At 70.2% G+C, this 114,630-nt stretch carries 108 protein-coding genes and 1 tRNA gene (1 of these 109 only partly in view); 34 read left to right on the plus strand and 75 right to left on the minus strand.

Annotation, left to right across the window (positions count from 1 at the left end):
* Positions 1–720: 720 nt before the first annotated feature.
* The gene (gene murA, locus HNP44_RS11300) at positions 721–1,974 is read right to left on the minus strand and encodes a UDP-N-acetylglucosamine 1-carboxyvinyltransferase (RefSeq protein ID WP_259140310.1); all 1,254 of its coding nucleotides are present in this window, start codon (positions 1,972–1,974) and stop codon (positions 721–723) included.
* Between the two features lie 48 nt (positions 1,975–2,022).
* On the opposite strand from murA, the gene HNP44_RS11305 reads away from it, so the two are divergent.
* On the plus strand, positions 2,023–2,595 hold the full coding sequence (locus HNP44_RS11305) for a cob(I)yrinic acid a,c-diamide adenosyltransferase (RefSeq protein WP_259140311.1): 573 nt from the start codon (positions 2,023–2,025) through the stop codon (positions 2,593–2,595).
* A gap of 12 nt (positions 2,596–2,607) precedes the next feature.
* Here HNP44_RS11305 and HNP44_RS11310 read toward each other — a convergent pair whose 3' ends face one another.
* The 11 genes from HNP44_RS11310 to HNP44_RS11360 all read right to left on the minus strand — a co-directional run bounded on the left by HNP44_RS11310 (position 2,608) and on the right by HNP44_RS11360 (position 12,372).
* Positions 2,608–3,033: a DUF2550 domain-containing protein gene (locus HNP44_RS11310; protein WP_259140313.1), complete on the minus strand. Its 426-nt coding sequence runs from the start codon at positions 3,031–3,033 to the stop codon at positions 2,608–2,610.
* 91 nt (positions 3,034–3,124) lie between these two features.
* Positions 3,125–3,508 carry a F0F1 ATP synthase subunit epsilon gene (locus HNP44_RS11315; protein WP_259140315.1) on the minus strand — a complete coding sequence of 128 codons (384 nt, stop codon included), beginning with the start codon at positions 3,506–3,508 and terminating at the stop codon, positions 3,125–3,127.
* 6 nt (positions 3,509–3,514) lie between these two features.
* Entirely contained in the window at positions 3,515–4,960 is a 1,446-nt protein-coding gene (atpD, locus tag HNP44_RS11320; protein ID WP_224647857.1) for a F0F1 ATP synthase subunit beta, read from the minus strand.
* An 18-nt stretch (positions 4,961–4,978) separates the two neighbouring features.
* A complete protein-coding gene (locus HNP44_RS11325; protein ID WP_259140317.1) occupies positions 4,979–5,902 on the minus strand; it encodes a F0F1 ATP synthase subunit gamma in 924 nt (307 codons plus the stop codon).
* A complete protein-coding gene (gene atpA / locus HNP44_RS11330) occupies positions 5,895–7,529 on the minus strand; it encodes a F0F1 ATP synthase subunit alpha (protein ID WP_068524658.1) in 1,635 nt (544 codons plus the stop codon). The genes HNP44_RS11325 and atpA overlap by 8 nt, the downstream gene beginning before the upstream one ends.
* A 46-nt stretch (positions 7,530–7,575) precedes the next feature.
* On the minus strand, positions 7,576–8,922 hold the full coding sequence (locus HNP44_RS11335) for a F0F1 ATP synthase subunit B/delta (RefSeq protein WP_259140319.1): 1,347 nt from the start codon (positions 8,920–8,922) through the stop codon (positions 7,576–7,578).
* Positions 8,923–9,435: a F0F1 ATP synthase subunit B gene (locus tag HNP44_RS11340; RefSeq protein ID WP_259140321.1), complete on the minus strand. Its 513-nt coding sequence runs from the start codon at positions 9,433–9,435 to the stop codon at positions 8,923–8,925.
* Between the two features lie 29 nt (positions 9,436–9,464).
* Positions 9,465–9,719, minus strand: coding sequence for a F0F1 ATP synthase subunit C (locus HNP44_RS11345; protein ID WP_040765682.1), 255 nt, complete (start codon positions 9,717–9,719; stop codon positions 9,465–9,467).
* A gap of 77 nt (positions 9,720–9,796) precedes the next feature.
* Positions 9,797–10,549 (minus strand): F0F1 ATP synthase subunit A, encoded by a 753-nt coding sequence (atpB, locus tag HNP44_RS11350; RefSeq protein WP_259140328.1) that lies wholly within the window; start codon positions 10,547–10,549, stop codon positions 9,797–9,799.
* Positions 10,546–10,959 (minus strand): ATP synthase subunit I, encoded by a 414-nt coding sequence (locus tag HNP44_RS11355; RefSeq protein WP_259140332.1) that lies wholly within the window; start codon positions 10,957–10,959, stop codon positions 10,546–10,548. The genes atpB and HNP44_RS11355 overlap by 4 nt, the downstream gene beginning before the upstream one ends.
* A gap of 210 nt (positions 10,960–11,169) precedes the next feature.
* Positions 11,170–12,372, minus strand: coding sequence for a glycosyltransferase family 4 protein (locus HNP44_RS11360; RefSeq protein WP_259141157.1), 1,203 nt, complete (start codon positions 12,370–12,372; stop codon positions 11,170–11,172).
* 280 nt (positions 12,373–12,652) lie between these two features.
* Here HNP44_RS11360 and HNP44_RS11365 point away from each other — a divergent pair, with 280 nt between their 5' ends.
* The 9 genes from HNP44_RS11365 to HNP44_RS11405 all read left to right on the plus strand — a co-directional run bounded on the left by HNP44_RS11365 (position 12,653) and on the right by HNP44_RS11405 (position 21,812).
* Complete coding sequence (locus HNP44_RS11365; protein ID WP_259140333.1) at positions 12,653–13,510, plus strand: MlaE family ABC transporter permease; 858 nt, start codon at positions 12,653–12,655, stop codon at positions 13,508–13,510.
* A gap of 174 nt (positions 13,511–13,684) precedes the next feature.
* Positions 13,685–14,548, plus strand: a complete 864-nt coding sequence (locus HNP44_RS11370; protein WP_259140334.1) for an ABC transporter permease — start codon at positions 13,685–13,687, stop codon at positions 14,546–14,548.
* Between the two features lie 27 nt (positions 14,549–14,575).
* Positions 14,576–15,715, plus strand: coding sequence for an MlaD family protein (locus HNP44_RS11375; protein WP_259140335.1), 1,140 nt, complete (start codon positions 14,576–14,578; stop codon positions 15,713–15,715).
* A gap of 16 nt (positions 15,716–15,731) precedes the next feature.
* The gene (locus HNP44_RS11380; RefSeq protein ID WP_259140337.1) at positions 15,732–16,757 is read left to right on the plus strand and encodes an MCE family protein; all 1,026 of its coding nucleotides are present in this window, start codon (positions 15,732–15,734) and stop codon (positions 16,755–16,757) included.
* Positions 16,742–17,761, plus strand: a complete 1,020-nt coding sequence (locus HNP44_RS11385) for an MlaD family protein (protein ID WP_259140339.1) — start codon at positions 16,742–16,744, stop codon at positions 17,759–17,761. Before HNP44_RS11380 ends, HNP44_RS11385 begins: the two co-directional genes overlap by 16 nt.
* Positions 17,761–18,864, plus strand: coding sequence for an MlaD family protein (locus tag HNP44_RS11390; RefSeq protein ID WP_259140340.1), 1,104 nt, complete (start codon positions 17,761–17,763; stop codon positions 18,862–18,864). Before HNP44_RS11385 ends, HNP44_RS11390 begins: the two co-directional genes overlap by 1 nt.
* On the plus strand, positions 18,864–19,913 hold the full coding sequence (locus HNP44_RS11395; protein ID WP_259140341.1) for an MlaD family protein: 1,050 nt from the start codon (positions 18,864–18,866) through the stop codon (positions 19,911–19,913). Before HNP44_RS11390 ends, HNP44_RS11395 begins: the two co-directional genes overlap by 1 nt.
* Before the next feature lie 14 nt (positions 19,914–19,927).
* The gene (locus HNP44_RS11400) at positions 19,928–20,872 is read left to right on the plus strand and encodes an MlaD family protein (protein WP_259140342.1); all 945 of its coding nucleotides are present in this window, start codon (positions 19,928–19,930) and stop codon (positions 20,870–20,872) included.
* Between the two features lie 46 nt (positions 20,873–20,918).
* Positions 20,919–21,812: a hypothetical protein gene (locus tag HNP44_RS11405; RefSeq protein ID WP_259140347.1), complete on the plus strand. Its 894-nt coding sequence runs from the start codon at positions 20,919–20,921 to the stop codon at positions 21,810–21,812.
* A gap of 261 nt (positions 21,813–22,073) precedes the next feature.
* Here HNP44_RS11405 and HNP44_RS11410 read toward each other — a convergent pair whose 3' ends face one another.
* The 4 genes from HNP44_RS11410 to rpmE all read right to left on the minus strand — a co-directional run bounded on the left by HNP44_RS11410 (position 22,074) and on the right by rpmE (position 25,005).
* Positions 22,074–22,733 (minus strand): L-threonylcarbamoyladenylate synthase, encoded by a 660-nt coding sequence (locus HNP44_RS11410; RefSeq protein ID WP_259140348.1) that lies wholly within the window; start codon positions 22,731–22,733, stop codon positions 22,074–22,076.
* A complete protein-coding gene (gene prmC, locus HNP44_RS11415; RefSeq protein ID WP_259140349.1) occupies positions 22,730–23,584 on the minus strand; it encodes a peptide chain release factor N(5)-glutamine methyltransferase in 855 nt (284 codons plus the stop codon). Before prmC ends, HNP44_RS11410 begins: the two co-directional genes overlap by 4 nt.
* The gene (gene prfA, locus HNP44_RS11420; protein ID WP_259140356.1) at positions 23,581–24,669 is read right to left on the minus strand and encodes a peptide chain release factor 1; all 1,089 of its coding nucleotides are present in this window, start codon (positions 24,667–24,669) and stop codon (positions 23,581–23,583) included. The genes prmC and prfA overlap by 4 nt, the downstream gene beginning before the upstream one ends.
* A gap of 105 nt (positions 24,670–24,774) precedes the next feature.
* Complete coding sequence (gene rpmE, locus HNP44_RS11425) at positions 24,775–25,005, minus strand: 50S ribosomal protein L31 (protein WP_259140358.1); 231 nt, start codon at positions 25,003–25,005, stop codon at positions 24,775–24,777.
* Between the two features lie 283 nt (positions 25,006–25,288).
* Here rpmE and HNP44_RS11430 point away from each other — a divergent pair, with 283 nt between their 5' ends.
* Positions 25,289–26,959 carry a serine/threonine-protein kinase gene (locus tag HNP44_RS11430; protein ID WP_259140359.1) on the plus strand — a complete coding sequence of 557 codons (1,671 nt, stop codon included), beginning with the start codon at positions 25,289–25,291 and terminating at the stop codon, positions 26,957–26,959.
* Positions 26,960–27,038: 79 nt separating this feature from the next.
* Here HNP44_RS11430 and rho read toward each other — a convergent pair whose 3' ends face one another.
* From rho to argS, 6 genes are all read right to left on the minus strand, one after another.
* On the minus strand, positions 27,039–29,021 hold the full coding sequence (gene rho, locus HNP44_RS11435; RefSeq protein WP_374758775.1) for a transcription termination factor Rho: 1,983 nt from the start codon (positions 29,019–29,021) through the stop codon (positions 27,039–27,041).
* Between the two features lie 435 nt (positions 29,022–29,456).
* Positions 29,457–30,467, minus strand: a complete 1,011-nt coding sequence (gene thrB, locus HNP44_RS11440) for a homoserine kinase (RefSeq protein WP_259140361.1) — start codon at positions 30,465–30,467, stop codon at positions 29,457–29,459.
* An 8-nt stretch (positions 30,468–30,475) separates the two neighbouring features.
* Entirely contained in the window at positions 30,476–31,573 is a 1,098-nt protein-coding gene (thrC, locus tag HNP44_RS11445) for a threonine synthase (protein WP_259140362.1), read from the minus strand.
* A complete protein-coding gene (locus HNP44_RS11450; RefSeq protein WP_259140363.1) occupies positions 31,566–32,900 on the minus strand; it encodes a homoserine dehydrogenase in 1,335 nt (444 codons plus the stop codon). The genes thrC and HNP44_RS11450 overlap by 8 nt, the downstream gene beginning before the upstream one ends.
* Complete coding sequence (lysA, locus tag HNP44_RS11455) at positions 32,900–34,312, minus strand: diaminopimelate decarboxylase (RefSeq protein WP_374758776.1); 1,413 nt, start codon at positions 34,310–34,312, stop codon at positions 32,900–32,902. Before lysA ends, HNP44_RS11450 begins: the two co-directional genes overlap by 1 nt.
* Positions 34,287–35,939, minus strand: coding sequence for an arginine--tRNA ligase (gene argS, locus HNP44_RS11460; protein WP_259140364.1), 1,653 nt, complete (start codon positions 35,937–35,939; stop codon positions 34,287–34,289). Before argS ends, lysA begins: the two co-directional genes overlap by 26 nt.
* A 76-nt stretch (positions 35,940–36,015) precedes the next feature.
* Between argS and HNP44_RS11465 the strand changes: the two genes are divergently transcribed.
* The 3 genes from HNP44_RS11465 to HNP44_RS11475 all read left to right on the plus strand — a co-directional run bounded on the left by HNP44_RS11465 (position 36,016) and on the right by HNP44_RS11475 (position 38,184).
* Positions 36,016–36,088 (plus strand) — tRNA-Arg (locus HNP44_RS11465).
* Between the two features lie 217 nt (positions 36,089–36,305).
* The gene (locus HNP44_RS11470) at positions 36,306–36,500 is read left to right on the plus strand and encodes a hypothetical protein (RefSeq protein WP_259140365.1); all 195 of its coding nucleotides are present in this window, start codon (positions 36,306–36,308) and stop codon (positions 36,498–36,500) included.
* Positions 36,501–36,546: 46 nt separating this feature from the next.
* On the plus strand, positions 36,547–38,184 hold the full coding sequence (locus HNP44_RS11475; protein ID WP_259140366.1) for an FUSC family protein: 1,638 nt from the start codon (positions 36,547–36,549) through the stop codon (positions 38,182–38,184).
* Positions 38,185–38,207: 23 nt separating this feature from the next.
* Here HNP44_RS11475 and HNP44_RS11480 read toward each other — a convergent pair whose 3' ends face one another.
* On the minus strand, positions 38,208–39,725 hold the full coding sequence (locus HNP44_RS11480) for an HNH endonuclease signature motif containing protein (protein WP_259140367.1): 1,518 nt from the start codon (positions 39,723–39,725) through the stop codon (positions 38,208–38,210).
* Between the two features lie 268 nt (positions 39,726–39,993).
* On the opposite strand from HNP44_RS11480, the gene HNP44_RS11485 reads away from it, so the two are divergent.
* Complete coding sequence (locus tag HNP44_RS11485) at positions 39,994–40,470, plus strand: hypothetical protein (protein WP_259140374.1); 477 nt, start codon at positions 39,994–39,996, stop codon at positions 40,468–40,470.
* 2 nt (positions 40,471–40,472) lie between these two features.
* On the opposite strand, the gene HNP44_RS11490 is transcribed toward HNP44_RS11485, so the two are convergent.
* On the minus strand, positions 40,473–40,892 hold the full coding sequence (locus HNP44_RS11490; protein ID WP_259140383.1) for a hypothetical protein: 420 nt from the start codon (positions 40,890–40,892) through the stop codon (positions 40,473–40,475).
* 1 nt (position 40,893) lies between these two features.
* Complete coding sequence (locus HNP44_RS11495; RefSeq protein ID WP_259140385.1) at positions 40,894–43,353, minus strand: HAD-IC family P-type ATPase; 2,460 nt, start codon at positions 43,351–43,353, stop codon at positions 40,894–40,896.
* Between the two features lie 154 nt (positions 43,354–43,507).
* Between HNP44_RS11495 and HNP44_RS11500 the strand changes: the two genes are divergently transcribed.
* Both HNP44_RS11500 and HNP44_RS11505 read left to right on the plus strand, forming a co-directional pair.
* A complete protein-coding gene (locus tag HNP44_RS11500) occupies positions 43,508–43,984 on the plus strand; it encodes an SRPBCC family protein (RefSeq protein WP_259140386.1) in 477 nt (158 codons plus the stop codon).
* 143 nt (positions 43,985–44,127) lie between these two features.
* Positions 44,128–45,651 (plus strand): acyl-CoA synthetase, encoded by a 1,524-nt coding sequence (locus tag HNP44_RS11505; protein WP_259140387.1) that lies wholly within the window; start codon positions 44,128–44,130, stop codon positions 45,649–45,651.
* A 23-nt stretch (positions 45,652–45,674) separates the two neighbouring features.
* On the opposite strand, the gene HNP44_RS11510 is transcribed toward HNP44_RS11505, so the two are convergent.
* From HNP44_RS11510 to HNP44_RS11540, 7 genes are all read right to left on the minus strand, one after another.
* Positions 45,675–45,890: a hypothetical protein gene (locus HNP44_RS11510; protein WP_259140388.1), complete on the minus strand. Its 216-nt coding sequence runs from the start codon at positions 45,888–45,890 to the stop codon at positions 45,675–45,677.
* Positions 45,891–45,972: 82 nt separating this feature from the next.
* Entirely contained in the window at positions 45,973–48,606 is a 2,634-nt protein-coding gene (locus HNP44_RS11515; RefSeq protein ID WP_259140389.1) for an AAA family ATPase, read from the minus strand.
* On the minus strand, positions 48,603–49,739 hold the full coding sequence (locus HNP44_RS11520; protein ID WP_259140391.1) for a metallophosphoesterase family protein: 1,137 nt from the start codon (positions 49,737–49,739) through the stop codon (positions 48,603–48,605). The genes HNP44_RS11515 and HNP44_RS11520 overlap by 4 nt, the downstream gene beginning before the upstream one ends.
* A 5-nt stretch (positions 49,740–49,744) precedes the next feature.
* Complete coding sequence (locus HNP44_RS11525; RefSeq protein WP_259172124.1) at positions 49,745–50,572, minus strand: hypothetical protein; 828 nt, start codon at positions 50,570–50,572, stop codon at positions 49,745–49,747.
* A gap of 42 nt (positions 50,573–50,614) precedes the next feature.
* A complete protein-coding gene (locus tag HNP44_RS11530) occupies positions 50,615–53,491 on the minus strand; it encodes a DEAD/DEAH box helicase (protein WP_259140393.1) in 2,877 nt (958 codons plus the stop codon).
* 2 nt (positions 53,492–53,493) lie between these two features.
* Complete coding sequence (locus HNP44_RS11535) at positions 53,494–54,117, minus strand: GNAT family N-acetyltransferase (RefSeq protein ID WP_259140395.1); 624 nt, start codon at positions 54,115–54,117, stop codon at positions 53,494–53,496.
* A gap of 10 nt (positions 54,118–54,127) precedes the next feature.
* Positions 54,128–54,556, minus strand: coding sequence for an acyl-CoA thioesterase (locus HNP44_RS11540; RefSeq protein ID WP_259140398.1), 429 nt, complete (start codon positions 54,554–54,556; stop codon positions 54,128–54,130).
* A gap of 118 nt (positions 54,557–54,674) precedes the next feature.
* Between HNP44_RS11540 and HNP44_RS11545 the strand changes: the two genes are divergently transcribed.
* On the plus strand, positions 54,675–55,454 hold the full coding sequence (locus HNP44_RS11545) for a hypothetical protein (RefSeq protein ID WP_259140400.1): 780 nt from the start codon (positions 54,675–54,677) through the stop codon (positions 55,452–55,454).
* A 137-nt stretch (positions 55,455–55,591) separates the two neighbouring features.
* Entirely contained in the window at positions 55,592–59,329 is a 3,738-nt protein-coding gene (locus tag HNP44_RS11550) for a multifunctional oxoglutarate decarboxylase/oxoglutarate dehydrogenase thiamine pyrophosphate-binding subunit/dihydrolipoyllysine-residue succinyltransferase subunit (protein WP_259140402.1), read from the plus strand.
* A 371-nt stretch (positions 59,330–59,700) separates the two neighbouring features.
* On the opposite strand, the gene HNP44_RS11555 is transcribed toward HNP44_RS11550, so the two are convergent.
* Complete coding sequence (locus HNP44_RS11555; protein ID WP_259140404.1) at positions 59,701–60,360, minus strand: TetR/AcrR family transcriptional regulator; 660 nt, start codon at positions 60,358–60,360, stop codon at positions 59,701–59,703.
* Between the two features lie 126 nt (positions 60,361–60,486).
* Between HNP44_RS11555 and HNP44_RS11560 the strand changes: the two genes are divergently transcribed.
* Positions 60,487–61,317, plus strand: coding sequence for an SDR family NAD(P)-dependent oxidoreductase (locus HNP44_RS11560; RefSeq protein WP_259140411.1), 831 nt, complete (start codon positions 60,487–60,489; stop codon positions 61,315–61,317).
* Positions 61,318–61,383: 66 nt separating this feature from the next.
* On the opposite strand, the gene HNP44_RS11565 is transcribed toward HNP44_RS11560, so the two are convergent.
* Complete coding sequence (locus HNP44_RS11565) at positions 61,384–62,289, minus strand: glycine betaine ABC transporter substrate-binding protein (RefSeq protein WP_259140413.1); 906 nt, start codon at positions 62,287–62,289, stop codon at positions 61,384–61,386.
* Positions 62,290–62,351: 62 nt separating this feature from the next.
* Between HNP44_RS11565 and corA the strand changes: the two genes are divergently transcribed.
* Positions 62,352–63,437 carry a magnesium/cobalt transporter CorA gene (gene corA, locus HNP44_RS11570; RefSeq protein WP_259140414.1) on the plus strand — a complete coding sequence of 362 codons (1,086 nt, stop codon included), beginning with the start codon at positions 62,352–62,354 and terminating at the stop codon, positions 63,435–63,437.
* A 77-nt stretch (positions 63,438–63,514) separates the two neighbouring features.
* Here the strand turns inward: corA and HNP44_RS11575 are convergent, their stop codons facing one another.
* The 10 genes from HNP44_RS11575 to HNP44_RS11620 form a co-directional block, all read right to left on the minus strand.
* The gene (locus tag HNP44_RS11575) at positions 63,515–64,111 is read right to left on the minus strand and encodes a suppressor of fused domain protein (protein ID WP_259140416.1); all 597 of its coding nucleotides are present in this window, start codon (positions 64,109–64,111) and stop codon (positions 63,515–63,517) included.
* Positions 64,112–64,137: 26 nt separating this feature from the next.
* Entirely contained in the window at positions 64,138–65,004 is an 867-nt protein-coding gene (locus tag HNP44_RS11580; RefSeq protein WP_259140417.1) for a chromosome partitioning protein ParB, read from the minus strand.
* Positions 64,994–65,668 (minus strand): metallophosphoesterase family protein, encoded by a 675-nt coding sequence (locus HNP44_RS11585; RefSeq protein WP_259140419.1) that lies wholly within the window; start codon positions 65,666–65,668, stop codon positions 64,994–64,996. The genes HNP44_RS11580 and HNP44_RS11585 overlap by 11 nt, the downstream gene beginning before the upstream one ends.
* Before the next feature lie 7 nt (positions 65,669–65,675).
* Positions 65,676–66,857, minus strand: a complete 1,182-nt coding sequence (locus HNP44_RS11590; protein WP_259140420.1) for an ABC transporter ATP-binding protein — start codon at positions 66,855–66,857, stop codon at positions 65,676–65,678.
* 28 nt (positions 66,858–66,885) lie between these two features.
* Positions 66,886–67,719 (minus strand): carbohydrate ABC transporter permease, encoded by an 834-nt coding sequence (locus HNP44_RS11595; RefSeq protein WP_259140421.1) that lies wholly within the window; start codon positions 67,717–67,719, stop codon positions 66,886–66,888.
* A gap of 9 nt (positions 67,720–67,728) precedes the next feature.
* On the minus strand, positions 67,729–68,667 hold the full coding sequence (locus HNP44_RS11600; RefSeq protein ID WP_259140422.1) for a carbohydrate ABC transporter permease: 939 nt from the start codon (positions 68,665–68,667) through the stop codon (positions 67,729–67,731).
* Entirely contained in the window at positions 68,664–70,115 is a 1,452-nt protein-coding gene (locus HNP44_RS11605) for an extracellular solute-binding protein (protein WP_310437679.1), read from the minus strand. Before HNP44_RS11605 ends, HNP44_RS11600 begins: the two co-directional genes overlap by 4 nt.
* 83 nt (positions 70,116–70,198) lie before the next feature.
* Entirely contained in the window at positions 70,199–70,936 is a 738-nt protein-coding gene (locus HNP44_RS11610) for a TetR/AcrR family transcriptional regulator (RefSeq protein WP_259140423.1), read from the minus strand.
* A gap of 63 nt (positions 70,937–70,999) precedes the next feature.
* Positions 71,000–72,001: an AurF N-oxygenase family protein gene (locus HNP44_RS11615; protein WP_259140424.1), complete on the minus strand. Its 1,002-nt coding sequence runs from the start codon at positions 71,999–72,001 to the stop codon at positions 71,000–71,002.
* A 241-nt stretch (positions 72,002–72,242) separates the two neighbouring features.
* A complete protein-coding gene (locus HNP44_RS11620; protein ID WP_259140426.1) occupies positions 72,243–72,764 on the minus strand; it encodes a general stress protein in 522 nt (173 codons plus the stop codon).
* Between the two features lie 51 nt (positions 72,765–72,815).
* Between HNP44_RS11620 and HNP44_RS11625 the strand changes: the two genes are divergently transcribed.
* Genes HNP44_RS11625 through HNP44_RS11635 form a run of 3 tightly spaced genes read left to right on the plus strand, consistent with a single transcriptional unit; the run spans position 72,816 to position 75,404 of the window.
* On the plus strand, positions 72,816–74,105 hold the full coding sequence (locus HNP44_RS11625) for a magnesium transporter MgtE N-terminal domain-containing protein (RefSeq protein WP_259140431.1): 1,290 nt from the start codon (positions 72,816–72,818) through the stop codon (positions 74,103–74,105).
* Positions 74,102–74,629, plus strand: a complete 528-nt coding sequence (locus HNP44_RS11630) for a DUF1003 domain-containing protein (protein ID WP_259140433.1) — start codon at positions 74,102–74,104, stop codon at positions 74,627–74,629. The genes HNP44_RS11625 and HNP44_RS11630 overlap by 4 nt, the downstream gene beginning before the upstream one ends.
* Positions 74,616–75,404, plus strand: a complete 789-nt coding sequence (locus HNP44_RS11635) for an Rv0361 family membrane protein (RefSeq protein WP_259140439.1) — start codon at positions 74,616–74,618, stop codon at positions 75,402–75,404. Before HNP44_RS11630 ends, HNP44_RS11635 begins: the two co-directional genes overlap by 14 nt.
* Before the next feature lie 3 nt (positions 75,405–75,407).
* Here HNP44_RS11635 and ahcY read toward each other — a convergent pair whose 3' ends face one another.
* The 4 genes from ahcY to HNP44_RS11655 form a co-directional block, all read right to left on the minus strand.
* Positions 75,408–76,874 carry an adenosylhomocysteinase gene (gene ahcY, locus HNP44_RS11640; RefSeq protein WP_259140441.1) on the minus strand — a complete coding sequence of 489 codons (1,467 nt, stop codon included), beginning with the start codon at positions 76,872–76,874 and terminating at the stop codon, positions 75,408–75,410.
* 214 nt (positions 76,875–77,088) lie between these two features.
* On the minus strand, positions 77,089–78,588 hold the full coding sequence (locus HNP44_RS11645; protein WP_259140442.1) for an amino acid permease: 1,500 nt from the start codon (positions 78,586–78,588) through the stop codon (positions 77,089–77,091).
* Between the two features lie 68 nt (positions 78,589–78,656).
* Positions 78,657–80,354, minus strand: a complete 1,698-nt coding sequence (locus tag HNP44_RS11650) for an ABC transporter transmembrane domain-containing protein (protein ID WP_259140443.1) — start codon at positions 80,352–80,354, stop codon at positions 78,657–78,659.
* A 13-nt stretch (positions 80,355–80,367) separates the two neighbouring features.
* A complete protein-coding gene (locus tag HNP44_RS11655) occupies positions 80,368–80,496 on the minus strand; it encodes a hypothetical protein (protein WP_255603085.1) in 129 nt (42 codons plus the stop codon).
* 190 nt (positions 80,497–80,686) lie between these two features.
* On the opposite strand from HNP44_RS11655, the gene HNP44_RS11660 reads away from it, so the two are divergent.
* Complete coding sequence (locus tag HNP44_RS11660) at positions 80,687–80,890, plus strand: hypothetical protein (RefSeq protein ID WP_259140444.1); 204 nt, start codon at positions 80,687–80,689, stop codon at positions 80,888–80,890.
* A gap of 12 nt (positions 80,891–80,902) precedes the next feature.
* Here HNP44_RS11660 and manA read toward each other — a convergent pair whose 3' ends face one another.
* From manA to HNP44_RS11680, 4 genes are all read right to left on the minus strand, one after another.
* Positions 80,903–82,144, minus strand: coding sequence for a mannose-6-phosphate isomerase, class I (manA, locus tag HNP44_RS11665; protein ID WP_259141160.1), 1,242 nt, complete (start codon positions 82,142–82,144; stop codon positions 80,903–80,905).
* Positions 82,144–83,250 (minus strand): tobH protein, encoded by a 1,107-nt coding sequence (locus tag HNP44_RS11670; RefSeq protein WP_259140448.1) that lies wholly within the window; start codon positions 83,248–83,250, stop codon positions 82,144–82,146. Before HNP44_RS11670 ends, manA begins: the two co-directional genes overlap by 1 nt.
* A gap of 68 nt (positions 83,251–83,318) precedes the next feature.
* Complete coding sequence (locus HNP44_RS11675; RefSeq protein ID WP_259140449.1) at positions 83,319–84,689, minus strand: phosphomannomutase/phosphoglucomutase; 1,371 nt, start codon at positions 84,687–84,689, stop codon at positions 83,319–83,321.
* A gap of 127 nt (positions 84,690–84,816) precedes the next feature.
* On the minus strand, positions 84,817–85,296 hold the full coding sequence (locus HNP44_RS11680; protein WP_259140450.1) for a DUF3499 domain-containing protein: 480 nt from the start codon (positions 85,294–85,296) through the stop codon (positions 84,817–84,819).
* A 101-nt stretch (positions 85,297–85,397) separates the two neighbouring features.
* Between HNP44_RS11680 and HNP44_RS11685 the strand changes: the two genes are divergently transcribed.
* Positions 85,398–85,898: a metallopeptidase family protein gene (locus HNP44_RS11685; protein ID WP_259140451.1), complete on the plus strand. Its 501-nt coding sequence runs from the start codon at positions 85,398–85,400 to the stop codon at positions 85,896–85,898.
* A 28-nt stretch (positions 85,899–85,926) separates the two neighbouring features.
* Here HNP44_RS11685 and HNP44_RS11690 read toward each other — a convergent pair whose 3' ends face one another.
* Positions 85,927–86,253, minus strand: a complete 327-nt coding sequence (locus HNP44_RS11690) for a WhiB family transcriptional regulator (protein ID WP_068524587.1) — start codon at positions 86,251–86,253, stop codon at positions 85,927–85,929.
* A gap of 349 nt (positions 86,254–86,602) precedes the next feature.
* Between HNP44_RS11690 and cofD the strand changes: the two genes are divergently transcribed.
* From cofD to HNP44_RS11710, 4 genes are all read left to right on the plus strand, one after another.
* Positions 86,603–87,628 (plus strand): 2-phospho-L-lactate transferase, encoded by a 1,026-nt coding sequence (gene cofD / locus HNP44_RS11695; RefSeq protein WP_259140452.1) that lies wholly within the window; start codon positions 86,603–86,605, stop codon positions 87,626–87,628.
* Positions 87,625–89,034 carry a coenzyme F420-0:L-glutamate ligase gene (locus HNP44_RS11700; RefSeq protein ID WP_259140453.1) on the plus strand — a complete coding sequence of 470 codons (1,410 nt, stop codon included), beginning with the start codon at positions 87,625–87,627 and terminating at the stop codon, positions 89,032–89,034. The genes cofD and HNP44_RS11700 overlap by 4 nt, the downstream gene beginning before the upstream one ends.
* A gap of 4 nt (positions 89,035–89,038) precedes the next feature.
* Complete coding sequence (locus HNP44_RS11705; RefSeq protein WP_259140455.1) at positions 89,039–89,596, plus strand: NUDIX hydrolase; 558 nt, start codon at positions 89,039–89,041, stop codon at positions 89,594–89,596.
* 181 nt (positions 89,597–89,777) lie between these two features.
* Complete coding sequence (locus HNP44_RS11710; protein ID WP_259172125.1) at positions 89,778–90,584, plus strand: alpha/beta fold hydrolase; 807 nt, start codon at positions 89,778–89,780, stop codon at positions 90,582–90,584.
* 30 nt (positions 90,585–90,614) lie between these two features.
* Here HNP44_RS11710 and HNP44_RS11715 read toward each other — a convergent pair whose 3' ends face one another.
* From HNP44_RS11715 to glgC, 3 genes are read right to left on the minus strand one after another with little or no spacing between them, the layout of a single operon-like run.
* Positions 90,615–91,091 (minus strand): MerR family transcriptional regulator, encoded by a 477-nt coding sequence (locus HNP44_RS11715; protein WP_374758777.1) that lies wholly within the window; start codon positions 91,089–91,091, stop codon positions 90,615–90,617.
* Between the two features lie 5 nt (positions 91,092–91,096).
* Entirely contained in the window at positions 91,097–91,945 is an 849-nt protein-coding gene (locus tag HNP44_RS11720; protein ID WP_259140475.1) for an SDR family NAD(P)-dependent oxidoreductase, read from the minus strand.
* 58 nt (positions 91,946–92,003) lie between these two features.
* Positions 92,004–93,221 carry a glucose-1-phosphate adenylyltransferase gene (gene glgC, locus HNP44_RS11725; protein ID WP_259140477.1) on the minus strand — a complete coding sequence of 406 codons (1,218 nt, stop codon included), beginning with the start codon at positions 93,219–93,221 and terminating at the stop codon, positions 92,004–92,006.
* Positions 93,222–93,389: 168 nt separating this feature from the next.
* Between glgC and glgA the strand changes: the two genes are divergently transcribed.
* Complete coding sequence (gene glgA, locus HNP44_RS11730) at positions 93,390–94,571, plus strand: glycogen synthase (protein ID WP_259140479.1); 1,182 nt, start codon at positions 93,390–93,392, stop codon at positions 94,569–94,571.
* Positions 94,572–94,791: 220 nt separating this feature from the next.
* On the opposite strand, the gene HNP44_RS11735 is transcribed toward glgA, so the two are convergent.
* From HNP44_RS11735 to HNP44_RS11750, 4 genes are all read right to left on the minus strand, one after another.
* On the minus strand, positions 94,792–95,655 hold the full coding sequence (locus HNP44_RS11735; RefSeq protein WP_259140481.1) for a putative RNA methyltransferase: 864 nt from the start codon (positions 95,653–95,655) through the stop codon (positions 94,792–94,794).
* A gap of 76 nt (positions 95,656–95,731) precedes the next feature.
* Positions 95,732–95,899 carry a DUF3117 domain-containing protein gene (locus tag HNP44_RS11740; protein ID WP_068532479.1) on the minus strand — a complete coding sequence of 56 codons (168 nt, stop codon included), beginning with the start codon at positions 95,897–95,899 and terminating at the stop codon, positions 95,732–95,734.
* Between the two features lie 111 nt (positions 95,900–96,010).
* Positions 96,011–96,331 (minus strand): DivIVA domain-containing protein, encoded by a 321-nt coding sequence (locus tag HNP44_RS11745; protein ID WP_259140487.1) that lies wholly within the window; start codon positions 96,329–96,331, stop codon positions 96,011–96,013.
* 7 nt (positions 96,332–96,338) lie between these two features.
* Positions 96,339–97,517: an erythromycin esterase family protein gene (locus HNP44_RS11750; RefSeq protein WP_259140488.1), complete on the minus strand. Its 1,179-nt coding sequence runs from the start codon at positions 97,515–97,517 to the stop codon at positions 96,339–96,341.
* 58 nt (positions 97,518–97,575) lie between these two features.
* Between HNP44_RS11750 and HNP44_RS11755 the strand changes: the two genes are divergently transcribed.
* Positions 97,576–98,274, plus strand: a complete 699-nt coding sequence (locus tag HNP44_RS11755) for a MerR family transcriptional regulator (protein ID WP_259140490.1) — start codon at positions 97,576–97,578, stop codon at positions 98,272–98,274.
* Between the two features lie 4 nt (positions 98,275–98,278).
* On the opposite strand, the gene HNP44_RS11760 is transcribed toward HNP44_RS11755, so the two are convergent.
* The 7 genes from HNP44_RS11760 to mgtE all read right to left on the minus strand — a co-directional run bounded on the left by HNP44_RS11760 (position 98,279) and on the right by mgtE (position 105,750).
* Positions 98,279–99,187 carry a glucosyl-3-phosphoglycerate synthase gene (locus HNP44_RS11760; RefSeq protein ID WP_259140492.1) on the minus strand — a complete coding sequence of 303 codons (909 nt, stop codon included), beginning with the start codon at positions 99,185–99,187 and terminating at the stop codon, positions 98,279–98,281.
* Complete coding sequence (folP, locus tag HNP44_RS11765; RefSeq protein ID WP_259140493.1) at positions 99,184–100,077, minus strand: dihydropteroate synthase; 894 nt, start codon at positions 100,075–100,077, stop codon at positions 99,184–99,186. Before folP ends, HNP44_RS11760 begins: the two co-directional genes overlap by 4 nt.
* Position 100,078: 1 nt before the next feature.
* The gene (locus HNP44_RS11770) at positions 100,079–101,890 is read right to left on the minus strand and encodes a long-chain-acyl-CoA synthetase (protein ID WP_259140495.1); all 1,812 of its coding nucleotides are present in this window, start codon (positions 101,888–101,890) and stop codon (positions 100,079–100,081) included.
* Positions 101,891–101,899: 9 nt separating this feature from the next.
* Entirely contained in the window at positions 101,900–102,448 is a 549-nt protein-coding gene (locus tag HNP44_RS11775; RefSeq protein WP_259140496.1) for an LOG family protein, read from the minus strand.
* Positions 102,445–103,233, minus strand: coding sequence for an LOG family protein (locus tag HNP44_RS11780; protein WP_259140497.1), 789 nt, complete (start codon positions 103,231–103,233; stop codon positions 102,445–102,447). Before HNP44_RS11780 ends, HNP44_RS11775 begins: the two co-directional genes overlap by 4 nt.
* Before the next feature lie 10 nt (positions 103,234–103,243).
* On the minus strand, positions 103,244–104,320 hold the full coding sequence (dapE, locus tag HNP44_RS11785; protein WP_259140499.1) for a succinyl-diaminopimelate desuccinylase: 1,077 nt from the start codon (positions 104,318–104,320) through the stop codon (positions 103,244–103,246).
* Positions 104,321–104,397: 77 nt separating this feature from the next.
* Complete coding sequence (gene mgtE / locus HNP44_RS11790) at positions 104,398–105,750, minus strand: magnesium transporter (RefSeq protein WP_259140501.1); 1,353 nt, start codon at positions 105,748–105,750, stop codon at positions 104,398–104,400.
* A 78-nt stretch (positions 105,751–105,828) separates the two neighbouring features.
* On the opposite strand from mgtE, the gene dapD reads away from it, so the two are divergent.
* On the plus strand, positions 105,829–106,779 hold the full coding sequence (gene dapD / locus HNP44_RS11795) for a 2,3,4,5-tetrahydropyridine-2,6-dicarboxylate N-succinyltransferase (RefSeq protein WP_259140504.1): 951 nt from the start codon (positions 105,829–105,831) through the stop codon (positions 106,777–106,779).
* A 64-nt stretch (positions 106,780–106,843) separates the two neighbouring features.
* Here dapD and HNP44_RS11800 read toward each other — a convergent pair whose 3' ends face one another.
* From HNP44_RS11800 to fdxA, 5 genes are all read right to left on the minus strand, one after another.
* A complete protein-coding gene (locus tag HNP44_RS11800; RefSeq protein ID WP_259140505.1) occupies positions 106,844–107,098 on the minus strand; it encodes a hypothetical protein in 255 nt (84 codons plus the stop codon).
* Between the two features lie 197 nt (positions 107,099–107,295).
* A complete protein-coding gene (locus HNP44_RS11805) occupies positions 107,296–107,697 on the minus strand; it encodes a hypothetical protein (protein ID WP_259140506.1) in 402 nt (133 codons plus the stop codon).
* 292 nt (positions 107,698–107,989) lie between these two features.
* Positions 107,990–108,886, minus strand: coding sequence for a multinuclear nonheme iron-dependent oxidase (locus HNP44_RS11810; protein WP_259140507.1), 897 nt, complete (start codon positions 108,884–108,886; stop codon positions 107,990–107,992).
* Positions 108,886–109,971, minus strand: a complete 1,086-nt coding sequence (gene dapC / locus HNP44_RS11815; protein ID WP_259141162.1) for a succinyldiaminopimelate transaminase — start codon at positions 109,969–109,971, stop codon at positions 108,886–108,888. Before dapC ends, HNP44_RS11810 begins: the two co-directional genes overlap by 1 nt.
* Positions 109,972–109,987: 16 nt before the next feature.
* The gene (gene fdxA, locus HNP44_RS11820) at positions 109,988–110,320 is read right to left on the minus strand and encodes a ferredoxin (protein ID WP_224646084.1); all 333 of its coding nucleotides are present in this window, start codon (positions 110,318–110,320) and stop codon (positions 109,988–109,990) included.
* A 108-nt stretch (positions 110,321–110,428) separates the two neighbouring features.
* On the opposite strand from fdxA, the gene HNP44_RS11825 reads away from it, so the two are divergent.
* On the plus strand, positions 110,429–111,652 hold the full coding sequence (locus HNP44_RS11825) for a NupC/NupG family nucleoside CNT transporter (protein ID WP_259140508.1): 1,224 nt from the start codon (positions 110,429–110,431) through the stop codon (positions 111,650–111,652).
* Between the two features lie 60 nt (positions 111,653–111,712).
* Here HNP44_RS11825 and HNP44_RS11830 read toward each other — a convergent pair whose 3' ends face one another.
* The 3 genes in view from HNP44_RS11830 to HNP44_RS11840 are tightly spaced (at most 38 nt apart) and all read right to left on the minus strand, a layout consistent with a single transcriptional unit that may run on beyond the window.
* Entirely contained in the window at positions 111,713–112,249 is a 537-nt protein-coding gene (locus HNP44_RS11830) for a Uma2 family endonuclease (protein ID WP_259140509.1), read from the minus strand.
* 38 nt (positions 112,250–112,287) lie between these two features.
* Positions 112,288–113,055, minus strand: a complete 768-nt coding sequence (locus HNP44_RS11835; RefSeq protein WP_259140510.1) for a hypothetical protein — start codon at positions 113,053–113,055, stop codon at positions 112,288–112,290.
* Positions 113,052–114,630, minus strand: the 3' portion of a protein-coding gene (locus HNP44_RS11840) for a bifunctional FO biosynthesis protein CofGH (protein WP_259140512.1). 1,013 nt of this gene lie beyond the right edge of the window; only the last 1,579 of its 2,592 coding nucleotides appear in the window; its start codon lies beyond the right edge, outside the window — the gene reads right to left on this strand; the stop codon is at positions 113,052–113,054. Before HNP44_RS11840 ends, HNP44_RS11835 begins: the two co-directional genes overlap by 4 nt.

Raw genomic sequence — 114,630 nt, forward strand, 5'->3', positions numbered from 1 at the left:
AAAATAATCTGATTGTCCATGCGTGCCAAAAAATTTTGGCACTGACAATTTCATCGACACACTGTTGAGTTCTCAAAGAACACGCCAAACGCGGCCGCTCACACCATGTATATTCTGTGCAAACCGCACCTTCGCAGGCAGTTCATGCTACTCTAGCGGAGTCAGCAGGTCAACCTGACCTGCTCATCTCGTTCGGAGCAACCGTTCTAGCTTAGCAGAGCGGATTTCCGTGTGCAACTCGCTCTCGCGGGCCGCTTCGGAAGCGCCTCGATCTGCTCAACCTCACGCCGAAACTCTCTCGATCGCGCTGGGCGCTCGAAAGTGATGTTCTTTCGTGGGGCTGGCTGCTCGGAGCAACCGTTCTAGCCTAGCAGGTCGGAGTTTCGTTCGCAACTCGCTCTCACGGGCCGCGTTTCGGGCATCCGAACCGCTCACCACATGGAGGAACCACACGATCCCGCTAGGCGCAATCGAGGAGAAGGCTTCTCTTCCGTGGCGGTCAGCGCGATGATCCTTGCGGATCTCCCCGGTTTCCGAACTTCCGGCGGCACGTCGAGATCCAGATTCATTGGACTGCTGTGGGCCTTGCCGGGCGGCGCCTGGGCGCTGCTGACTCGATATAAGTTACACACGTCGAACTCGGAACACAAATCGGCAGGTCGTCCGGGTGAAACAGCGTTCCGGCCCGCATCGACGTCGTCCGCCGGCGCGGATCCCCTCCTAGGAGACCCGCTCGATCCGGCCGCCCAGCGCCGTCACGTTCCCGACGAAGTTGGGATACCCGCGATCGATGTGGAAGACATCGTGCACCTCGGTCACCCCGTCGGCGCAGAGGCCGGCCAGCACCAGGCCCACGCCCGCACGGATGTCCGTCGACCAAACGGGGGCGCTCGACAGCTGCTCGACGCCCCGGATCACCGCGTGGTGACCGTCGGTCCGCGCGTCCGCGCCGAGCCGCACCATCTCCTCGACGAACCGGAACCGCGCCTCGAAGACGTTCTCCGTGATCATCGACGTGCCGTCCGCGACGCACGCCATCCCGATGGCCATCGGCTGGAGGTCGGTCGGGAATCCCGGAAAGGGCAGCGTCGCGACGTTCACCGCGTGCGGCCGCTCCGGCGAGGCGATGCGGAAGCCGTCCGCACGCTCGGTCACCGTCGCCCCCGCGTCCTGCAGCTTCTGCAGTACGACCCCGAGGGTCTCCGGCGCCACGCCATTCACGGTGATGTCGCCCCGCGTCATCACCGCGGCGAAGCCCCACGTCGCCGCGACGATGCGGTCCCCGATGACGCGGTGCTCCGTGGGGTGCAGCTTGTCCACCCCGCGCACCATGAGCGTGTCGGTCCCGATGCCCTCGATATCGGCGCCCATCTGCACGAGCATCGCGCACAGGTCGACGATCTCAGGCTCCCGCGCGACGTTGCTGATCACGGTCAGTCCCGTGGCCAGTACCGCCGCCATGAGGATGTTCTCCGTGGCCCCCACCGAGGGGAACTCCAGCGTGATCTCCGCCCCCCGGAGCGAGTCCGCTTGCGCCACAACACAACCGTGCTCGATCGAGCTGGTCGCTCCGAGCGCCCGCAACCCCGACTGGTGCATGTCCAGGGGCCGCGAGCCGATCGCGTCGCCACCCGGGAGCGCGACCACAGCGCGGTGCTCACGCGCCATCAACGGACCGAGCACGCACACCGACGCGCGGAACTGCTTGACCGCGTCGAAGTCGGCGCGATGATTGAGCACCGCCGGCGTCGTGATCCGTGCCGTGTCGCCCTCGAGCTCCACCTCCGCGCCGAGGCCCCGCAGCACGTCCGCCATCAGCGGCACGTCGAGGATCTCGGGGCAGTTGGTGAGCACCGACGTGCCCTCGGCCAGCAACGTGGCCGCCATCAGCTTGAGCACACTGTTCTTCGCGCCGCCCACCGTGACCTCGCCGGTCAGCCGGGCTCCGCCGTGTACCAGAAACTTCTCTCCCACACGGTTCAGCCTATGGCACGTCGCCCGAGCCTGTGACAGCCTGTGACCATGGCTGTCCACCTCACCCGCATCTACACCCGCACCGGCGACGACGGCACCACCGGCCTGGGCGACTTCTCCCGGGTCACGAAGTCGGACGCCCGGCTCCGGGCGTACGCCGATTGCGACGAGGCGAACGCGGCTCTGGGGCTCGCGGTCACCGTCGGCGATCCGGGGCCCGCGATGCGCGCCGTCCTGCTGCGGATCCAGAACGAGCTCTTCGACGTCGGCGCCGACCTGTCGAACCCGATCGTCGAGGATCCCGAGTACCCGCCGCTGCGGGTCACGTCCGACTACGTCGACCGCCTCGAGGCCTGGTGCGACGAGTACAACGCAGACCTGCCGAAGCTCGACTCCTTCGTCCTGCCGGGCGGTACTCCCCTGGCGGCCTACCTGCACCTCGCGCGGACCGTCGTCCGGCGGGCCGAGCGAGCGGCGTGGGATGCGGTGCGGGAACACGAGGAAACGGTGTCGGTCCTGCCGGCGAAGTACCTCAACCGGCTCTCGGACCTGCTCTTCATCCTGTCCCGGGTCGCGAACCCCGGGGGCGACGTGCTGTGGAAACCCGGCGGCGATCGCTGACCGAGTCAGTTCCTAGGGACGCTGGCGACGCGGGCTGGGCCGCGACTCGAGCCAGGACTGGAAGGCCGTGAGGCCGTCCCGGGCGAAGGCGAGTTCGGTCTCCCCACCCGGGGTGACGGCGTGCACGATCACCATGTCGCGATCGATGACGTCGAGCTCGGTGCCGTGCGGAGCGCGCCGGCCGACGATCTCAGTCTCACTGCGCGGCAACGTCCAGCTGGGACCGAGCCGCACGCTGGAGAGCCGGTAGTACTTGAGTTCGTGGTCGTCGTAGCGGAGCGTGCCGTGACGCCAGCCCTGCTCGCCCGGCGCCGGCAAGTACCGCAGAATGATCGGCACGCCGGCTACGCGCAGGCTGTACAGGCGCAGGACCAGCACCGCGCCGACGACGAGCAGCAGAAGGACCGCGACCACCGCGACGAAGACGACTCCGCCCATCACGCGCTCCTCACTGCTCCGTACCCGGATAGCAGGAAAGCCGGTGGCCCGTCTTCACCGGGCCACCGGCTTTCACGCTGCTTCTTCTATGCTACTTGCCCGCGAGGAACTCGATCGCGCGCAGTTGTCCCTGCGCGGTCGCCTGCTCGTCGGACCCGTCCGCCGCCGCCTCGAGGGCGCGCCGGACCTCGGCCTCCTCCAGCGTCGCGGCCCACTCGGCCCCGTCCGCCAGCACGGTGACCTTCTCGCCGGTCACCGAGAGGAAGCCGCCGCGGATCGCCGCGGCCAGTCGCTCGCCGCCCACCGTGTCGATGGCGACGGCGCCACCGGTGGTGAGCTGGCCGAACAGCGGCTCGTGATGAGCCAGGACACCCAGCTCACCCTCCGTGGTCTGAGCGATGACGAACGTCGCCTCGCCCGACCACAGCCGCTCCTCGACGGAGACGACCTCTACCTGAAACGCCGTGTCAGCCACTGGAAACTACTTCCCGGCGATCTTCTTCGCGGCGGCCTCGACGTCGTCGAGACCACCACAGCTGTTGAACGCCTGCTCGGGCAGGTGATCGAACTCGCCCTTGCACACACGGTCGAAGGCCTCGATGGTGTCCGCCAGCGGGACGACCGAGCCCTTCTCGCCCGTGAACTTCTCGGCGACGATGAAGTTCTGGCCGAGGAACTTCTGGATACGGCGAGCGCGCTGCACCGTGACCTTGTCCTCTTCCGAGAGCTCGTCCATACCGAGGATGGCGATGATGTCCTGCAGCTCCTTGTACTTCTGCAGGATGCGCTTGACCTCGTTGGCGACGCGGAAGTGGTTGTCGCCCACGATCGACGCCTCGAGGATGCGCGAGGTCGAGGTCAGCGGGTCCACGGCGGGGTAGATACCCAGCTGCGAGATCGGACGCGAGAGCTCGGTGGTCGCATCGAGGTGCGCGAAGGTGGTAGCCGGTGCCGGGTCGGTGTAGTCGTCGGCCGGCACGTAGATGGCCTGCAGCGAGGTGATCGACCGGCCCTTGGTCGAGGTGATGCGCTCCTGGAGCTCACCCATCTCGTCCGCCAGGGTGGGCTGGTACCCCACGGCCGAGGGCATACGACCCAGCAGGGTCGACACCTCGGAGCCCGCCTGGGTGAAGCGGAAGATGTTGTCGATGAACAGCAGCACGTCCTGGTGCTGGATGTCGCGGAAGTACTCGGCCATGGTCAGGGCCGAGAGGGCGACGCGCATACGCGTGCCCGGCGGCTCGTCCATCTGACCGAACACCAACGCGGTGTCCTGGAGGACGCCCATCTCCTCCATCTCGAGGTGGAGGTCGGTGCCCTCGCGGGTACGCTCACCGACACCCGCGAACACCGAGGTGCCCGAGAACTCGCGCGCGATACGGGTGATCATCTCCTGGATCAGAACGGTCTTGCCGACGCCGGCACCACCGAACAGACCGATCTTGCCGCCCTTGACGTACGGGGTGAGGAGGTCGATGACCTTGATGCCCGTCTCCAGGATCTCGGTCTTGCCCTCGAGCTGATCGAAGGCCGGGGGCTTGCGGTGGATGCCCCACTGCTCGCCGTCGCGGCCGAGGCCGGGGGTGTCCAGGCAGTCACCGAGGGCGTTGAAGACGTGGCCCTTGACGACGTCGCCGACGGGCACGCGGATCGGGAATCCCGAGTCGGTGACGTCGGTGCCGCGGACCAGGCCGTCGGTGGGCTGCATCGAGATGGCACGCACCAGGTTGTCGCCGAGATGCTGCGCGACCTCGAGAGTCAGCGTCTTGGCCACGGACGGGAGGGTGATCTCCGCGCGCAGCGCGTTGAACAGGGCGGGAACGGCGCCGCGCGGGAACTCGATGTCGACGACCGGGCCGATGACCCGCGTCACGCGACCGGTGGCCGCAGCGGTGCCCGCCGACGCGGGCTGGGTTGCTGTAGTCATGTGTCTGCTTTCCGGTTTCTAGTTCGCGAGGGCGCCGGCGCCACCGACGATTTCGCTGATTTCCTGGGTGATCTGCGCCTGGCGGAGCTGGTTGGCCTCGCGGGAGAGCGAGACGGCCAGATCGTTGGCGTTGTCGGTGGCCGCCTTCATGGCCGTACGACGCGCGGCGTTCTCCGACGCCGCTGAGTCGAGCAGGGCGGCGAAGACGCGGGTCGCGACGTACCTCGGCAGCAGCGACGACAGCAGGCTGTCCGCGCTGGGCTCGAAGGTGAAGTTGCGGGCCGGAGCCTCATCGTCGCCCGCCGCGCCGTCGCTCTCCTCGACCACGAGCGGGGCCATGCGGCGCACCTCCGGGTTCTGGGAGAGCATCGACACGAAGCGCGTGTAGACGAGATGCAGCTCGTCGACGCCGTGCGTCTCGACACCGTCGATCGTCACGTACTCCTCGGAGCCGGTCTCGAACAGCTTCACCAGCGTCTCGGTAGCCGCGGTGGCGTCCGAGTGGTGCGGCAGCTGCGAGAAGCCGGTCCATGCGCCTGCGACGTCCTGGCCGCGGAACCGGAAGTAGTCCAGTCCCTTCTGGCCCATGACGTACAGGACGGGCTCCTTGCCCTCGTCCTTGAGCAGCTGGATCAGCTCGCGCGTCTCCCGCAGCACGTTGGAGTTGTAGCCACCGCACATGCCGCGGTCGGAGGAGACCACGAGGATCGCGGCGCGCTTCGGATTCGGCCGCTCGGTGAGAAGCGGGTGATCCAACGAGCCGGACTTGCTGGCCAGCTCCGAGAGCACCGAGGTCATCTCCTCGGAATAGGGCTTGGCGGCCGCAACTCGGGCCTGCGCCTTGGTGATCCGCGAGGTCGCGATCAGTTCCTGCGCCTTGGTGATCTTCTTGGTCGAGTTGACCGAACGGATCCGCGAGCGCAGCTCTCGGATACTAGCCATTGCGCTTGACCTTGATCGTCTCGTGCTCGACGTCCTCGGCGGGCAGCGCGCCCGCCTCGGCCTCGTTGACGACGCGCGAGCCGTCGGAGGCGAGGAAGCTCTGCTTGAAGCGGTTCGTCTCAGCGACGAGGATCTCCGCCTGGTCCTTCTCGAGGACCTTGCCGCCCGCGATCGACTCGTAGACGCCGGCCGCAGCGTGGTGCAGGTGGCTCAGCAGCTCACCGTCGAAGCGGCGCACGTCCTCGACGGGGACCGAGTCGTAGTGGCCCTCGCCGCAGAGGTAGATCGAGACGATCTCGTCCTCGACCGACGACGGGCTGTACTGGTCCTGCTTGAGCAGCTCGACCCAGCGGGCGCCACGGGCCAGCTGCGCCTTCGAGGCGTCGTCGAGGTCCGAGGCGAAGGCCGAGAAGGCCTCCAGCTCGCGGAACTGGGCGAGCTCGAGACGCAGCGAGCCCGAGACCTTCTTGAGGCCCTTGGTCTGCGCGGCGCCACCGACGCGGGACACCGAGGTGCCGACGTTGATCGCGGGGCGCACGCCCTTGTTGAAGAGGTCGGACTCGAGGAAGACCTGTCCGTCGGTGATCGAGATGACGTTGGTCGGGATGAACGCCGAGACGTCGTTGGCCTTGGTCTCGATGATCGGCAGCGCGGTCATCGAACCACCACCGAGGGCGTCGGACAGCTTCGCCGAGCGCTCCAGCAGGCGGGAGTGGAGGTAGAAGACGTCGCCGGGGTACGCCTCGCGGCCCGGCGGGCGGCGCAGCAGCAGCGAGATGGCGCGGTAGGCCTCGGCCTGCTTGGACAGGTCGTCGAAAACGATGAGGACGTGCTTGCCCTGGTACATCCAGTGCTGGCCGATGGCCGAGCCGGTGTAGGGGGCGAGCCACTTGAAGCCGGCCGAGTCGGACGCGGGGGCCGCAACGATGGTGGTGTACTCCATGGCGCCGGCCTCGTCGAGCGCGGCCTTGACGCCGGCGATCGTGGAGCCCTTCTGGCCGATGGCGACGTAGATGCAGCGGACCTGCTTGGTCGGGTCGCCCGACTCCCAGTTCGCCTTCTGGTTGAGGATGGTGTCGACGCAGACCGCGGTCTTGCCGGTCTTGCGGTCGCCGATGACCAGCTGACGCTGGCCGCGGCCGATGGCGGTCATGGCGTCGATGGCCTTGATGCCGGTCGCGAGCGACTCCTCGACGGGCTGGCGCTCGAGCACCGAGGCCGCCTGCAGCTCGAGGACGCGCTGCTCCTCGGCCTCGATGTCGCCCAGGCCGTCAATCGGCTGACCGAGCGGGTTGACCACGCGGCCGAGGAACTTGTCGCCGACGGGCACGGACAGCACGTCGCCGGTGCGGCGGACCTGCTGGCCCTCCTCCAGCTCCTCGTAGTTACCGAGGATGACGGCGCCGATCTCGTCTTCGTCGAGGTTCAGGGCCACGCCGAGAACCCCACCGGGGAACTCGAGCAGCTCGTTCGCCATCGCGCCCGGGAGTCCGGTGACGTGGGCGATACCGTCGGCGGTATCGGAGACGGTGCCGATCTCCTCGCGGGAGGCGTCGGCCTCGAACGTCGAGACGTACTGCTCGATCGCGCCCTTGACGTCGTCGGTTGAGATCGTCAACTCAGCCATGAGTACTCGTTTCCCTCTTTTGTGTTTCTGGGTGGAAGTTTAGTTGTTAGCGGGGCAGCTGTTCGGCGGCCTTGTCGAGGCGCGACGCGATGTCGGCCTCGATGACCTCGTTGCCCACCGTGATACGCAGGCCGCCCAGGAGCTCGGCGACGACCTCGGTCTGCACCGCGATCTTGCGCTGGTAGATCCGGGCCAGCAGATCCGCCGTGCGGGTCCGCTGCGCATCGGTCAGGGCGACCGCCGACTCGACCACTGCGACGGACTCGCCGCGACGGGCCGCAGCCAGTTCGGCGATCGACGCGACGGCGGCGTCCACGCGGCCGACGCGCACGAGGCGCACCGTCTGGCGCAGCAGCGCCGCGGTGAAGTCGTTCACCTTGCCGCCGAAGACCTTGTCCAGCAGCGCGATGCGAGTCGCGGCCGGAGCGCGAGTGTCCGACAGCGCCGCAGTGAGCTGCGGCTCGCCCTCGAGGATGCGCCCGGCGCGGAACAGCTCGTCCTCGGTCTCGTCGAGCGCGCCGGCGCGCTCTGCGCCGAGCAGCACGGCCACGCGGGCCTGGCGCTCGACGGCGGTCACGAAGTCGGCCGGAGCCGACCACTTCGCCGCCGCGGCGTCCTGCAGGAACGCGCTGGCCTCGGCGCTGATCTTGCTGCCGAACAGGCTGTCGACGAGCGCGCGCTTGGCGGCGGGCGCCTCGGCCGACTCGGCGAGGTGCTTGCGCAGCACCGGCTGCTCGCCTAGCACGTTCACCACGTCGGCCAGGTCGTCGGCGACGCGGGCCAGGGCGGCCTGATCCAGACCGGCGGTCCGCTGGTCGAAACCGGCGGCCAGCTGGCGAAGCGCGTCACGGCTGGCGGCGCGCAGGGAGCGCGTGCCGATCCGGTCCGCCTCGGTGACGCGGACCGTGTCGGCGCCCTGCGTCATCGACTCGAGCTCATCGAGCGAGCGGTCGACGGACGCGGACTGGTTGGCGGGGACGCTGAGGTGGTCGCGGACGAGGCGCCCGGCAACGTCGACGGCTTCCGCACCGAGCTCGGAGCGGAAGCCCCGCACCAGGTTGCTGCGGTTGAGCGCGACCTGGCCCTGCCCGTGCTCGCCGATCCGGGAGACCTCGCGGTCGGTCTGGGCTCGCAGCTCGTCGCGGATCGCGTCCGCGTCGCCACGGGCCTCGTCGCGGATCTGGCTGCCCTCACGGGCGGCGTCGGAGCGCGCGCGCTCCCCCGCCTGGCCCGCCTGCTGGAGCTTCTCCTGCGCGATCCGCGCCTCCTCCAGCTGCGCCCGGACCGTGTCCTGGCGTTCCTTCATGAGCCGCTTCACCGGCGGAACGACGAACTTCCACAGGACGAAGAGGATGACCGCGAAGGCGATCAGGTTGCCGATAAAGACACCCATTTAGTTCTTCACCACCTTGTCGCTCGAGAGTGCATCCAGCTTCGCCGTGAGGGTCGGGTCCTGCGTGACGTCGAAGCCGAGCACGCGGCTCGCCAACGACGCCGAGAGCGGAGCGAGATCGGCGCGCGCCGCTGCGGCCGCGGACTCACCCGCGGTGCGCAGCTGCTCGGTCTTCTCCCGCGTGATCGCGTCCGCCTCGGCTGCAGCCCGCTGCTTCTGCTCCTCCATCGAGACGCGACCACCGGCGCGCGCCTCGTCGCGGATGCTGCCGGCCTCACCGCGGGCGGAGGCTACTCCGGCGCGGTACTCCGACTCGGCGTCCTCGAACCCCTTGGCCGCGGCGCGACCGTCGGTGGCGGTCTGGTGGATCATCTTGTCGCGATCGTCCAGGACCTTCTGGATGGATGGAGCCACGAAGAACCAGATCACCGCGAGCACGATCAGGAAGATGATCAGGCACGAGATGAAGGTTCCCGCGGTGGGAAGAAGGAAGTTTCCCTCAGCGAGCTGCATGACGACAGTCCCCGTTTCTTGCGAGTGTCTCAGCCTGCGGTGATCGGGGTCGCGAACACGAACAGGGCCATGAAGGCGAGGTTGATGAAGTACGCGGCCTCGACCAGGCCGACGGTGATGAAGAACGGGGTCATCAGGCGGCCCTGGGCCTCCGGCTGCCGCGCGATGCCAGCGACAAGCTGGGAACCGGCGAGGCCGTTACCGATACCGGCACCGATCGCGCCGCCACCCATGATCAGGCCGCCGCCGATGAGCGCACCCTGAGCGATTGTCACATCTGCCATTGTTGTTTCCCTTTCGGTTTCTGGTAGTCGGCCTACCAGGGTCTACTCGTCCGTGGCCCGTGTGGGCCGCGAACAGGTCAGTGGTCCGTCTTCTCCATGGACGTGGAGAAGTACAGGATGGTGAGGAGCGAGAAGATGAACGCCTGGATGAGGCCGACGAAGAGCTCGAAGGACTTCCACAGGGAGTTCGGGAACCAGAGGATGTACGCCGGCAGCAGCGCGATAACCGCGACCATGACCGTGCCCGCGAAGACGTTGCCGAAGAGTCGCAGTGCGAGCGACAGCGGCTTGGAGACCAGCTCCTCGATCACGTTGATCGGCGCCAGGCCGACCGCGTGGCCCTTCACGACCTTCACGGGGTAGCCGATGATGCCGTGGGTACGGAAGCCCGCGAAGTGGTAGCCCAGGTAAACGACCAGAACCAGCGCGTAGACGAAGCTCACGTCGGCCGCCGGCGGCATGAAGATCTCGGTCGGGGTGCCGCCCTCACCCGTGTACTGCTGCGGCAGGACTGCGAGCCAGTTCGCGAACAGGATCAACGAGAACAGCGCGATCGCGAGGGGCAGGAGGAACGGCGCCACCTTCATGCCGATCGCGCCCTCGATCTGGCCGCGGAGCTGGATGGTGACGGCCTCCCAGAACAGCTGGACACCGCTCGGCACACCGGTCGAGGTGACCTTCGCCTTCAGGATGAACGCCAGGATCAGGACGATCGTCGCGGCGATCGCGGTAGCCAGGATCGTGTCCCAGTGAAAGGTCATGCCCCACAACTCGAACGACTTGTAGTGGGCTACCTTGATCGCGCCTTCGGCGTACAGAGTGGTGTTCATGACTGCTGGCGAAGCCCTTTCAGAACGGGGATGACAGTGTTCAGGACGAGGACGACCTGACCGACGGCGAGGCCGAAGATCACGCCCAGGCCTGCGGGCCGGAGGAAGTAGGCGATGACGAGTGCGACGACCGTGACCACGGCGAGCCGCACCATCGAGTTGACAGCGACGGGAGCCTTACGCGGCTCGTCGTCCGCGGTGATCACCGAGACCTTGAGAACCGCGAGTTTGGCGTTGAGGAGGGCGAGGAGACCGCCCACGAAGAACCACGCACCGAACCAGATCTCGTCGTACGCGGCGGCGACGCCCGCGACGACGACCGAGATGCCCGCGAGGATCACGAAGGGGTTGGCGAACGTCACGACGCCGCGGGGCGCTGTGCGATCGACCGAGGGGGCGGGCGTCGTCATGTCCCCTCCTTCGGGGTCAGGGTCACTCACGCGAAGGTCTCGCGGCGAGCGGGGGCGGCGTCTGCCGAATCCGTAGCGTGGGTCACATCACGGATTCTTTGTGATTGGCTGAGACTCTACCAAGAAGTAGGGGCACTCCCCACATCGGGTCCGCGCCGTGATCCAACCGATCAACTACACACGATAGTACAACAGGACAGCCGTCCCGCGTTATCGGGCACCCGTCTTGGGCGATGTATCTGACCTCGCGGTTTCGGAGTAACGCTCCCGTAGGCGCGGCACGATCCGCGGCACCACGGTGACGACGAGGGCACACAGCAGGCCCGCGCCGAACAGGGGCGCGATGAGGGTCGGCGGCAGCATGGTGGATGCCGCGGCACTCAGGCCCAGCACACCCACCCACAGGTAGATGACCACCACGACACGGCGCTGACTGTGTCCGATCTGTAGCAGCCGATGATGCAGATGCATCTTGTCGGCGGTGAACGGGTGGACCCCGGCACGCGTGCGGCGCACGACGGCCAGCAGAAGGTCGAGCATCGGCACGAACATCACCGCCACCGCCAGCAGGAGCGGTAACAACAGCGCGAAGATATCGGTGGTTCCGTAGGCGTTCTGAGAGATGCGGCCCGACGCCGACGTCGACGCCGCCGCAAGGGTGAGGCCGAGGAGCATCGAGCCCGAGTCGCCCATGAAGATCCGGGCGGGCTGGAAGTTGTGCGGCAGGAAGCCCATACAGGCGCCGAAGAGCGCGGCCGTGATCAGGGCCGGGGGGTACGACGGTGCGTCGCCGCCCGAGTCGAACATCAACCCCACCGAGAAGATGAGGATCGCAAGGGCCGCCAGCGCGGCCACCCCCGCCAACAGGCCGTCGAGCCCGTCGATGAAGTTCATGGCGTTCACGGTGGCGACCGCCACCACCACGGTGAGAAGACCGGCTTGCAATTGGTCGAGCACCACAGTCGTGTTGATGCCCGGGACGTAGACCACGTTCCAGGCCACCCCCATCACCACCAGGAGGGAGGCGGCGAAGATCTGCCCGACCAGCTTCGTGAGGGCGTCCACACCCCAACGGTCGTCGATGATGCCGACGACCACGATCACCGCACCGGCGACCAGAACGGCGACGGCGTCCTTGGAGTAGGCGAAACCGCGGGTAAGCGCGGGCAACTGCGCGGCCAAGAAGATGCCCGCGACCATCCCGATGTAGATGCCCACACCGCCGAGACGCGGAGTCGGCACCACATGGACATCGCGCGCCCGCGGGACGGCGACCGCACCGAAGCGGGTCGCGACGACCCGAACCAGCGACGTGGCGAAGAATGTGACAACTGCAGCTGTCAGCCCCACTACCAGCAATTCCCGCATCGGGACCCCGGCAGCACCGGCCCCGACGACCGTCCCGCCCAGCATCTCGATGTGCACGCGTGCGAATCTACTCGCACCGCCGAGCCGGATACTTCCGGCGGGCCAAGGCTTTGCGATGACACTTCGTCGCACCCCGCCTGACCTGAGCGGATGGACAGGATCCGCCCGACTGCCCGGGGGTTACTGACGAGTCGCTCACTCAGCGTCCGCGAAGCAGGCCAATGACCCACATCACTCGGTGGACCGTTATAGTGTCCTCGGTCATACACCTGAGAACGCAGCATGTGGGTCACAGTGTGGCCACAGTCGAGAGGAGACGTTCGCGGTGACGCAATCCGTTGTGCAGGGCTCGACGCCTGCCAGGCGACCTTCCTACTGGTCGATCATCAGCAAGAACTTCTCCAGCACCGTCGTCGACTCGATCCGCACGATCGGTCGCAGCGTTCGGATGCTGATCATGTCGCTGGTAGCCCTGGTGACGGACACCGTCCGCGGCCGACTCCAGTGGAAGGAGGCGCTGAACCAGGTCTGGTACATGATCGGCGTCACCACCTTCCCGGGTGTCCTCATCGCGATCCCGTTCGGCATCGTCATCTCGATCCAGGTGGGCAACATCATCGCCCAGCTCGGCGCCGACTCGCTCCAGGGCGCCGCCGGCGGCCTCGCCGTCATCACGCAGGGCGCCCCCATTGCCACCGGCCTGCTGCTCGCCGGCGCCGGCGCCTCCGCCATCGCCGCCGACCTCGGCGCCCGCACCATCCGCGAAGAGACGGATGCGATGCGCGTCATGGGCATCAACCCGCTCAACCGCCTCGTGGTGCCCCGACTGCTCGCCGCGTGGATCGTCGCGCCGCTGCTCAACATCCTCGTGATCGCCATCGGCACACTCGCCGGGTATCTGGTGGCCGTGGGCGGCCAGGGCGTGACGCCCGGTGCCTATTGGCTGTCGTTCGGCTCCTTCGCACACCCCGTTGACGTGTGGATCTCGCTGATCAAGTCCCTGATCTTCGGCACTGTGATCGCGATCATCGGCTGCCAGCGCGGCCTCGAGGCCCGCGGCGGCTCGCGCGGCGTCGCCGACGCGGTGAACGCGACCGTCGTCCTCTCCTTCGTCGTCATCTTCGGGTTGAACCTGCTCATCACGCAGGTCACCACGATGTTCTTCCCGATGCAGGTGGGCTGACCCATGACCGACTCTCGTAGGGCACAACCCTCTTCATCCCCGACGCAGGTGGGCTGACCCATGACCGACTCTCGTAGGGCACAACCCTCTTCATCCCCGACGCAGGTGGGCTGACCCATGCGCCACCGCACCGTCGTACCGACCGCCTCCGTTCCTGAACAGGTGAGCTGATACATGGCAACCGTTTACCGCCCTCGGGGCACCCGTTGGTTCTTCAACCTGTTCGGTGCATCCGGATCGGCCTGGAGCCTCTTCGACACCATCGGCCACGTCGTCTCCTTCATCGCCGAAGTCATCCGCACCGTCCCGCACGCGATCAAGCACTACCGGTCGCAGATCATGTACATCCTCACGGACATCACGTGGGGCCGCGGCGCCCTCGTCGTCGGCGGCGGCACCGCGCCGGTGCTGGCGGTCCTCGGCATCACCGTCGGTGGCATCGTCGCCGTGCAGGGCTTCGCCATCCTCAACATGCTCGGCATGGGCCCGCTGACGGCCGTGGTCGCCTCGTTCGCGAACACCCGTGAATTCGCCCCGATGCTCGCGGGAGTCGGCTTCGCAGCGCAGGCCGGCTGTCGTATGACCGCCGAGATCGGCGCCATGCGCATCAACGAGGAGATCGACGCGCTCGAGTCCCTCGGCCTGCGCTCGGTGTCCTTCGTGGTGACCACCCGCGTGCTCGCCGGCCTGATCGCGGTGGTCCCCGTCTACCTGATCACCCTGATCCTGTCCTGGCTCTCCTGCGCCTGGGTGGTGAAATCGGTGTACGGCATGCCATCCGGCACATACGACCACTACTTCAGTCAGTTCGTGAGCGGGTCAGACATCGTCTTCTCCGTGATCAAGGTGGCCGTGTTCCTCACTGCCGTGATCGTCATCCACTGCTACCAGGGCTTCTTCGCCTCCGGTGGTCCGGAGGGCGTCGGTACGGCCTCCGGCCGGGCAATCCGCGCCAGTCTCGTGGCCGTCGTCGTCCTCAACCTCGTCATGACCGTCGCGCTGTGGGGCTTCACCTCCCCGGTCTACTTCAAGGGGTAACCAATGGGAGTCGTTTCCGTACCAGGAATGTCGATCGAGAGGTCGGTGCTGCGCCGCCGCGGGCTCATCGCGGTCGCCATCATCCTTGCGATCGTGCTCGTCGGGTGGCTGGTCAAGGCCCTGTGGCCCAAGGACGAGTTCTCGTTCACGCTCCGCTCCCCCGCTGTGGCGGCAGGCATCAAAGACGGCGCGCCCGTCCGGATCCAAGGCATCAAGGTCGGTGAGGTCACCGGCATCTCCGCCCTGGGCAACGGCCAGCAGGGCGTAAAGGTCACGATGAAGTCGGCCGACGGCAAGTCACTGACCAACAATGTCGAGGCCGCCTACTCCGCCGGCAACTTGTTCGGCGTCTCCGAGGTCATCCTCACCCCGCACGACGGTGGCGGCACGCTCCAGGAAGGCGCCCAGATCGCGCCCACGAAGCCGATCACCGACAACACCGTCTCGAACATGATCATGACGATCGGCGACGTGAACAGCGATGCCCTGCGCCCGCACATGAGCCAGATCCTGCTGAACTTCGACGCCTCGTCGAAGGCCATGCTCCCGCTCTTCAGCGCCCTCGGCAGTGTGGCGCAGGCTGTGCAGGACACGCAGCGACTGACGACCGCGCAGACCTTCCCGGTGATCACGCAGGCCATAGAGAACGCCGACGCCACGACCGCGGCGCTCATCCCCGCCGTGAAGACGCTGTTCGACTACTCGCCGGTGCACGACAAGACGTGGGTCAACCGCGGCAAGGCGACGCTGGATGCGCTCACCAACGAGAGGGACAGCCTGACCGCCGCGTTGCAGAAGATTCTCGATCCGAAGGCCCTGGCGGGACTCCAGACGGCGACGCCGATGCTGGTGGCCCTGATGCAGCCGCTGCTCAACGCCTTCCCGAACGGAAGCGCGACGGGCGTCGGCATCCAGATCGGGCAGCTGATCGACAACGTCCGCAAGGCCATGCCGAACACCCCGAACGGGCCGGTGCTGAACCTGCGGTTGTCGGTCGACTACCCTGCCATCGGCGCAATGCTGCCACCTGCACCGACGTTCACCTACATCCCGCCGAAGCCGGGCGACAAGCCCACCGAGGCGAAGCCGGGCGAGACCACCCCGTCGCAGGGCGCACCGGCACCCGCGAAGCCGAGCACCCCGACGTCCACGAAGCCTGGGAGCTGAGCCAACGATGAAGTCAATGAAGGCGACCTCGATCAAGATCGCGGTCTTCGCCGCGGTGATGATCCTGCTCCTCGTGCTTGTGATGCAGGCACTGACCCGGCCGCCCCAGGGCGACCTCGACACCTTCCACGCCGAATTCAAGGACGTGTCCGGCCTCAAGGTCGGCGACGACGTGCGCATGCTCGGCGTGCAGGTGGGCAAGGTCAAGGACATCGCGGTGAAGCAGTCCTCGGACCACCGGCTCTCCAACGCGGCCGTGACGTTCTCGGTGCAGCGCGACCGCACGTTCCGTACCGACGACACACTGGCCATCCGGTACCAGAACCTCACCGGTTCTCGGTTCCTGGAGGTGCGCCCCACGCCGAAGAGCACGGCCGCCGAGGTGAAGCCCGGCAGCACGATCGAGGAGAAGTACACGCAGTCCTCGTTCGACATCACGTCGGTCTTCGTCGGGCTCAAGCCGGTCCTGTCCACGCTGAATGCCGACGACATCAACCACCTGACGCAGTCGGTGCTCGCGGTGATCCAGGGCAACGGCGAAGGCCTCGGGCCGCTGCTCGGCTCGCTCGACAAGCTGATGGCGGTGAGCAACGACCGGCAGCGCGTCCTGACCCAGCTCATCACGAACCTCGGTTCGGTCTCGGAGTCCATCGGCGGGGCCTCCCCCGGCCTGACGAAGGTGCTCCAGCAGCTCGACGTCTTCGCCCGCACCCTGGCGAGCAACATCGACTCGATGCGCGAGTGGTCCGACAAGACCTCGGGCGTGGTGAGCCGCACGAACGCACTGCTCGCGGCGCTGGGACTCACGCCCAACGAGAACCCGCCGCTCGACGCCATCGTCAGCAACGCGATGCCCATGGCCGAGCAACTGGTCAACGCCCTCGCGACCCTCCCCGGCATCGTCCAGATCCTGAACGAGGGCACGAAGCCGCAAGCGGGCCCCGCGGTCTCGACCACCTGCAGCAAGGGCCAGGCCAAGCTCCCCGGCATGATGAATCTCTTCGTCGCAGGTCAGAAGGTGACGGTATGCAATCCAAAGTGAACCTCTTCAACCGTCCGCTGCCGACGGCCGCACAGGATCGCCGGTACCAGCTGAACTGGGGCATCGTCGGCGCGCTCATCGCCGTCATCGTCCTCGCGATCTGCAGCTACCTCTTCGTCTTCCAGCCGGGCACCAAGGAGTACTCGGCGGACTTCAAGGAGGCGCAGGCCGTGCGGACCGGCGTCGACGTCCGTGTGGCCGGCATCAGCGTCGGCTCCATCTCCGACGTCGAGCTGCTCGACGACCGGGTGCGCGTGAAGTTCCGCGTCGACAAGGACATCTTCCTCGGTGACGCGACCACCGCGTCGATGAAGATGCTCACCACTGTCGGCGGCTACTACATGGCGCTGACCCCGATGGGCACGACGAACCTCGGCGACAAGCCGATCCCGCCGGAGCGGGTGTCGATGCCGTACAGCCTCCTGGAGACCTTCCAGCAGGCGACCCCGAAGGTCGAGAAGATCAAGGCGACGCCGATCCGCGAGTCCATGTCCCAGCTGAACCAAGCGCTCGAAGACCAGCCGGAGTCGATCCGGAACACGGTCGGCACCTTCAACAAGATGTTCGAGAACATCTTGCGCCAGCAGGACCAGGCGGGCGACTTCGTCAAGGTGATGGGCGAATACTCGACGACGATCAACCAGAACGGCGACCTGCTGCTCTCGCTGATGCGGAACATGAGCACGTTCTTCTCCGCCGCCGAGGTGAACCTGGCCGGCTTCAAGAGCTACCTCACGAACACCACGCAGCTCGTGCAGCGCCTCGGTCCCCTGCTCAACGTCTACCTCAACAATGTGGATCCGCTCGCCAGTCGCTTCGACGCGCTGGTGGCCAAGGCCCGCGAGGTGGTGCAGCAGGCTGAGCCCGCGATCGCCAACGCCAAAGAGATGCTGGCCGGCCTGCAGAAGACGATCGCGCCCGACGGCACGATCCAGCTGAACCAGTCCGAGCAGACCTTCCTCGCGACCAATGTCTGCATTCCGAGCCCGGGGGTGACCTGCTGATGCGTAAGTTCCTCGCTTCCCGCGGCGCGATGTCCGCGTTCGTGGTCATCGTCGCCGCCGCACTGGTCCTCGGCGGTGTGGCCTTCAAGGGCCTCACCACCAAGACCACCTCGTACTGCGCCGATCTCGACAACTCGGTGGGCCTGTTCACCGGCAGCAAGGTGGCACAGTTCGGCTACCCGATCGGCGAGATCACCAAGATCACCCCGAACGGGGCCACGACCCGCGTCGACTTCGACCTGCCCGCCGACCGCAAGCTGCCGACCAACGTCGGCGTCGTCGCGATCGCGGACTCGCTGGTCGCCCAGCGCCGCCTGGAGCTCCTCCAGACCTACACGGGCGGCCCGACGTGGCAGCCCGGCAAGTGCATCACCAACACCAAGACGCCGCTGTCGATCACCGAGTCGCTGCAGGCTGTCTCGAAGGTCGTCGACGACCTGACGGTGGGCGGCGGTGACGAGGAGTTCCGCAAGGCAATGGCGTCCATCCCCGCGCTCAACAAGGCGACGCAGGGCACGGGCCCGGAGATCTCCGCGCTCACCAACAAGCTCGGCGAGCTGATGCGCAACCCCGGCCCCGGCATGAGCGACGTGGCGGCGATCCTCGACGCCTTCGCCCCCGCGTCCGACGGCCTGGTCCAGAACTGGGACGAGATGCGCGCCTTCCTCACGAAGTACGCGTTCCGCATCAAGAATGTCGGCGAGCCGCTGATGGATACCGGTATCGGCGCCTTCCCCCAGCTGGTCCCGCTGGTGAAGGTACTGTCCACGGTCTTCGACAAATACGGCGCCTTCATCGCCCCTCTGCTCGAGGTCACGGTTCCCACCACGACCCTGCTGGCGGCGACGACGAAGCAGTTCGGCGACCTGCTCAACATCCTGCCGCCGCTCATCCGCGCCTTCCAGGTGAGCGTCGACAAGAAGACCCTCGCCACCAAGATCACGTACCGGCCGCCGTCAGCGCTGGTGCCGTCGAAGAACCCGGCCCAGACCTGCAACAACCTGAACCGGTTCGCACCGGGCCAGTGCACGGTCGCCGATGCGGGCCACGTCAACGTGGAGCTCATCTCCACGGTCCTGCGCGCGACGGGAGCGGCGTACTGATGCGCAACCCACTGAACAGGCGTGCCCTCGCGATGGGCGTGGCCACCGTCGCCACCGGCACGGTGCTCGCCGGCTGCGGCTCGGTGCCCTTCAACCCGTCGGCGATCCCCGCCCCCGGCCAGCCGGGCGGCGGCGACGGCTACGTCGTGCACCTCGACTTCACGAACGTCCTCAACCTGCCCGACCGGGCGCGCGTCGTCTTCGACGGCGTGGTCTCCGGCCGCCTGCAGAAGGTGACGCTCGAGGAGGGCAAGGCCGTCGTCGACGTCAAGATCAACAACGGCGTGCAGGTGCCCAACACGGTCACCGCGACGCTGCAGCAGGACACGATCCTCGGCGACACCTACGTGGCTCTCAAGACCACGCCGGGCAAGCCGGGTACCCCCCTGAAGGGCGGCGACACGCTGCCGACGACGCAGACCAAGCCGCCGACTCAGATCGAGGACATCCTCGCCGACCTGGCGAACTTCCTCGGCAGCGGAAGCCTGATGCAGCTGCAGGACACCTTCAGCCGGATCAACAGCAACCTGCCGGCAGATCCCCAGAAGCTCTCGGGCCTGGTCAAGACGGTCTCGCAAACCGTGGTCGACCTCGGCGCGCAGAGCGACAACGTCAGCCAGGCGATCACCTCGGTCGGCGGCCTCGTGACCACGGTCAACGACAACGACCAGATCCTCGTCGCTCTGCTCAAGCCGACCGACGACTGGTTCGGGGACACACTCGACCTGACCACCGGCGCGATCAAGTTGCTCAGCCGGCTGTCCGACGCGCTCTCTCCGCTGATCTTCACCGCGCCGCTGCTCGACGCCTCGACGGCGACCGTCGCGGGCGTGATCAAGCCGCTGATGTTCCCGGGCTGGCCGAACATGAACGGCCGACAGGCGAACCTGGCGAACCTTGAGGACCTGTTGAAGAACAAGATCCTGCCGTTCCTCTCCAGCGGCGCCAAGGTCAACGTCAAGGAGCTGGGCACCAACGGGAACGTGCCCACTTCCGATGCCGCCCGCCAGGCGGTCAACAACCTTCGGATGGTGGGAGCAGTTCCGTGAAAAAGAGCACCTTCTTGAGCCTCCTGACCTTCGCGTTGGTGATGGTGCTGGGCACGGCGTACATCGCCTTCTCCGTGCTGCATTGGCGGCCACTGGCGGACTACCGTTCGGTCACGATGAAGCTCGACAACGCGAACCAGTTGCTTCCCGACTCCTCCGTGCTGCTGCGTGGCGTCAAGGTGGGCAACGTCGAGACCATCGACCGCAAGGACGGCAAGGTCGTCGTGAAGTTCCGCTACGACGGGAAGTACAAGATCCCGTCGGACACGGGCCTGCGCATCGAGCAGCTGTCCGCCGTCGGCGAGCCGTACATCGATTTCCGCCCGGAGAACCTCAACGGCCCGTACCTGGCCGACGGCTCGACGATCGACATCGCGAAGATCAAGGAGCCGCTGTCGCTGCCCGAGACCTTCAAGCTGATCTCCGGCCTGACGAGCAATATCAACTCGACGGACCTCGGCGGCATTACCGAGACCCTGGCGGACGCGACCAGCAACACGCAGGGCTCGCTGCCGAACATCTCGCAGGCCGGCGATCTGCTGGCCCGCACCCTGACGGCGCGGATGCCCAACATCCGCCGCATGATGGAGAACACGCAGAACTACCAGGCCAACATGGACTGGCTGCCGGGTGCGATCGCCGAGTTCGGCCCCGCGACCCGGACCTTCGTGGTGAAGGACGTCGAGGTGCTCAAGGCCTTGGACGTCCTCATGAAGGGCATCAACGGGCCCGAGATGCTGACGAAGTCGGTCAACCCGTTCCTGATGAAGATCGCACCGAACACCAGCAAGCTCCTGTCGAACCTCGGTCCGATGACCGAGCCGCTGGTGCCCGTGGTGCAGGCCCTGACAGACGTGCTGCCCCAGATCGACATGGCCGCGCTACTCTCGCAGGCGTTGAACACGGTCGGCTCCGACGGTGCCGCGAACCTCACGGTGGTCATCCCGCCGAAGAAGTAGCGCCCCACCGGACCGACGAACCCCGACACGATTGGCAACGCGACAAGTGACTGATTCCACCCCGGACGACAAGAACCTCCCTGACGAGGCCGCGGCGACCGAGGAGACCGTGCAGGACACCGTCGACGAGGCGGCCGAGGAGACCGCCGACGCGACCGAGGAGGCCGCGACGAAGGACGAGGCTCCGACCGAGAAGGTCTCGACCGCGAAGAAGGCCGCGCCCGCCGCGAAGGCGGCCAAGCGCCCCACTCCCCCGGTCGAGGACGACGACGAGGACGACGTCGAGGAGGCATCCGTGCGCCGGCCGAAGGCGTCGGCCCGGACCGCGGCGACGCGGAACCAGGCCGCGGGCCTCACCGCCGGCGCGACCGTCACCACGGTGGTCATCACCGTGGTGATCCTGGCCCTGCTCGCGGCGTCGATCACCTTCGGCGTGCTGTGGGGCCTGCAGAAGTCCGAGAACAGCGACATCAAGGCTGCCGCAGCCGAGAAGGCGCAGGCCGAGAAGGTGGCTGCTGAGTACGCCGCGGGCGCCTCGACCTTCGACTACAAGGACCTCACACCGTGGCGGAACGCCCTGACCACGCGCACGTCGGACGACCTCAAGAAGCGCTTCGAGGCAACGGTCGGTGCGATGAACCAGCTGCTGCAGCCGCTGCAGTGGGTGTCGAAGGGAACCGTCAAAGACGCCGTGGTCAACTCGCAGTCCGGCCCGATCTTCAAGGTCAGCGTCTACGTGAACATCGACACCACGACCGTCCAGAATCCCGCGGGCCGCAGTGTGCTGACGCTGTACAACGTGACCCTGGACAAGGACAAGGACTGGCAGATCAGCGACGTCGGTGGTGAGGTGGGCGCCAGCGCTGCGGCACTCGAGCAGACGCCTGCGACCCCTGCGCCGACGGAGACTGCGCCGGCCCCGCCCGCGCCCGGCAACTGACACAGTTACCGAATCCACGGAACGCCCGGAACCCGCAAGGGTCCGGGCGCTCCGTCGCTTTCGTGAACGTGCCATCCCCGGAAAAAGTGAAATTGCCGCCGCAGTTCCCGTCGCCCGACGACGTCCCGTCGGAGTAGGGTGCGCACACTCTCACCGCGCTCGAGTCGACTGCCTGCGCGATGGACCAGTTGTTGCCACCGCTACAGGGGTGGCGACGGGCACGCCGTCGACAGCGTGGTACCGCAGGGCCGACGAAGTAGCTCAGGCCAGCGATTCGACGGTGACGCCGAGGACCTCGGCGATCCGGGTGGTGCTCACGGCACCCTCGCGCAGCACGCGCGGCTGCGGCCCGGACAGGTCGACGATGCTCGACGGCGCAGCGTGCTCGGAGGGCCCACCGTCGAGGTAGACATCGACGGAATCGCCCAGCTGATCGCGGGCCTCCAGCATGGTGGCGGCGGGCGGCCGGCCGGAGACGTTCGCGCTCGAGACGGCCATCGGTCCGACCTCGCGCAGCAGCTCGATCGCGACGGGGTGCAGCGGCATCCGCAGCATCACGGTGCCGCGGGTGTCTCCGAGGTCCCACGCGAGGCTCGGTGCCTGCTCCACAACGAGGGAGACGGCGCCGGGCCAGAACGCACGGGTCAGCTCCCGGGCGGCGTCGCTGACCCGGCTGACGAGACCGTCGATGGTGTTCCACGAGCCCACCAGCACACCGACGGGCATATCGGGGCCGCGGTTCTTCGCGGCAAGCAGGGCAGCGACGGCGCGGCCGTCGAAGGCGTCGCAGCCGATGCCGTAGACGGTGTCGGTCGGCATCACCACGAGGTGGCCCCCCTTCAGCGCGGACCGGGCGGCGCTGAGGCCCGCGGCACGGGATTCCGGGTCGGTGCAGTCGAAGGCGCGGCTGGCGATGCTCACGGGTCCATCCTGCCAGTCACGTACCTGGGCCTGCCCGCGAGGTCCCGGTGCTCGGCGACGCCGCCGAATCCGGCCGCGCGGAGCTGCTCGGCGGTACCGGCGCCGTTGCTGTCGTCGTGCTCCACCGCCACCGCTCCCCCGGCGGCGAGCAGCCGCGCGGCGAGCGGCGCGAGGTCGCGGATCAGGTCCAGCCCGTCGGCGCCGGAGAACAGCGCGACGGCGGGGTCGGCCGCGGCCTCCCGGTCGAGATCCGCACCCTCGGGCACGTACGGCGGATTGGACACCACCAGGTCGACGGTGCCCAGCAACTCCGTCAACCGAGCCGGGAGCGCCGGATCGCGCACGTCGGCGTCGACCACCGTCGCCGTGCCCGCGAGCGCGGCCGCGGCGACGTTGCGGCGCAGGTAGTCCAGGGCGGCGAGGTCGCGCTCGACGAGCACGACGCGGGAGTCGGGCACCGTCGCCGCGAGGTACAGGCCCAGCGCGCCGGAACCGGCGCAGAGGTCGACGACGGCGGCGCCGCGCCCGACCTGTCGGGCCGCCCAGACAGCGAGGAGCTCGGTCTCGGGCCGCGGGACGAAGACGCCGGGCCCCACGGCCAGCGTGAGCGGCCCGAAATACGCGCGGCCCAGGATGTGCTGCAGCGGTTCCCGGGCCGCCCTCCGGGCCAGCAGCGCCTCATACGCGGCCGCCTGCTCCGGGGTGGCGTCGTCGGCGATCGGGATGCGCCCGCGGTCGATGCCGAGGGCCTCGGCGAGCAGGACCTCCGCGTCGAACCGCGCCGACGGGACGCCGGCCTCCGCCAGCCGGGCCGTGGCGGCGGCGGCGAGGTGCGTGGGCCTCGAACTCACTCGGCCTCGAGGCGCGCCTGGCGATCGGCCGCCTGGAGTGCGTCGAGCAAACCGTCGAGCTCGCCGTCGAGGACCTGGTCGAGGTTGTGCGACTTGTAGCCGATGCGGTGGTCCGCGATGCGGTTCTCGGGGAAGTTGTAGGTGCGGATCCGCTCGGAGCGGTCGACGGTGCGGATCTGCGCGGCCCGCGAGTCCGACGCGGCGGCCTCGGCCTCCTCCTCACGCAGCGCCTGCAGGCGCGCGGCCAGCACCTGCATGGCGCGGGCCTTGTTCTGCAGCTGCGAGCGCTCGTTCTGGCAGGTCACGACGATGTTCGTCGGCAGGTGCGTGATGCGGACCGCGGAGTCCGTGGTGTTGACGCCCTGCCCGCCCTTGCCGGAGGAGCGGTAGACGTCGATGCGCAGGTCGGACTCGTCGATCTGTACTTCCTCGACCTCGTCGGGCTCGGGGTAGACGAGCACGCCGGCGGCCGAGGTGTGGATGCGGCCCTGGCTCTCGGTGGCGGGGACGCGCTGCACGCGGTGCACGCCGCCCTCGAACTTCATACGGGCCCACACACCGTCGATCGAGCCGTCGGCGCCGGGGCCGCGGGACTTGATCGAGAAGGTCGCGTCCTTGTAGCCACCGAGGTCGGAGTACGTGGCGCCGAGTGTCTCGATCTTCCAGCCGCGGCGCTCGGCGTAGCGCAGGTACATGCGGGCGAGGTCACCGGCGAACAGGGCGGACTCCTCGCCGCCCTCGCCCGACTTGACCTCGAGCACCACGTCGTCCGAGTCGTGCGGGTCGCGCGGAGCCAGCAGGTCGGTGAGCTGTTGCTCGAGCGTCACGATCTGCTCGCCCAGCGCGGTCACCTCGTCGGCGAAGGAGGCGTCGTCGGCGGCCAGCTCCTGCGCGGCGGCACGGTCCTCGCGGGCCGCCTCCAGTTTGCGGTGCGTCGCCATGACGGGCGCCAGCTCGGCGAAGCGCTTGCCCACCCTGCGCGCGGCGGCCGGGTCGTTGTGCAGCGCCGGATCGGACATCTGCTGCTCGAGGCCGGCGTACTCGGCGAGGATATCGTCGATCGCGGAGGGGGACGTGGCGCTCATGGCGACGGTGCCTTTCTCGGACGGGGCGGGACGGTGCGGGAGTGGGGTGCCCGTGAAACGGGCCGACGCCCGGCCTGCGGGGCAGGACGGGCGTCGGCGGGACAGCTACTCGGAGGCCGCAGCCTTGCTCGGGCGCTTGCCGTAGCGCTTCTCGAAGCGCGCGACGCGGCCGCCCGTGTCGAGGATCTTCTGCTTGCCCGTGTAGAACGGGTGGCACTGCGAGCAGACCTCGACGTTGATGCGGCCGTCGGCCTTGGTGCTGTGCGTCTCGAACGTGTTGCCGCAACCGCATACAACGGTGGTGGCCACGTACTCGGGGTGAATACCCTGCTTCATGATTGCCGTCCTTCTCGTTCGTGGTCGCCGGGTCGCCCCTGGCGTGCGCCAGGACCGTGAACCGGAACCCATACCGACGTTCCAGTATGCCAGAACGCACTGGGCTTCGAGAAATTCCCGGCTCCCGCGGGGCGGGTGACAACGTCGCGGTCACGATGCGACGGACGTTTGGCGGTTGACTGGCGCGCCGTAAGCCCGCCGGTGTTAGCTACGAGCTGTCACCAGACCGGCGCCGGGAGCGAAGCGAGCGGGCCGAGTTCTCGAGCAATCCGGGAGTGAAGACGTGAACGAGTCAGGGAGTGGACCGGCGATCGAGCCCGCCGGGACCGTGATCGGCGGCTACGTCGTGGAGCGCCTACTGGGCGCGGGCGGCATGGGCGCGGTGTACGCGGCGCGGCACCCGCGGCTGCCGCGCGTGGACGCCCTCAAGGTGCTCCCCGCCGCGTTCTCCCACGATCCGACGTACCGGGCGCGGTTCGAGCGCGAGGCCGACATGGCGGCGCGGCTCGACCACCCGAGCATCGTCCCGGTGTACGACCGCGGCAACGACGACGGCCGGCTGTGGATGTCCATGAAGCTCGTCCCCGGCCAGGACGCCTCGGCGCTGCTCGCGCACAACCCGAGCGGGCTGGCGGTGAACCAGGTCCTGACCATCGTCGACGCCGTGGCCGCGGCGCTGGACTACGCGCACTCCCAGGGCCTGCTGCACCGCGACGTCAAGCCCGGCAACATCATGATCGACGCCACGGGCTCGACGCCACGGGTCATGCTCGGCGACTTCGGCATCGCCCGCCAGCAGCAGGAGCACAGCGACCTGACCTCGGTCGGCATGGTGGTCGGCACGCTCGACTACGCCTCGCCGGAACAGCTCAGCGGCGACCCGGTGGACGGACGCAGCGACCAGTACAGCCTGGCCGGCACGACGGTGCAGCTGCTCACAGGCGCGAAGCCCTTCGGCGCGAGCAGTGGCACCGCGGTGATCCGCGATCACCTGATGGCGCCGCCTCCGGCGCCGTCACGGCAGCGCCCCGGCCTCCCGCCCGCGATCGACGCCGTGATCGCCCGCGGGATGGCCAAGGCGCCGCAGCAGCGGTACGCGACGTGCCACGACTTCGCGCAGGCTCTGCACGCCGCCGCGGCCGGCGTCTACCCGCAGGGGCAGGCACCGTCGAACCCGACGACACGGGTGGCGACGCCTCCGCCCGGCGCCGGCTTCCGCCCCGCGACTCCTCCGCCGTTCCAGGGCGTGCCCTCGCAGCCCTTCGCCCGGCCGCCGGGTCCGGTGTCGAATCCGCAGGTTGCGGGCCCGCAGGGTACCTGGCAGGGCGCGCCGGTGGGCCTCGCCGGGCCGGCGCCGCAGCAGAGCGGCACCAGGAAGGGCGTGGTCATCGGGGCGATCGCCGCGGTCGCGGTGGTGGCCGTGGCCGCGGTCTCGATCCTCGCGCTCAGCACGGGCTCCGACGATGCCGTCGCCTCGCCGACCAGCACCTCAGTCAGCAGCGCGCCGTCCACGCCGGCGACCACGACGCCGGTGAACAACACTTCGACGGTGCGCGACGGCTTCATCGACCCGTGCCTGTTACCGACGTCCGTGATCTCGGCGCTGGGCATCAGCCCGCTCGCCGACGACCCGGGGCAACGGTCGAGCAACGCCGGCGCGAAGTACGCCTGCAAGGGTTCCGATTCGAAGGCCAGTAACGCGGACGTGAAGTTCGCGACCTTCGAGACCTCGAATTCCTGGGAGACCGGCGCGGCGGTGGCTGTGGCCGGCTCGACCAAGTGGCGATCGTTCACGGTGCCCAGCACCAACACCGCCACCCCTGACTACTGCGTGACCGCGTACAAGTCGCTGACCAACGGCGTGCTGTACATCGGACTTCAGAAGGTCGGCAGTCGGGACTGCAGTCGTGGCACTGAGATCGCCGCGGCGATCACGCCCTACCTGCCGCAGTAGGCCGGGTCGACCGTCGCGGACCGGACCGAGACGACGAAAGGCGCGCCCGAGGGCGCGCCTTTCGCGTGTTCGGAGCAGATCAGTCGTTGTCGCCGAAGCCGCTGTTCTTCTGCACCGTCATGAGGAACTCGATGTTGTTCTGCGTCTTCTTGAGCTGGCTGATCAGCAGGTCGATGGCCTGCTGACTGTCCAGCGCCGCGAGCAGCCGGCGCAGCTTGTTCACCACGGCCGCCTCGTCGGGCGCCATGATGAGCTCGTCCTTGCGGGTGTTCGACGCCGCGACGTCGACGGCCGGGAAGACCCGCCGCTCCGAGATCTTGCGGTCCAGCTTGAGCTCGGCGTTACCGGTGCCCTTGAACTCCTCGAAGATCACGGTGTCGCCGGTGGAGCCGGTCTCGACCAGCGCCGTGGCGATGATCGTCAGCGAGCCGCCGTTCTCGATGTTGCGCGCCGCGCCCAGGAACCGCTTCGGCGGGTACAGGGCCGTCGAGTCGATGCCACCCGAGAGGATGCGGCCCGACGCGGGGCTCGAGTTGTTGTAGGCGCGCCCGAGACGGGTGATCGAGTCGAGCAGCACCACCACGTCCTTGCCGCCCTCGACGAGCCGCTTGGCCCGCTCGATGGCCAGCTCGGCGACCGAGGTGTGATCGCCCGGCGGGCGGTCGAAGGTGGAGCTGATCACCTCGCCGCGCACGCTGCGCTGCATGTCGGTGACCTCTTCCGGCCGCTCGTCCACGAGCACCACCATGAGGTAGCACTCGGGGTTGTTGGTGGCGATCGCGTTGGCGATGTCCTGCAGCACCGTGGTCTTACCGGCCTTCGGCGGCGCGGAGATCAGGGCGCGCTGGCCCTTGCCGATGGGCATGATCAGGTCGATCACGCGGGTGGTGAGGATGTTCTGCGCGGTCTCGAGGCGCAGTCGCTGGTTCGGGTACAGCGGCGTGAGCTTGTTGAACTCGGGCCGGTTCTTCGCCGACTCCACGTCCTGGCCGTTGACCGAGTCCAGCCGCACCAGGGGGTTGAACTTCTGCCGATTGGCCTGGTTGCCACGGCCACCGCCGCCGCCCTGGTTGCCGCCGCCGTCGTTGTTGCTCTCGCCATCGCGGGGCATCTTCACGGCGCCCGTGATCGCGTCGCCGCGGCGCAAGCCGTTGCGGCGGATCATGTTCATCGAGACGTAAACATCGTTGGGTCCGGCGATGTAGCCCGAGGTGCGCACGAAGGCGTAGTTGTCGAGCACGTCGAGGATGCCGGCCACGGGCTGCAGGACGTCGTCCTCGCTGACCTGCGGCTCGCCGTCGTTCTGGTTGCGGTCACGGCCGCGGCGGCGCTCGCGGAAGCGGCGCCCGCGGCGGCCCGTCCCGTCGCCGTCGTCGTCCGGGCCGTTGTTCTGGTTCCGGTTGCCCTGGTTGTTGCCCTGGCCGCCCTGGTTGTTGTTCTGGTTGCGCTGGCGATCCTGGCGGTTCTCGCCCTGCTGGCGGTCGCCCTGCTGACGGTTCTCGCCGTCCTGGTTCTGGTTACGGCGCTGGTTGCGCTCGCGGCGCTGGCCCTGCTGCTGACCCTGGTCGCCCTCGTTCTTGGGCGCCTCGGTGGTGGCGGCCTCGGCCCGGGGCGCGTCGCCCTGGGCGCTCGCGTCGCCGCTGTCCGACGGTGCCTGGTCGGCCTTGGCGGCCTTCTCGCCCCGGGGTGCGCGGGCCTGACGGCCCTCGGCCTTCGGCGCCTCCGCCGCGGGCGCCTCGGTCGCCGGCGCCTCACTCTTCGGGGCGGCGGCCTTGGGGGCCTCGCTCGCGGGCGCCTCGGCCTTCGGCGCCTCGGTCTTGGGCGCGGCGGCCTTGGCGGCCTTCGGCGCGGCCTTGGCTGCGCCGCCGTGGTCGTTGATCGCGGCGATGAGATCGCCCTTGCGGAGCCCGGAGACCCCCTTGATCCCCAGCTCGCTCGCGATACCTCGCAGTTCGGCCAGCACCATGCCGTTGAGGCCCGAGCGGCGACGCTCGTCGGCCCGCGTGGTGCTGGCCGCGGCGGTGGCCGCCTCCGGGCTGGTGGTCACGTCCGTTTCGGTCACGGAGTTCCTTTCAATTCCCTGCTCGCGCACTGCGGAAGCAGGGGCCTACCGTGCTCGCCGGACTGTCCTGCGTTGGTGCACAGGTGTTTTCGCGGGCGACGCACGAATGACGAAGGTGCTTGTTGCGCTTCGGCTGCCGGGCCCCGCGTTTCCGGCGGGGGCACAGATGTCTCGGCCTGATGTGGAGACCGGCGCGCCAACACGTCCGAGGCTGGTTGCTGGGCGTGGAATGGCAATGTGCCGAAACAGCGTCCGCGCACTGGTCGGACACTTTTGCCATGATAGCGCGGGTACCGCCGCCCGGCAATCACCGCCCCTGCGTTTCCGACCCGCGCAACCATCCGCGCACGTGCCGCGTCCGTCGAAGCCGACCGCGCACACGACACCGCTGCGCGCACGCGCCGCGTCCGCACAGCCGCGCTGGATGCGCAGGACTCAGCCGCGCGCGACCCCGTCGGCGATCGGCAGCTCCCGCACGTCGAATCCGGCCTCGACGGCCGCGTCCGCGAGGCGGGTCGGCAGCGCCTGCGGGGTCAGCGCGAGCACGGTGGGCCCGGCACCGGAGATCGCGGCGGCCACGCCGGCGGCGCGCAGCCGCTCGACCAGCGCGAACGACTCCTTCATCGAGGCCGCCCGGTACCGCTGGTGGAGCCGATCCTCGGTGGCGTCCAGCAGCAGGTCCGGGTGGGCGGTGAGCGCGAGCACCATGAGCGCGGCGCGCGAGGCGTTGAACGCGGCGTCCGCGTGCGGCACGAGGCGGGGCAGCATGCCGCGAGTCACCGAGGTCGAGGACTGCACGTCGGGCACGAAGGCGTACGCCCGGATGTCGGGGTGCACGTCCACGCGACGAGCCCCGTAGTGCAGCGGCGCCGACGGTGCTGCACTCGCCGCCGCGTGATCGCGGTAGCCGGCCACGTCGGGGACGGGCACCGCGGGCACCGTCCAGGAGACGACCGCGCCGCCGAGCACGCTCGCTGAGGCGTTGTCGGGATGCCCCTCGAACTCGGAGGCCAACTGCACCATCTCGTCGGTTGTCAGCCCGCGGGGCGCGTCGGCATCGGCGGCCAATGCGGCGGCCGCCGCGATCCCAGCGACCACGGCGGCGGCCGAGGAACCGAGGCCGCGCGAGTGCGGAATGCGGTTGACGCAGGTCAGGCGCAGACCCGGCGCGACGACGCCGAGGTGCGCGAGGGTACGGCGCAACGCCACGACCACGAGGTGGCGGTCGTCGTTGGGCACCTCCCCGGCCCCCTCCCCCGTGACTACGACAGTCAAATCACCGTCGGTCTCGGGATCGACGGTCTCGGCGGTGACGTCGTCGTAGAGGCCGAGTGCGAGCCCGAGAGTGTCGAAGCCGGGGCCGAGGTTGGCACTGGAGGCCGGGACGGTCACGGTGGCCGAGAGGCCGGCAGGCAGGACGAGCGGGGCGTTCGAGGCGGGGGACACGGCCGCGGCTACTCCGACAGCCCCATGGCGGCGGCCACGGCGACGGGGTCGATTCCCACGCGCGCGATCTCCGGCAGGCTGCTCAGCGCGGTGTCGGGGTCCTTGAGGCCGTTGCCGGTCACGGTGCAGACGACGGTGGAGCCCTTCTCGATCCAGCCGTCCGCGGTGGCGGCGAGCAGGCCCGCGACGGACGCGGCCGACGCGGGCTCGACGAAGACGCCCTCGGTCTTGGCGATCAGGCGGTAGGCCTCGAGCAGCTTCTCGTCGGTGGCAGCGCGGAACTGGCCGTTCGACTCCTGCTGGGCGGCGACGGCCTGGTTCCAGGACGCCGGGCTGCCGATGCGGATGGCGGTGGCGATGGTCTCGGGATCCTTGACCGGGGCACCATTGACCAGCGGCGCGGCGCCCGCGGCCTGCACGCCGAGCATGCGCGGGCGCGCCGAGATGATGCCGTCGGCGGCGTACTCGCTGTAGCCCTTCCAGTACGCGGTGATGTTGCCGGCGTTGCCCACGGGCAGTGCGTGCACGTCGGGGGCCTTGCCGAGGGCGTCGACGATCTCGAAGGCGGCGGTCTTCTGTCCCTCGATGCGCACCGGGTTCACCGAGTTCACCAGCGCAATCGTGTCGAACGAGGCGGTGGTCTTGCGAGCCAGCTCGAGGCAGTCGTCGAAGTTGCCGTCGACCTCGATGATCCTGGCGCCGTACATCACGGCCTGGGCCAGCTTGCCCATCGCGATCTTGCCCGCCGGCACCAGTACGGCGCACTCGAGGCCGGCGATGGAGGCGTACGCCGCGGCCGAGGCGGAGGTGTTACCGGTGGACGCGCACAGCACGCCCTTCTTGCCGGTGGCCTTGGCCTCGGTGACGGCCATGGTCATGCCGCGGTCCTTGAAGGAGCCGGTGGGGTTGAGGCCCTCGACCTTGAGATGCACGTCGCAGCCGGTGAGCTCGGAGAGCGCTCGCGCGGGCAGCAGCGGGGTCGCGCCCTCACGGAGGGTGACGGGCGCCCAGCCCGGCTCCCACGTGTCGCACACGGGCAGACGGTGCCGGTAGGCCTCGATCAGGCCGGGCCACGGGGTGTGCACGGTGGCAGCGGAATTAGTCACTGGTTCCCTCCAGACGGAGCACGGAGGACACGGCGGTCACCACGTCCAGGTTCTTCAGCGCCTCGACGGTGGCCGAGAGGGCCGCGTCGGGTGCCTTGTGGGTGAGGATCACCAGGCGTGCGCCCCGCTCGGGGGTATCGGCCTGCTGGCGGACGGTGCTGATGGACACGCTGCGCGCCGAGAACTCGTTCGCGACGGCGCTGAGCACGCCGGGTCGGTCTGCGACCTCCATCGCCACGTAGTAGCGGGTGAGCACCTCGCCGATCGGCGCGATCGGCAGCTTGGCGTACGCCGAGTCGCGGGGGCCGCGGCCGGAGACGACCTTGTTGCGGGCCGCGGCCACCAGGTCTCCCATCACGGCAGAGGCCGTGGGCGCGCCTCCCGCGCCGGCGCCGTAGAACATGAGGCGGCCGGCGTTCTCGGCCTCGACGAAGACGGCGTTGTAGGCGCCGTCGACGCTGGCGAGCGGGTGCTTGAAGGGCACCAGCGCCGGGTACACACGGGCCGAAACCCGCTGCGCGCCCTCGGCATCGGTGATCTTCTCGCAGATCGCGAGCAGCTTGATGGTGCAGTCGAAGGCCTTCGCCGCCTCGATGTCCGCGGCGGTGACGCCGGTGATGCCCTCGCGGTGCACGTCGTCGGCCTTGACGCGGGTGTGGAAGGCGATCGAGGCGAGGATCGCGGCCTTGGATGCGGCGTCGTAGCCCTCCACGTCGGCAGTCGGGTCGGCCTCCGCGTAGCCCAGGCGGCCGGCCTCCTTGAGCACGACCTCATACGGGTCGCCGTGCTCCGCCATGTTGGAGAGGATGAAGTTGGTGGTGCCGTTGACGATGCCGGCGACCAGGCCCACCGAATCGCCCGCAAGGGACTGCTGCAGCGGTCGGATCACGGGGATCGCACCGGCCACGGCCGCCTCGAAGTACAGGTCGGCGCGAGCCTTGTTGGCGGCGTCGGCGAGCTGGCCGGTGTACTCGGCGAGCAGCGCCTTGTTGGCGGTGACCACCGACTTGCCGGCCTTGAACGCGCTGAGCATCAGCGAGCGGGTCGGCTCGATGCCGCCCATCACCTCGACCACGATGTCGACGTCGTCGCGACCGACCAGGGCCTCCGCGTCGTCGGTGAGCAGGCTCTTCTTCAGGCCGAGAGCCTTGAGGCCACGGTCCTTCGCGGTGTCGCGCACGGCGATCCCGCGGATGACGAGGTTCGCTCCGACGCGGGCCGCCAGGTCGTCGGCGTTCTCCACGAGAATGCGCGCCACCTCGGTACCCACGGTGCCCATGCCGAGAAGGGCGACGCCCAGTTCCCTCTGTTGTGCGGATTCGGTCATCAGAGCACCTCCAGGCTCACCAGGTCGTCCACGGTCTCCCGGCGCAGGATGAGCCGCGCCGCGCCGTCCTTGACCGCCACCACCGCGGGGCGCGGCTGCATGTTGTAGCGGCTCGACATCGAATAGCAGTACGCGCCCGTGGCGGCGACGGCCATCAGGTCGCCCTCCGCCAGGTCTGCGGGCGTCCGGGTGTCGCGGACCACGATGTCGCCGGTCTCGCAGTGCTTGCCGACGATGCGGGAGAGCACGGGCTCGCCCTGCGGGTCGCGGCTCGCGACCACGGCGGTGTACTCCGCCCCGTACAAGGCGGTGCGGATGTTGTCGCTCATGCCGCCGTCCACTGAGACGTAGCGCCGGAAGCCCTGCGCGACAGCAGCATCGTCCTCGGCCCCGGCGTCGATCACGACGTCCTTGATCGTGCCCACCTCGTACAGGGTGATCCCGGGCGGGCCCGCGATGGCGCGACCGGGCTCGACGGCGAGGTGCGGCGTCGCCAGTCCGAGTGCGGCGGACTCGCTCTCGACGATGTGCCGGAGCTTCGCTGCGAGATCCGCGACGGGCGGCGGATCGTCGTGCGAGGTGTACGAGATACCCAGGCCACCACCGAGGTCGATGGTGCTCAGCTGTGCGGTCTTCTCCGCGCCGAACCGAGCGACGACATCGCGGAGCAGCTCGAGCACGCGGCGAGCGGCGATCTCGAAGCCGTTGACGTCGAAGATCTGCGAGCCGATATGGCTGTGCAGGCCCACGAGGCGCAGGTTGTCGGCGGCGAAGACGGCGGTGACCGCCTGCATCGCAGGCGAATCGGAGCCGTTCGAAGCGAGGGAGAAGCCGAACTTCTGGTCCTCGTGCGCGGTGGAGATGAACTCGTGGGTGTGCGCCTCGACGCCGGGGGTGAGCCGGATCAGAACCTCCTGCACCACCTTCCGCTCCCCCGCGATTCGGTCCAGGCGGGCGATCTCGGAGAGCGAGTCCACCACGACGTGGCCGATGCCGAACTCGACGGCGTAGTCCAGCTCGGTCACCGACTTGTTGTTGCCGTGCAATGCGATCCGCTCCGCAGGGAAGCCGGAGCGCAGGGCGACGGCGAGCTCGCCGCCACTGCACACGTCGAGGTTCAGCCCCTCGTCACGCACCCAGCGGGCGATCTCCATGGAGAGGAACGCCTTCGAGGCGTAGTGCACCGCCGCGTCGTCGCCGAACGCCTCCCGCATGCCGCGGCAGCGGGCCCGGAAGTCGTCCTCGTCGATGATGAGCAGCGGCGTGCCGTACTCGGCCGCGAGCGCGGTGACGGGCACCCCGGCGACGGAGACGGCACCGTCGGCCTCCCGGCGCGCGTGGGCGGGCCACACATCCCGATCCAATTCACTCACGAGTGGTGGCCCCTCACATCCGGTCGGGTGCCGAAACACCCACGAGTGCCAGGCCGTTCGCGAGCACCTGGCGGGTGGCGGCGCACAGTGCCACGCGGGCGCGGTGCAGGTCGGTCGGCTCCTCGTCGCCCATCGGCAGCACGCGGCACTCGCCGTAGAAGCGGTGGTACGCGCCGGCCAGCTCCTCGAGGTACCGAGCGATGCGGTGCGGCTCACGGAGATTCGCTGCGCCCGCGGCCACGGCGGGGAACTCCCCGAGGGTGCGCACGAGATCGCCCTCGCGGGCATGGTCGAGCAGGCCGAGGTGCTCCGTCGAGGCGACAACGTCGAGCTCGGCCGCCGAGCGCGCGATGGCCGAGAGCCGGGCGTGCGCGTACTGCACGTAGTAGACGGGGTTCTCGTTGCTCGCCTGGGCGAGGAGATCCAGGTCGAGGTCGATCGAGGTGTCCACCGAGCTACGCACCAGGGAGTAGCGCGCGGCATCGACACCGACGGCGTCGACCAGGTCGTCGAGGGTGATGACCGTGCCGGCGCGCTTGCTCATGCGGACGGGCTTGCCGTCCTTGACGAGGTTCACCAGCTGGCCGATCAGCACCTGGATCTGCGCGGGGTCGTAGCCGAGGGCAGCGGCGGCGGCCTTGAGTCGGCCGATGTAGCCGTGGTGGTCGGCGCCCAGCATGTAGATCGCGAGATTGAACCCGCGGTCGAACTTGTGCTTGATGTAGGCGATGTCGCCCGCGATGTAGGCGGCGTTGCCGTCGGACTTGATGACGACGCGGTCCTTGTCGTCGCCGTAGTCCGTGGCCTTCAGCCACCAGGCGCCATCCTTCTCGTACAGGTTGCCGTTGTCCTTGAGCTGCTGGACGCTGCTCTCGACGAGGCCCGAGCTGAACATCTCGTCCTCGTGGGTGAACACGGCGAAGTCCGTGCCGAACTCGTGCAGGGTGCGCTTGATGTGCCCGAACATGAGCTCGACGCCGTCGGCGCGGAAGGCCTCGACGCGCTCGGACTCCGGCAGCTCAAGGATGCCCGGGTGGTCCTTGACGACCGTGGCCGCGATCTCGCCGATGTAGTCGCCGGCGTAGCCGTCCTCGGGGGTCGGCTGATCACGGGCGGCCGCGTCCAGCGAGCGGGCGAACCGATCGATCTGCGCGCCGTGGTCGTTGAAGTAGTACTCGCGGGTGACCTCGGCGCCCTGCGCCTCGAGCACGCGCCCCAGACTGTCACCTACGGCGGCCCAGCGGGCACCGCCGAGATGGACGGGGCCCGTCGGGTTGGCGGAGACGAACTCGAGGTTGATGAGCGCACCGTCGAGCGCCTTCCCCTGCCCGAACGCACCCGCCTGCTCGAGGATGCTCACGACGAGCTGGTTCTGCGCATCCGCGGCGAGCCGGATGTTCAGGAAGCCCGGGCCGGCGACGGTGGCCTCGTCGACGCCGTCGGCGTTGCCGAGAGCCTCGGCCAGCCACGTCGCCAGGTCGCGCGGGTTGACGCCGGCCTTCTTGGCCACCTGCATCGCGATATTGGTCGAGTAGTCGCCGTGCTCGGGGTTGCGAGGCCGCTCGACGGTGACGCGTTCGGGCAGCACGGAGGCGTCGAGGCCGCGCTGGGTGAGCACGGTGGTCGCGGTGGCGTGCAGGAGTTCCGAAAGGTCAGCGGGAGTCACCGGTCCATCCTAAGGTGCGCCTGACCGCCCGGTTTCCGCCGGGCCTGACCTATGCGCTAACCTTGCTACGCCCTGCGCCCCCGTAGCTCAGGGGATAGAGCGTTCGCCTCCGGAGCGAAAGGCCGCAGGTTCGAATCCTGCCGGGGGCACCCTCTTCTGCGCCGCTGAGGCTCCGTCTCGCGCACATCCCCAAATTTTCCGGGTGGCGCGCGCACTTCCCCCGCCCTGCGCCGTCTTCGATACGATGAAGAGCCAGTCCACGATGGACCGAGTCGCCTCGACGTCCGGAGCCGACGTGCTGAACCGACAGATCTTCGCCGACCCGCCGCGACCACTCTCCGGAGCACGAGAAATGGAACGCGCTCTATGAGGCGCGCTGCGCTCCAGTCTCGGAGCACGCTGCGCACCGCTCGCAGCCAGTACCGGCGTTACCGCCGGCGTCTCGGCGGCGGCCCCTACCTGGACTGGCCGCGGTGGAAGGCCGAGTACGACAAGACCTACCGCACCATCGGAACACGATCCCGCGGGGGTGACGACAGCCTGCCGCCGCCCGTGTCCTGAGCCCGCCGCCGATGCCGTCGAGACGGGACGGTGATCCAATGGATAGGTGAGCGAACCACTCCCTGATCCCCCGCCCCGCGTTCCGCGGGTACGCTCGCTCGTCTTCGCCGACGGTGCGCCCGTCTGGCGATGGCGGGCCGGGCTGCGGGCCGCTGCGGCGGTGGCGATACCCGGGGCGGCGCTGGTCGCCACGGGGCACACGAGCTCCGCGCTGTTCACCACGTTCGGTGCCTTCGCTGTGCTGTACGGCGAAGGCCGCGCCTACCGGGTCCGCGGGCCCGTGGTGGCGGCCGCGGGGCTTGCGCTGCTGGTCGCTGTGTCCATCGGCGCGACGATCGGGTGGGCGATGCCTGCGGGCGGCGGCGTCCTCAAGGTCTGCGCAGTGGTGATGACAGTGCTGCCTGCGGTGGCCGCCGTCTATGCGGTCGACGCGCTGCGCCTCGGCCCGCCGGGAGCCCTGTTCTTCGCGCTGGTCGGGTCAGGAGGGCTGATCGCCGTCGAATCCGGTGCCGATCCCATGATGCTGGTGACCAGTGCCACGCTGGGAGCCGTCTCGTCGGTACTCGTCTCGATGTCCGGGGTGCTGGTCGATCGGTCGGCGCCGCAGCGGGAGGCCGTGGGACGCGCGATCGGGGCGGTGAACGCCTACCTGGCGGCCGACGGCGCGCCCTCGGTCGAGCGCCGGCACGCCGCCGGTTCCGCTCTGGTCTCGGCGTGGTCGACGATGGACGACGCACGGGCGGCGAACCGCCCCGCCGATGCCGCGGCGCTGGCCGGCCTGCGGGATGCCAACCGCCGCTTCGCCGCTGCCTCGTCCGACGACGCGGACACGGAGGCCGATCCCACCCGCGTCATCGCCACGTCCCGGCTGCGCCCGACGGTGGCCTATCGGCTGCGGCGCTCCCTGAACCCGTCCTCGCACGCGACGATCACGGCCTGCCGGGTCGGCGTCGCTTGCCTCGCCGCGGGCGGAGCGAGTCTCGCGCTCGGCTTCGAGCGGCCGCACTGGGCGGCGATCAGCGCCCTCGTCGTGCTGCAGACCGGGGTCGACCGGGTCCACGGGACGGTACGTGCCCTCCACCGATTCCTGGGCACCGCGCTCGGCCTCGTGTTGTTCGCGACCATGCACGCGGCAGCACCCCAGGGCTATGCGCTGATCGCGGTGATCGCCGTGCTGCAGTTCAGCATAGAGATCCTCGTGGTCCGGAACTACGCGGCGGCGGTCGTGGCAATCACCCCCGTCGCCCTGCTGGCGAGCGGGGCGGGCGCGACGAGCGGGTCTGCGGGCCCGGTGATCCGGGACCGACTGCTGGAGACGGTGGTCGGCGTCGTGATCGCACTGCTGGCCATGTATCTGCTGGCCCCGGGCGCGCACCGTCGGACCTTCGCGTGGACTGATCGCCGGATCCGGGACACCGCCGTGGAGCTCGCCGACGTCGCGGGTGCCGCTCCGGTGGGCGCCTCGCCGGCCCGGGAGGCGGCGCGGCACCTGCACTTCGAGTTGGAGGGCGGGGTGCGCGCCGGCATCGACTCGATGCACAACGATCCCGACTGGACGGCGGAGCGCTGGCCCGCGCGGGCCGCGCTGGTGCATGACGGCTACGACCTCGCCGCCGCCTTCTGGACGGCCGCCCCGGACCGTCCCCTCCGCGACGGCGCCGCCCGGCGCCGCCGGTTCGAGTGACGCGGACGGCATGAGGGGGCGCCTCAGGCCACGCGGGCGTCGTCGTTCGACGGTGCGCACCAGTCGGTGTCGGCATCGTGCTCGGCGAGGCGTTGTTCGAGGAGCGGCGGGCCATGGGGGCCGTCCAGGATTCTCGCGACCAGCTCGTGGTCGGCGCAGGCTTCCGCGAACTGGCGACGGAGGTCCTGTTCGACCCATGCGTCCCGGAACTGCGCGCGCCGCGCCCGCCAGCGGACGAGTGCCTCGCGGTAGAGCTCCTCGGCGTGGCGCCGGTGGTTGACGCGATGCACTCCGGCGGGGTCGGCGCCGCGACGCCAGCCGGTGCGGCCGGCGTACGGCTCGTCGCGCGGGAGTGTGATGGTCTCCCAGCCACGCGGGTTCGCGGTGAGGTCGGGGACGACCTTGCTGTGGTGGGCGTCGCAGGCGAGGGTGAGCGAGGTGATGTCGGTGGGGCCGCCGTCGGCCCATTCGGTGATGTGGTGCACCTGGCAGCGGGTGGCGGGCGCATCGCATCCTGGTGCGGTGCAGCCCTTCTCGGAACCGTACAGCGCGATCCGCTGATCCGCGGACGCGAGGCGCTTCTCGCGCCCGAGGAACAACGGGCGCGCTGCCAGGTCGAGCACCAGGACGTACTTCTGGTTGGTGCCCATCATCCGCAACGCGTCCTCGACGGGGAGCCTCCCACCCGTTGCGGTGGTCGCGATGCCGGTCTCCGTCTCGAGCTGGTCGATGCCGAGCGTGATGATCGGGATGCAGGGCAGGCCGCGATGGCTGCCGAGTTCACCCGAGCCGATCGCCACACCCAACGCGTGTGCCAGCGCATCGTGGTTGCGCTGCGCGGCGGTTCGCCCGTCGCGCGCAGCGGCCTCGCGGATCGCGTCCGCGTCGGCCGGGTCGACGGGGGCCGCGGCATCGTCGGGATTGACGACGCCCGGGCGGGCGTACTTCTCGAGCACGGCGTCGAGCAGGGCGCGGCATTCGGGCGAGAGGGCGCCTCCGAAGTCGGACATGAGGTCGTCACCCTGGGCGCTCACGGTGAGTTCGCGTGAGCGCCGGATGCGGTCCTGATCGGGCTCGGCACCGTCGGGGTCGAGAAGGGCGACGGCGTGCTTGCCGATCACTGCGATGTCCTCCGGCGGTACACTCTCCGCCGCGGTCACGAGGACCTCCTCGAGGTCGTCGAGATCGCCGCCGTTGAGGCGGTAGCACGTGTCGAGGACCTTCCCCATCGCGGTGGCGTGCCGCTCGGAGATCCGGCCCTCGCGCTGCGCCTCCGCGATGAGCTCGTACTTCGGCTCCGGGGCGACGCCGCGGGTATGCCGCGATACGCGGTTGCACGCGCCGTGCATCCGATCACGCGCCTCCCCACCGGCAAGGCGCAACTGGTCGACGAGGAGTTCCTTGATCCCGGTGAAGCCGAGCTGCGCCGGTAGTCCCTGCTCGAACGCGACGCCGGTAAGCAGGTTCTGGCCGTACGGCACCTTGCGCGCCTCGGTCTCCAGTCTGCGCAGGCTCTCGAGCACCTGCTGCGAGGAGAGCATGACCGGATCGGCTGCGGCAAGGCGTTCGGCCGCCTGTTCGAACGCGCAGAGGGCATCGAGATAGCATTCCGCTGTAGTGGGATTCATCCGCGATCACCCCCGTTCGACCTACCTCGACCCTACCTTCGCGTCCGATGACACTCCACACATTCGAATGTTCATTCCTGAGTCTTCAGTAGCACCTTGCTATGCGATCATGAATTCATGAGTGCAGAGAACGTACCCCCGTCGCCCGTCCCTGCTCCCCGAACATGATGCTGGTTCAGGGATGAGCACCGGCGGCGTCCCCGCGTGGTGGCCCCACGGTCCGGTCCCAGAGGACTACTTCGACCGGACGACCGCTGCCGCGACGTACTCGCGCGAGAACCACCGCACAACACGACATCACGTGGCACTCATCGAGAGGTACCTCAGGCCGGCCACTGCGGTCGAGGCCGCGCTCCTGGGTTGCCTCACGGCACTCCGCGACGGCGAGATCACCGAGGAGTGGTGCGTCGGCGTGATCGACGCCGGCACCACCGGGGACCTGTTCCACGTCGTCTACCGCTGGCGGGACCGTCCCCTCACGCTGGGATTCGCGACGGAGGCGACGATCTCACCGCTATACGGCACGCCGGATGATCCGGAGACCGTCGGGCGGGACGCCGCCGCGTTCTGCATCGGCGAGCCGCTCGGGACCGTCGCCAATCACCTCGTCCGCGACGAGAACGGCGTCCACTGGTGGGGAACTCCGCTGCCTACGTGAGCTCAGCTCTGCGCCGGAAACCAGTCGACGGTGGCGAGCCATCGCCCATTCCAGATACTGCTCAACGCCAGGATCACCAGCGTTGCCGTCAGGAACCGCGCTTTTCCGAGTCGGCTGTATGCCCACCGCGCGAGGAAGACAGTCGCCACGGTGAGGATCACGGCCTCAGCCCAGGCGACGACCTCCACCGTGCCCGCCGTTCCGACGCGCATGAACCACAGAGCAGGTAGGAACAGGACGAACCCGACGACGAAGGCCACGATCGGGAGCGCTGCCAGAGCAGTCACGATGCTCGCCGCCCACCCTGCCACCTCGACGAGCCGATGCCGACCGCCGGCCTTCGCCGCACCGACCGCATAGACGATCCACAACACCACCGCCACCGGGATGGCGAAGACCTGGACGTCGAAGATGTCCCACATATCAACGGCCGGTGCGCTCGAAGCTCGCGAACACGGACGGTGCGACCCGCCGGATTACCTCCACCATGACGATCGCCAGCGCGCCGAAGGCGAAGCCGGTGCCGACCATCGCGGGATCGCTCACGTCGAGGAAGAACTTCTTCTGCGCCAGCGGGATCGAGAACAGCACCACGTAGAACGCAACCGACCCGCCGACCAGAAGGATCTTCCACCAGGTGTACGGCCGCGCGACGATCCCCAGGACCCACAGCGAGCCGACGAGCAGCGTGATCAGGGCCGCCGTCGAGGCCTGGATCTGCTCGACGCTCAGCGTCGCGGCCTTTCCGCCCAGCGCCGCGCCGGAGCCACCCGGATTCACCACGAGGTAGCACAGGAAGGTCGCGAGGCCGATCCCCACGCCCGACGGTGCCGCCAGCCGCAGCACCCGCCCGACGAACCCGGTCTTGGCGCGCTCGTTGTTGGGCGCCAGGGACATCACGAACGCGGGGATACCGATGGTGAACCAGGCCGCGATCGTCACGTGGATGGGCTGGAACGGGTAGGAGATCGGCGCGAAGCCGAGGATCTTGGCGCCCAGTCCTGCCAGGCCGACGAGCCACGCGAGCAGCACCGCGTAGACGGTCTTGGTGAGGAAGAGGTTCGCGACGCGCTCGATGTTGCCGATCACGCGCCGCCCCTCCCCCACGACATAGGGCAGGGTGGCGAACTTGTTGTCCAGCAGCACGATCTGCGCGACCGACCGCGCGGCGGAGCTGCCCGAGCCCATCGCCACACCGATGTCGGAGTCCTTGAGCGCGAGAACGTCGTTCACGCCGTCGCCGGTCATGGCGACGGTGTCGCCGCGCGACTGCAGGGCCTTGACCATCGCCCGCTTCTGGTCGGGGCGCACGCGGCCGAAGGTCACGTTGTCGGTGACGACATCGCCCAGGTCGTCGTTGTCCGCCGGCAGCTTCCGCGCGTCGACCGACGAATCGGGCGAGCCGAGCCCCAGCGAATGCGCGACGGCCCCGACGGAGACGGCGTTGTCGCCGGAGATCACCTTCACGGCGACGCCCTGCGAATCGAAGAAGTCGAGGGTGTCGCGGGCATCAGCGCGCACTCGCTGCTCCAGCGCGATCAGCGCCCGCGGTACCAGGTTCCCCGGCGCCTCCAGCCCGTCGACCTCGGTATCCACCGGCACGTCGGTCGACGCCACGAGCAGGACCCGCAGCCCCGTCGAGCCGAGCTCGGTGGCGCGCCGCGCACCATCGGACTCGGGGTCGAGGAGGACGTCCGCGGCGCCGAGGATCCAGTTCCCCTGCGGCGCGGATCCATCCGCGAGCGAGATCCCGGACCACTTCTTGGCGGAGCTGAAGGGCGCCACCGCGGCGGCGCGCCAGGCCGGCGCGTCGGGGTAGGCCTCGGCGATGGCCTGCACGCTGGCGTTGGGCCGCGGGTCGAGCGCAGCGACAGCGGCGAGCGCGGTCTCGACGTCTCCGCGGTCCCCGTCGAGGACATCGAGCTCGGAGAGGCGCATGCCGTTCTCGGTGAGCGTGCCGGTCTTGTCGGCGCACACCACGTTCACGCGGGCCAGGCCCTCGATCGCGGGCAGCTCCTGCACGAGGCACTTGCGCTGCCCGAGACGCACCACGCCGACCGCGAAGGCGATCGAGGTCATCAGCACGAGCCCCTCGGGGACCATCGGCACGAGCGCCGCGACCATGCCCAGGATCGCCTGGTTGAGTTCCTGCTTCGAGATCACGAGCTGGTTGAAGACGGTGAGCACGCCTGCCGGAACCAGCAGCCAGGTGATCACCTGCAGGATCTTGTCGATGCCGGAGCGCAGCTCGGAGTTGACGAGGGTGAACTTGCTGGCCTCGTCGGCGAGCTTGGCGGCGTAGGCGTCGGCGCCGACCTTCGTCGCGCGGTACGCGCCGGAGCCGGAGACCACGAAGCTGCCGGAGAAGATCTCGTCGCCCAGTTGCTTGTCGACGGGGTCGGCCTCGCCGGTGAGCAGGGATTCGTCGACCTCGAGGGCTTCGAACTCGATCGTCTCGCCGTCGACCACGATCTGGTCGCCGGGCCCGATCTCGATGATGTCGTCGAGCACGACGTCCGACTGCCCGACCTCGGTCGCGACACCGTCGCGCCGCACCACCGGATGGGCCTGCCCGACGATGGCGAGCGAGTCCAGCGTCTTCTTGGCGCGCAGCTCCTGGATGATGCCGATCCCGGAGTTGAAGACGATCAGCAGGCCGAACAACCCGTTGATGAGCGAGCCGGTGAACAGTACCAGCAGGAACAGCACCCCGAGCATCGCGTTGATGCGAGTGAAGACGTTGGCGCGGACGATGTCCCAGGCGCTCCTGCCCGACCGGTTGGGCAACGTGTTGACCCGGCCGTCGCGCACCCGCTCCGCGACCTGCGCCGCGGTGAGGCCGGACGCGGGGACGCCGGAAGTCGTGTCGGGAGCAGCTGTCATGACCGCGAGTCTAATGACGTCCCGTCTCTCACGGCCTGCGGTGCGGTCGTGTCAGCGCGGCACTGCGCGGCGCGGCGGGGCCCGGGGCGATCCCTGGCGCGAGGTGCCCGTGCTCGTCGCGCCGGATTTGCGATAGCGCCGTATTCTTCGGCGCATGACCGCCTTCACTGTTGAGCGATCCACGGACATCGCCGCGCCCGCCGACACCGTCTACGGCCTTATCGCCGATTTCCACGAGTGGCGGCTGTGGTCGCCCTGGGAGGGCCTCGACCCGCACCTGCACCGCGAGTACACCGGGCCCTCGATCGGACCGGGCGCGAGTTACGCGTGGCGGGGCAACCGCAAGGCCGGGGCCGGCCGCATGACGATCTCCGGAGCGGAGCCGGGGCGCTCCGTCGACATCGACCTCGAGTTCCTCAAGCCCATGGCGTCGCACAACCGCGTGCGCTTCGACATCGTCCCCGCGGGCGACGGGGTGCGCGTCACGTGGACAATGACCGGCGAGACGACCGGCCTGATGTCGCTGATCGGAAAAGTCCTCCCCATGGACAAGTTCGCCGGGAAGGACTTCGAGAAGGGACTCGCGGCGCTCAAGGTCCGCTCCGAGAACACCGGCGCGGACGGGTCGTAGGCGCGGGCCGTCCGACGGCCGGCCCACACCCTCCGGGGTGTGCGGCACGGCCGTACCTACGAATCCGGCGAATCGCCCCCGGGCGCAGCCCGTAGGTGGACAAGATGCACGCACACCGCTCGCATCACCCGCTAGGAGTCGCCATGCCTGCTCGTCCCGCCGTCGACCTCGGATCCTGGATCGCGCGCCGCGCCGCCGTGAGCGGGGATCGCCCCGCCGTCACCTACGGCGACGCGACGTGGAGCTACCGGGAGTTCGCCGATCGCGTCGACCGACTGGCCGCCGAACTCGTGGCAGGCGGGGTCTCGACCGGCGACCGCGTGGGCTACGTAGGCTTCAACCATCCCGACTTTCTCACCACGATGTTCGCTGCCTCCCGCGCCGGCGCCGTCTTCGTGCCGCTGAACTTCCGCCTGACCTCGGCGGAGCTGGAGTACATCCTCACCGACGCGGGCGTGCACACCCTGGTGGCCGACACCGACCGCGCCGCCGTCGTGGAGCCTGTCCGGGCCTCGTCGGGCCTGACGCGCGCGATCGCACTGGAGCCCGTCGACGGCTGGGAACAGTTCGACGCCCTCCTCGCCGCACGCGAGCCGATCGCAGAGCCGCAATCGCCCGCGGAGGACGACCTCGCGCTCATCATGTACACCTCCGGCACCACGGGCCGCCCCAAGGGGGCGATGCTCACGCACGGGAACATGTTCTGGAACAACATGAACGCGCTGCTGAGCCTCGACACCGTGTCGACCGACATCAGCCTCGTCGCCGCGCCGATGTTCCACATCGGCGGCCTCAACGTGACCACGTTGATCACCCTGCAGAAGGGCGGACAGCTGGTGATCCTGCCCGCCTTCGACCCCACGGCCGCGCTGCAACTCATCGAGAAGCACCGCGTCACCACGATGTTCGGCGTGCCGGCCATGTTCCTGTTCATGAGCCAGGTGCCGGCCTTCGAGACCGCCGATCTCTCCAGCGTCCGCCAGTTCACCTGCGGCGGCGCACCCGTCCCCGAGCCGCTCATCGCGCTCTACAACGGCCGGAGTATCCCCTTCTGCCAAGGCTACGGGCTCACCGAGACCGCGCCGCTCGCCCTGGTCATGGACGTCTACGACACCGCCCGCAAGATCGGCGCCGCCGGCCACCACATCCTGCCGCTGTCCGAGGTCGCGTTGCTCGGGCCCGACGGCGCCCCCGCCCCTGCCGGGGAGCGCGGCGAGGCCTGCGTGCGCGGCCCGCAGGTCACGCCCGGCTACTGGCGCAACCCCGACGCCACCGGCGCGGCGATCGACGCCGACGGCTGGTTCCACACCGGCGACGTGGGTCAGCAGGACGAGGACGGCTACGTCACCGTCGTCGATCGCGTGAAAGACATGGTGATCACCGGCGGCGAGAACGTCTACCCCGCCGAGGTCGAATCGGTCCTGTACCGGCACCCGTCGATCGCGGAGGTCGCGATCATCGGTACGCCGCACGAGAAGTGGGGCGAGGCCGTGACCGCGATCGTCGCACTCAAGCCGGAACAGTCCCTCACGTTGGAGGAGGTCCGCGAGTTCGCGAGGGACTCCCTCGCGCCGTACAAGCTGCCGCTGGCGCTGCACCTCGTCGACGCACTCCCCCGCAACCCCGCGGGCAAGGTCCTCAAGTTCAAGCTGCGCGAGCAGGTCTAGTCCACGGCCGCTCGGCCACGGACCTACAGTCCGTCGTGGGGCGGGCGCTGCTGGTGCAGCGCTGGACCGGGCAGCCCCGGCCCCTGCTGCCCGTACGGTCCCGGAGAGTACGGCGGCGGGGGCGGCGGCTGCTTCGACCGGGTCACCGCCCTGACGATGAGCACAACTGCGGCGATGATCGACGCCAGCACCACGGCCGCGATGAGCAGGAAGATGATCGAGGCGTGCATGATTGCCATGCCCCTCAGCCTGCCAGGATGTCCGGTCGGCACACGAGGCGTTCCGCGGACGCCGTGCTCGCTCGCGCCCGCCGGGCCGTGGTCAGCCGAGCGCGACCTCGGTGACGCCGTCGCGGCCGCGGAGGGCGTCGAACCGGCCGGGGACGCAGCTGAAGACGATCACCTGCGCGCCGCGGCCGGCCTCGACGAGGGCATCTGCCATCGCACCGAGGCGCGTCGGGTCGCTGTGGCCGAGGGCGTCGTCGAAGATGACGGGCGCGCCGTCGGCACCGTCGACCAGACGGGCGCAGGCGAGCCGGCTGAGCACGCCGAGCTGCTCCTGCGCGCCGCCGGACAGGGAGTCGAAGGGCACGGTGACCCCGTCGACGGTACGCGAGGCGATGGTCAGGTCGTCTCCGACGGTGATGGTGAGCGGATCGCCGAAGACGGTGCGGCCCAGCTCCTCCAGCGCCCGCTGATAGGGCGCCTGCACCCGCGCGCGGCGCGCGGCGCGATGCGCCGTGAGGGTCTCGTGCAGTAGCGACGCCGCACGGGCGCGCTCCTCCACCGATGTGAGACCGCGCTCGGCGTGCACGTGCTCCGCCTCGGCGGCGTCGAGCCGGTCGCGGCGACCGTCGGCCTGGAACAGGTGCAGTTGGCCGTTCAGGCCGGCGAGTTCCTCTCTCGCCGACGCCTCCGCGGCGCGGGCCCGCTCGTCCTGCGCGCGGGCGGCGGCGAACCTGGCGGCGAAACCGGCGACGTCGGCCTCCCGGGCGGCGGCCTCGTGCGCGGCCACCTCTGCCGTGGCGGCCTCGCGGGCGGCGACGGCGGCGTCCGCGGCAGTGCCCACGGCGTCGTCGGCGGCCTCCGCCCGGGCGCGCTCCAGTTCCGCGGTCAGCTCCGAGGCCTGCTGGTCGAAATGCTGCAACCGGTCCGCGGCGACCTGCGCGTCGGTGGACGCGCGGTGCAGTTCCTGCTGCTTCTGCCCCAGCTGCTCGCGGGTCTGTCGCTCCTCGCCGCGCGAGGCCACCTCGGCCTGCGTGGCGTCCATGAGGTTCGCCTTGGCCCGCTCCGGGTCGACGGCCAGGAGCTCCGGGTCGACCGCGGTCTCGAGCGCGACGATCCGCTCCGCCGACTCCTCCGCCAGCTGTCGCAGCTCGGCGAGGGTGTTGTCGCCGAGGGCGTGCGCGAGGGCGATCCGCGCCTCCTGCAGCTCGATCTCGACGGCGTCGCGCTGCTCGTGCAGCTCACGGGCCGCCGCGACGTCCTCCGCGCCGGCATCGCGGCAGGCGGCCAGCAGCGCGGTGTGCGCGGCCTTCACCTCGGCCGCGGCGTCGGCGCTCTCGCCGCGCTGCACGACCTCGATCCGGACGGCGCCGGGCACGTCGATCACGGTGCCGTTCCCCGCGACGACCTCGACCGGTTCCTCGCCGATGTGGCGCCCGTCGACGAGCACGTCGGAGAAGCCGAGCCGTTCGAGCTTGAGCGTGGCTGCGAGCGCGGAGAACCGGGCCTGCGCCTTCTCGTACCGCTGCTCGGCGACCGCGATGGTCTGCAGGGCGCGGCGATCGATGGGACTGGCGGCGAGGCGGTTCCGGGCGTCCTCCACGTCCTTGCCGAGCAGTTGTGCCTGCTCGATCCGCCTCACGATGCGCTGATACTCCATGGACTCGCGGGCGTAGTCGACGGCGTACTGCGCCTGCGACTTCCGCTCCCGCCGGTCGGCGGAGACCGCCGACAGCTCATGCACCGTGGTCTCGAGCCACGAGGCCTCCGCCGCGAGTACCTCGCGGTCGGCCAGCGCCCGATCGCGCTGCACCCGCACCTGCGCGGTCCGCTCGACGGCGAGGGCCTGCCGGTCGACGAGTCGCCGGCGACGGTTGGCGGCGTCACCCGCGTGCTGCTCGCGCAGCGCCGCCGCTTCGAGCACGGCGCGGGACTGCGCCAGCCGCGACTGCAGCGCGCCGATCCGTTCCTGGTCGGCGCTCAGGGCCTCCAGGGCGGTGGCGGCGGCGGAACGTCGGTCCACGAGCGCCGCGAGGCGCGCGGAGGCGAGGGCGTGCTGCTCGACGACCCGGTCGACCTCGCGGAGCGCCGCCTCCGCCGACTCGAGCGAGGCACGCGTGGCGGCCTCGCGGGTGCGGGCCGCGGCGAGTTCGCCGGTGGGCCGCCCCGTGGGGGTGAAGTAGCGGGCGCGCTCGGCGGCGACCGCCTCGGCGAGCCGCTCGGCGCCCGGCTCGTCCTCCCCCGCGCCGCCGGACGCCGAGTCGAGGGCCTTCGCGAAGGCGGCGCTGTCCCGCAGGGACGGCTGGCCCGGGCCGGGGCCCTGCAACACCGTGAGCGCGGCGAGCAGGTCACCGTCGACGTGCGTGGCCATCTGCTCCGCCACCCACGACTCGGCGCTGCCGCCGGTGAGTTGCAGCGGCGTCGGCTCCAGCACCGTGAGCACGGTGCCGGGCCGGCGGTGGTACTGCTTGGCGTAGACGAAGCGGTACGGGCCGACGGTCAGCTCGGCCTCGACGAACGGGCCGGCGTCGCGGTGCGCGGGACACACGGCCTCCACCCGCTGCGACTTGGACGTCGCCTTGACCTCCAGAAGCAGCTGCAGCGCCTCGACCATCGAGGACTTGCCCGCCTCATTGGGGCCGTGCAGCAGGGTGACGCCGGTGTCGGCGAAGGCGATCTCGCGCTCGGTGACGCCGCGGAAGTCCTTGACCGCCAGGCGGTGCAGTCTCACGCGCCCACCTCCTGGCGGGTCAGGCGGTAGAGCAGCGAGAGGGCGCCGGAGGCGTCCGCCGCCCGCTCCCCGCCGCTGCGCGCGACGCCGAGCAGCTCCTGCGCGGCGTCGGCGGCCGGGCCGGTGAGCTCGAGCGCGTCCAGCTCCTCCTCGCCCGGGAGCACTGCGAGGTCCGTCTTGCGCTCCCACAACTCGACGGCCGCGAATCGCGCCCGCAGGGCCTCGATCTCGGTGTCCAGCCGGGCCTTCGCCGCCAGCCCGACGGTGCCGGTGAAGCCGACCTTCACCACGGTGCGGTCCTTGTCCGGCAGCGCCGCGAGCGCGCCGACGGCCGCGTCCACGTCGCGCTCGGCCGTGAGCGGGAACTCGCGAGAGGCGAAGCGCCAGGTGCCGACCCGCGCCGGCTCGACCCGCGCCGGGCCCGACTCGGGGACGTCGACGACCAGGACGGAGCCCGAGCCCGTCTCCTTGTGATCGAAGTTGGTGACCTCGGGGGCGCCCGAGTACCAAACGCCCGAGACGACCTCGGTGACCGAATGCCGGTCCCCGAGCGCGACGTAGCGCAGCTCGCCCGTGGCGATCCGCTCCGACAGGGCAGCGACGTCGATGAGGCGCTGGTCCCGGGCTCCGACGGGAAGGGTGCCGCCGTGCCCGACGGCGACGCGGATCACGTCGGCGGCCGGCGGGGCGGCCGCGGCGACGGCCTCGGTGAGCGGATCCCCGGCGGGATGTTTGGAGAACCACGGCGCGGCCAGCAGTTCAACGCCCGGGCGCACCTCGTGAATCCCTGGAGTGTCGAGCACGACGACGTTGGCCGGCCGGTGGCGTGCGAAGACCTCCGAGGTGTAGATCGACGCCGCGTCCAGCGGGTCGTGATTGCCGGGCAGCAGGTAGACGGGGCGGCCGATCGCGGCGATCCGGTCGAGGCTGCGCGCGACGACGGCGGGGGCGAGCCGATTGTCCTCGAACACGTCACCGCAGACGACGACGAACTCCGCGTCGCGCTGCGCGGCGACCGCCCCGAGGCGGGAGATCGAATCCAACCGGGCGTCGGTGAACCGGGCCTGCGCGTCCGCGTCGAGGAAGTGCCGGGTCATCCCCAGCTGCCAGTCCGCCGTGTGCAGAAATCGCATGCCCGTCACCCCCTCATCGGTCGCCCCTCAGGGTAATGACCCCGACCGACAGGTTCCGTCACCGACGCGGCCCCGCCGCGTCGACGCGGGTCGCGGAGGCGGTCGTAGAGCTCCGCGAGCTCGTCCTGCGCCTCGGCGACGTCGGCGGGCTTCGTCCCGGTGCGACGCAGCGCCATGCGCAGCAGTGCCGGATCGAGCAGCGACATCGCGTCGATCGGGGACGGCTCGGGGAGGGCCGGAAGCTCGTAGCCCTCGCCGAAGAAGGCCGCGGCACCCGCGTCCCAGGCCTCGCTTGCCCACGGCGAGCCGGCACCGTCGGCGTCGGGGCCCGACGGTGCCGGCCCCTCCCGCTCCGCGGTACTGACGCGGGCCAGCAGGCCGGCGAGCGGGACGCCGGCGAAGTCGAGGACCAGCGACGGGTCGGCGTCGGCCGCCGCGCAGAACTCGTAGGTCACGGCGAGGGCGTGGACGCAGGCGCCGGAGTCGTCGGGGCAGGCGCAGTCGACGATCACGTCGGACGCGGTCTCGGGCAGCACCAGCTCCCCCAGCGTGCGCCCCAGCTCGCCCCGCGTCACGCCGAGCAGTTCCGCCGCTGCGCCCTGCCCCACCAGCAGCGAGACGACCGCGGCCGCGTCCCCGGGCACCCGGGCCAGCGCTACGCCGAACGGATCGAGCTGGCTGCCCTGCACCGTCGCGGTGATCGACGCGGGCACCACGGCCAGCGAGTACACCTGGTGCTCCTGGTAGAGCCGTCGCGCGTACTGGATCTTGCGTCGCTCCGTGACCTCCTCACGCTGCTGGATGAGCCGCCGGCTGAACCACGTCGCACCCATGGGCCGCGCGGTGTCGCGCGCCTTTCTCGGCGATCGCGCCATCTAGACCACCGCCTCGTCGCGCAGGGCGACCAACTCGTACAGCTCGTCGTTGTTGAGCTCGGTCAGCCAGGCCTCGCCCGTCTGAACCGTCATCGACGAGAGCTCCTTCTTGGCGGCGATCACCCCGTCGATGCGCTCCTCCAGGGTGCCTGCGCAGACGAACTTGCGGACCTGGACGGCCCGGGTCTGGCCGATGCGGAAGGCGCGATCGGTGGCCTGGTTCTCGACCGCGGGGTTCCACCAGCGGTCCACGTGGATCACATGATTCGCGGCGGTGAGGTTGAGGCCCGTGCCTCCGGACTGCACCGTCGCGACGAGGGCGGGGGCGCCGTCGCCCGACTGGAACCGGGCGACCAGCGCGTCGCGCTCGGTACGGGGCACGGCGCCGTCGAGAACGGGGACGTCCGCGCCGAGCACGCCCGTGAGCCAGGGCTGGAGCATCCGCGCGAACTCGGCGTACTGGGTGAAGACCAACGCGCGCTCGCCCTCGTCGGCGACAGTGGTGAGGATGTCGGCGAGCAGCTCGACCTTCCCCGAGCGGTGCTGCCCGCGGCGCAACAGCTGAGAGCCATCGCCGAGGTAGTGCGCCGGATGGTTGCAGATCTGCTTCAGCCTGGTCAGCGAAGCAAGCACCAGGCCGCGGCGGCCCATGCCCTGGGACTCCCGCAGCTCCTGCACCAGCCGGTTGAGCACGGCCTGGTAGAGGCCCGCCTGTTCCGGGGTGAGCGAGGCGCGCACCGTGAACTCGGCCTTCTCCGGCAGCTCCGGGGCGATGGCGGGATCGGTCTTCTCGCGGCGCAGGATGAACGGCGAGGTCAGCGTGTTCAGGCGGCGCACGGCCGCCTTGTCCTGTTCGCGCTCGATGGGCAGCGCGAAGCGGTTGCGGAAGGTGCGGGCCGAGCCCAGCAGGCCGGGGTTGACCAGGTCGATCACGGCGCGCAGATCCTCGAGCCGATTCTCCACGGGCGTGCCGGTGAGGGCCACCCGGTGCGCGGCGGGGATCGACCGCAGCGCCTTCGCGGCGGCGGTGTTGACGTTCTTGACGTGCTGCGCCTCGTCGACCACGACGCGGCCCCAGTGGTGCCCGGCGAGCAGCTCCCGATCGCGGGCGGCGAGCGCGAACGTGGTGAGCACGACGTCGGAGGCGGCCGCGACCCGCCCGAACTCCTCGCCCGTGGGCCGGTCGGTGCCGTGGTGCACGTGCACCCGCAGGCCGGGCGCGAACCGCTGCGCCTGCGCGACCCAGTTGCCGACCACGGACATCGGGGAGACGAGCAGCGTCGGCCGCACCGACTCCCCCGCCTCGCGCTCGTGGCAGAGCAGGGCGAGCACCTGGATCGTCTTGCCCAGGCCCATGTCGTCGGCGAGGACCGCGCCGATGCCGCTGTGCCACAGCGTGACCAGCCACTCGAGCCCGCGCAGCTGGTAGTCGCGCAGGATCGCCTTCAGCGTCGACGGTGCCGTCACCTGCGCCGGGGCGATGGTGCCGCCGCGGTAGACGGAGTCGAGCCACCCGAGCCCGTCGACGGCGGCGAGCGGAGCGGGCAGGGCCGCGGGGTCGGCGATCATGCCGAGCAGGTCGCTGAGGTCCGTGCCGGATTCGGCGGCGGAGCGCTGCTCGGCGACGAACCGCGCCGCCTGCGCCAGCGTGCGACGGTCGGCGCGCACCCACTTGCCGCGGACCTCGACCAGCCCGGACGCCGAGTTCGCCAGGGAGGCCAGCTCGCTCGCGGTGAGCACGGTGTCGCCGACGGCGAGCTGCCAGGCGAAGTCCTTGATCTCGGCGAGGCCGGCCTGCACGGTGAGCGCCGTGCGCCCGGGCTGCTCGCGCCCGACGAGCCGCAGCGCGGGACGCACGGTCGCGATCGAGGCGGGCAGCAGCACCTCGTACCCGGCCTTGGCCAGCCCGGGGGCGCCCTCGAGGAAGAGCGCCTCCGCCTCCTCGGTGGTGAGCAGGAAGTCCAGCGAGGAGGCGTCCTGAGCGACCCGCTTGAGCGGCGGGTACACCGCGAGGGCCCGGGCCAGCTCGCCCGCCAGGTCGTCCAGGTCGACGGGACTCATCCGTGCCGGGTCGGCCCGCACGGGCGCGGCGCCGGGGACGCGGCGACAGACCTCGAGCCGCCACGGCGTCCCGCCCGGCGTGGCACGCGGGGCCAGCAGGTTCTCGCCGGGGCTGCGGCCGTCGGGCTCGACGAGGCGCAGCACCAGGAGGGTCTCGGCGGAGCGGACGCTGCCGGCCCACTCCGTCCACGCCGCGGCGGCCCCGGCGTCGGCGACGGACCGGGGCGGGAGGGGCTCACCGTCGACCAGGGCGCGCAGGGACGGCGCCGCGACCCAGGACCACGGCCCGTCGCCGAGCCGCAGGCGGGCGTACCGGTCGGTGAGCTCCGCGCTCATGTCGAGGACGGCGGCGAGATCTCCCGTGCGGCGCAGCACCGGCGGCATCGCGGCCGCGGCGGTCTGCACCCAGGTGCGCCACTGCACGGATTCGACGGGCGCCCAGCGGGCGATCCACTCCCCGTCGTCGTTGCGCAGCGCCGGAGTCACGGCCCCGGCCGCGACGAACCGCTCGACGGACTTCGCGACCCACCGCAGGTAGCGCAGGTCGCCGGCGCCGTCGGACGGGCCGAGGGCGTCGAGCAGCGCCGCCGCGCGGGCGGGGCCGAGGGTGAGCGCGGGGGCTACGAGCCGCCCCCGCGGCCCGGTGAGGGAGACCGAGCGACGCGGTCGGCGGTCGCCGAGTACCTCGGCGATCGGCGCGGGCAGCGCCGCGACGTCGGGGTCGGCAGTGGGCTCGCCGACCTCGTCCGTGAACCACAGCGCGAGCCCGAGGCCCGGGCGCCACAGCCCGTGCGCCGCGGCCTGGGGGCGGGGCACGACTACTCCGGGACGGAGCGGTAGGCCTCGTGCCGGTGGCGCAGACGGTGCCGCAGGTGCGCGTCCACCGTGGGCCACTCGTGCCGGAGGATCGAGAAGAGCACCGCATCCTGCAGGGCCCCGTTGCGGTACCGCTTGTAGCTGCGCAGCACGCCGTCCTGCTTGGCACCGAGCCGGGCGATGGCGTCGCGCGACTGGGTGTTGACCCACTGGGTGCGCAGGCCGATGCACTCGCAGCCGAGCACGTCGAAGGCGTGCCGGAGCAGCAGCAGCTTGGACTCCGCGTTGGTGCCGGTCCCGTGCGCGGAGGCGCGGTTCCAGGTGTAGCCGATCTCCATCCGCGGGACCGTCGAATCGATGTCGTAGAAGGTGGTCATGCCGAGCACCCGGCCCGCCGCGTCGATCGCGGTGAAGGGGATCATCTCGCCCTTCGCCTGCAGCTCCAGGCGGCGGTCGATCTCTGCGCGCAGGCCCGACGGGGCGGGCACGGAGGTGTACCAGCGGTCCCACAGCTGGCCGTCCTCGAGTGCCTCGAGCAAACCGTCGTGCTGATCGTGCGCCAGCGGCGCGAGCGTGACGAGGTGACCCGTCAGGGTGACGGGCTCCAGCGGGGTGCGGAAGGCCATGGCTCGCAGGCTACTGCGGGGCACTGACGAGAAGGCGCTCCAGCGCGGCGCGGATCCCGTCGGGGACCCCGGCGGGCCGCCGGCTCTCCCGGTCGACGAAGACGTGGACGAACCAGCCCTCCGCGGCGGGGGCGCCGGCACCGTCGAACAGCGTGACGGCGTAGGTGACGCTGGACCGGCCCAGCTTCGTCACCGCGAGCCCGGCGGTGACGGGCTCGGGGAAGGCGAGCGGGGCGTCGTAGCGGCAGTGAGATTCCACACAGAGGCCGATCACGGCGCCGTCGTGGATGTCGAGGCCGCCCTCGCGGATGAGGAAGGTGTTGATCACCGTGTCGAAGAAGCTGTAGTAGACGACGTTGTTGACGTGCCCGTACACGTCGTTGTCCTTCCAGCGCGTGGGAATGACCAGGGTGTACGGCTGCTCGTCGATGCTCGGCACGATTCCCGACGGTACGCGCGGGCCGCACGGGTGCGCGCGCCGGTCGGGAACTTTCCGGGGGTTGTCGGGGGTTAGATGGAGTGCAAGGTCACCAGGATCGCTTCCCACGGAGGTCACCATGGCGAACAAGCCCGCCCGCATCCAGTCCGACGAGCCGCAGCTCCCCGTCGCCCAACGCGACGGTGGCGGCGCCCTCGGCTCGGTCATCGACCGCGCCGCGCGCCTGCAGGCGCCGGCCGTCGCCAAGTACGTCGCGAGCCTGCGCGCGGACCATCCCGACGAGTCGCCCACGCAGATCATCGAGCGGCTCGAGAAGCGCTACCTACTGACCGTGACCGGCACGGGCGGCGCGGCCGGCGCCACCGCCGCCGTCCCGGGCGTGGGCACCCTGTTGGCGATCGGCACCATCGGCGCCGAGACCGTGGTGTTCATGGAGGCCTCGGCGCTGTACGCCCTGGCCGTGGCCGAGGTGTACGGGATCTCCCCCGAGGACCGGGAGCTGCGCAAGGCACTGGTGCTCACCGCCGTGCTCGGCGAGGCCGGTCTCGGCGCCCTGCGCGCGACCGTGGGCGCCAAGAACGCCTCGCTGATGAACCTCAAGAAGAACCCGGCCCAGCTCCCCGGCCTGGGCAACCTGAACAAGCAGCTGATGAAGATGTTCAGCCGCCGGTTCCTGGCGAAGAAGTCGCCGCTGGTCCTCGGCAAGCTGCTCCCCGCCGGGATCGGCGCCGTGGTGGGCGCCGGCGGTAACCGCGTCCTGGGCAAGGGCGTGATCAAGAACTCCCGGACGGCCTTCGGTCCCGTGCCCGCCACGTGGCCCACCTCCCACCTGCGCGTCGTCGAGGGGTCCGTCTCCGACACCTCCGCACCCGGTCTGTCGGGGCCCGGCGCCGACTGATCCAGGGCCGCGTAACGGGAGTAACCGACACAGGTTTTCCGTGGTGGACTACCCTGGACCGCGCGGACCTGCGCCCTCTGCGATCCAGGGCGGCGCGCGCTTGATACGACGATGATGAATCGAGGCGAGGACCTGCCGTGAGCAGCAGTTCTGTATCGGATTTCGGCCAAAACGAATGGCTGGTCGAGGAGATGTACGAGCGGTTCAAGGCCGACCCCAATTCGGTCGACCCGAGCTGGCACGAATTCCTCTCGAAGTACACCCCGGGAGCTGCAGAGGGCAGCAGCGCGGCGAGTAACGGCGCGGCCCCTGCGGCCGCCCCCGCCGCAGCGGCCCCCGCGGCGCAGTCCGCCCCGCCCTCCGCCGCGCCGGCGGCGAAGGCCCCGAAGACGACCGACACGACGCTGACACCCGCGCCGTCCGCCCCGGTGACCCCGGCACCGTCGTCGCCCGCGAAACCGGCCCCGGCTCCCAAGGCCCCCGCCCCCGCGTCGTTCCCCTCCGAGGAGGAGCGCACCGTGCTCCGCGGCGCCGCGAACGCGGTCGTCAAGAACATGAACGCCAGCCGAGAGGTACCGACCGCGACGTCGGTGCGCTCGATGCCGGTGAAGGTCATGTTCGACAACCGCGTGGTCATCAACAACCACCTCGCGCGCACCCGCGGCGGCAAGATCAGCTTCACCCACATCCTGGGCTACGCCCTGGTGCAGGGCGTCAAGGCGTTCCCGAACATGAACCGGCACTTCGCCGAGATCGACGGCAAGCCGAACGCGGTGACCCCGCCGCACGTGAACCTCGGCATCGCCATCGACCTGGTCGGCAAGAACGGCAGCCGCAGCCTCGTGGTCGCGGGCGTCAAGGAAGCCGAGACGATGGACTTCGGCCAGTTCGTGGCCGCCTACGAGGACATCGTCCGTCGTGCCCGCACCGGCAAGCTCGGCGCCGAGGACTTCGCCGGCGTCACGATCTCGCTGACCAACCCCGGTGGCATCGGCACCGTGCACTCCGTGCCCCGCCTCATGGTGGGCCAGGGCGCCATCATCGGCGTCGGTGCGATGGAGTACCCCGCCGAGTTCCAGGGCGCGAGCGACGAGAAGATCGCCGAGCTCGCGGTCGGCAAGCTCACCACGCTGACCTCGACTTACGACCACCGCATCATCCAGGGCGCCGAGTCCGGCGACTTCCTGCGGTACGTCCACGAGCTCACACTGAGCGACGACTTCTGGGACGACATCTTCCGCACGATGCACGTGCCCTACGAGCCGATCCGCTGGCGGCAGGACATCCCGGCCCACGGCATCGACAAGGACGCACGCGTCCTCGAGCTCATCGCGGCGTACCGGGCGCGCGGCCACCTCATGGCCGACGTCGACCCGCTGCGCTACAACAACGAGAGCCTCGAGTCCCACCCCGACCTGAACGTGCTCACCTACGAGCTCACCCTGTGGGACCTGGACCGCACGTTCAACGTGGGCGGCTTCCACGGCGCTGAACGGCTCAAGCTGCGCAAGGTGCTCTCGGTCCTGCGCGACGCGTACTGCCGGCACGTCGGCATCGAGTACGCGCACATCCTCGAGCCGGAGCAGCAGAAGTGGCTGCAGGAGCGCGTGGAGACGAAGGACGTCAAGCCCACCGTCGCCGAGCAGAAGTACATCCTCAGCAAGCTCAACGCGGCCGAGGCCTTCGAGACCTTCCTGCAGACCAAGTACGTCGGCCAGAAGCGTTTCTCGCTCGAGGGCGCGGAGTCCGTCATCCCGATGATGGATGCGGTGCTGGACCAGGCCGCCGAGCACCAGCTCGACGAGGTCGTCATCGGCATGCCGCACCGCGGCCGGCTGAACGTGCTGGCGAACATCGTCGGCAAGCCCTACAGCAAGATCTTCACCGAGTTCGAGGGCAACCTGAACCCGTCGCAGGCGCACGGCTCCGGCGACGTGAAGTACCACCTCGGCGCCGAGGGCAAGTACTACCAGATGTTCGGCGAGAACGAGATCACGGTCTCGCTGGTCGCCAACCCCTCGCACCTCGAGGCGGTCGACCCGGTCCTCGAGGGCATCGTGCACGCCAAGCAGGACATGAAGAACCCGCCCGAGGGCGAGCACCCGATCATGCCGCTCATGCTGCACGGCGACGCGGCCTTCGCCGGCCAGGGCGTCGTGGCGGAGACGCTGAACATGGCGAACCTGCCCGGTTTCTCCAACGGCGGCACGATCCACATCGTGGTGAACAACCAGGTGGGCTTCACGACCTCGCCGGAGAACTCGCGCAGCTCGAAGTACTGCACCGACGTGGCGAAGATGATCGGTGCGCCGATCTTCCACGTCAACGGCGACGACCCCGAGGCCTGCGTGTGGGTGGCCAAGCTGGCCGTCGACTTCCGTGAGAAGTTCGACAAGGACGTCGTGATCGACCTCGTCTGCTACCGCCGCCGCGGCCACAACGAGGGCGACGACCCGTCGATGACCCAGCCCGGCATGTACGACGTGATCGACACCAAGCGCGGTGTCCGCAAGTCCTACACCGAGGCCCTCATCGGTCGTGGCGACATCTCGACCAAGGAGGCCGAGGACGCGCTGCGCGACTACCAGGGCCAGCTGGAGCGGGTGTTCAACGAGGTCAAGGAGCTCGAGAAGTTCCAGGCCGAGCCCGCGCCGTCGATCATCGCCGATCAGCCGCTACCCAGCTCACTGGTGACCGCGGTGCCGCTGGAGCAGATCCAGCGGGTGGGCGACGCGTACGCCAACGTCCCCGAGGGCTTCACCGTGCACCCGCGCGTGGCTCCGGTCGTCAAGCGTCGCTTCGAGATGTCGCGCGACGGCGGCATCGACTGGGCCTTCGGCGAGCTGCTCGCCTTCGGCACGCTGCTCGAGGAGGGCCGCACGGTCCGCCTCGCCGGCCAGGACAGCCGTCGTGGCACGTTCACGCAGCGCCACGCGGTCCTGATCGACCGCCAGTCGGGCGCCGAGTACACCCCGCTCGAGCACCTCGGGCCCGACGGCACCCCGTCGCCCGGCCGATTCGAGGTGCTGGACTCCGCGCTCACCGAGTTCGCGGGCCTGGGCTTCGAGTACGGCTACTCCGTCGCCGACGAGTCGGCGCTGGTGTGCTGGGAGGCGCAGTTCGGTGACTTCGTCAACGGCGCGCAGTCGATCATCGACGAGTTCATCAGTTCGGGCGAGGCCAAGTGGGGCCAGACCTCGGGCGTGACGCTGCTGCTCCCCCACGGCCACGAGGGCCAAGGCCCCGACCACACGTCGGCGCGCATCGAGCGCTTCCTGCAGCTGTGCGCCGAGGGCTCGATGACGGTGGCGATGCCGTCGACGCCGGCCTCGTACTTCCACCTCCTGCGTCGCCACGCCCTCGACGGCGTGCGCCGTCCGATGGTGGTCGCGACGCCGAAGTCCATGCTGCGCAACAAGGCCGCCGTCAGCCCCGTCGAGGACTTCACGAGCGGCAAGTTCCGCTCGGTCATCGACGACCCCGCGTTCGAGGTGGAGGGCGGCGACCGCAGCAAGGTCACCAAGCTGCTGCTCGTCTCCGGCAAGCTCTACTACGAGCTGGAGGCGCGGCGGAAGAAGGACGGCCGCAACGACGTGGCGATCGTCCGGATGGAGCAGCTCTACCCGCTGCCCTCGCGGCGCCTGCCTGCCACGCTCGACCTGTACCCCAACGCCACGGACGTGCGCTGGGTGCAGGAGGAGCCGGCCAACCAGGGCGCGTGGCCCTTCTTCGGCCTGGAGCTGCCGGAGCTCGACGAACGCCTGCGCGGCATCAAGCGCGTCTCGCGGCGTGCCATGTCGGCCCCGTGCTCGGGCTCGTCGAAGGTGCACGCCGTGGAGCAGGCCCAGATCATCGACGAGGCCTTCGTCCTCTGATCCGCTGAGCCAGTAGAAGGGCCGGTCCTCCCTGGGAGGACCGGCCCTTCTTCTCGATCCGACGGTGCGCCCGACCTCCCCGGTTCCGCACACGCGCCACGTGAGCGGGAACCATCCGCGCACCCCACGCGCCGGTGCGCACGCGCCACGTCCGCACAGCCGCGCCACATGCGCGTCCACTCTCCTGCGCACGCGGCACGTGCGCGGATGGGTACCCGAGGAGAGGGGCGGGTGGGGGCGACGCCGTCGAGCGCATCGGAGCGACCGAGCCGCTAGGCGAGAGAGCGACGTCTAAGCGAGCGGCGTCGCCCGCACCCGACCCGGCCCACGCACACTCAGCCCACGCCCAGGCCCAGCCCCGAAGCGCACCGTCAGGCCACGCCCGACGTGAGATCGAGCCCGACGGCCCCCGCCATCCCCACGAACATCGTGGCGAGGTGATCGACGACCTCGTCGCGGGTCATGGTCGCGAAGCCGGCGTTCTCGTCGAGCCACTGCACGAGGGTCTCCTCGACGACGGCGATCCAGCCGTGCACGGCGAGCACGAAGGGGGGCGAGCGATCGATGCCGATGTTCTCGGCCTGGTTCACGAACTGATCGACGATCTGCTCCCGCACGGACTTCACGGCGGTGCGGATCCGCGGCTCGGACCAGCTGACGCCCGCGAGCATCGGGAGGAGGGACTGCCGGTTCTCCATGATGTGGTCGACGTAGGTGCCCAGGGTCGACGTGAGGATCGGCATCACGTCGGTGATGTCCTCGGGATCGCGGTCCGGAGTGGCGACCTCACCGACGATCCGCGCCTGCTCCTCCACGAGCGCGACCTGGAAGTCGAGCTTGGAGTCGAAGTAGTGGAACAACAGGCCGGCGGAGACGCCCGCTTGGCTCGCGATGTCCTCGATGGACACCTGCTCGAGCGCCTGATGCTTCAGACTGAGCAGGCCGAGGTCGATGAACTGCTGGCGCCGGGCTTGGGGGCTGAGCCGGGTGCGCTTGCGCCCCACCGCTGCGGCAACGGACTTTCTGGTCACCTACTGAATCATACTCAATAGGTCGTTGACAGACCTCGCATCCCAACCCTACTGTCGAGTAAGAACGCCGAGCAGCGGTACAGCGCCGCAGCCCGGCAAGGACCAGCGTGAGGGATGAAGACAGGCATGAAGAGTTTCCGCGGCAAGGTCGCCGTCATCACCGGAGCCGCCTCCGGCATGGGCCGTGAACTGGCTCTCCAGCTCGCCGACGAGGGCGCGAAGCTCTCGCTGTGCGATTACGACCCCACCGGGCTCGAGCAGACCGCCGAGCTGGCCCGCGCCCGCGGAGCCGAGGTGCACACCAAGGTCGTCAACGTGGGCGAGCGCGAGCAGCTGCTGGCCTACGCCGACGAGGTCGTCGAGCACTACGGCACGGTCAACCTGCTGTTCAACAACGCCGGCATCGCGCACCACGAGCCCGTCGAGACCACGTCCTTCAAGGACTACGACCGGGTCATGGACATCGACTTCTGGGGCGTGGTGAACGGCACCAAGGCGTTCCTGCCCGCCCTCATCGCCTCCGGCGACGCACATATCGTCAACACCAGCTCACTGTTCGGCCTGCTGTCCGTGGGCGGCCAGAGCGCCTACAACGCCGCCAAGTTCGGCGTGCGCGGTTTCACCGAGGCGCTCCGCATCGAAATGCTCTCGAGCGACCACAACGTCGGCGTGACCTGCGTGCACCCGGGCGGCATCAAGACCGCGATCGCACGCAACGCCACCGTCGCCGAGGGCAGGGACCAGTCCGCCACGGCGGAGCTGTTCGACAAGTACCTCGCCCGCACCGAGGCCGACGACGCCGCACGCACGATCCTCAACGGCGTCAAGAAGAACCGCGGCCGCGTCCTCGTCGGTGCCGACGCGAAAATCATCGACGTGCTCGTGCGACTCGGCGGCTCCGCCTACGAGCGGGTCAACGCCCTCGTCGACCAGCAGCTCAACAAGCGGCTGAAGTAGCCGTTCCGCGTTCGCAGCCGCCCCGCCTCGCCCGTCGAGCGCGGGGCGGTCGGCGTTCTGCGGGGCTCATTTCAGCGTGTGCTCGCCGGCCCAGTCGCCGGCCGCCTGCTCGGGCGTCCGCTCCCCCGACTCGACCTGCGCAACCATCGTCGCCAGGTCGGCGGTGGTGAGCTCACCGGCGATCGCGGACAGCCGCTTCGTCTGCGCCACCGTCAGCCCGTCGCGTCGCACCAGCGGCACGACGGCGCGCGACGGCACGACACCGTCGGGATCGGCCACCTGCACGAGGTCCTTCGACGTGGGCGAGAGCGTACCGAGCTGCGCCAGCGCGGCACTGCCTTCACGGACCGCCCGCGCGGCGGCCGCCTCGTCGGCGACGGCGACGACCGGCCCCGTCGGGCAGCCGTAGCGGGCGCGGACGTCCTGCGGCGACCCGGTGGGCACGGCGACGGCGCCGGACAAGCCCTCGCACCCCCGCAGCGTCGCGGACGGGGCGTCCTTCGACGCGAACAGCATCGGCTGATCGAGCGCCAGCGTCGGGTCGCCCAGGCCGAGCCCCTCGGGAAGGACGGCGCTGAGGGCGACGAACTGCGCGTCCCATTGCGCCCGCGGGTTCTCGGACTCCTTCTCCTTCGCCTTCGTCGGCTGCGCGGTGCCCGGCCGGTACCGGTCCCACAGCGCGCCGGTCAGCGCGGGCGCGACGGTGACGTCGCCCCGCTCAACGGCGGCGACGGCGGCGTCCTCCCCCGGCCCGAGCCCCAGCCGGGTCTCGACCGGCGTTCCGGCCGTCCGCAAGGCGTTCGCGTAGATCAGGGCCTCGATCTTCGAGGCGGCGGCCCCCGACGAGCCGACGGTGACCGTGCCGGGCGCGGTGCGCGGGCCCAGGTCGGCGGCGCCGCCGGGGTCCGAGCAACCCGCCAACACCAGCGCGGCGAGGGCCGCGGCGGCGAGGCGGGGCGTGCGAGTTCTCACGCCTACTTTCTACCCGGCGCCGCCGCAGCCCGGCAGCCTGGCCCGGGTCTACTATCTCGTCCATGCCCTCCATCCCGTCCATGCCCCGGCCCGGCGCCGGGCGCCGCGAGGTCCGCGAGGCCGACGTGCCGCGCGTCCCCGTGCCCGTGGCCCGCGCCGTCGTCGACTGCGGCGTCTACGTCGACGGGGAGCGTCTCCCCGGCCGGTTCGGCTACGTCGAGGCGATCGAGGAGGTCCGGCGCCGCGGCGAGGGCTACGTGTGGGTGGGCCTACTCGACCCGGATCAGCACCAGATGGACGAGGTGGCCCGCGTCTTCGGGCTGCACCCGCTGACCGTCGAGGACACGCTGGTCACGCACACCCGGCCCAAGGTCGACCGGTTCGACGACACCCTCTTCCTCATCCTCAAGACCGTGAACTACGTCGGCCACGACCGCACGGACCCGATGGCGCGCATCGTCGAGACGGGTGAGGTGATGGTGCTCCTCGGCCCCGATCACGTGATCACCGTCCGGCACGGCGACCACGGCAGCCTGCGCCGGGTGCGCCGCAACCTCGAGGCCAACCCGGCGCTGCTGAAGCTGGGGCCGTCGGCGGTGATGCACGCCGTCGCCGACCACGTGGTGGATACCTACGTCGCCGTCTCCGACCTGCTCGAGGACGACATCGACCGGGTCGAGGAGGATGTCTTCCGCGCCGGGGCGCGCACCCAGGTCGACGAGATCTACCAGCTCAAGCGCGACATCGTGGAGCTGCGCCGCGGAATCCACCCGCTCTCCCATGCGCTGAAGAGGCTGACCTGCGACTTCAGCGACATCATCCCGCACGAGATCCAGCGCTACTTCTCCGACGTGCTCGACCATCAAGCGATGGTCGCCGACCACGTCGAGACCTACAACGACGTGCTGAGCTCGCTCATCGACGCCGCCGTGGCGAAGATCGGGATGCAGCAGAACGAGGACATGCGCAAGATGTCGGCCATCATCGGCCTGGTCGCGGTGCCGACGATGATCGCCGGTGTCTACGGCATGAACTTCGACAACATGCCCGAGCTGCACTGGCGGTACGGCTACTTCGTCGTGCTGGCGATCATGCTCGTCGCCTGTCTCGGCCTGTTCGCCGTGTTCCGCAGGATCAAGTGGCTCTAGCGGCTCACGATGTCGGGTTCGGCGGCGACGGACAAGTCCTGACGCACTCGTAGTCCCGCAGAACTCGACATCCTGCACTAGACCTGGCGGGCTGCGGGCCGCCCGGGATCCACCGGATCGATGCCCGCCTCCGCCCACGCCTCGCGCAGCGCCGCAGCGCCCTTGAGCCGCACCCACGCGGCCTCGTTCGCGGTGATGGGGTCGGCGCGCAGGAACCGCACCGGCTCTCCGTCCTCGCGATCGAGATCGCGCACCGGCGACTCCCCCAGCAGGACCGCCGTGAACGGCGCACCCGCCCACAACGGCGCGCTCAGGTCGACCAGAGCGTCGGGCGCGAGCACCAAGCCCTCGACGGCGGGCGTGGCGGCAAGGATCGCGAGGGAGCGGTGCACCCCGTCCAGAGCGGCCCCCGGCCCGTCGTCCGCAGGTCGCAGCTCCAGGATCACCTCGGCGCGCGGCCCGTCCTCGACGGTGAGCAGCGCGTTCGGGTCCGTCATCGCGTGCCGTGAGCAGCCGACGCTCGCGAAGGCGACGAGCGGATCCCCCACCCATCGCTGGATCGTCATCGGCTCGAGCCCGAGGAACGTGACCGACGCCGAGGCGGGCGGCGCGAAGCCGCGCCCGGCGTAGTGCTCGGCCAGGTGCGCACGGACGGCGTCGACGACGGAAGTCACGAGAATCGATCCTACGGACCGGGCCGTCAGAAGAACTTGCCCGGCTGCCAGGGCGGGTTCTGCGCGGACACCTCGGAGATGATCTCCGGCGTCCAGACGTGCTTGCGCACCAGGCGGTACCGCTCACAGGCGACGAACAGGTAGACCTCGGCGTCGGTGGAAGACTGCATGATCCCGGCGGCCCGCGCCATCTCGATCACCGGCGCGAACTCCTCCTCGTACCAGCGGCCCGCGACGACGGCGCGCGCGAGGTACTCTCCCGCGTCCTGGATCAGCCTGAAACCCCAGGCCTCCACCGATTCCGCGAGCACGGAGTAGTCCCAGGCGTTGGTGAATCCGATCCGCTCCCGCGCTGCACCCTCCAGCGGCACCCGCTCGAGGAACAACCGACGGTGATCCTTGAGCAGCAGGTCGGAGCGGACCGCGATACCGCCCGAGCCGATGCGCGTGACGACCTCGGTGACATCGGCGTCGATGGTGGTGAAGCCGCGCGCGAACGCGATCGATACACGGTGATGCCCGTCGACCACGAAATACATGTCGCCGACCTTCTTCAGGTCGACGGGCGGCATCGCCTCGCCGCGCCGCTGCGCCGCGGCCAGCCGTTGCCAGCGGGCACGCAGCGCGGGCGAGCGGGGACGGAAGTAGCGGTCGAAGTCGCGGGTGCGGTCGACGCTACCCACGATCTGCGCGACCGGCACCACCTGCAGCCCCAGCGACCGCTCGGTGACGTAGCCCAGGGCCGAGACGACCTCGTCGTAGGGCAGCACCTCGTTGACGTCGCCGGGCCGGCCGCGCACCCACGTCGCGAGGCGGGCGATGTTCGCGCGCCGCCGCGACCGCTCGAAGTCGGTCCGGGCGTCCTCGTCCGGGAAGCCGGTGTCACGCGCCACGTCGCCGCTCCCTCACGCGGTAGGCCCCGGGACTTCCGGGGGTGATCTCGAAGTAGGTGTACCCCACAGTGTTCAGCACCGGCACGCCGTCGATCTCGCGGTCCGGCCCGGGCCGCCCGAACGGGTGGATGTGCCCGTGCACGAAGACCTGCGGACGCAGTCTCGCGACCAACCGACCGAGGGCAGCCAGGCCGCGGTGCGGGCCGTCCTCCCCGTCCCCCACGCCCTCCGCGGGCGAGTGCGCGAGCACCACGTCGACGGTCCGCCGCCGGGCCGCGAGCCGCAGCCGCCACGCGCGCCGCGAGGCCTGCGCCTGCGTCCACTGGTTCGGGCCACCGCGGTACCGGACGGACCCACCGAGGCCCGCCACCGTCAGGCCGCCGACGGAGACGACCCGCCCGTCCGCGTTGACCCCGCCGCGCGGGCCGGGCGGCTCGCACGGCAACCCCCCGCGCAGGTATCCGCCGCGAGTGCGACGGTACCCGGAGTGATCCGGGTCATGGTTGCCGGGCACGAAGACGCAGGGCACACCGTATCGGTCGATGAGCGACTCGAGGTACGCGCCGGGCAGGTCGCCCGCCCCGAGGATCAGGTCGGGGCGCAGCGTCGACGAGGCGAGAGCCAGGCCCGGTACCTCCTCATCGCTGACGGCGAGCACCCGCACGGCGGACCTACAGCGCCAGGTTGTGCCCGGTCGCGGCGTCGAAGACGGCGATCTTGGTGGGGTCGTAGTACAGGTCCACCTCGGCGCCGCGAGCGGCGGTCGAGTCGGCGGACAGCCGCGCGACGATCTCGTCGACGCCTGCGGGCGGAGGCAGCTGCTGCCCCGCCGTGAGGTCGCCGAGAACGTCGGTGCGGGCGTCGTCGGCCGCGACGGCGAAGTGCACGAACTTGTCCGAGCCCATCGACTCCAGTACGTCGACCCGCGCGCGGAAGGTGAGGCCGCCGACGCGCTGGTTGGGGTCGAGCAGGCGGGCGTCCTCGAAGTGCTCGGGCCGGATGCCGACCACCACGTCGCCGGTCTTGTTGCCGGCGGCGGAGGCCTTCTCCGCCAGCTGCGGCGCGTCGAGCAGCAGGATCTCGCCGAGGGCCGTGTCGATACCCACGGAGGTGAGGCGGCCGGGCACGAAGTTCATGGCGGGCGAACCGATGAAGCCTGCGACGAACAGGTTGTTCGGACGGTCGTAGAGCTCCTGCGGGGCGCCGATCTGCTGCACGTCGCCGCTCTTGAGCACGACGACGCGGTCGCCGAGCGTCATGGCCTCGGTCTGGTCGTGCGTCACGTAGACCATCGTGGTGCCGAGGCGCTTCTGCAAGCGACTGACCTCGGTGCGCATCTGCACACGCAGCTTCGCGTCGAGGTTCGACAGCGGCTCGTCCATGAGGAAGGCCTTGGGGCTGCGGACGATCGCGCGGCCCATCGCTACGCGCTGCCGCTGCCCGCCCGAGAGCTGCGACGGCCGGCGGTCGAGGTGCTGCGTGAGGTCCAGCGTGCGGGCGGCGTCCTCGACGGCCGCGTTCACCTGCTCCTTCGGCAGCTTCGCCAGCTTGAGCGGGAAGGCGATGTTCTCCCGCACCGTCATGTGCGGGTACAGCGCGTAGGACTGGAAGACCATCGCGATGTCGCGGTCCTTCGGTGCCCGCTCGTTGACGCGCTCGCCGCCGATCCGCAGCTCCCCGGAGGAGATGTCCTCCAGGCCGGCGATCATGTTGAGCGTGGTGGACTTGCCGCAGCCCGACGGGCCCACCAGGATCACGAACTCGCCGTCGGCGATCTCCAGATTGATGTCGCTGACGGCGGTGGAGCCGTCGGGGTAGGTCTTCTTGACGTGGTCCAGGACGATGTCGGCCATGTGATTGCTCCTCGAGTACTTTCCGGCGTCAGCCCTTGACCGCGCCGGAGGTCAGTCCGGCGACGATCCGTCGTTGGAAGATCAGGACGAAGATGATGATGGGGATGGTCACGATCACGGCGGCCGCCGAGATGGAACCGGTGGGCGTCTCGAACTGCGAGCTGCCGGTGAAGTTGACGATCGCCACGGGCGCGGTGATGGAGGTGTCCGTAGCTGTGAGAGAGAGGGCGAACAGCAGGTCGTTCCAGCAGAAGATGAAGACGAGGATCGCGGCGGTCACGACGCCGGGCGCGGCCAGCGGGGCGATCACCCGGCGGAAGGCCTGGGCCGGGGTGGCGCCGTCCATCTTCGCGGCCTTCTCCAGCTCCCACGGGATCTCCCGGAAGAAGGCCGACAGCGTGTAGACGGTCAGCGGCAGCGCGAAGGTGATGTACGGCAGGATCAGGCCCGCCCAGGTGTCGAACAGTCCGACGCTGCGCTCGATGTTGAACAGCGGCGTGATGAGCGAGACCTGCGGGAACATCGCGATGAGCAGCGCCGCCCCGACGAACAGCTTCTTGCCCGGGAAGTCGAGCCGGGCGACCGCGTACGCGGCGAACATGCCGATCAGGACCGCGATCGCGGTCGAGATCAGCGCGATGCCGATCGAGTTCACCAGCGGTCGGATGAAGCCGCCGTCGGAGAAGATGCCCGTGTAGTTCTCGAACGTCGGGTTGCTGGGGAGGAGCTTGCCGTCGGCGATGCTGGCGGCGGGCTTGAAGGACAGCGAGACGATCCATAGCACGGGGATCAACGCGTACAGGACGACCAGTAGGTCGATCACGGTCCAGCCGATCTTTCGACCAGTGGTGTTGGCAGCCATGAGTTTCTCCTACCGCCGATCGCCGTTGTCGGAGCCCGGCACGGCGGTGCCGAAGGCCTTGATGAAGATGAAGGCGATGATCGCCACGCAGAGGAAGATCAGCACCGAGATCGCCGACCCCACGCCCAGGTTGAACGCCTTGAACAGGTTGTTGTAGCCGAGGATCGACACCGATCCCGTCCCGTTGCTGCCGTTGGTCAGGATGTAGATGTTGTCGAAGATCCGGAACGCGTCCAGGGTGCGGAAGAGCAGCGCCACCAGGATCGCCGGCTTCATCAAAGGGATCATGATCCGGGTCAGGCGCGTCCACGCGCCGGCACCGTCGAGGGCGGCGGCCTTGAGCAGGTCGTCCGGCACCAGCGCAAGGCCGGAGAGCAGCAGCAGCGCCATGAACGGCGTCGTCTTCCAAACCTCGGCCAGGATGATGATCGCGACCGACGGCCACTGCTGCGTCAGCGGCGCCGTGCCGTCGGGCAGCAGGTTCGCGAGGTAGCCGGTCTCCGGCGTCCAGGCGTAATACCAGGAGAACGCGGCCACGACGGTGACGATGCCGTACGGAATGAGCACGACGGTGCGCACGAGCCCGCGGCCGACGATGGTCCGGTGCATGACCAGGGCGATCGCCATGCCCAGCACGAACTCGATGGCCACCGAGATCACGGTGATCAGCAAGGTCATGCCCAGCGCTTCCCACCAGTACCCGTCCTGCAGCACGGTGACGTAGTTGCTGAAGCCGATGAACTCGTCCTGGCCGGGTGCCGCGAGCGAGGATTTCTGCAGGCTCAGCCAGAACGCGTACACGATCGGGTACGCGGTCACGGCGAGCATCACGATCGCCGCGGGGGCGATGAGCACCAGCCCGAGGCGGCGGTCGGCGCGCTTGCCCTCACTGGCCGGGCCCTGTTCCGCAGGGCCCGGAGTGGCGGTCGCAGTCGTGGCCGTGGTCATGGCACCAGCCCCTTTCCGTCCATGGCCTTCTGCGCGGCCTCGGTCAGCTTGTCCGCGAGCTGGTCGGGTTCCTGGCTACCGACCGGCGTCAGGGTGGCCTGTAGCAGCGTCGACATCGCGGTGTACAGCGGCGTGATCGGCCGCACCGCCGCGGTGTTCTCCTGCAGCTGGTCGCGGATCAACGAAGCCATCGGGTAGGCCTTGCGGAACTCGGGGTCGTCGTAGAGCTTCGAGAACACCGGCGGCGTGCCGCCCTTGACCGCGTAGGTCCGGCCGGCCTTTTCGTTCGTCAGGCAGTCGAGCGCGGCGAAGGCCTGCTTCTCGTAGCGGGTCGTCTTCGCGACCGCGAAGTTGATACCGCCGACGGTGGTCTTCGCCGGCTTGCCGGCGATCACCGCGGGGTACGGCGCGAAGTCGAACTTCTGCCGCGTCAGGTTGTTGATCTCGTTCAGCTGCGCCGTCGTGGGCTCCGGGGGGTCGGTCGCGTCCTTCGGCGGATTGAGCAGTTCGTTGAACTTCTCGAGCTCCGTCAGGAAGGGCACGGTGCCGGCCGCGCCGTTCTGCTTGGCGCTCGCGAAGACGTAGGGCCAGTTCACCTGGAAGATCGCCTTTCCCGTCTCCATACCGAGCCGGGCGTCGTTCTCCTTGAGCTGGGTGAAGGAGGGGTCACGCCCCGGCGCGGTGGCGAGCTGCCGCATGATCGTCAGCGCCTTGACGGTGGCGGCCCGGTGCTCCGGAGTGTCGGTGAGCGTGACGGTCCTACCGTCGTCCGCCAGCATCCGCCCACCGGCGCTCTCGAGCAGCGTGTTGAACCACACCACGACACCCTCGTACTGCGCGGCCTGGACCTCCACCTGCGTGGGCCCGCCCAGCTCACCGGAACGCGCGGCGTACTGGATGACCTGGTCCCAGGTCAGCTTCGGCGGGGTGTTGCCGATCTTGCGGCCCAGCACCTTCTCCAGCGAATCCTTGCGGTACCAGAGCAGCTGGGTGTTGGTCCAGGCCGGCGCCGCGTACTGCTTGTCCTGCCACATCGCGGTCTTCAGCGGGCCGGCCAGCATCGTCTTCTTCGCCGCGGCCGCCATCTCGTCGGGCAGCGGCAGAGCCCATCCCGCCTCGGCGAACTCGGCGGTCCAGTTCACGTCGAGGCCCATGATGTCCATGGTCCGGTCGTTGCCCGCGGCGCGGCGGGCGAGCTGCAGCCGCTGATCGTCCGCGCTCTTGGGCAGCGAATGCCCCACCACCTTGTACTCACTGGTGGAACAGGTCTCCGCGACCTCCATCACCGTGGTCGCGCCGTCGGCCGGGGCATACACGTTGAGGGTGATGCCCTCGCCCTCCGTCCCGCAGCCCGCCAACAGCGTCACCGCCATGGTGGCCGTCAGTCCCACCGCGGCGGCGCGCGACCGCCGCCGGGTGCCGAGCCGCGTTCTCCGTCGTGTCGTCACGCCGCCTCCTCTGCCGCCCTCGACCGGGTGGCGTCCGCTCGAAAGCTAGCCGACGCGGCCGGTGAGGTGAACCACATTCGGCATTATCGTGCCAGACCGGAAGCGAGGTCGTTCATGACCTGGCTGAACTCGGCGTCCGGATCCACCTGAAGCCCGAGGGTGCGGGCGGCACCGTCGAGCACGAACCACGTGATGTCCGTGAGCGACTCGACCATCTCCGCGCGCGTGCGGCCGCGGACGGAGGCCTCGCCCCGCACCCAGCTGGTGAGCGTGCCCTCGACCATCGTGAACACGACGAAGGGCACACCGGCGAACGCGGCGGGATCCAGACCGGTGAGTGCCGCGAGGCCCTCGATCGTCTGCTCGGCTCGGGCGACCACGCGGTGCCGCAGCTCGCCGATCGCGTCGGGCGCCACGGGAAGGCCATCCGGGCCGGTTGCGTCCGTGGGGCCGGCGCGCAGCAGGTCGACGAGGCGCGGATTGTCCTGCATCCAGGTGGCGGCGCTGGCGATCGAGCGGCGCAGGATCTCCCGCAGGGAGCCGGTAGAAACGTCGAGGTCGACCTCGAGCTCAGCAGCGAACTCGTCGACGACGAAACCACGGAGCCCCCGGGCCAGATCGTCCTTACTCTTGAACTGCCGGTACACCACGGACTTCACCAGGCCCGCGCGTTCGGCGATGCGCCGCACCGGGATCGGGGCGCCGGGCTCCGACTCCTCGACGAGCTCGGCGGCCGCGCGCAGGATGAGGTCGCGGCGCTGCGAATTGTGGACGCGCCAGCGCAACTCGTAGCCGCTCTCGGGCTCGTGCACGGTCGCCATACCGGGCGATATTACGCCCGCGTGTCCCTGCGCCGGACCTCCCAAGGCGGGCCCGGTGGAGCCTCAGGCGGCGAGCTGCGCGGGCCGCGTGGGCTCGCCGCGGTACCGCGCCTTGTGACCGTCGATCTTGAGCACTTTCCACATGAGCCTGCCGACGGGCGTCATGAGCCCCAAGTCGTCGGCGAGCGCGCGCATCTCGGCGAAGTAGTCGTTCAGCAGGGCGCGCGCCGTCGGACCGCGCCAGAAGGCCTCGCGCTTGACCTCGCGCGGCACATCGAACCGCTCGAAGAACTCCTTCGGCGGGGTGAAGATCTCGCCCACCAACCAGCGCATCGCGAGCGGGAAGGCAAGGGCGCAGATCCGCTTCTGCCGCGCGGTCATGTCACGCAGGTGGGCGTGCAGGAACTCGTGCGCGAAGGAGATGTGCCGGGCCTCCTCGGCGACATGGATCTCCATGGTGCGGAGCACGAGCGGCGGCACCTGGCCGCCGTGCCGCATGATCGCCTTCTGGTAGTGGTCGATCGGCTCCTCGCCGCCGAGGATGCCCATGAACAGGATCACGTGGGCGTAGCCGCCGAGCACGCCGATCATCGGCGAGGCCCGCCGGAACCACTTCCGCATGCCGGGGACGTCCACGTCGACGCGATTGACCAGTTCCTGGAACATCTGGATGTGGTTGCACTCCTCCGTCATCTCGTGGAGCGAGTACCGGAACTCCGGCGACTGGTTCGGGAGCTTCATGATGTATTGCATCATTCCGCGGATCAGGATCGACTCGAAGGCGGCGCCCACCTTGATGGTGTTGGCCATCCGCCACTTGCCGATCTCGATGCGGCGCTCGAGCGGCAGGTCGCGGTACCACTGCGTCGCGCCCAACGAATCGAGGGTCGGCGGCAGCACCCAGCGCGGGTCGTTCGGATCAAGCTGCAGCTCCGGCGCGTCCCAGTCGATGTCGAGGAACGGATCGAACCGGCGGTGCACCGAGCCCTCCGACAGGTCCTCCAGCACGTCGCGGTAGCCCTGCTCCAGCTCGCGCCGGCTCACGCGCCCCAGGATGTCCGCCATGAGAGTCCTCCTTGTGATCGCTATCACTTCGCAATTTAGCAGGACTTCGCGACCCGGTAAATGGTTCGACCGGAATCGCGCCGTCATCGCAGGTCGACGGGGTTCGACGGTGCGCCGCCGCGCGGCCTCGGCACCCGGCGAAGTCGGAATCGCCGGCCGCCACAGAAACGCCGCTCGCCCCACACAGGTGCGGGGCGAGCGGCGAGATCTGCAGCGCGCGGCGGGCTCGGCCGCGCCAGGGCTACTGGATGTTCAGCCGCGCCAGCATGTCGCGGGCGCGTTCGGCGACCTGAGGGTCGCACAGCACGTCGTACCGTCCGGCGACGAGCTGCATCGTCGACGAGAAGTCGCGGGTGCCGCGCGAGGCCCAGTACGGCACGGATGCGCTGATCAGGCCGAAGACGACGCCGCCGATGACGCCAGCGATCACCGTCGACACCAACTTGTCTCCGCCGCCCACGAACAGGCCCACAAGCATGCCGAGGAACAGGCCCAGCCACGCGCCGGAGGCGGCGCCGGCGCTGAGCACGCGACCCCAGGTCAGGCGGCCGGTGATGCGCTCGACCTGCATCAGGTCGACGCCCACGATGGTCACGTTCTGGACCGGGAACTCCTCGTCCGAGAGGTAGTCGACGGCGCGCTGCGCCTCGGCATAGGTGTTGTACGAGCCGATTGGCCAGCCCTTCGGCGGCGTCGGCAGGCCACGTCCGGCGGGCCCTCCCGGCTGGTTCGGCGACCCGGGTCCGGATAGCGGTTGCGACATTCGACGCCCTCCCTCACATGCGATGCGTAGAACGAAACTACCCTGAAGTACATGTCGGCTGTCTCCAGAGTATTCGTCGCACGACTGTCCGGCTTGCCCGTCGTCGGCCCGGACGGCGAATCCGTCGGCCGCGTCCGCGATGCGGTGATCGGCCTACGCGCCGACCGCAAGGCTCCGCGCGTCCTCGGACTCGCCGTCGAGCTCGCCAACCGCCGTCGCATCTTCGTGCCGATGCTGCGGGTGACCAGCATCGAACCCGCCGCCGTCACCCTGAACACGGGCTCGGTGAGCCTGCGCCGCCTGCACATCCGCCCCGGCGAGGCGCTGGCCCTCGGCCAGCTCCTGGGCACCAAGGTCCGCATCGAGGAGCCGGGCGAGCCGTACGACGGTGCCGACGCCACCGTCGTCGACGTCGGGATCGAGCAGACCCGCACCCGCGACTGGGTGGTGCACCGCCTGGCAGTGAAGATCCGCGCGACGGGTTGGAACCGGCGCGGCGGCGTCCAGGTGGTGGACCTCCCCCATGTCTCCGGGTTCACGACGACCGCGCTCACCGGCGCCGATCACGACATCGCCGAAGCCCTGACCGTTTTCGAGGACATGCGCGCGACCGACGTCGCGCAGGCCCTGCGGGAGCTGCCGACGCAACGCCGGCTGTCCATCGCCGCCGCCTTCGACGACGAGCGGCTCGCCGACGTGCTCCAGGAGCTCGGCGACGACGACCAGGCCGAGGTGATCGCCCACCTGTCCAAGGCGCGCGCCGCCGACGTGCTCGAGGCCATGGATCCCGACGACGCTGCCGACCTCCTCGGCGAGCTGCCCGACACGCAGCGCGAGGAACTGCTCGCGGTGATGGACCCCGAGGACTCGGGCACCGTCCGCCGCCTGCTCACGTTCTCGCCCTACACCGCGGGCGGCATGATGACGCCCGAACCGATCGTGGTCACCCCGTCGACCACGGTGGCCGAGGCCCTGGCCCGGGTCCGCAACCCCGACATCACCCCGGCGCTGGCCAGCATGGTCTTCGTGGTGCGTCCGCCCACCGCAACACCGACGGGCCGATATCTCGGCGCGGTGCACCTACAGCAGTTGCTGCGCGAGCCCCCGGCCGATCTGGTGGGTGGCATCGTCGACACCGACCTGCCGCGCCTCGGGCCCGACGATCCCCTGGGCGCGGTGACGCGGTACTTCGCGGCGTACAACCTGGTCACCGGACCCGTCGTCGACGCGGAGAACCACCTGTTGGGCGCAGTCTCGGTCGACGATCTGCTCGACCATCTGCTGCCGGAGGATTGGCGCGACGAGGATCTGGACGAGGGAACTGAGGAGGTCACCGGATGAAGGAACGCTCCCGCCTCGACACTCCGCGGCAGGGCCGCAGCTTCCACCTGAATCTCGGCGACGACATGATCGGCCAGGGCGCCGAACGCGTCGCCCGTTTCCTCGGCACCGGTCGGTACCTCGCGATCCAGACCGTGATCGTGATCATCTGGATCCTGCTCAACGTCCTGTGGTTCACGTTCCACTTCGACCCGTACCCGTTCATCCTGCTCAACCTGGCCTTCTCCACGCAGGCCGCGTACGCCGCGCCGCTCATCCTGCTCGCGCAGAACCGGCAGGAGAGCCGTGACCGCGTCTCGCTCGATGAGGACCGGACGCGCGCAGCGCAGACGAAGGCCGACACCGAGTTCCTGGCCCGGGAGCTGGCGTCGGTACGTCTGGCCGTGGGCGAGGCGGCGAGCCGCGACTACATGCGGCGCGAGCTCGACGAGGTGCACGAGAAGCTGGACGCGCTCACGGCACTCCTGCAGGCGATGGAGCACCGTCGGCACGCACCGGAGGCGCGCGCAGATGCGCCCGACTGACCCGCGCGAGCTACTGCACCCCGTCCTCCCGCCGGAGACCTACGAGCGGTTGGGGATCGCTCCGCCGCGGCCGCCGCAGCTCTACGGCACGGGTGGACCCGTCTCCTCGGCGGGCACGCCCTACCTGACGGGGCGCGCCGTGACGGGGGCGCCCGCCCCGTCGGGCCAGGGCGTACCCGGGCAGACCTCGCCGGCACAGTCGAGCCAGGGCGTGTCGGCCCCGAGCGCGGTCGCCACGGCCGGCCCCGGCTCGCCGCCGGCGTACGCGCCCGGCTCGCCCCCGTACGTCCCGGCGGCGCCCGGCGGCCCCCCGCCGGCGAAGGACCGGTCCGTAGCGATCGTGCTCGGGGCGACGGTGGCCATCATCGCGATCATCCTCGGCACCACCTGGTACATCCTGGCCAACCGCGGCGGCCCCGACGACGAACAGCAGATCCGCGACGTGATCGCCGCCGAGACCAAGACCCTCAACGACCGGGACCTCGCCGCACTGATCGGCGTCCGCTGCGCCGCGGACGTCCAGATGCTGCGGACCCAGTTCACGTCGCAGACCTTCGCGGCCGAGATCGACACCCTGCTCGGGCCGGACGGCCGCTGGCAGGTCGTCGTCGGGGAGGTCCGCCTCGCCGCCGGCGCGGGCAAGGCGGAGGCCGAGGTCACGTCGACGCCGGTGGGCTCGTCGACGGTCGTCTCGCGGTCCCTCACAGACACGACCACCCTCCGGAAGGAATCCGGAGGGTGGAAGGTGTGTATCAGTTCGTCGCGCGTGCGCTAGCGCTCAGTAGCGGTAGTGCTCGGGCTTGTACGGGCCCTCGACGTCGACGCCGATGTACTCGGCCTGCTCCTTGGTGAGCTTGGTGAGGGTGCCGCCCAGGGCCTCGACGTGGATCTTGGCGACCTTCTCGTCGAGGTGCTTCGGGAGGCGGTAGACCTCGTTGTCGTACTCGTCGGGCTTGGTCCACAGCTCGATCTGCGCGATCACCTGGTTGCTGAAGCTGTTGGACATGACGAACGACGGGTGGCCCGTCGCGTTGCCCAGGTTCAGCAGGCGGCCCTCGGAGAGCACGACGATCGACTTGCCGGTGTCGCCGAAGGTCCACTGGTCGACCTGCGGCTTGATGTTCAGGCGCACGGCGCCCGACTTCTCCAGGCCCGCCATGTCGATCTCGTTGTCGAAGTGGCCGATGTTGCCGAGGATCGCGTGATCCTTCATCGCCTTCATGTGCTCGAGCAGGATGATGTCCTTGTTGCCCGTCGAGGTGATGACGATGTCGGCGTCGCCGATGGCCTGCTCGACGGTGACCACGTCGAAGCCGTCCATCAGCGCCTGCAGCGCGTTGATCGGGTCGATCTCGGTGACCTGGACGCGCGCGCCCTGACCGGCCAGCGACTCGGCGCAGCCCTTGCCCACGTCGCCGTAACCGGTGATGAGGACCTTCTTGCCACCGATCAGCACGTCGGTGCCGCGGTTGATGCCGTCGATCAGCGAGTGGCGGGTGCCGTACTTGTTGTCGAACTTGCTCTTGGTGACCGAGTCGTTGACATTGATCGCCGGGAAGGCCAGCTCACCCGCGGCGGCGAACTGGTACAGGCGCAGCACGCCGGTGGTGGTCTCCTCGGTCACGCCCTTCACCGACTCGGCGATCTTCGACCACTTGGTCGCGTCCTTGGCCAGCGACTCGCGCAGCAGGGCCAGGAACACCTGGTACTCGGCGCTGTCGGCGTCCTCGTCGGTGGGCGGGACGACGCCCGCCGCCTCGAACTGCGCACCGCGCAGCACGAGCATGGTGGCATCGCCACCGTCGTCGAGGATCATGTTGGCGGGCTCACCCGGCCAGGTGAGCATCTGCTCGGCCGCCCACCAGTACTCCTCCAGCGTCTCGCCCTTCCAGGCGAAGACCGGCACGCCCTGCGGCGCCTCGACGGTGCCGTGCGGGCCCACGACGACCGCCGCGGCGGCCTCGTCCTGGGTGGAGAAGATGTTGCACGAGGCCCAGCGCACCTCGGCGCCGAGGTCCACGAGGGTCTCGATGAGCACCGCGGTCTGCACCGTCATGTGCAGCGAGCCCGAGATCCGCGCACCCTTGAGCGGCTGGACATCGGCGTACTCGCGACGCAGCGCCATCAGGCCCGGCATCTCGTGCTCGGCCAGGCTCAGCTGCTTGCGGCCCGCCTCCGCGAGGGAGAGGTCGGCGACCTTGAAGTCGATTCCGTTCGCCGTATCGGCGGTCAGCGTAGAAGTCACGCGCTCCAGGCTATCGCTCCTGGTGCTCGCCGGTGCCGCCGCCCAGTGCGGTTGCGTTCCGAACGTCGGGTTTTTCGACGGTCCGCGGCCTGATTCGGTTGCGAAACCCCGCAGAACCTGAATTTCGGGACGCAGTCACGAACGGGGCCCCCGAAACGCAGAACCGCGGCGGGAGCAGGTGCTCCGGCCGCGGTTCCCAGCGTGTACGGACCGATCAGTCGGCCAGCGACTCGATGACCTCGCCGCGCTCGCGCCTGCCGAGGATCGAGTGGTTCTTCGAATACAGGAAGTAGACGACCACGCCGAGCGCCATCCAGCAGACGAACCGGAACCAGGTCTCCAGCGAGAGGTTCAGCATGAGCCAACCGCACGCGATGACGGACAGGATCGGCACCAGCGGCACCAGCGGGGCGGTGAAGCCGCGCTTGAGGTCCGGACGCTGCTTGCGCAGCACGACCACTCCGACGGACACCAGGACGAAGGCGAAGAGGGTGCCGATGTTGATCAGCGACGCCAGCTCGCTCAGCGGGACGAGGCCCGCGAAGATCGCGACCACGACGCCGACGCCCACCGAGATCCGCACCGGGACGCCGCGATCGGAGGTCTTCGCGAGCTTGCGGGGCAGCAGGCCGTCTCGCGCCATGGCGAAGAGCACGCGGTTCTGGCCCATGAGCAGCACCATGACGACGGTGGTGAGGCCGGCCAGGGCGCCGATGGAGATGATCGTCGCCGCCCAGTCGACACCGTTGAGGGAGAAGGCGTACGCGAGGTTCTTCTCCTTGCCGTTGCCGGCGGACGTCGCGAGGTCCTTGTAGCTCGCCATGCCGGTGACCACGACGGTCACCGCGATGTAGAGGACGGTGACGATCGCGAGCGAGCCGAGGATGCCGCGCGGCACGTCGCGCTGGGGGTTCACGGTCTCCTCGGCGGAGGTCGCGACGATGTCGAAGCCGATGAACGCGAAGAAGACGATGCCGGCGCCGGCGAGCACGCCGTACCAGCCGTACGTCGAACCCGAGCCGCCGCTGATGGCCTGGAACAGCGTGGTCGCCCAGCTCACGTCGCTGCTCGCACCGGGCACGGAATCAGGAATGAACGGGGAGTAGTTGGAGCCCTTGATGTAGAAGGCGCCGACAACGATGACCAGCAGCACCACTGCCACCTTGATCGCGGTGATCACCGCGGACACGCGAGAGGAGACCTTCGCCCCGAACGTGAGTAGCACCGTCAGCACGGCGACGATGAGCATCGCACCCCAGTCGACGGTGAAGCCGCTGACCGTGAACGCCGCCGGCCCGGTGCCGAAGACCGTGCCGAGATAGCTCGACCAACCGCTGGCGACCGCCGCCGCGGCGATGGAGAACTCCAGCACCAGGTCCCAGCCGATGATCCACGCGGCGAACTCGCCGAAGGTCGCGTAGGAGAACGTGTACGCGGAACCGGCGACCGGCACCGTCGACGCGAACTCGGCGTAGCAGAGCGCCGCCAGACCGCACGCGATCGCGGCGATGACGAACGAGATCGACACGGCCGGGCCGGAGAAGTCACCGGCGGTCGAGGCGCCGATGGTGAAGATGCCGGCACCGACGACCACGGCGACACCGAAGATCGTGAGGTCCCATGCGGTCAGCTGCTTCTTCAGCCGGGTGCCGACCACCTCGGTGTCGGCGATCGACTGTTCCACCGATTTGGTGCGCAGCAGTGGGTTGGCCATGCGTGCTCCTGTGTCGTCTCGGGTGTGACGATTCATCAAACACCACTGCGGCGCCGCAGCGGGGCATTTCAGACGTCTGCACCGGCCTCGAGCGTCACCTGTCCGTCGAGCACTCGGTAGCAGCGGTCGGCCGCGGCGCGAAGCAGCGGATCGTGCGTGATCACGATGACGGTGCGGCGCATCGCGATCGACTGCAGCACTCCGGCCAGACGCTCGGTGTTTGCCTCGTCCAGCCCGGTGCTCGGCTCGTCGAGGATCAGCACCGGAGTGGGCCGCCCGATGCCCCGCGCGAGTGCGATCCGCTGCCGCTGACCGCCCGAGAGTTCCTCCCCGCCCAGGGAGGTCGGTGTCGCGTAGCCGGCGGGCAGTCGGCGCACGAACTCGTCGGCGCCCGCCAGGTCGCCCGCGGCGCACGGATCGGCCCCGCTGCCGTAGGCGATGTTCGACGCCAAAGTCCCCGTGCGGATCACCGCGCGCTGCGGCACGAGCGTCACCAGCTCGCGCAGGCCCGGGCCCACCGTCCCCATCCGATCCCCCAGGCCGACGGTGCCCTCCGCACTCGTCAGGCCCGCGAGGACGTGCGCGAGCGTCGACTTGCCGGAGCCGGACGGGCCCGTCACGGCGGTGAGGACGCCGGGATCGGCCGAGAACTCGGGGCAGTCGAGCAGGAAGTCTCCGCGCCGCGCCGCGAGCCCGGTCACCCGCACCGGCACGCCGGTCCGCACCAGCTGCGCCTCATCGCGCCGGGCACCGTCGAAAGCAGCCATGGACACGGCACTGTCGACCCCGGTGCTCCGCGCGGGACTGCCGAGCGGCCCCGCGAGCTCGGCGAGGCGCTCCGCGCTGATCCGTGCGCCGACGAGGGCTAGCCGGCTCTCGGCGACGTCCTGCACCCGGGGATAGAGGTAGCCGAGATAGCCTGTGAGCGCGATCAGCGCGCCGTAGGTGAGGCTCCCCGTACGCACGAGCGCGACACCCGCGACCGACACGGCGATCAGTGTGAGCGCCTGCGCCGAGCCCAGCACCCCGCCGAAGGCGGCGTGCACCCGCGCCTCGCGCATCCGCGCGCCGAAAAGCGCCGCACCCCGCCGGTGGACCTCGGCAGCCTCCGCCGTCTCCATGGCGTGCAGCCGCGCGAGCTCGACGGTGCCGGTCACCTCGGCGATCACCGTCCCGAGCGCGGAGTGGGCTTCTCGCTCGCGCGCGGTCGCCCGCTCCTGCGCGCCCCGGAACGCACGGGCGAGCCCGGTGAGCACGGGAACCGCGACCAGCGCGATCAGGGTGAGCTGCCAGCTCAGCCACCACGCGACTGCGACCAATCCACCGGTCGTGAGGACCGCAACCACGGCCTGCACGACCGAGACCGACAGCGCGGTCTCCAGCACCACGACGTCCTCGGTCAGCCGAACCACGACGTCGCCGGTGGAGAGGCGATGCACCTGGTCCATCGGCAGTCGCAGAACCCGGGCCAGGACCTCGTCGCGCAGGGCGAGAACGGTGCCCTCGGCGGCGCGGCAGGTCGCGAGGGTCCCGCCGTAGGTCAACAGCGCGCCCAGGAGAGTCGCGCCGACCCACGCGCCGACTCCGCGGGCGGTGCCGGCGAGCGAGGTGGAGCCGAGGACCGCGGTCAGCACGTCGGCCATGACGAGCACCGACGCCACCTCGACCAGGGCCGCCCCGACCAACAGCACCAGGCCACCGACGAGGGATCGTCGGTGGCCCGGCGTGTGGGCCCACAGCAGCCGCAGCATGTCCGTGGACGTCATCGGACTCCTCGGGTCACTGCCAGACCCAGTCCCAACGTCGGGCCTGCGGGTTCCAGCGACGCACCCGGCGGCGCTGGGGCTGCTGCGGCTTGGGCTGACCCGGTCGCTGTCCCTGACCGTTGCCCTGTCCCGGTGCTGCCATGAGTTCATCTCCTTGCGTCGTGGCCTTGTCGGCCGTTCTTCGTTGCAAGGACCACTCTCGCGCCGCCGCCTGGGCGCACTCTGCCGTGCGGCTGGCAGTCCCATGGGAGCGTCGAAGTTACCGACGAGTGTTACTCGTTGGTAGGTGAAAAGTGTTGGCGTACCAGCAAGTAACACTTACCGTCGGGCTTATGACCAAGACTTTCGCGCACACCACCGACCAGACGGTCGCCCAGCTCCTCAACATCGTCGAGGGTGGAGACGATGTGCTGCTCACGCGCGACGGCAAGCCGCTCGCCGTGCTCAGCAAGGCGCAGCCCGAGGCCGTCGCCGTGGCGAACATGCAGACCTTCGACATCCCCGAGACCTTCTACGAGAACCTCGGTGGCTGCTGATCCGACCGTGACCTAGTGCCCGCCCACCAGGGTGCGGAAGAACTCCGCAACGGGTGAGTGGGCCGTCACCACGACGCCCGGGTCGGTCGCGGCCATCCATAGGCCGCTGCCCGCCGGGACGTCGATCGACCGGCCCGCGCTGCGCACCGTCACCGTTCCCTCGGTGACGACGAGCAGCTGCGGGCCGCGTGCGTCCAGCTCCACCGACGCGGCACGCTTGAGTGCAGTCCCGTCGAGCCGCACCCGCGAGACCCGGAACTCCGGCGCGGGCGTCGCGAAGACGACCTCCGGGCCGACCGTCGCCGTGCGGGGCGCCAGGTCCGACGGTGCGCGGGGCGTGAAGTCCAGCACCCGCAGCAGCTCCGGCACGTCGACGTGCTTGGGCGTGAGGCCGCCGCGCAGCACGTTGTCGGAGTTCGCCATGACCTCGACGGCCGCGCCGTTCACGTAGGCGTGCAGGTTTCCCGCCGAGAGGTACAGCGCCTGCCCGGGGTCGAGCACGATCCGGTTGAGCAGCAGCGCCGCAAGCACCCCGGCGTCGTCCGGGTAGCGCTCCCCCAGCGTCAGCGCGAGCTGCGCCTCGCCCTTGAACTGCTCGGCGCCGCTCTCCAGGTAGCGCACGCAGCCCGCGAGGACCGCGGGCACCAGTACCGCGAGCGCAGGCTGCGGCAGAGTGATCCAGGTGGTGACCAGCGCGCGCAGGCCCTGCGAGTCCGGTTGCCCGGCGAGCAGGCCGAGGTAGCTGTCCAGCTCCGGCACCGCCAGCGCGCGCAGCAGTTCGACGGTGACCGCCGGGTCGCGGAATCCGGCCAACGCCTCGAACCGACTGAGGGCGATGACGACCTCCGGCTTGTGCGCGGCATCGCGGTAGTTGCGCTCCGGGGCGTCGAGAGGGATCCCCGCGGCGTTCTCGCGGGCGAAGCCCTCCTCGGCCTGCTCTCGCGAGGGGTGGGCCTGCAGCGAGAGCGGCTCGTCGGCCGCGAGCACCTTCACCAGGTAGGGCAGGCGATCGCCGAACTCGTCGCGGCAGATGCGCCCGAGCTGGCCGTCGAGATCGGCGCCGATCGCGGAGAGCAGGTCGCCGTCGGTCGCGGTGTCGGCGGCGTCGTACAGCTTGGCCGGGTCGGCGGGGTGCGCGCCGAACCACAGCTCGGCCTCGGGATGGTTGGACGGCACGTGCCGTCCCTGCATCGTCGCCAGGACCGTGCGCGAGCCCCAGGCGTACGGCCGGATGACTCCCTCGATCCGCTGCATCACGCCTCCCCCGTCAGGCGCCGGTAGACCGACGCGAGATCGAACCGTACTGCCAGCGCCAGGAGATCCAGCGCGTCGGCGCGCGGCCCCGTCGCCTCCGGCGCTCGCTCCGCACCCTCGTCGACGGGGAGCGACTCCACATCGGGCAGGGCGCGCAGCCGCGCCTCAACCAGGGGCGCGCGCTGCTCCGTGGTCAGGATCAGGACCCGCAGGGGCGTCTGCGCTGCCGGACCGTCGAGGAACGGGTCGTGGAACAGCGGATCTACTGCGGCACCCGTCTCGAGCGCGCCTCCGGGCGGCGCGGCCGCCAGTTCGGGGGTTGCGAGCTCGACGTCGGCGAGGCCGACCGCGGCGACGACCTGGCCGCCGAGCGTGAGGGCCTGCGACGCCGCGTGTTCGGCGACGGCGAGGCCGGGCGCAGTGTCGGCGGTGAGCGCCACCCGCCGGCCCGTCATCCGGGCGGCGAGGCGCTTCGCGGGATTGGACTCGACGTCGCGGTCCGGCGCGCCGCGCACGGCCTCGTCGTCGAGGGTCTCGGCGAGCGTGTGCAGGAAGCCCTCACCGGGCGCGTCGCCGCGGTCGGTGCCGGCGAGGCGGCCCAGCACGGCGAGCAGCGCGGCGGCGACGCCGACGAAGCCGAACCGCTCGGGTACGCGCAGGCGGGGTGAGAGGTCGACCGCGCGGCCCGCGGCCGCCTCGGCGACGGGGCCCTCCATCGGCACGGCGACCACGACGACGGCGCCGCGGCGCGCAGCGGTGGCGATGGCCCGGGCGAGCACGAGATCGCCCGCGTCGAAGCCGCAAACGACGACCACGTCGAGCGCTCCCACCCAGGGCGGCAGCTCGGTGGAGCGGACGAGCGGGACGTCGAACCGGCCTGCTGTGAGGGCCTCGACGAAGCCCGCGGCGGCGGCCGCGGGGCCCGCGCCGCAGACCACGACGACGGCACGCGGCGCGAGGCCGTCGAGCTGGGCGAGCGCCCCCTCATCAACGGCGGTCGCGACCGCGCGCGCCTGCGCGCCCGCGAGGGCAGCGGCACGCAGGTGGCCGCCCACGTCGGCCGCGATCAGGCCCGCCGGATCATCGAGATCGGCAATCTCGGTCACGGCTTCCTCCCGTCCCATCGGCGTCGCGTCCCGTCGGCACCGTTCCGACCGCCGGGCACATCGCGCGATCAGGCACGTACGATCGCCAGGATCCGCTCGGTCAGCGCGCGCACCTCGTCCGTGGTCGCCGCCTCGACGTTCAGTCGGAGCAGCGGCTCGGTGTTGGAAGCGCGCAGGTTGAACCAGGCGCCCGAATCCAACTGTACCGTCACGCCGTCCAGTTCATCGGTGCTCTGGATTTCGTCTGCGAAAGCATCGAGTACGGCGCGCGTGCGCTCGCCCTGGTCCGCCACCGTCGAGTTGATCTCGCCCGACGCGGCGTACCGGTCGTAGACGCCCATCAGCTCCGAGAGCGGCTTCGCCTGCTCGCCGAGCGCGGCCAGCACGTGCATCGCCGCCAGCATGCCGGAGTCGGCGCCCCAGAACTCGCGGAAGTAGTAGTGCGCGGAGTGCTCGCCGCCGAAGACGGCGCCCGTCTCCGCCATCTGCGCCTTGATGAAGGAGTGGCCGACGCGCGTGCGCACGGCGGTGCCGCCGTTCTCGACGATGATCTCGGGCACTGCCTTGGACGTGATCAGGTTGTGGATCACGGTGGCGCCCGGGTTCTTCGCGAGCTCACGCTCGGCGACGAGGGCCGTCACGGCCGACGGCGAGACCGGCTCGCCCTTCTCGTCGACGACGAAGCAGCGGTCGGCGTCGCCGTCGAACGCGAGACCGATGTCGGCGCCCTGCTCGACGACGAACTTCTGCAGGTCGACGAGGTTCTTCGGGTCGAGCGGGTTGGCCTCGTGGTTCGGGAAGGTGCCGTCCAGCTCGAAGAACAGCGGCCGCACGTCGAGCGCGTCGACGGGGCCGAGCACCGAGGGCACGGTGAAGCCGCCCATCCCGTTGCCGGCGTCGACGGCCACGCGCAGCGGGCGCGAGCCGGAGAGGTCGACAAGCGTGCGGAGGTAGTCGCCGTACTCGTCGAGCACGTCCCGCTCGGACACCCGGCCGGGGGCACCGTCGTACGACGGGGCGCCGTCGGCCACCTGCTGGGTGATCTGTCGCAGCCCCGTCTCCTGCCCCACGGGCTTGGCGCCGGCGCGGCACAGCTTGATGCCGTTGTAGGCGGCGGGGTTGTGCGAGGCGGTGAACATCGCACCCGGGCAGTCGAGCAGACCGGAGGCGAAGTACAGCTCGTCCGTGGAGGCGAGGCCGATGAGGGTGACGTTCACGCCCTGCGCGGTCACGCCCTCGGCGAAGGCCGCGGACAGCGACGGCGACGAGTCGCGCATGTCGTGGCCCACGACGGCGTCGGTCGCGCCCTCGCCGCGGATCAGCGAGCCGAAGGCGGCACCCACGTCGCGGACGAAGGCCTCGTCGATCTGCTCCCCGACAAGGCCGCGCACGTCGTACGCCTTGATGACAGCCTGCACCGACTCCAGCGCTCGAACCACGCTCGACGACCTCCTGTGAAACGGCGTGCGGAAACCCGGCGGGCTCCGTGCGGACGCCCCACCCTATCGGCAATCGGGGCGCGGGCCGGCATTCGGCGCGGAGATGCGGACGCTTCTCCGGCGACTCCTAATCGACGGGGTCGGGCAGCACCCGCAGATGGCCGCGGCGGCCCGGCCGGGCGGCGTGCTTCGGTGCCGCTCCCCCGGGCTGCGCCGAGGGCGTGACCTGGGGTCCACTTAGACCGTCAAGGACGGGGCGCATCGCACCGATCGGCGGGAGGGAGCGCAGGGGGGCGTCGGCGGGCTCGGGGGCGCGGCGTCCCTGGTCGCGGGCGGCGCGCTCGTGGACCGTGTCGGCCAGCGCGGTGAGGTCGTCGTCGAGAGCCGCGTTGCCGACTGCACTGTAGGCCGGGAGGTTACGGAGCATCTCCCAGCCGCGCGGCGCGGTCATGCGGGTGGCATGGAACTCGCAGAGGTCCCAGGAATGAGGCTCGCTCGTGGTTCCGAGCGGGCCCAGCACCGCGATCGACTGGCGGTAGTCGAACGTCAGCGTCGCCACGGCGAGGTTCCTGCAGCCGGGACGGCAGCACTGACGGACGGAGTTCACAGCAAGAAGGTTAACCCGTGGCCCGGGCGGCGCGCTCCCGACACACCGGACGACCGCGCGCGACGGACGACCGCCGCGACTCCACCTAGACTGAGAGCATCATGAGAAGCAGGAGAGGGACACCCGAGGGGGGCGCGCAGTTGCGGCGCCGGGTGGCGCGCGACCGGCGCGGCCACGGTCTTCGCGGGCCGCTGGTGCCCCGCGATCTCCCGGCGCACCGGACGCGCGCGCAGGACTTCGACGAGGTGGTGCTCGACGCCTTCGCGGAGATCGACTCACTGTGGCACGACAAGCTGACCGACCTGGACATCGCGGTCGACGACGTGCCGGGCATCCTGCCGCACGATCCGGACGCGGTGTCGTGGCCCGCTGAGGTGGAGGCGGACGGCCCGATACCGTTGGCGCGCATGGTTCCCGTGGGCATCGACCGTCGGGGCAATCGCACCCGGGCACGGCTGATCCTGTTCCGCCGGCCGCTGCAGCGTCGCACGAAGACGGAGGCAGACCTACTCGATGAAATCCTCGCGATCCTGGTACACCAGATCAGCGATTACCTCGGCGTGACCGAGGAGACACTGCTCGCCGGCCCGGACGCGCTCTGAACGCGGGCGACCACGGCCGGACGAACGGTCAGATAATGCCGCGCTTGAGCTTCCGGCGCTCACGCTCGGACAAGCCGCCCCAGATGCCGAACCGCTCATCCTTCTGGAGGGCGTACTCGAGGCATTCGTTGCGAACCTCGCAGCCCAGGCAGATGCGCTTGGCCTCGCGAGTGGAGCCGCCCTTTTCGGGGAAGAACGCCTCGGGATCCGTCTGCGAGCACAGTGCGCGGTCCTGCCACTGATCCTCGACGGCCTCGTAGAGTTCCTCGAAACCCGCGGGCACGACACTCAGGTGCGCACGGCTGGACCCACCGGAGAAGCTTCCGAACGGTTCACGATGAGCGTCGATCGTCATCGGCCCGCCTCCCTCGTTGCTTTCGTGGTGTTCGATGGATTGCTGTCTGCATGCCCCGCGCCGGCGAAGAAGTCGCCGCACTGAATGACACGGTTGTGATTACACACGTGCAAAGCCGCCACGTCAAGCTGAACCGGAAAATTAGCTAATACCACCTGGATGCCCGAATGCGAGCCCTCGACACGTGGTTGAGATGTGATCCGCGTCATATTTCACACGCGCCCGCCGACCCACCACAACAGCGCGTCGCACAACTGATCATGCCAGGAACGGGGGCGTTCGCGCGACCTCCTCGATCACCTCGACCCGTCCCGAGAGCCTCCGCCCGGCGACCACTACCCTGGGAGGAGTGAAGGTGACGGTGCTGGTGGGCGGTGTCGGCGGTGCGCGGTTCCTTGAAGGCGCACGCGAGCGCTTCGGAGTGACACCGTTCCCGGAGAAGGACGGACCGGCCCCCGACGGCGCCGCCGGAGACTCCGTGACCGCCGTGGTGAACGTGGGCGACGACGCCTGGATGCACGGCGTGCGGATCTGCCCCGACCTCGACACCTGCATGTACACCCTGGGTGGCGGCATCGATACCGAGCGCGGCTGGGGCCACCGCAACGAGACCTGGCACGCCAAGGAGGAGCTCGCGAAGTACGGCGCCGATCCGGACTGGTTCGGCCTCGGCGACCGCGACCTCGCAACGCACCTCATCCGCACCCAGATGCTCTCCTCCGGATATCCCCTCACCGACGTCACCGCGGCGCTGTGCAATCGATGGCAGCCGGGCGTACGGCTGCTCCCCGCGACCGACGGGCGGCACGAGACGCACGTCGTGGTCGCCGACCCGGAGTCCACCGACGGCGCGAAGAAGGCCATCCACTTCCAGGAGTGGTGGGTGCGGTACCGCGCCGACATCGAGACCTTCGGCTTCGCGCAGGTGGGCGGCGCGGACGGCGGCGGCTCCGGCAAGGCGCTGGCCTCGCGGGCCGCGATCGCCGCCATCGAGGAGGCGGACGTCGTCTTCCTCGCCCCGTCGAACCCGGTCGTGTCGATCGGCGCGATCCTGTCCGTCGGCGGGGTCCGCGCCGCACTGCGCTCCACGAAGGCCAGGGTCATCGGCGTCTCCCCCGTGATCGGCGGCGCGCCGCTGCGCGGCATGGCCGACCGCTGCCTGGACGTACTCGGGATCGAGACCAGCGCCCAGGCCATCGGCGAGCACTTCGGCGCCCGCAGCGGCAACGGCATCCTCGACGGCTGGCTCGTGTCGGAGGAGGACGCGGGCGTCGCGATCGACGGTCTGCCCGTCGCCGCGGTGCCCCTGCTCATGAGTTCGCCCCAGGCCACCGCAGCGATGATCGACGCCGGACTCGAACTGGTGGGCCTGTGAGCTCCCGACCCGAGCGCGACCACGGCGCCGCCTCGCTCGAGATCCTGCCCGTTCTCGGCGTGCCCGAAGTTGAGCCGGGCGACGACGTGGCGGCCCTGCTCGCCGTTGCGGCGCCGTGGCTCGCGGACGGCGACGTCGTCGTGATCACCTCGAAGGTCTTCTCCAAGGCCGAGGGCCGGGTGCTCGACGCACCGTCGGACCCCGAGGAGCGGGACGCCTTCCGGCGCCGCCTGATCGCAGAGGAGTCGGTGCGCGTTCTCGCGACCAAGGGCCGCACCTGGATCACCGAGAACAGGCTCGGCGTCGTGCAGGCCGCGTCGGGCGTGGACGCCTCGAACGTGGCCTCCGACACCGTCGCCCTGTTGCCCGAGGATCCTGACGGCAGCGCGGCCGTCGTGCGCGCCGGACTGCGCGAACGCCTCGGCATCGACGTGGCCGTACTGGTCACCGACACCATGGGGCGGGCCTGGCGCAACGGCCAGACGGACGCCGCGATCGGCGCCGCCGGCATGGAGGTGCTGCACGGCTACGCGGGCGCCGTCGACGCCTACGGTAACGACCTCGTGGTCACCGAGATCGCCGTCGCCGACGAGCTGGCCGCCGCCGCGGACCTCGTCAAGGGCAAGCTGGGCGGCGTCCCCGCCGCGGTGGTGCGCGGCTTCGCAGTCCGTGCGCCCCGGGCGGATTCGCCCCTCGCGACCGCCCGCGGCCTCGTACGCCCGGGCGAGGACGACCTGTTCCACACGGGCGTCGAGCTCGCGCGTCGGCAGGCGCTGCTCGTGCGGCGGTCCGTCCGGGCCTTCGCCGACGAGCCGGTACCGGCCGAGGACGTGCGCGACGCCGTAGCGGAGGCTCTGACGGCCCCTGCGCCCCATCACACGCATCCCGTGCGGTTCGTGTGGGTGCGGGACGCGGAGCGCCGCACGGCCCTGCTGGACGCCATGAAGGCGCAGTGGGCGACGGACCTCGACGGTGACGGGCGCACGCCCGAGTCCGTGGCGAAGCGGGTGCGGCGCGGGCAGCTGCTCTACGACGCCCCCGAGCTGATCCTGCCGTTCATGGTGCCCGACGGCGCCCACTCCTACCCTGACGGTCGGCGCACTGCCGCCGAGGAGACGATGTTCACCGTGGCCGTGGGCGCCGCCGTGCAATCGCTGCTGGTGGCGCTGGCCGTGCGGGGGATCGGTAGCTGTTGGGTCGGATCGACGATCTTCGCCGCCGACACCGTGCGCGAGGTGCTGCGACTGCCCGACGACTACCGCCCCGCGGGCGCGATCGCCGTCGGCTACCCGGCGGATCCGTCCGCGCTGTCCTCGCCCCGGCCGCCGCTCCCGCCGGGCGACATGCTCATCGAGATACCGGCTCCCGCCGGCGCCGCGGAGCCCGATTCGCCGGAAGAGCGGTAGCCGAGTGACTTTCGCCTCCCTACACGCCTCCGCGATCGACGTCCTCGCGCGGTTCGACGCCCGCTCCGACGGAGACGATGCCCTGCGCCACACGGTGCTCGCCTTCCTCGACGCTCAGCCCAATGCCTGCGCCCGCGCGAACGTGCCCGGCCACATCACGGCGTCGGTGGTGATCCTCAACGAGGCCCGCACCCACGTGGTGCTCACCCACCACCCGCGGGTGGGCGAGTGGCTGCAGTTGGGCGGGCACTGCGAGGACACCGATTCGACGGTGGCCGCCGCCGCACTGCGCGAGGGGCACGAGGAGTCCGGCCTCGCCGACCTCGTCCTCGACGCCGATCTCCTGACGCTGCACACCCACCCGATCCGCTGCTCGCTCGGCGTCCCGACGCGCCACCTGGACCTGCGCTTCCGAGCCTTCGCCGTAGGCGCCGACACCCCGGAGCTCGCGATCAGCGAGGAATCGAACGACCTGCGCTGGTGGCCCGTCGACGCCCTTCCTGAGTCCGCGGAGCACACCACCGTCGCCCATCAGGTACGCGCCGCCCTCGCCCGCGACTGAACGCAGCGCACGCCAGGAGGTGCACGCCGGAGCGTCCGTGCGCAGCCGAAACCCATCACCAGCGACTTTTCTGAGAGGTATTGCGTCCGCATCTATCAATCCGTAGGCTCCGAACAATCCGTCCGGCGCACCGTCGGACCCCGCGGGCCCCGCCCGCCCGACCACGACGAGGTGGCACGAGATGTTGGCGTACGAACGATTCGGCTCGGGTGAGCCGCTGGTCCTGGTCCACGGGATCGCGCACCGCCGGCAGGCCTGGTACCCCGTCGCCGAGCGGCTCGCGGAGCACCGCGAGGTCGTCCTGTTCGACCTCCCCGGCCACGGCGAGTCCCCCGCGCTCGACCTCGCGGGGCGCACCGTCCAGGAGGCCCTGCAGCAGCACCTTGAGGACCTGTTCGATGAGCTGGGCCTCGAGCGCCCGCACATCGCCGGCAATTCGCTGGGCGGACGCATCGCGCTCGAGGCCGCGGCCAGCGGCATCGTCAGCAGCGCGACGGGCCTGTCCCCTGCCGGCTTCTGGCGCGATGAGAAGGACTTCCAGCTGATCCGCGCGCACTTCGCCGCGCTGATCACCGCGGGCCGGCTGGCGGCGCCACTCGCTCCGCTGCTCACCCGCAGCGGCATCGGCCGCCGCCTCATGCTCGCCTCGCTGATGACGCACGGCGAGCGCCTCACCGCCGACCGCGTGCTCGGCGACCTCCGCAACATGGTCGACGCCCGGCACACGCTCCACGACATCATCGGGGGCGCCTTCCCGTTCGAGGCCGACATCGCCGCCGATATCCCCGTCACGATCGCCTGGGGCACGCAGGACCGCGTGCTCCTCCCCTATCAGGGCCGGCGGGCCCGCCGTCACCTACCCACGGCCGAACACATCTGGCTCCCCGGGAGCGGTCACGTCCCGATGTCCGACGATGCCGACGCCGTCGTCGAGATCATCCTGCGCGGCTCCTCTCACGGCCTGCTCGCCCGCGCTGACGCGGCCTGATCGGAGCGCGCCGCTTGAGCGGCCACCCCGTCAGTGCGTCCCGCCCCGGCCGTAGACTGCGATCTTGTACTCCGTGGCGGCCAGGGAAAGCGTCAGCTCGCGCATGCGGCGCCGAATGGTGTCCCGATGCTCGAGGAGCATCTCGAGTCGCTCCTCGACGGAATCGTCTCCCACATCAACCAGTTCGACGTAATGCTGAAGGTCCCGCATTGACATCCCGGACAGTCTCATACGGGTGATGAAGACCAATCGCCGCTGCGCTTCTGCGTCGTACGTCCGGTGCCCGAGAGAATCCCGATCCACTGCAATCAGCCCCGCCCGCTCGTAGTACCGGATCGAATGCGGCGAGAGTTCGAGCATGTCCGCCACCTCCGCGATCGAGCGCACAGGCGGATCGTCGCCCGCGTGGACCAGCCGATGGATCGTCTCCACCGAGACCGCCCCATCGATCTCGGCATACTCATCCACTTCGCGGAGTACCCGGGCCATCACGTCGTCGGTCGCCACCGTCGTCACGCTCCTTCACTCGGAAAGTCCGCGGATCGCGCTACGTCTGCCCACTCCCGGACATCGTCGATCGCCGCAGTGTAGGTCTGCAGCAGGCGGTCCACCGCCTCAGCGCCCAACGGGAGCCGGAGCGGAATCCGCTCCGACCGGATCAGGTCCCCGATGATTTCCGCCGCGCGCGCAGGGTCACCCTCCTGCTCGCCGTCCGCCGTCGCCAGTCCGTCCTGCACCGCTCCGACGGTTGCGGCATACACCTCCGACGGTACGGCAACCTCCAGCGAATGGGCCGTGTTGAAACCGGTGCGGAAACGCGACGGCTCGACCAGCACAACTCTGATACCGAATTCCGCCACCTCGGCCGCAAGCGCCTCGGACCAGCCCTCCAGCGCGAACTTGCTCGCCGAGTACGCGCCGACGCCCGGGAACGACAGCCTGCCGCCCTGGCTGCTCATCTGCACGATCGTCCCCGTTCGACGGTGCCGCATCCCCGGCAGGGCCGCACGGGTCAGCGCCGCCACAGCGAAGAAGTTCAGCTCCACTTGCTCCCGCAGCTGCTCTATCCCCAGGTCCTCTGCCGATCCGCTGATCGCCCGCCCTGCGTTGTTGACCAGGACGTCGATCGGCGACCGCGCGATCCGGTCGATGACCCGATCCACCGCCCGCTCGTCACGCAGGTCCGCCTCGATCACATCCAGCCGCCCCGGATAGGCGGCGACGAGATCCCGCACGGACGCCCCGGCGCGGACCACCGCCGTCACGGCGTCGCCGCGCCCCAGCGCGTCCTCTAACAGGCACCGGCCGAATCCCTGTGAAGCGCCGGTGATCAGCCAGTTCAGATCTCTGTCCGTCGTCATGCCTGCGAAGCTAGGCCTTCGAGCGCACTCAAACGCAAGCCCCGGGCAGGAACCTGGCTCAGCCGATCCGGAAACCCTTACCGACGGTGACCACACCGCCGGCGGAGACGTTGAACCGCTCGCGCTCGCGCTCCAGGTTCACGCCGAGGATCTCGCCGCGCCCGACCACGACGTTCTTGTCGAGGATCGCGCGCCGAACCACTGCGCCCGCCTCGATCTTGACGCCGGGCATGAGCACGGAGCCCTCGACGGTCGCACCGTCGCCGATGGTGACATTGGCGCCGATGACGGAGTTGCGCACCGTCGCACCCGAGATGATGCTGCCGGCGCCCACCATGGACTCCTGCGCGAGCCCGCCGCGGGCGAACTTCGCCGGGGGCAGATTGTCGTTCTCGCAACGGATGGGCCACTGCCGGTTGTAGAGGTTGAAGATCGGGTACACCGAGACGAGGTCCATGTGGGCCTCATAGAAGGCGTCGATGGTGCCGACGTCTCGCCAGTATCCGGCGTCGCGTTCGGTGGCTCCCGGCACCTGGTTGTCGCTGAAGTCGTAGACCGCCGCCTCCCCGCGGGCCACGAACGCGGGGATGATGTCGCCGCCCATGTCGTGATCGGAATCCGGGTTCTCGGCATCGGCGATGATCGCCTCGACGAGGGCCTGCCGACTGAACACGTAGTTGCCCATCGACGCGAAGGTGACCTCGGGGTCGTCGGGCGTGCCAGGCGGGTCCGCCGGCTTCTCCAGGAATTGGGTGATGCGACCGGAGTCATCGGATTCGATGCAGCCGAAGGCCTTCGCCTCCGCACGCGGCACGCGGATTCCCGCGACGGTGACGCCCGCGCCGGACTCGATGTGCGCCTGCACCATCTGCGACGGGTCCATCCGGTACACGTGGTCCGCGCCGAAGACCACGATGTAGTCGGGGTCGTCGTCGGTGATGAGATTCATCGACTGGAAGATCGCGTCGGCACTGCCCGTGAACCAGCGCTTGCCCACGCGCTGCTGCGCCGGCACCGGGGTGATGTACTCGCCGCGGAAGCCGAACATGCGCCAGGTCTGGCTGATGTGCCGGTCCAGCGAGTGCGACTTGTACTGGGTCAGCACGCACAACCTCTGGTATCCGGCGTTCACCAGATTCGACAGCACGAAGTCGATGAGGCGGTACGAACCGCCGAAGGGCACGGCGGGCTTCGCGCGGTCCGCGGTCAGCGGATACAGGCGCTTGCCCTCGCCACCGGCGAGGACGATTCCCAGGACTCGAGGCTGGTTGCTCACGGGGTCCACGCTAACCCCAATCCGGGCACCCGTGCAGCGTTCTGCGGCAGTGCATCCTGTTCCACGACGATGCACAGGCGTCCGGGCGGAGAACCACAGGTGAACCGCACCGTTCGGGCTCCGTCGAACCGCCTGCGTGCAGCCCCAGCAGGCTCTAGCGTGGTGGCCATGCGTGTAGCGATGATGACGAGGGAATACCCGCCGGAGGTCTACGGCGGCGCGGGCGTGCATGTGACCGAACTCGTCGCGCGACTGCGCAACCTCTGCGAGGTCGACGTGCATTGCATGGGCGCCCCCCGCCCGGACATGGACGGGGTCACCGTCTCCGGGCCGGACCCGGAGCTCGCGGGCGCGAACACCGCCCTCGAGATGTTCTCCACCGACCTGCGGATGGCGAACCTCGCCGCGGAGGCCGAGGTGGTACACAGCCACACCTGGTACACCGGACTCGCCGGGCACGTCGCCGCGCAGCTCTACGGCGTCCCGCACGTCCTCACCGCGCACTCACTCGAACCCCACCGCCCGTGGAAGGCCGAGCAGCTGGGCGGCGGCTACCGCCTCTCCAGCTGGGCCGAGCGCAACGCCGTCGAGTACGCGGACGCGGTGATCGCCGTGAGCCGCGGTATGGCGGACGACGTGCTCGACGCGTACCCGAACCTCGACCCCGCCCGGGTCCACGTGGTGCTCAACGGCATCGACTCGGAGATGTGGCACCCCGCCGCCACCTTCGGCGATGACTCCCCACTGGTCGAGCGCGGCGTTGACCCGGACCGCCCCATCGCCGCCTTCGTCGGCCGCATCACGCGGCAGAAGGGGGTCAAGCACCTGGTCGCCGCGGCACACCGGTTCGATCCGGACATCCAGCTCGTGCTGTGCGCCGGCGCCCCGGACACCCCCGAGATCGCCGCGGAGACCGCGGACGCAGTTGCCGCGCTGGCCGAGTCGCGGGATGGCGTGCACTGGGTGCAGGACATGTTGCCGACCCCGAAGGTGCGCGAGATCCTCAGCGCCGCGACGGTGTTCGTCTGCCCGTCGGTGTACGAGCCGCTGGGCATCGTCAACCTCGAGGCCATGGCCTGCGGCACCGCCGTGGTCGCCTCGGACGTGGGCGGCATCCCCGAGGTGGTCGTCGACGGAGAGACCGGCACGCTCGTGCACTACGACGAGGTGCACACCGACGCCTTCGAGGCCGGCCTCGCCGACGCCGTGAACGCGCTCTGCGCGGCCCCGGCGCGGGCCGCGGCGTACGGCGCCGCCGGCCGAGCGCGGGCGGTCGCTGACTTCAGCTGGGAGTCCATCGCCGCGCAGACCCTGGACGTCTACCGGCACGCCATCGCCGCCCGCGGGTAACACCCACTCGCGGCTGAACTCTCGCAGGTTCCCACGGCTCGATGTGCGCCGCTCGAGCGGGCGGCCGTTCGGCGTGCCGGATCGGGGTGGGCGATGCGCACACTCGGCGTATCCGCGCATGCGGCACGGGTATCCGCGCACCGCGCGCGACTGTGCGAACGCGGCACGTACGCACAGCGGCGTCCCGTGCGCGGCGGCCTCCCGCGCACGCGAAGCACGCCTACCGCACCTCGTAGACGCTGACGGTGCCGGACGCCGTCACGGCCGCGGTGCCGCCCGCCGTGAGGTCCGCGATCGCGGCGGCGCGCGCCTCGGCCGCACCGTGGTGCGCGCTCGGCCCCATCGCGACGAGATCGGTCGCGGCGTCAGGGGTGAGATCCATGACCCACTCGTGCTTCTCGCGGTCGACGAGCGAGAAGTCGTGCAGCGCACCGTCGAGCCGCGCCACCTTGCCCTCCTCGACCGAGATCATGCCGAGCGGCTCGACGATCTCGCGGAGGTGCCGCGGCCCCGGCGTGAGCACCACGAGCCGGCCGCCGGGGGCGAGGACGCGCGCGAACTCGGCGGCGTTGCGGGGCGCGAACACCGACAGCACCGCGGCGACGGCACCGTCGGCGACGGGCAGCCGCGCCCACCCGTTCGCGACCACCGCACCGATCGACGGCCCCCGCCGGGCGGTGCGCCGCGCCGCGGGCTTCGAGAGGTCGAGCCCGATGCCGGTGCCGCCGAGCCCGTTCGCGGCGCGCGCGGCGCAGGCTCGCGCGAGGTACTCACCCTCGCCCGCGCCGCAGTCGAGGACGGGTCCGGCCGGCGCGCCCGTGGCGGCGGTCGCGACCGCGGCGTGAAAGGTCTCGTAATGGCCGGTCGCGAAGAACCGCTCGCGGGCGGCGATCATCGCGGCGTCGTCGGCGATCAGTCCGCTCGCGTCGCCGGCGAGAAGGGAGACGTAACCCTGCCGCGCGACGTCGAAGGCGTGCCCGGCGGGGCACAGCAGAGTGCCACTGTCGACGTCGAATCCGCCGCCGCAGTGCGGGCAGGCCAGCGCGGGCAGCGCCGCGACCAGGCCGGGCGGGACTTGCACCATGGGATACCCCCCGGGGGAACGAGGAGATCCCGCACGGTGGCACCGCGCGGGATCTCAGGGAAAGCAGTTCTACCGGCTACGACGTGACGCCGCGCAGCTCCTCGCCGAGTGCGGCGGCCTCGTCCGGCGTGAGCTCGACCACGAGGCGTCCACCACCCTCCAGCGGCACGCGCATCACGATCCCGCGCCCCTCCTTGGTCGCTTCCAAGGGGCCGTCCCCCGTACGTGGCTTCATAGCCGCCATCCGTTGCTCCCTTCAAATCCTTCACCCGCCCGAGCGCAGCCCGCAGCGGGTCCGCTCCACATTCTAGCCTGTGCGCTGCATCGATCGGCGCGGACCGCTGGCAATGCGGGCCTAGTCGGCCTCGCCGGAGGCCTCGGTCGCGGCGGAGGCAGGCGCCTGTTCGGCGGCCAGCCGTGCGCGCAGGACGTCGATCTCCCGCGCCAGTCGTTCGAGCGCCCAGTCCACCTCGGCGGGCTTGTACCCGCGTACCACCTGCTGGAACCGGAGCGCGCGGACGTCCATGCCCGCGACGTCGTCCGCGGGCAGCACGGTCGGCGTGGCAGCCGTCTCCAGCGGCGGGGTGTCGTCACCTCGCCCGAAGACCAGCGCTGCCACGCCGTACAGCACGGCCGCGACGGCCAGCAGTCCCAGGGCGTACAAGACGATCACCATGAGGCCATCATGCCCGAACCTCCGACAGGAAGAGGACACCGTCGGTCTCCGCCAGCCGGTCGACGTCCAGCGGGAAGTACGCCCCCATCGCGTCCCGATCGGCCCGCACGGGCGCACCGCGGAGCCGCTCGGCGAGCTCCGGCCCCGTGTACAGGTGGGCCGGATCGGCCTGCTCCCACGACAGCTCGCCCTCGACCGTCCCCGGTGCCGGCGCCGCGAGCCCGTGCGCGGGTGCGGCGCCGATGGCCATCGCCACGTGCCGGTAGCCGTCGCCGAGGCTCGCTGCGGCCTGCGCCCCGCCGCTGAACCAGCGCACGGTGTGCGGCCCCATCTGCATCTCGCTCACCCCGCGCTGCAGGTGCAGGTTGTGCGCGAAGGCGAGGGTGCCGCCGCGCGGCGCCTCACGGTCGACGATCGCCAGCAGGTTCCGCCCCATCATCACGTCCCGCTGGGCGCTGAGCCGGCCGAGCCGATCGGGAGTGTCCGTCGCCATGATCGCGTGGTACCGCAGCAGGCCGACGGCGGTCGCCGCGTCGGCCCGCAGCCACCACCCATCGTCCCCCCGCGCGGCCAGTTCCGGCGCGTACGCGTCGAGGACCGCGCACAGGTCGTCGGCCAGCAGGCGCAGGCGATCGGCGTCGACGGTGCGCCCGACGCCCCAGTCCGCCTCATACATGGCACGTTCCTCGGTCCACCGCGACTCGTCACGGAGCAGCGCATCGAACTCCGGCTCGGCGGCGACGCTCGGGGCGATGTCGGCGAGCGCCGCGCGGAGCCGGAGGAGGTACGTGCGCGGGCTCGGGGCGGCCGCCATCTCCATCGGCCCGTCGAAGCCGTAGAACCGCACCGGCGTCTCCAGTGTCCGATTGAGCGCACGGAGGTTGCGCAGCAATTCGCCCGTCGCCTCCAGCGCGTGGACGTAAGGATGGCTGAAACCCTCGTCGAGGACCCGCTGCAGGTCGATCTCCGCGCCCGCGAGGTAGTCGTTCACCAGCGGCGCGCGGTGCAGGTCCGACTCGACGGCGATCGAGCGGTAGCCGCCGCGCACCACGAGGTCCTCGATCACTGCGTTGCGGGCTCGGAGGATCTCCTCCGATCCGTGCATGGGCTCGCCGAGGGCCAGCAGGCGGGTCGCGGTGGGCTGGGCGTCGAGGAAGGAAACGAGGTCTACCTGGTCCGGATTCATTCCTTCCACGATATCGTTGAAGCGTCCATTGAAACTTTGCCGCAGAATCGCCAGTCCCGTGCCCGATAACCTTCAAACCTCGCTTCGACCCGTCGACCTCGCACGCCCGCACGGGCTCTCCACCCAGGCGGTACGCAACTACGAGGAGCAGGGCGTCCTACCCCCGGCCGGGCGCACCCCGTCGGGCTACCGGGCCTACACCGAGCGGCACCGACTCGCGCTCGACGCCTTCCTCGCACTGATCCCCGGCTGCGGGCACGCGCGGGCGGGCTCCATCCTGCGCGCGGTGCACCGCGGCGACCTCGACGCCGCCTTCGCGCTGCTCGACCAGGCGCACGAGGAGCTGGCCGGCGATCGCGACACCTTCCGCCGGGTGCGCGCAGCACTCGCGGACCTGGGCGACCCCGGCAACGACGACGGCGCCGCACTGTTCGTCGGCGAGGTGGCCCACCTCCTGGGCGTCGTCCCCGCCACGCTGCGCTCGTGGGAGCGGGCGGGCATCGTCCGGCCGGAGCGGGACCGCGCCACCGGCTACCGCGTGTACTCCCCCGCCGACGTCCGCGACGCGCGGATGGCGGAGCAGCTGCGACGCGGCGGCTACGGCCTCGCCCGGATCGCCGAGCTCACGGAGCACGTCCGCGACGCGAGCGGCGTGGAGCCGCTGCGCGCGACGTTGGACGGCTGGCACGCGAACCTGGGCCGACGGGGCCGTGCCCTCGTCTCCGGCGCCGCGGCGCTCGACGCCCTGCTGGGCTGAGCCGCTACGACAGCGATGTGACCGGCGGCCGGTCCCGGAGGGAGACCTCCGTGGTGACCTCGGTGAACCGGTCCTCCGGCCCCGGCTCCACGAGGTACTGCGTGATCCCCGCACCCGAGTCCTCGATCCCGCAGCGCCGCAACGCCGTCCCCAGGATCTGCCGACTCATCACGCCGAGGTCGCGCAGGTCACGGTTGCGGTGCTTGCGCACGGAGAGATTGACCTGCGCGATCCCCGCCATGCCGTAGCGGGCTTCTGCATCCAGCAGCAGCCCGATCTCCACGCCGTATCCGGGCGCGAAGGGCACGGAGGCGAGAAACTCGCGCGTCCCCGCGTACTCGCCGCCCAGCGGCTGCAGGATCGCGCGCAGCTGTGGTCGCAGCGCCGCCAGCAGCGGCCGCGCGACGAGCTCCGTCACGCGGCCGCCGCCCGTCGGGTCCTCGCCCTGCTTGAAGACGCGCAGCGGGCGCCGGTAGTACGCCTTGACGAGGTGCACCTCGGGGTGGAACAGCATGGGCCCCAACAGCCGCGGCACGTACCGCGGGTCGGGCTCGATCAGGTCGGAGTCGACGAAGGCGATCAGGTCGCCCGATGCGGCCGCGACCCCGCGCCACAGGGCCTCCCCCTTGCCGGGTACCGGCGGCAGCCCGGGGATCGCCTCCTCGCGGCTGATCACCGTGGCGCCGGCGGCGCGGGCCCGCTCGGCCGTGGCGTCGGTCGAGCCCGAGTCGAGCACGATCAGCTCGTCGACGAGGGTCCCCAGGAGCGGCGTGATCGTCGCCACCACCGCGCCGACGGTGGCCTCCTCGTTCAACGCCGGGAGCACCACGGAGACGGTACGTCCGGCCTTCGCGGCGACGAGTTCGTCGACGCTCCAGCGGGGCTCCTCGAACGACCGGTGGGCGGTGCTCACGCGAGCCCCCGCACGACGCGGGCCGGCGCGCGCGTGCCGTCGATGGAGGCCACCATCTCCACCACCCGGCGGGTGTCCGCCACCTGGTGCACGCGGAACATCCGGGCCCCGGCGTGCGCGGCGAGGGCGGTCGCGGCGAGGGTCCCGGCCACTCGCTCCTCGAGTCCGGCATCCAGGGTCTCGCCGATGAAGTCCTTGTTGGACAGGGCCATCAGCACCGGCCAGCCTGTGCCGACGAGCTCATCCAGGTGCCGCAGCAGCGCGAGCCCGTGATGGGTGTTCTTGCCGAAGTCATGGGTGGGGTCGATGACGATGCCGTCCTCCCGCACCCCGGCCGCGAAGGCGGCCTCCGCGGCGGCGGCGAGCGAGTCGCGGACGTCGGCGACGACGTCGGGATAGCGCACCCGGAACGGGCGGGTACGGGGCACGGCGCCGCCGGTGTGCGAGCAGACGAGGCCCGCGCCGGTAGCCGCGGCGATCCGGGGCAGGTCGGGGTCGGCGCCGGCCCAGGTGTCGTTGATGAGATCTGCGCCGGCGTCGACGGCGGCCTCGGCGACGGAGGCCCGCCAGGTATCCACGCTGATCAGCAGGTCGGGGTGCCGGTCGCGCACCTGCGCGATGAACGGCACGGTGCGCGCGATCTCCTCGGTCGCGTCGACCTCCTGGCCGGGTCCGGCCTTGACGCCGCCCACGTCCACGACGTCCGCGCCCTCGGCCACGGCGGTGTCGACGCGCGCGAGCGCGGCGTCCACGGCGAAGTAGCTCCCCCGGTCGTAGAACGAGTCCGGCGTGCGGTTGATGATCGCCATCACCAGCGCCCGGTCCGTCGGGACCGGGCGGCCGCAGAAGGTGGGGCGCACGGGGACCGGGCCCACCGACGGTGCGGTCATCCTAGGAGCGCAGATCCGGGACCTTGGCGGCCGCGACGTCGTCCGCGTACCCGTCGTAGGCGGGGACGTAGCCGTCCGCACCGCCGACGAAGACGTACAGCGGGTCATCGCCTGTGTCGGCGAAGCCCTGCTTGCGGAGTTCGCCCTTGAGGCTCTTGAACGTGGAGGTGACCTCGAGGCTCGGCACGACGCGCGCGTACAGCGGGATCGCGTAGGCGGGCAGCTCGTTCCGCAGCTGCGTCGCGAGCGCGGCGCCGTCGAAGTCTCGGCCCTCGGCGAGCTTGACTGCGGCCATGCCGGCCTTGCCATCGGCACCGGGGATCGCGACGCCGTAGACGATCGCACCCTCCACTTGATCGGCCTCGTCGAGCGCGCCCTCGACCTCCGTGGTCGCGACGTTCTCGCCCTTCCACCGGAAGGTGTCGCCGAGGCGATCGACGAAGGCGATGTGATCGAAGCCCTGGTTGGTCACCACGTCGCCGGTGTTGAACCATACGTCGCCGCTCGTGAAGCCGTCGCGGATCAGCTTGGCGTCGTTCGCCTTCCCGTCGGTGTAGCCGTCGAAGGGCGCGGACTTGGTGATCTTGGTCAGCAGCAGGCCGTTCTGCCCGCGCTTCACGCGCTGGAGCCGGCCCTTCGCGTTGCGCAGCGGTCCGGCGGTATCGATGTCGTACTCGACCACGGCGTGCGGCAGGGGGCACAGGCCGACGGTGGCCTCGATGTTGAAGACGTTGACGAAGGCGATGTTCGTCTCGCTCGCGGCATAGAACTCCATGATCCGCTCGATCCCGAAGCGCTCCTGGAACTCCCGCCAGATCTCCGGCCGCATGCCGTTGCCGGCGGCCACCCGGATCGTGTTCGACCGGTCACTCGGCGTGGGCGGCTGGTTGAGCAGGTAGCGGCAAATCTCGCCGATGTAGATGAACATCGTCGCCGAGTTCTCGTTGGCTTCGTCCCAGAACCGCGTCGCCGAGAACTTGCGGCCGATCGCGAGGGTGGCGCCCGAGACGAGCACCGAGCCGAGCGCGACGAGGGCGGCGTTGTTGTGGTACAGCGGAAGCGGGCAGTACATGACGTCGTCGCGGCGCATGCGGACGGCCGTCGCACCGAAGCCCGCCATGCCCTTGAGCCAGCGGTAGTGCGTCATGATCGACGCCTTCGGCATGCCCGTGGTGCCCGAGGTGAAGACGTAGAACGCGCGGGTGCTCGCGGGCAGCGTCGCGGTGACGGCCGGGTTCTCCGTGGCGCGGGGATCCGCGGCGCGCGCCTGCCGGGCCTGCTCGGCCAGCTCGTCGATCGTGAGCACGACGCCATCGGCGGGCCGGTCCGCGGCATCGAGCGAATCGAATGCTTCGAGGTCCTCGGCGCCGACGATGATCGTGCCGGTTTCGAGGATGCCGAGGCTGTGCGCGAGGACGGCGCCGCGCTGGTTGTAGTTGACCAGGCCCGCGGTGGCGCCGACCTTCACGATGGCGAGCATCACCAGCACCATCTGCGGGTGGTTGTGCATGACGACGCCGACGACGTCGCCCACCTTCACGCCGCGCTGGAGCAGCACGCGCGCATAGGTGTTCACGGTGGCGTTCGCCTCGCCGTAGCTGACGCCCTCGCCCTGGAACCGCAGGAAGTCGCGCGACGGGTGCTGGGCTGCGCGCTTGGCGAACACCGTGCCGATGGTCTCCTTGCTGTTCGGCGTGCGCAGCAGGATCGACGGGCCCTCCTTGATCAGGAGGGGCAGATCGGGAATCAGCTTGCCGACGCCGCGCGCCAGATCCACGATGCCGACGGTGCTGTTCTTATGCGTAGAGCTCACGCGGCGAGCCTACCGTGGGACCGCCGTACCACGGCACGCCTCGAGAGCGGCCGTGACGTCAGTCGCGCGGAGCAGCCGGCCGAGAGCGGCGTCACCGACGAACCCCTTGGCCTTGAGACCCTCGATCCAGTCGAGCAGCGGCGCGTAGAAGCCGTCGTGGTCGAGGATCACGACCGGCTTGTCGTGCATGGAGAGATAGCCGGCGGTCCACGCCTCGAAGAACTCCTCGAGGGTGCCCACGCCGCCCGGCAGCACCAGGAAGGCGCCCGCGTTGTCGTCCATGAGCTGCTTGCGCTCGCGCATGGTGTCGACCACGAGGAGCTCGTCCGCGCCGTGGTCGGCGACCTCGCGGTCGACGAGGGCGGTCGGGATCACGCCCAGGGTGTGGGCGCCGCCGTCGCGGGCGGCCTGCGCGACCGCACCCATCATGGAGACGTGTCCGCCGCCCCAGACCAGCGAGTCCCCCCCAGCAGCGATACCCCGCCCCACCTCGGTCGCGAGGTCGATGTACTCCTGCGGCACGGGGCGCGAGGCGCAGAAGACGGCGATCGCGGTCACGAGGGATCCACCTGCGTCGCCTCGGCCTCGCGCGCGGCGTCGGCGCGCACGATGATGTCGATGGCCTCCGCGACGGAGTCCGTGACGGTGATCAGGTCGACGTCGCCGGGCGAAACCATGCCCTGCTCGGTCAGCGTGCCGCGGATCCAGTCGACGAGGCCGCCCCAGTACGCGGAGCCGAGCAGGACGATGGGGAACCGGGTCACCTTGTGCGTCTGGACCAGCGTGAGCGCCTCGAAGAGCTCATCGAGCGTGCCGAAACCGCCGGGCAGGCAGACGAAGGCCTGCGCGTACTTGACGAACATCGTCTTGCGGACGAAGAAGTAGCGGAAGTTGATGCCGAGGTCGACCCAGTCGTTGAGGCCCTGCTCGAAGGGCAGCTCGATACCCAGCCCCACGGAGAGGCCGTCGGCGTCCTTCGCGCCGCGGTTCGCGGCCTCCATGGCGCCGGGGCCGCCGCCGGTGATCACGGCGTAGCCCGCCCGTACCAGTCCGGCGCCGAGCTCGCGGCCGGTGGCGTACTCGGGCGAATCCGGCTTGATCCGAGCGGATCCGAAGACGGTGACGGCCTGCGGCAGTTCCGCGAGGGCCCCGAAGCCCTCGACGAACTCGGCCTGGATCCGCATCACCCGCCAGGGATCGCGGTGCAGCCAGTCGGCGTCGTCCGCGTTCGCGAGGAGCCGCTGGTCAGTGGTCGACGATTCCGTCGCCGCCGCGCCCTGCACGCGGACGGGGCCGCGGTAGCGCAGGTAGTGGTCGTGGGAGGGCTTCTTATCGGAGGCCATGACCCACAACCTACCCAGCGAGGAAGGCGCGCAGCACGGCGGCCACCTCGGTGATCTGCGCGATCTCGACGTGCTCGTCGCGCTTGTGAGCGTAGTTGGGGTCGCCCGGTCCGAAGTTCACCGCCGGGATACCCAGCGCGGCGAACCGCGAGACGTCGGTCCAGCCGTACTTGGCGCGGAACCTGCCGCCGGCGGCCGCGACGAGCTTCGCCGCGGCGGGGGCGCCGAGGCCGGGCAGCGCACCAGGCGCGGCGTCCGTCACCTCGAAGGCGAGGGCACCGTCGGCGAGCGGCCCCGCCAGGGCCTCGCGGACGTGCGCCACGGCCTGATCGACGGTGCGGTCCGGCGCGAAGCGGAAGTTGACGTCGACGAAGGCCTCGTCGGGCACCACGTTCCCGGCGACGCCGCCCTCGATCTTCACGGCGGAGAGTCCCTCGCGGTACTCGCAGCCGTCGATGTCGACGGTGCGCGCGGTGTACGCCTGAAGAGCGGTGAGCACGGGGCCGAGCTTGTGGATCGCGTTGTCGCCCAGCCAGGACCGGGCGCTGTGGGCGCGCACGCCGCCCGCGGTGATGCGGACGCGGATGGTGCCCTGGCAGCCGGCCTCGATGAGCCCACCCGAGGGCTCGCCGAGGATCGCGACATCGGCGGCCAACCACTCGGGGAGCTCGCGTTCGATGCGGCCGAGACCGTTGAACTGCGAGGCGATCTCCTCGCACTCGTAGAAGATCAGCGTCAGGTCGTACGCGGGGTCGGCCATCGTGGCGGCGAGGTGCAGGAAGACCGCGTCGCCGCTCTTCATGTCGACGGTGCCGCAGCCGTGCAGGATCCCGCCCTCGCGGCGGCTGGGCACGTTGTCGGCGATCGGCACGGTGTCGAGATGGCCGGCGAGCATCACCCGCTGCGGCAGACCGCGATTCGTCCGAGCGAGCACGTTGTTGCCCACGCGGAGCACCTCGAAGCCCTCCAGCGCGCGGAGCGCGGCCTCCACCTCGTTCGCGATCCGTTCCTCGTCGTGGCTGACGCTGGGAATGTCCACCAGCGCGGCGGTGAGGTCGATCGGGTCAATGGCGATGTCGAGGGGCACAGCCCCAGCGTAGTAGCGCTACGGGACGCGGCCACCACCAAGGCCGCACGGCAGAGTCACCCCTCCAGGGGTAGTGCTCAGATCGGGAGGATCGCCTTGGCGACCAGGAAGTAGAGGATGAGGCCGGTCGCGTCGACGAAGGTGCTGATGAACGGGTTGGAGAAGACGGCCGGGTCGACGCCGATGGATTTCGCGACGATCGGCATGAGCCCGCCGACGGTGGCCGACATGGTGCACACGCCGAACAACGTGGCGCCGATGACCAGGCCCACGTCGACCCCGAAGAGGACGCCGGCGATGACCGCGCCGAGGGTGCCGAGGACCAGGCCCAGCGTCGCGCCGACGCGGACCTCGCGGCCGAGCACTCGGAAGACGTCGGCGGTCGTGATGTCGCCGAGCGCGAGCGCGCGGGTCACAGTCGTCGCGGCCTGATTGCCGGTGTTGCCGCCGGTGCCGATGATCAGCGGCACGAACAGCGAGAGCACCACCATCTCCTGCAGGCTGTCCTCGAAGACCGACAGCACCTTCACGGTCAACGTCGCGCCGATCGCCAGTACCAGCAGCCACACCACCCGTGAGCGCACCAGCGTCCGCACGGGCGTCGACAGGTAGGGGCGGTTCAGGGGCTCCACGCCGCCCTGACGTGCCGCGTCCTCGCTCTCGGCCTCCTCCAGGATGCGGAGCGCATCGTCGACGGTGAGGATGCCGACGAGGCGGTGCTCGTCGTCGACGATGGGCATCACCAGCAGGCGCTGCTCGGCGCAGCGGCGGGCGGCCTCCTCCGCGGACTCCCGCGCCCGGGCGGTCCCGGCGACGTTCATGATCTCGCTCACCGGAGTCTCCGGTGCGCTACGCAGGAGGCCACGGAGCCCGACGATGCCCACGAGGACGCGCCCGGGGCCGACGACCGGGATGCCGTAGATGGTCTCGACGTCGTCGATGCGGGCCCGCACCGCGGCGAGGGCCCGGTCAGCGGTGTCGCCGGGGTGGACGGAGACGAACTCGGGGGTCATCTCGCGGCCGACGGATCCCTGGGGGTAGCCGAGCAGGGCCGCGGTGGCGGTGCGCTCGCCGTCCGGGAGGCCGTGGAGCAGGCGTCCGGCGACGGTCGCGGGCAGCTCGTCGAGCAAGGTCACGCGGTCGTCGGGATCGAGCTCGGCGAACAGGCCGGTGACCTGGTCGTCCTGGAGGTCGTGGATGAGCTCGCCCTGCAGGGGCGCGTCGAGGGATTCGAAGACCGTGAGTGCTTCGTCCTTCGCCAGCAGCCGGAAGACGACGGCACGGTCCTTGCGACTGAGTCGCTCGAGGACGTCCGCGACCTGGTGCGAGGTCAGGGGTGCGATGAGTGCCGCGACGGCGCTCAGGTCCCCGTCGTCGACCGCGTCGTCGATCCGGTTGGCGAGCTTGGCCGTGTCGAGCGTCGTAGTCACTCGCTGCACGGTATCCGACTCCGGCAGCTCCGCAGCGCGAGCGACCGCGGCCCCAGTGGCGCCCGGTACCCTGATCGCGTGACGAATCGTGGAGCGAAGGCGTACGGACTGGCCACCCTTACCGACGACGGGACGGTGCTCGACACCTGGTTCCCTGCGCCGGAGCTGACCGACGGTGGCGGCACCACCGGCACAGTGCAGGATCCCGACGGCGCGCCGGAGGTCCTGACCGCCTCGGCCGGGGCCGACGCGGCGCGCAAGGTACGGGTGGTGGTCGTGCAGACCACGATCGCAGACCTCGACGCGGCACCCGTCGACGCACACGACGTCTACCTGCGCCTGCACCTGCTGAGTCATCGCCTGGTGCAGCCGCACGGCCTCAGCCTCGATGGCCAGTTCGGCCTGCTCGCGAACGTCGTGTGGACCAATTTCGGCCCTTGCTCCCCGGTGGACTTCGAGTCGGTCCGCGCGGCGCTCCTCCCCCGCGGCCGTGTCACCGTCTACTCGGTGGACAAGTTCCCGCGCATGGTCGATTACGTGCTGCCGAGCGGCGTGCGCATCGGCGACGCCGACCGCGTCCGCCTCGGCGCGCACCTGGCCGACGGCACGACCGTCATGCACGAGGGCTTCGTGAACTTCAACGCCGGCACGCTCGGCACCGCGATGGTCGAGGGCCGGATCTCGGCGGGCGTCGTCATCGGCGATCACTCCGACGTGGGTGGCGGCGCCTCGACGATGGGCACCCTCTCGGGCGGCGGCAAGGAGATCATCAAGCTCGGCGAGCGGTGCCTGCTGGGCGCCAACTCCGGCCTGGGCATCCCGCTCGGCGACGACTGCGTGCTCGAGGCCGGCCTCTACCTCACCGCCGGCACCAAGGTGACCGGCCCGGACGGGACGCAGGTCAAGGCTCGCGAGTTGTCCGGGCAGAGCAACCTCCTGTTCCGCCGCAACTCGGTGACCGGCGCGGTTGAGGTCGTGCCGTGGAAGAGCGAGGGCGTCGAGCTCAACGCCGCGCTGCACAAGAACTGAGGTCGCACGCGAACGGCGGCCGGTGCACGCACCGGCCGCCGTTTTCGTACATCAATAGTGAATTCTATTTCGTGACGACACCCATCGGAGCCCCGCCACCGGAGCAGCGCACCCCGTCGAGCATGCGGTCGAGAGCGCTGCTTAGCGCGGGCCGCTCGCCGACGAGCTCCGCGGCCGCCACCCGCGGCGATCCTGTGCCGACACACTCCGGGTGAGCGCTGACCAGGCGCGACTCGATGATCCACAGCGCCACGCCGCTCAGCACCACGACAGTGCAGAGCATCGCCACCAGACCGAATCTGATCTTCGTGAATATCACCTTCACCACCCTCGTTCAACGAAACCTCGCTACCCTTTGCTATAGCGTATCAGATTGAGGGTTGATGGTTCGCAGACGAAACCACTGGCGACTGTGGGTACGACCACCAGCGTTCGCCGGCATCTCAGCCCGCCAAAGGAGCGCCCGAGTTCGTCGACCCGCTGCACCGGGACTTCCTCCGGCCGCTCGGTAGCGCGTCAGGCCCCGTAGACCCGGGCCCCGACGCGGACGACGGGGCGGCCGCGCGCCACCGCCCAGCGCCGCGCGCCGCTGCGCACCGACTCGACGGCCACCCACGCGCGCTCGGCCTCCGTGCCGTGGGCACGCAGCCAGCCGACGTACGCGCGGGCGTCGTGGGCGGAGCAGTCCACCTTCGGGTGCGCCGCCGCGTAGCCGACGAAGCCGCCCGGCCAGCCAGGCAGGCTCGTCAACGCCGGGAGGGCCCTGGCCGCGGAGCCCGCGCGCTTCACCGCGAGGACCCGGGCGGTCAGGGCCGCGCCGCCGACGTCGAACCCGGCCGGCACCCGTCCGGCGAGGAGATCGGTGAGCACCACCGCCTGGCGGTGCCGCAGCCGGTCCCGCACCTCAGGAGGAACCACAGCTGCTCGAACTGCTCGACGAGCTGGAGCCGCAGCTACTGGCCCCGCAGCTGCTCGCGCTGCAGTTGGAGCCCGAGTCATGGCCCGAGTGGTGCGAGCCGCCGCCGGAGTCGCCGAAGAACCAGGCCGATCCGGCGCCGGAGTCGCCCGACGACCCACTGCGCCCGCGGGACCGCCCGCGGCGCCGCCCACCGCTCTGGCCGCCCGAAGCGGCGGAGACGCACACCGCGATCACCGCGAAGATCACGAACAGAACCACCACAGCTTCCATCTCGCACCTCCCGATCGTCGTTCAGTCGATCCCGAGAACCTCTCGTAGGCACAGCATCTCGTGCCGGACGGCGGATTCGATCACGGACTCGTCACGTTCCAGCAACACTCCGGGCAACGTGCTCCCACCTGCAGAAACACCCCCAAGAGAACGCTGTGAATCCCGCCAGACCGCGAGGAGATCCAGAACTTCCGGGCATATCGGGTCGGCGTGGGTGTCGAGGTAGAGGCCCTTGTCGAAGCGGCCGCCCGCGATGTGGACGTACGCGACCGCCTCCAGCGGATACCGCCGCAGCTCGCCGGCGGCATCCGCTCCGCGGGCCGTGCACGAGGCGTAGACATTGGCCAGGTCGAGGACTAGGCGTACCCCCGTCCGGTCGACCAGCTCCCGCAGGTAAGCCGGCTCGTCGTAGCGGTCCTCGGGCCACGCGAACAGGGCGGCGATGTTCTCCAGCGCGAGCGGCACGGGCAGCGCGGCCTGCGCGGCGCGCACGTTCTCCACCAGCACGTCGAGCGCCTCGGCCGTGCGCGGGGCAGGCATCAGGTGGCCGGCCTCGAGGACGTCCTCGTGAGGGCCGGACGCCGTGTCGGCGGGATCGTCGTCCAGCCCGACGGTGCCCGCCCGCACGAAGGCGATGTGCTCGCTCACCAGCGGCGCGTCCAGCGCCACCGCGAGGTCGGCGAGCCGCCGCAACCGGTCGGGATCGGGGAGGTCCGCACCCGCGATGCCGAGCGTGACCCCGTGCGGCACCACCGTGACGCCCAAGCCCACCAGTTCCGCCAGCTCGGCGGGCAGCGCGGCCGGATCGGCGTTCTCCGCCACGATCTCGGTGAACGCGACAGAACCCGCGCGCGCACCGTCGAGCAGCATCCCGGCGAGTTCGGGCCGCCACGCGGCCGAGACGCCGGAGATCCCCATCAGGCCAAGCGCTCGGCGGCGGCGGCGATCCGCTCGTCCGTCGCGGTCATCGCGATCCGCACGTGCTGCGCGCCCTGCGGGCCGTAGAACTCACCCGGCGCGGCGAGGATGCCGCGCTCGGCCAGCCAGTCGACGGTCTCGCGGCAGGGCTCGCCGCGCGTCGACCACAGGTACAGCCCGGCCTCGGAGTGGTCGACGGTGAAGCCCGCTCCCTGGACGGCCCGCAGCAGCACCGCACGGCGGGCGGCGTAGCGGGCGCGCTGTTCCGCCTCGTGCTCGTCCACTGAGAGGGCGTAGGTCATCGCGGCCTGCACCGGGAAGGGCACGATAGCGCCGGCGTGCTTGCGCACCGCGGCGAGTTCGGCGATGAGCGCGGGATCGCCCGCGAGGAAGCCGGCGCGGTAGGACGCCAGGTTCGAGGTCTTCGACAGCGAGTGGATCGCGATCAGCCCGGCGGTGTCGCCGTCACAGACGCGCGGGTCGAGGACCGAGACGGGCTCGGCCTCCCAGGCCAGGCCGAGGTAGCACTCGTCGGACGCCACGATCGCACCGCGCTCGCGCGCCCACTGCACCACCTTGCGCAGGTGGTCCACGCCGAGCACCTTGCCCGTCGGGTTCGACGGCGAGTTCACGAAGACCAGCGCCGGCCGTTCCGGGCCGAGCTGGGCGGTACCGTCGGCCCGCACCGGCCGGGCCCCGGCCAGCAGCGCGCCCACCTCGTAGGTGGGGTACGCGACCTCGGGGATGACGACGACGTCACCGCTTCCGAGCCCGAGTTGCGACGGCAGCTGCGCGATCGCCTCCTTGGTCCCGATCACGGGCAGGATCGCGTTCTCCGGCAGCGCGACGGTGCCGTACCGGCGGCTCAGCGCGGCCGCGGCGGCCTCACGCACGGCGACGGTGCCGATCGTGGCCGGGTAGCCGGGGAACGCGGAGCCCTCGAAGAGGGCGCGGCGGATCGGCTCGGCGACCGGGTCCACGGGTGTGCCGACGGAGAGGTCGACGATGCCGCCGACGTGCGCCGCGGCCTTCTCCTTCGCGCCCGCGAGGGTGTCCCACGGGAAGTCCGGCAGTCCGGACGCCACGGGCACGCGCGACACGTCAGTGCTCGGTGTCGGTGTTCATGGGCGGGAGCGCCTTGATGAAGGGGTGGTCGTAGTCGATCTTCCCCTGCTTCGCGGCACCACCGGGCGAACCGATCTCGTCGAAGAAATCGATGTTCGCGCTCACGTATTCGGCCCACTCGTCCGGCACGTCGTCCTCATAGAAGATGGCCTCGACGGGGCACACGGGCTCGCAGGCGCCGCAGTCCACGCACTCATCCGGCTGGATGTACAGCATCCGGTTGCCCTCGTAGATACAGTCGACCGGGCACTCCTCAATACATGCCTTGTCGAGCACATCCACACAGGGCTCTGCGATGGTGTACGTCACCTGTCATCTCCTTCGCACCGACTGCTTCCACCCGACAGTATTCCGCGCCGTTGGAAGGTGTCACAAAGAAGTGTCGCCTAACCTGCCGGTGTGTGCTTTCATTCACCAGTGCACGTAATCGTCGGTGTGTTCGGACTCGTCGTCTTCCTCCTCCTCGCGTACCTGCCCACGCGGAACGTCGCCCTGCTCAAGAAGAAGGCGCCGTACATCCTGGGCATGCTCGCGATCCAGTTCGTGCTGGGCCTGATCATGCTCAAGACCCCGGTGGGGCAGAACGTCATCGACTGGCTGTCGCGGGGTTTCAAGAACCTGCTCCAGTTCGCCCACGAGGGCACGGCGTTCGTGTTCGGCGGCCTCGTCGACTACAACAAGGCCCCGGACGGCCCGGGCCCGTTCTTCATGAACGTGCTGCTGCCGATCATCGTGATCTCGTCCCTGATCGGCATCCTGCAGTTCCTCAAGCTGCTGCCCCTGATCATCAAGTACCTCGGCCTGGCGCTGTCCACGGTGACCGGCATGCCGAAGCTGGAGTCGTTCAATGCGGTCAGTTCGGCGATCATCGGCCAGTCCGAGAACTTCATCGCGATCAAGAAGATCCTGCCGACGCTGCCGCCGAACCGCCTCTACACGCTCTCGGCGTCCGCGATGTCGACCGTGTCGATGTCGATCGTCGGCTCGTACATGACGATGATCGAGCCCCGGTACGTGGTCGCGGCCATCGTGCTCAACCTGTTCGGCGCGTTCATCGTGGTCTCGCTGATCAACCCGTACGAGGTCGCTCCCGAGGACGACGTCTTCGCCGCGCCCGAGCAGAAGAAGCAGTCCTTCTTCGAGATGCTCGGCGAATACATCATGGACGGCGCGAAGGTGGCGCTCACCGTGGCCGCGATGCTGATCGGCTTCGTCGCACTGCTCGCGCTCGTCAACGGGCTCTTCGCCTGGATCTTCGGTGGCACCACGTTCCAGGACGTCCTCGGGTACGTGTTCGCGCCGCTGGCGTGGCTCACCGGCGTGCCGTGGTCCGAGAGCGTGCAGGCGGGCGAGATCATGGCGACCAAACTGGTGAGCAACGAGTTCGTCGCCATGATGTCGTTCACCGAGATGAACCCGTCCGGCAACGGCCCCGTCGTGATGAGCGAGCGCGCCACCGCGATCGTCCAGACCTTCCTGGTCTCCTTCGCGAACTTCAGCTCCATCGGCATCATCGCCGGTGCCGCGAAATCTCTCGCCCCCGACCAGGGCGACCAGATCGCCAAGTTCGGCCTCAAGCTGCTCTACGGCGCCACGCTGGTCTCGTTCATCTCCGCGACGGTCGTGGGGCTCATCTCGTAGTTTCCCGACGGTGCTCTCGGGTCGCGACAGGGTGGGGGTGGATGTCCGCCCCACCCCTTGTCAGGTCAGTGCGGTCAGGTCCACGCGGAGGTCGAAGGGCACCGTCGTCGTGAATTCGCCTGTGGAGGTTGCGCCTTCGTATTGGCCGTCGCGGAGTGCGAGGGCCTCGATGCTCGGTCCGCCGGCGAGGTCGACGATCCAGTAGTGCGGGATACCCGCGTCGGCGTACTCGCTGCGCTTGGTCACCAGATCCTGGCGACGGGTGCCGGGCGAGAGGATCTCGACGATCAGGAGAACACGATCAGCCGTCACCTCGTCCGGAGCGGTGACGGGAACAACGATGAGATCGGGACGACGCACCGTCGGCGGAAAGCCGGCTTCGACGATGACGTCGAAGTCCGGCACGAGCTCGAGGCCATCGGGCAGGTATGTGGCCAGCCGCATCGCCAATTTCAAACCGGCGGTCTGGTGCAGCTTGCGCGGACTCGGAGACACGATCAGGACCCCCTCCTGAAGCTCCGACCGCCCCGACGTGTCCTCCCCCAAGGCACGCCAGTCGTCCAGCGACATCAAGTCGACTCTCCGAGCTGCGGTCATGCGCCGAGTCTAACGCCGCGGACCGACAGGAATCGGGGCTACGCCTCGGGTTCGGGGTCCGCCTCGACGCCCGACGGAGCCGCGCTTCCGGCGAAGGCTGCTTCCAGGCCGAGGATCTTGGCGCCGTCGGACGCGCGGGCCTCGACGATGCGGAGCGTGGCGAACTCACCGACGTAGCCGGCGGCCGCACCCACGACCGGGAGCCTCCCCACCGTGTCGAAGACACCGCCCGGACGCGGGCGCGATTCGAGCGCCGCGCGCGCCGACTTCACGGTGTGAAGCACGTCGCGGACCGCGCCGAACGCCGAGAAGACGCCGCCCCGCAGCTTCTCGCTCGTCTCGCGCACGGGCACGAGGTCCTGGAAGCCCGGCTGGTCCCCGAGGAGCGCGCGGGCGTCGATCTGGCGGCGCGCGAGGACCCGCGCGACGAGATCGATCTGCTCCGGCACCTGGTCCACGCCGTGCTCCCCCGCGACGCCCACGACGACAAGGGTCTGGTTCGCGAAGCCCAGGTAGGTCTGCAGCGGCAGCAGACGGGCGACGAAGCCGAGGGCCCCGGGCCAGGCCACCGCGACCGTCGAGACCGCGCCGACGGGGATGACCCACCAGCGGGAACGGCCGTCGGCATCGCGCTTGAGGTAGCCGTTGACCAGCGGGATCGGGGTGAGTCCGGCCAGTGTGGAGACGACCCGCACGCCGGCCACCGCGGGACGGGCGACCGTCACGAAGACGCCGACGGTGCGCGCCAGCTCCAGGTCGGTCACCGTGCCCGTGACCGCGCCGCCGCGCGGCTCCAGCGCGTTCACGCGGCACCCCGCTGGGCGTGCGTCGTGGTGCGCTCGCGCGCCGGGCGCCCGATGCCGTTCGCGATCGCGTGCAGTTCCGCCACCGTCTTCTCCGATCCGTGCGCCGATCCCGCCATCCGCGAGATCGTCTCCTCCATCAGGGTGCCACCCAGGTCGTTCGCGCCGCCCTGCAACATGGCCTGCGTGCCCGCCGTACCCAGCTTCACCCAGGACGTCTGGACGTGATCGATGCGGCCGTGCAGCATGACCCGCGCCAGCGCGTGCACCGCGCGGTTGTCCCGCTTGGTCGGCCCCGGGCGAGCAGCGCCCGCGAGGTACAGCGGCGCGCTCTGGTGCACGAAGGGCAGCGGCACGAACTCGGTGAAGCCGCCCGTGCGGTCCTGGATGTCGCGCAGCACGTTCAGGTGCGTCACCCAATGCGACGGGTTGTCGACGTGGCCGTACATCATCGTCGAGCTCGACCGGATACCCACCTCATGGGCCGTGGTGACCACGTCGACCCACGCCGACGTGGGCAGCTTGCCCTTGGTGAGCACCCAGCGGACCTCGTCGTCGAGGATCTCGGCAGCGGTGCCGGGAATCGTGTCGAGACCGGCCTCGCGCAGCCCGATCAGCCAATCCCGCACCGACTCCCCCGAGTGGGCCGCGCCGTTGACGATCTCCATCGGGCTGAAGGCGTGCACGTGCATGCCCGGGACGCGCTGCTTGACAGCGCGCACCAGGTCGGCGTAGCCGGTGGCGGGCAGGTCGGGGTCGATGCCGCCCTGCATGCACACCTCGGTGGCGCCCACCTGCCACGCCTCCTCGGCGCGGTCGGCGACCTCCTTCATGGAGAGCGTGAAGGCGTCGGCGTCACCCTTGCGCTGCGCGAAGGCGCAGAACCGGCAGCCGGTGTAGCAGATGTTGGTGAAGTTGATGTTCCGGTTGACCACGTAGGTCACCACGTCGCCCACGACGTCCTTGCGCAGCTGATCCGCCAGGGCCACCAGGGCTTCGAGCCCGGCGTCGTCGGCGTACGCGAGCGCCCGGTACTGGTCGTCGGACAGCCCGCCGGGGTTGCGCTCCGCGGCCCGTAGCGCCGAGAGCACGTCGGACTCCACCTTCTCCGGCGCCGACAGCGAGAGCACCTGCTCGCGCACGGACTCCCAGTCTCCGAAAGCGGAGCCGAGATCCGACCGGGTGTCGGTGTTGCGGCCGTCGACGTCGATGGCGGTGTTCAGGTCCGTGCGCCCCGACGACGCCCACTCCTCGTCGGGTTCCTGCCAGGGCACGCCGACGGGCATCGCGTCCGGGTCCGCGAGCCCCGTCTCCGGGTCGGCGAGGGCCGCGACGTGCGGCGCGACCCGCGGATCGATCCACGGGCTGCCGGCGCGCACGTACTTGGGTTGCGCCGTGAGTCGCTGCCGCAGCTCGAATCCCGCGTCGGCAGTGATCTGCGCCAGCGCATCGAGGTCCGGCCAGGGGCGCTCGGGGTTGACGTGGTCCGGAGTCACGGGCGAGACGCCACCCCAGTCGTCGACGCCGGCCTCCAGCAGCAGCCGGCACTCGTCGGCGGAGACCAGGTTCGGCGGCGCC

Source organism: Tsukamurella ocularis, from assembly GCF_024807615.1.
GTDB classification, from domain to species: Bacteria; Actinomycetota; Actinomycetes; order Mycobacteriales; family Mycobacteriaceae; genus Tsukamurella; species Tsukamurella ocularis.

What these genes read in the sequence shown, in the direction of transcription:
- HNP44_RS11610 (WP_259140423.1), bottom strand. Translation starts at nt 70,936, where the DNA reads ATGGCGACCGTGCACGAGCCCGAGAGCGGCTACGAGTTGCGCTGGCGC.
- HNP44_RS11470 (WP_259140365.1), top strand. Translation starts at nt 36,306, where the DNA reads ATGAGGCGCGCTGCGCTCCAGTCTCGGAGCACGCTGCGCACCGCTCGC.
- HNP44_RS11345 (WP_040765682.1), bottom strand. Translation starts at nt 9,719, where the DNA reads ATGGCAGATGTGACAATCGCTCAGGGTGCGCTCATCGGCGGCGGCCTG.
- HNP44_RS11335 (WP_259140319.1), bottom strand. Translation starts at nt 8,922, where the DNA reads ATGGGTGTCTTTATCGGCAACCTGATCGCCTTCGCGGTCATCCTCTTC.
- HNP44_RS11370 (WP_259140334.1), top strand. Translation starts at nt 13,685, where the DNA reads ATGGCAACCGTTTACCGCCCTCGGGGCACCCGTTGGTTCTTCAACCTG.
- HNP44_RS11830 (WP_259140509.1), bottom strand. Translation starts at nt 112,249, where the DNA reads ATGACCGCAGCTCGGAGAGTCGACTTGATGTCGCTGGACGACTGGCGT.
- HNP44_RS11395 (WP_259140341.1), top strand. Translation starts at nt 18,864, where the DNA reads ATGCGCAACCCACTGAACAGGCGTGCCCTCGCGATGGGCGTGGCCACC.
- HNP44_RS11495 (WP_259140385.1), bottom strand. Translation starts at nt 43,353, where the DNA reads ATGACAGCTGCTCCCGACACGACTTCCGGCGTCCCCGCGTCCGGCCTC.
- HNP44_RS11615 (WP_259140424.1), bottom strand. Translation starts at nt 72,001, where the DNA reads ATGGCGGACATCCTGGGGCGCGTGAGCCGGCGCGAGCTGGAGCAGGGC.
- HNP44_RS11590 (WP_259140420.1), bottom strand. Translation starts at nt 66,857, where the DNA reads ATGGCCGACATCGTCCTGGACCACGTCAAGAAGACCTACCCCGACGGC.
- HNP44_RS11740 (WP_068532479.1), bottom strand. Translation starts at nt 95,899, where the DNA reads ATGGCGGCTATGAAGCCACGTACGGGGGACGGCCCCTTGGAAGCGACC.
- HNP44_RS11645 (WP_259140442.1), bottom strand. Translation starts at nt 78,588, where the DNA reads ATGGCCAACCCACTGCTGCGCACCAAATCGGTGGAACAGTCGATCGCC.
- HNP44_RS11380 (WP_259140337.1), top strand. Translation starts at nt 15,732, where the DNA reads ATGAAGGCGACCTCGATCAAGATCGCGGTCTTCGCCGCGGTGATGATC.
- atpA (WP_068524658.1), bottom strand. Translation starts at nt 7,529, where the DNA reads ATGGCTGAGTTGACGATCTCAACCGACGACGTCAAGGGCGCGATCGAG.
- HNP44_RS11625 (WP_259140431.1), top strand. Translation starts at nt 72,816, where the DNA reads ATGTCGGCTGTCTCCAGAGTATTCGTCGCACGACTGTCCGGCTTGCCC.
- HNP44_RS11510 (WP_259140388.1), bottom strand. Translation starts at nt 45,890, where the DNA reads ATGGCAATCATGCACGCCTCGATCATCTTCCTGCTCATCGCGGCCGTG.
- HNP44_RS11545 (WP_259140400.1), top strand. Translation starts at nt 54,675, where the DNA reads ATGGCGAACAAGCCCGCCCGCATCCAGTCCGACGAGCCGCAGCTCCCC.
- HNP44_RS11500 (WP_259140386.1), top strand. Translation starts at nt 43,508, where the DNA reads ATGACCGCCTTCACTGTTGAGCGATCCACGGACATCGCCGCGCCCGCC.
- HNP44_RS11735 (WP_259140481.1), bottom strand. Translation starts at nt 95,655, where the DNA reads ATGGTGCAAGTCCCGCCCGGCCTGGTCGCGGCGCTGCCCGCGCTGGCC.
- HNP44_RS11535 (WP_259140395.1), bottom strand. Translation starts at nt 54,117, where the DNA reads ATGGCCTTCCGCACCCCGCTGGAGCCCGTCACCCTGACGGGTCACCTC.
- HNP44_RS11620 (WP_259140426.1), bottom strand. Translation starts at nt 72,764, where the DNA reads ATGTCGCAACCGCTATCCGGACCCGGGTCGCCGAACCAGCCGGGAGGG.
- atpD (WP_224647857.1), bottom strand. Translation starts at nt 4,960, where the DNA reads ATGACTACAGCAACCCAGCCCGCGTCGGCGGGCACCGCTGCGGCCACC.
- HNP44_RS11505 (WP_259140387.1), top strand. Translation starts at nt 44,128, where the DNA reads ATGCCTGCTCGTCCCGCCGTCGACCTCGGATCCTGGATCGCGCGCCGC.
- HNP44_RS11450 (WP_259140363.1), bottom strand. Translation starts at nt 32,900, where the DNA reads ATGACCGAATCCGCACAACAGAGGGAACTGGGCGTCGCCCTTCTCGGC.
- HNP44_RS11635 (WP_259140439.1), top strand. Translation starts at nt 74,616, where the DNA reads ATGCGCCCGACTGACCCGCGCGAGCTACTGCACCCCGTCCTCCCGCCG.
- HNP44_RS11390 (WP_259140340.1), top strand. Translation starts at nt 17,761, where the DNA reads ATGCGTAAGTTCCTCGCTTCCCGCGGCGCGATGTCCGCGTTCGTGGTC.
- HNP44_RS11305 (WP_259140311.1), top strand. Translation starts at nt 2,023, where the DNA reads ATGGCTGTCCACCTCACCCGCATCTACACCCGCACCGGCGACGACGGC.
- HNP44_RS11480 (WP_259140367.1), bottom strand. Translation starts at nt 39,725, where the DNA reads ATGCTCTCCTCGCAGCAGGTGCTCGAGAGCCTGCGCAGACTGGAGACC.
- HNP44_RS11355 (WP_259140332.1), bottom strand. Translation starts at nt 10,959, where the DNA reads ATGACGACGCCCGCCCCCTCGGTCGATCGCACAGCGCCCCGCGGCGTC.
- HNP44_RS11655 (WP_255603085.1), bottom strand. Translation starts at nt 80,496, where the DNA reads ATGGCAGCACCGGGACAGGGCAACGGTCAGGGACAGCGACCGGGTCAG.
- HNP44_RS11630 (WP_259140433.1), top strand. Translation starts at nt 74,102, where the DNA reads ATGAAGGAACGCTCCCGCCTCGACACTCCGCGGCAGGGCCGCAGCTTC.
- HNP44_RS11810 (WP_259140507.1), bottom strand. Translation starts at nt 108,886, where the DNA reads ATGGGGATCTCCGGCGTCTCGGCCGCGTGGCGGCCCGAACTCGCCGGG.
- HNP44_RS11750 (WP_259140488.1), bottom strand. Translation starts at nt 97,517, where the DNA reads ATGAATCCGGACCAGGTAGACCTCGTTTCCTTCCTCGACGCCCAGCCC.
- HNP44_RS11685 (WP_259140451.1), top strand. Translation starts at nt 85,398, where the DNA reads ATGAGAAGCAGGAGAGGGACACCCGAGGGGGGCGCGCAGTTGCGGCGC.
- prfA (WP_259140356.1), bottom strand. Translation starts at nt 24,669, where the DNA reads ATGAGCGCCACGTCCCCCTCCGCGATCGACGATATCCTCGCCGAGTAC.
- HNP44_RS11485 (WP_259140374.1), top strand. Translation starts at nt 39,994, where the DNA reads ATGAGCACCGGCGGCGTCCCCGCGTGGTGGCCCCACGGTCCGGTCCCA.
- HNP44_RS11595 (WP_259140421.1), bottom strand. Translation starts at nt 67,719, where the DNA reads ATGGCTGCCAACACCACTGGTCGAAAGATCGGCTGGACCGTGATCGAC.
- HNP44_RS11780 (WP_259140497.1), bottom strand. Translation starts at nt 103,233, where the DNA reads ATGGCCTCCGATAAGAAGCCCTCCCACGACCACTACCTGCGCTACCGC.
- HNP44_RS11525 (WP_259172124.1), bottom strand. Translation starts at nt 50,572, where the DNA reads ATGGGTGCGACGTGGTTCAGCCGGCGGCTCATCCAGCAGCGTGAGGAG.
- HNP44_RS11340 (WP_259140321.1), bottom strand. Translation starts at nt 9,435, where the DNA reads ATGCAGCTCGCTGAGGGAAACTTCCTTCTTCCCACCGCGGGAACCTTC.
- HNP44_RS11710 (WP_259172125.1), top strand. Translation starts at nt 89,778, where the DNA reads ATGTTGGCGTACGAACGATTCGGCTCGGGTGAGCCGCTGGTCCTGGTC.
- HNP44_RS11650 (WP_259140443.1), bottom strand. Translation starts at nt 80,354, where the DNA reads ATGACGTCCACGGACATGCTGCGGCTGCTGTGGGCCCACACGCCGGGC.
- folP (WP_259140493.1), bottom strand. Translation starts at nt 100,077, where the DNA reads ATGACCGCACCGTCGGTGGGCCCGGTCCCCGTGCGCCCCACCTTCTGC.
- corA (WP_259140414.1), top strand. Translation starts at nt 62,352, where the DNA reads ATGCCCTCCATCCCGTCCATGCCCCGGCCCGGCGCCGGGCGCCGCGAG.
- HNP44_RS11600 (WP_259140422.1), bottom strand. Translation starts at nt 68,667, where the DNA reads ATGACCACGGCCACGACTGCGACCGCCACTCCGGGCCCTGCGGAACAG.
- rpmE (WP_259140358.1), bottom strand. Translation starts at nt 25,005, where the DNA reads ATGAAGCAGGGTATTCACCCCGAGTACGTGGCCACCACCGTTGTATGC.
- HNP44_RS11385 (WP_259140339.1), top strand. Translation starts at nt 16,742, where the DNA reads ATGCAATCCAAAGTGAACCTCTTCAACCGTCCGCTGCCGACGGCCGCA.
- HNP44_RS11660 (WP_259140444.1), top strand. Translation starts at nt 80,687, where the DNA reads ATGACCAAGACTTTCGCGCACACCACCGACCAGACGGTCGCCCAGCTC.
- HNP44_RS11325 (WP_259140317.1), bottom strand. Translation starts at nt 5,902, where the DNA reads ATGGCTAGTATCCGAGAGCTGCGCTCGCGGATCCGTTCGGTCAACTCG.
- HNP44_RS11745 (WP_259140487.1), bottom strand. Translation starts at nt 96,331, where the DNA reads ATGGTGATCGTCTTGTACGCCCTGGGACTGCTGGCCGTCGCGGCCGTG.
- HNP44_RS11490 (WP_259140383.1), bottom strand. Translation starts at nt 40,892, where the DNA reads ATGTGGGACATCTTCGACGTCCAGGTCTTCGCCATCCCGGTGGCGGTG.
- HNP44_RS11560 (WP_259140411.1), top strand. Translation starts at nt 60,487, where the DNA reads ATGAAGAGTTTCCGCGGCAAGGTCGCCGTCATCACCGGAGCCGCCTCC.
- HNP44_RS11310 (WP_259140313.1), bottom strand. Translation starts at nt 3,033, where the DNA reads ATGGGCGGAGTCGTCTTCGTCGCGGTGGTCGCGGTCCTTCTGCTGCTC.
- manA (WP_259141160.1), bottom strand. Translation starts at nt 82,144, where the DNA reads ATGCAGCGGATCGAGGGAGTCATCCGGCCGTACGCCTGGGGCTCGCGC.
- HNP44_RS11375 (WP_259140335.1), top strand. Translation starts at nt 14,576, where the DNA reads ATGTCGATCGAGAGGTCGGTGCTGCGCCGCCGCGGGCTCATCGCGGTC.
- HNP44_RS11690 (WP_068524587.1), bottom strand. Translation starts at nt 86,253, where the DNA reads ATGACGATCGACGCTCATCGTGAACCGTTCGGAAGCTTCTCCGGTGGG.
- atpB (WP_259140328.1), bottom strand. Translation starts at nt 10,549, where the DNA reads ATGAACACCACTCTGTACGCCGAAGGCGCGATCAAGGTAGCCCACTAC.
- HNP44_RS11720 (WP_259140475.1), bottom strand. Translation starts at nt 91,945, where the DNA reads ATGACGACGGACAGAGATCTGAACTGGCTGATCACCGGCGCTTCACAG.
- HNP44_RS11520 (WP_259140391.1), bottom strand. Translation starts at nt 49,739, where the DNA reads ATGCGATTTCTGCACACGGCGGACTGGCAGCTGGGGATGACCCGGCAC.
- glgA (WP_259140479.1), top strand. Translation starts at nt 93,390, where the DNA reads ATGCGTGTAGCGATGATGACGAGGGAATACCCGCCGGAGGTCTACGGC.
- HNP44_RS11360 (WP_259141157.1), bottom strand. Translation starts at nt 12,372, where the DNA reads ATGCTGGGCGGGACGGTCGTCGGGGCCGGTGCTGCCGGGGTCCCGATG.